This is a genomic window from Streptomyces aquilus (assembly GCF_003955715.1).
Taxonomy (GTDB): Bacteria; Actinomycetota; Actinomycetes; order Streptomycetales; family Streptomycetaceae; genus Streptomyces; species Streptomyces aquilus.
In genome coordinates this window covers 228,837-343,779 of sequence record NZ_CP034463.1, presented here as the reverse complement: position 1 = coordinate 343,779, position 114,943 = coordinate 228,837, and the positions used below count along the sequence as shown (strand labels likewise).

Sequence of the window (114,943 nt, the reverse complement as noted above, 5' to 3'; positions counted from 1 at the left end):
GATCTCCAGGCCCGTGTAGTCGCCCGCGAAGGCGGTGCGGCGGAACTTGTGGGCGCCGAAGAAGCGCTGGGAGATCCGGCCGTCCTCCTCCCGGGCGAAGGCCATGCCGTAGCGCTCCAGGTCGTCGATGCCGAGGGCGGCCCCACGGGTGACGATCTCGGCGGTGCGGGGGTCGCCGAGGAGGTAGCTCTCCTTGAGGGTGTCGGCGGCGTGCTGCTGCCAGGTGTCCTCGGGGTCCATCGTGGCCAGGGCCGCATTGATCCCGCCGGCGGCGAGAGAGGTGTGGGTGTCCTCCTTGGGGCGCTTGCCGACGGCGAGGACATCGACGCCGGCCTCGGCCAGCTCGATGGCCGCGCGCAGTCCCGCTCCGCCGGTGCCGATCACCAGCACTGTGGTGGAAAGACGTTGTTCGGTGGCAACCACGATTGCTCCCATCGCTCGGGGTGGTCACCAGCTACGACCAGGTGGAGTGAGGGTTTGTGACACCGTTGCCCGAGCCCGAGCCCGAGCCCGAGCCCGAGCCCGAGCCCGCCTGTCGGTGTCACATCTTGGCGGCAGGGGCGGTCATACCGCACACCGGCCGCCGGGTGCACGTAGGCCGTGCGGTCCGCAACCGCCGGCTGGCGAAGGGGAGGTGGGGCGATGACCGACGTCATCGCGGAGTCGTGTGTCGACGCCAAGGACCGGGCGGGTGTGATCGGGTACCCGGTCGACTGCATCTACGAGGGCGAGCGGACGCGGTACACCAACCCCTGGGAGTGCGTCGACTGAGCGGAGGGCACCGGACGGGCGGGTCAGGCACCCCGGGACGGCGTGCAGGGGTGCGAGTCGGGCCCCGGGGACAGTTCAGGCCCCCAGGGACAGCGCGTAGGGGTTGAGCTTGACCGGGTTCATCACCCACATGATGCGTTCGATGCCGGCGTCGGACGCGTCCACGCACAACAGGGCCACCGGGGCGTTGTCCCGTGCGACGAGGACGGCGGGGCGGCCGTTGGCCTCGACGAACCGGGTCTCGGCATTCGGCCAGAACCGCGGGGCGAAGGCGGCCAGGTAGCGGGAGACGTGATCGCGGCCGATGACGGGGATCCTGGACGCGCCGCGGATGCCGCCACCGTCCGAGTAGCTGACGACGTCCGAGGTCAGCAGGTCCTCCAGGGTGGCGAGATCACCCGTGCGCGCGGCGGAGAGGAAGCCTTCGAGCAGACGCCGGTGGGCCGCGGGGCTGACGCGCTCCTTGCGCTCGGCGCCCAGGTGCTTGCGCGCCCGGCTGACCAGCTGCCGGGCGTTCGCGTCGCTGGTCTCCAGGATGTCGGCGACCCGCTGGTAGGGGTAGTCGAACGCCTCCCGCAACACGTAGGCGGCGCGTTCGATCGGGTTGAGCTTCTCCATCAGCAGCAGCACCGCCATCTCGACGGCCTCGGCGTGTTCGGCCCCCAGGTGGGGGTCTTGGGTGGTGTCGACCGGCTCGGGGAGCCAGGGCCCGACGTAGGACTCCCGGCGTACCCGCGCGGACTGGGCCAGGTTGATCGCGAGCCGGGTGGTGACCGTGGTCAGGAAGGCGGCCGGTTCATGGATCTGCGCGCGATCGGAGTTCTGCCATCGCAGCCAGGCGTCCTGGACGATGTCCTCGGCTTCGGCGGCACTGCCGAGGATGCGGTACGCGATGCCGAACAACCGGGGTCTGGCCGAGAGGAAGTCATCGAGACCGCGGTCGAAAGTGTCGGGGTGAGCGCCGGCGCGCATGGGTCGTCCCTTCTGGCTTTGCGCCCTGCATGCTACGCGCGAGGGGGGAGGGTACGCGCTGCGGGCCGCATCTGCTCACGCTATCTCTTTCGCGATCCCCGGTCACACGGTGGCAATGGTCGCGTCCGATCCGCCGGATTTGCCCCCCGGTTCCACGCCCGCCCCACGCTCCGGATGACTCGGTCGAGGGGGTGAAAGGACTGTGGGAGGAGGTTGGTTGTCACACATGCGCATGGTTCCCGGTCACCAGTGACGAACGATGTTCACGTCTACGGAAGGTGCAACACAGTGTCGGACAACATGGCAGGACACGACCACTCCGCCCACGGCCACCACGGGCACGGCGACCAAGAGGGGACCGCCGGCTGGATGACGGCGGCGACGGTGCTCCAGGACGCCGCACCGTTCACTGTCCCGGAGGGGGCGTCGGCGATGACCATTCTCGTTGAGTGGGAGCCGGGCGACCCGGGCACGCCCCCGCACCGGCACTCCGGCCCCGCTTTCGGCTACGTCGTCGAGGGCGCGGTCCGTTTCGAGCTCGAGGGCGAGCCCGAGCGCGTGGTGGAGGCGGGTGGCACGTTCTGGGAGCCCGGCGGCGACGCCATCCACTACCAGGACGGCAACGCGCTCTCCGACGCGCGGACCCGGTTCGTGGTGACCATGATGTGTGCTCCGGGCAAGCCCATGCTGGAACTGGTCGACGAGAAGGAACTGGCGGAGCGCGCCCACCTGCGGGCACCGCGCCCCACTGCCTGAGCGGGCACGGCACGGACCCGGCATGGGCACCCCCGTCGTCCTGGTGCACTGCCTGCTGACGCTGCTGTTCGTGGCGGTGCTCCTGCACGGGTTGGCACGGGGCGTCGGGTCACCCAGGACCGGGTTCGGTGTCCGGGTGGACCGGCTGCTGGCCGCCGCCATGGCCGTGTCCATGGCGGCGATGCCCTGGACCGACGTCCGCGCGGGGCCCGCTGCCGTCGCCGGCGGTGTCTTCACCGCCGGCGCGGTGTGGTTCGTCCTGCCAGTCGGACGCCGCCGGGAGGCCGAGGGGACGGCGGCGATGACCCACCGGTTACCGCACGCGGCCGCTATGGCCGCGATGGCCTGGATGCTGCGCGTGCCGCACACCGGGACCGGACCGGCGCACGCACACCGCGGGTCGGCTGCGCACTGCGCTCTGGGAGCCGGTGTCCCTCTCGCCGGCTCCGCGATCACGCTGTCGCTGGCGTCCTGTCTGCTGGCGTACGCGCTGTGGTCGCTGACCCGCCCCATGCCCTCGCTGCGCTCGGCCGTGAGCGCGGCGCGCCGTGCCGCGGCGGCGGCGCCGTCACGGCATGTGAGCGAAGGGGCGATGGCGCTCGGGACGGCCGTGATGCTGGTCCTGCCCCACTGAGCGCGGGACGAAGAGACGGGCGCGCACCCGGGCACGCCGCCGGACGGCCGGGACGACGGTCGTCGCCCGACCGAGGGGGCGGGCGACGCTCTCACGGCAGGCGCGCGCCGTTCAGGACGGTCCCTCGTACACCGCCTTGCTCCGCATCAGGAAGTCGGAGAGATAGCTGTCGTGGGGGACACCCGGCGCCATCCAGTGGGTCGGTTGATCGCCGAAGTACACGTTGGCGATGCTGGGTTCCGCGATCAGCGACTCCCACAGGCCGCGGTCCCTGGTCAGCGCCGACAGCACGAGCGTGTCGCGCAGCGGCGCCATGCCGTCCGCCCGGGTCCAGGGAGCGATCCACACGCAGGGGAAGGGCAGTTCGGTGCGCAGTTGAGGGGCTCGGGCACTCGCGGTCTGGTGCACGGCGGGGCGCAGTACGGCGCTGCCGTCTCCGAGGTCGTCGGCGATCCCGTCGCCGCCGAGCCAGGCGCGCGTCCCGGCCGCGACGGTTTTCAGATACGCGCTGAGGGCTCGGGCTCGTTGCTGCGGGCACACCGGCAGACGGGCCCTTTCGTCCTGCGGGGGAAGGCTGGGCAGGACGGTCAGACGGGCCGCGAGGGCTTCGGCGAGCGGGGCGGGGTCGCCCTCGACGAGGATGGCGGTGGCGTTGACGCACGCGGTGCCGCCCTCGTCGGCGACGGACGCGACGAGGGCGTCCAGATGGTCACGCCAGTCGGTGTCCGCGGTGATGAGTATCTTCGACCGTCCCGGCCCCTGCGGCAGGACCTTCGTGTCGTGCGCGTACTTGGTCACCACGTCGTCGCCGCCGTAGACGACGGCCCGGTCCGCGCCGTGGACGAGCGTGCCGGCAGCCGCGTGGTCGGTGGGCAGCAGCATGAGCTGGTCGTCCCGGATTCCCGCCTGACGCAGTGCCGCGACCAGCCGGTGGGCAGTGAAGGGCTCGCGCCGGGACGGGCGCACGGCGACGCGGTAACCCAGCGCCAGCGCCTCCAGCCATCCGCGGTGTACGCCGGGGTGGTTGCCGGAGGCGTTGACGGCGAACACGTCGCCCTGACGCGCCCACACCGTGTGCGTCTCGTGCAGGACGGGGTCGCTGAGGTCGCTGGCGGCGCCGCGCGGCCTGCCACGGTCGGCGGACGAGGCGGCGTGCCGTACGAAGCGCGCCGTGCCCCGGGTCGCGGCGCGCACCACGGCGAGCGGCGTGCCCGAGGTCCGGCTGACGAGACGTTCGTACTCCCGGACGCTCAGGCCGCCCACGGTGCCCGCGGCGAAGGCCTCTCCGGCGGTGGCGAACACGGTGTCCAGGTCGGCCGCGGCGATCGGCGGCGCCTGGCGCAGGGCACCGATCGCGCGAGCCACGTACAGCGGGGGCACCAGACTCAGCCGTGCGATCGGGGCACCGGACACATCGGTCACCGTGCTCGGCACACGTGTGCGGTAGGCGCCCCGCGGGCCCAGGGCGTCGAGATGCAACGGCTCGGTGGTCGAGACGGGGGCCATCAGTAGACACCCTCGATGACGGTCTCACCCGCGACCGCGGGAACCGGCGCGACGTCGGCGACGGCGTCCCCGGCGTGGCCCTCGGCCGGGCGGACCCGCAACGCGGTGTCCCGCTCCCTGTTGTTGGGGATCAGCATGGACTTGCTGACGTGGCTCACCACCACCTGGCCCCGCTCGCCCTCCGCTACCGGTTGTCCGGTGTCGGGATCCACGACGCTCAGGAAGACGTACGGCGAGACCGGGTCGAACACACACGGCTCCGACGCCGCGAGACCGACCCGCTCCAGAAGCGCGGTGAGCATCATGGTGTTGCCGTACATGCCGATCACCGGCACGTCGGGAAACACCTCGGTCTGCAACAGGTCCCGGGTGTCGGGATCCATGTGGGTGCCGCCCCAGATGATCGCCTGGGCGCTGCCGTTGATGACCTCCACGAGGTCGCTGTCCCGGGCGAAGCGCTCCAGCATCGGGGTGGTGGCGGCTATGACACCGATGTCCTGGCCGAGCAGGATGCGCCGGCACTGGTCCACGAGATGGTCGGTGTAGGCGTCGACCTCGTCGCGACGGCCCGCGGCGACCAGCTTCTTGACCCAGCGGGGGTCCATGTCGACTCCCAGCCCGGGGCTGCCGAGACTTGCCGCGGCCCGTTGCAGCACTTCACCCACGAGGTGCGGGCCGGTCGGCGCCACGGTCAGCCACAGTGCGCCGACGGGCAGTCCGTGGTCCCGGAGCCGGCGGGCCACCTGTTCGCTGCCGTGCCGCGCCCAGTCGTCCATCTGCACGACCCGCTTCGGCGCCCCGGTCGTGCCGCCGCTCTCGAACACGTGCAGCGGCCGGGCCTGCGAACCGTAACCGCGGGGGACGAGATCGGTCACCCGCACATCGCGCAGCTCGTCCGTCAGATCGGGAAAGAGCGCCAGGTCGGCCACGCCCTTGACGTCGCGGCAGGGGTCGAAACCGAGCCGGTCGACCCGTTCCAGCCAGTACCGGGACCCCGTCTCGGGAGTGAAGTGCCACTGCATGGCCGCCCTGACGTGCTCGTCGGGGTCCACCCCGTCGAAGGGGCCGGCATCCAGAACGGTCAATGAGCCGATCGGCATGGAACCGCCTTTCTCGAAGTCGCTGAGGGCGGACGCGTGAGAACCGCGCGTCCCGGGCGGTCCCGCGGGCCCGACCCGCTCTCGCAGAGAAGACCGAGGGGTGCAGGCGTCTGTGACAGCCCCGCGGAAACGCGGCTGCACCCCTGGCAACGGCACACCGTCACAACGGCCCGTGTCACCCGGTCTGATGACTGGGCGGCAGCCGACCGGCTGTGCCCGGGTCGAGGGAGAGGGACATGCGACAGGGACTGCGGATCGTGCGCGTCGACCAGGACGACGAGCCCCGTGTGGCCGCTCTGCACCGCCGGTGCTCCGCCGCCGCCCGGTGGCACCGCTATCACCGGGCCATGGGCGACCCCGACACCTACCTGGGGCCGCTGCTGTCCCGACCCCAGTCGGTGCACCTGGCGGTGCAGGACCCGCGAGAGCGGCTCGTGGCGATAGGGCATCTGCTGCCGGACGAGGGTGACGCCGAGGCCGCGCTCCTGGTGGAGGACACCTGGCAGAACAGGGGGCTGGGCACCCGGCTCTTGAAGGAACTCGGCCGGTTCGCCGTCGTGTTGGGCGTACGTGAGGTCTACGGTGTCATCCACCCCGACGACGCCCGGACGGCTGCGGTGCTGCACCACTCCGGCGTTCCGCTGCGCACGGTCCCGGATACGGGCAGTGCGACGACGGTCCGGGCCCGGACGCAGGACATCGGCCTCGCCCTCGCCAGCTCGCCGACGCGGCGTGCGTGGTGGCAACGCGGTGCAGGAAGACACCGTGTGTCGGGTTCTTCGGTACACTCCTGGGCTTCTGAAGCTGAAGTTCAGCGGGTTCTCCGACATTCCTTCGAGGACGCGTCGCCTACTTGCTGAACCTGCACAGTGCAAGACGTGTGACAACATTGAATGAGATAGTGTTTCGACTGTCGCTCGCCGGCGGGTGTTTTTCCCCGCAGTTGGATGCGGGCGGCTACAAGCGAGGGGATTGCCATGGCCGAGCTGTTCTATGACGCCGACGCCGACCTGTCCATCATCCAGGGCCGCAAGGTCGCGGTCATCGGTTACGGCAGCCAGGGCCACGCCCACGCGCTGTCGCTGCGTGACTCGGGTGTCGACGTCCGCGTGGGTCTGCACGAGGGCTCCAAGTCCAAGGCCAAGGCCGAGGAGCAGGGCCTGCGCGTGGTGACCCCGTCGGAGGCCGCCGCCGAGGCCGACGTGATCATGATCCTTGTTCCGGACCCGCTCCAGGGCGAGGTCTACGAGCAGCACATCGCCCCGAACCTGAAGGACGGTGACGCGCTGTTCTTCGGGCACGGGTTCAACATCCGCTTCGGCTTCGTCAAGCCGCCGGCGAACGTGGACGTGTGCATGGTCGCCCCCAAGGGCCCGGGTCACCTCGTGCGTCGCCAGTACGAAGAGGGTCGCGGCGTTCCGTGTCTGGTGGCGGTGGAGCAGGACGCCACAGGAAGCGCCTTCCCGCTGGCGCTGTCGTACGCCAAGGGCATCGGTGGCACCCGCGCGGGCGTCATCAGGACGACCTTCACCGAGGAGACCGAGACCGACCTGTTCGGTGAGCAGGCCGTGCTCGCCGGTGGTGTGTCGGCGCTGGTCAAGGCAGGCTTCGAGACGCTGACCGAGGCGGGCTACCAGCCGGAGATCGCCTACTTCGAGTGCCTGCACGAGCTGAAGCTGATCGTGGACCTCATGTACGAGGGCGGGCTGGAGAAGATGCGCTGGTCGATCTCGGAGACCGCCGAGTGGGGCGACTACGTCACCGGCCCACGCATCATCACCGACGCCACCAGGGCCGAGATGAAGCAGGTCCTCGCCGAGATCCAGGACGGCACCTTCGCGCGTGAGTGGATGGCCGAGTACCACGGCGGTCTGAAGAGGTATCAGGAGTACCGGAAGCAGGACTCCGAACTGCTGCTGGAGACCACCGGCAAGGAGCTGCGCAAGCTCATGAGCTGGGTCAACGACGAGGACCTCTCGTGATCGCGCGGCCCGGCACGGAAGGGAACCGGTGACGGACTCATGACGATGCTGCATGTCACCCTGCTGGGCGGGCTCCGCGAGATAGCCGCCGTACCACTGCCCGTGGCGGAAGCCGCGCACGGCACGCGGTCGCTGCGCCGCTTCGCTCTGGAACTCCACGTGCCGCACGAACGGCACGCGGCCCTGGATGCCGAACTGCGGGCCGCCACCGCGCCGGACGGGACGTACTTGCAGGGCACCGACGCGCAGTGGCGCGTGGTCGAGGGCTGGACGGTCGTGGCCAACGGTTCGCGAACCGGGATCCACCGGTACCGGGTGGAGAGCGAGGAGGTGGTGGACGCCGCGCGGGCCGACAGCGGTGCTGAGGGCGCGGGCGCGTCAGCCGAGCTGCCCGCCGGAGAGAGCGCCGACGCCATGCAGCTCAAGCTGGCCGTCCTGGTGCTGCCCGTCTCGGACGTCGACCGGGCGAAGTCGTTCTACGAGGCCGTCGGGTTCCGACTGGATGCCGACCATGCCATCGACGTCTCCTATCGCGTGGTGCACATGACGCCTCCAGGATCGGCGTGTTCGATCCTGTTCGGGACCGGAGTCACCACGGCCGCCCCGGGTTCGGTGCGGGGCCTGCACCTCGTCGTCTCGGACATCGAGCGGGCCTGCCGGGAACTTGCGGCGAGGGGCGTGGTGACCGGCGGAATCTTCCATGACACGAGTGGTGTGTTCCACCGCAGCACCGATGAGAAGCGGGTCGAGGGACCCGACCCGCAGCGTCGTGACTATCACTCCTACGCCGAGTTCAGCGACCCGGACGGCAACGAATGGGTGCTTCAGGAGGTACCGGCGCGGGGCTGAGTGGCTCGTGAGGGGGTCAACCGCGAGGGTGGGCGTCGTCCGGGGATCCGGAGCGGCGCCCACCTCCGCCGTGTGTCGTCGCGATGCCGTGCAGGGTCTGGAGGGACTCGGCGATCGACGCGATACGTGTGTTCACGACGTGCACGGCCTCACGGAGCTGGCGCAGCCGCCCTTCGAGAGCGGTCGCCTCGGCCGTGAGCGACGCCGCGACGGTGGCGGGGTCAGCCTGAGGATCAACGCCTTGGGACATCATTCCGGTCCTCCTCGGATCGTGTCGGACACCAGTTCCCGTACTGACCGGACAGGGGGCGCGCTTGTGACAACCGGAGGCGTCGTCCCCGCGACGGGGCGGGTGGTGGGGTTGTGGCCCGGGGCGGGGCCGCGGCTGATACGTCCTTGGGTTCAGCAGGCTTCCAGGACGAAGTCGCCCAGGATGTGCTGTCGTATGCGCTGCACCTCGGCACGATCGGGTTCCACGGGCAGGTGGCCGCGGGCGTCCCGCTCGGGGGCGCTGTTGGCCCGCCGCACCGCCGCGCACAGGGCTTCGGCGCTGTCCGGCGCCTCGCCGACGACGTAGTACAGCCAGACGATCCGGGAGCCGTCCGACCGGCACGGCAGCCCGATCAACCAGGTGCGGGAGTCTCTGGGTGTGCTGAACATGAGGTGTCATCTCCGTTCTCCGCCGGCGGGATGGCGGCAAAAGCGGGTGGGGCTCCGCAGGGAGTTCCGCCCTTTCTTCATTGACTGGACAGCACCCCGGTTCGTGACAGCGAGTCGGCCTACTGCGGCTGTCCCCCCTCAACTGCCGTGGCGCGGCTCACGGATGAGGATCTTGGTGTCACAGATACGTGTGCGTCCCTGTCTCATGAGCGAACAGATCGGGCCAGGCAGGAGAAAAAAGGGTGCGCGTTCCGCGAGCCGCCGACACTCGTGCGTGGAGCCGCCATCGCCTCTCGCGCACGAAAGACCACACATGAGCATCCCCATTCCGCGGCCGGACGTTCCAGCCGCCGATCGCTGTGGAGGACATCGGGCTCATGAGACCCGTCCCCGTGGGGATTTCTCCTTCTGCCGCGACCTCAAAGTACTTCTGCTGTCCCAGGACGAACACGATGCTGCCCATGTCCGGCGGCTGCTCCCGGATCGGCTGGCCGATGCGCTGGTCTGGCACCCGAGCGTCGAGGAAGGATGCCGCGCCTCCGCCGCCCACGGCCCGCTGTGCGTTCTGTTGGGCAGCACACCGGCCGGCCAGAGCTTGGCCGACGTCGTCACCCGGGTACGCCGCCACGCCCCCGACGCGGCCGTGCTCGTTCTCGAGGGCACGCATGCGTCCCACGTCGTTCGCGCCGTCGCCGGCTCGGTGCAGGGCCGGGCCGATCACCGCCGCAGCGCTCCCGACGAGTTCTGCCGGAAGATCTGGGTCGCCCTGCAACGTGCCGTCGCGGGGCGCACCGTGGCCGGCGAGGAGATCGCCCGGGACAAGGCCGTGCTGGAACGGGGTCTGTTGCCCGACCTGACGCTGCGGGCAGACGGCTTCACGACCGCCTTCCACTATGCGCCGGGCCGTGCGCACACGTTGCTGGGCGGTGACTTCTGCGATGTGGTGCGCGGCGACGACGGCAGCGCACACGTGGTCATGGGCGATGTGTCCGGACACGGCGCCGCCGCGGCCGCCCTCGGTGTCCACCTGCGCCTGGCATGGCGCACGGCCGTGCTGTGCGGGCAGAGCCAGCTGGAACAACTCCGTCTGCTCGAACGCATCCTGACCGAGGAGCGAGCGCAGGAGGAGACCTACGCGACCGTGGTGTCCCTGGTCCTGTCGCCCCACCGCCGCACCCTGCGGACGGTCACCGCCGGCCACCCGGGGTTTTTGCACCGGCATCGGGGAGAGGTCCGATGGGTGGAGCCGCCGCCGGGTCTCCCGCTGGGACTCTTTCCCGGGCAAGGCGACTGGTGTGAGAGCGAGATGGCGATGCCGGACGGGGACGGCGTCGTGCTCTTCACCGACGGCCTCTACGAAGGCCGTACGGCCGGCGGACGGCTCGGGGAGGACGGCCTGCTGAGGCTGGCCGGTCGGCTCGCGCATCTGGAGGCGCAGACGTTCGTCGACGCCCTGGTACGCGGCGTGTCGCTGCTGGCCGCCCCGTTCGGGGGGCTGCGGGACGACGTGGCGGTACTTCATCTGTCCTGCGACGACGGGGGAGGGGCTTGATGTTCCGTCGTTCCGCAGGGCCGGCCCGGTCCACGGACGAAGCCGGTTCCCGCCGGGGAGGGGGCGGGAACCGGCTGGTCCATGTGCCCCGGCCGGGGGATCTCGGCGCTCGACCCGGCCCGCACCTCGGTGGGGCCCTGGCGCCGGCTCGCGTTCTAGTCGAGGGTGGGGCCCTGGCGCCGGCTCGCGTTCTAGTCGAGAGCCCGGTGATGGGCGAAGCGCGACACCAGCGGCGGCTCCATCAGCCAGCCGTGCGCCCGGCCGTGCCGTGTGCCCGAGGGGTCGGCGGTGTCGCGCAGCAGAGCGAAGGCCATCGCCGCGCCGATGGCCAGCAGGCCCGCGCACAGGGGCATGGCCCGGTTGAACGCCGTGTCGAAGGAGCCGGGGGAGCGGTAGGCGTCCGGGCTCATGCCGACCAACAGCGGCAGCGCGGCCACGGCGACCAGCCCGGCCGCGCGTGCGGCCGCGTTGTTGATCCCGCTGGCCAGGCCCGCGTCGGCGGCCTCGACCGAGGCCAGCAGCGTCACGCTCAGCGGAGCGACCATGATGACCATGCCCGTGCCCATCACCAGCAGGGCGGGCAGAACGTCGGCGAAATAGGAGGCGTGCGTACCCACCCGCGCCGTCATCAGCATGCCCGCCCCGCACACCACGGGGCCGACCGTGAGCGGGATGCGCGGTCCCAGGCGCTGGGCGAGCGTCCCGGAGCGGGCGGAGAACAGCAGCATCAGCACCGTGCTCGGCAACATGGCGGCACCCGCCGCCAGCGCCGAGTAGCCGGCGACGATCTGCAGTTGCAGGGCGGTCAGGAAGAAGAACCCGCCCAGCCCGGCGTAAACGCACAGGGTGATCAGGTTGATGGCCGTGAAGGGTCGCGACGAGAAGATCGACAGGGGCATCATCGGGTCGCTGCTGCGCCGCTCGACCAGCACGAACGCGGCCCCGGCCGCCATGCTGCCGACGGCCGCGGCGAGGGCGATGGGCCCGCCCGAACGGGCTTCGGTCAGCGCGTAGGTCGCCAGAGCGAGTGTCAGCGCGCCCAGCGCCGCACCGGCGAGGTCGAAGCCCCGCCGGGACGGTGTGTGGGCACCGGAGGCGACGGTGGGCTGCTGAGGCCTGCCGACGGATTCCGGGACGTGGCGCAGTGCCAGGGGCACGCAGAGCAGCGCTGGGGGGATCGTCAGCAGGAAGGTCCAGCGCCAGCCGGGGCCGTCGACGAGCCATCCGCCGAGAAACGGCCCGAGTGCCGCCCCGATGCCGCCGAAACCGGACCACAGGCCGATGGCGCGCGGCCGATCGTCCGGGTGGAAGGAGGCTTCGATGATCGCCAGGGATCCGGGGGTGAGCAGCGCTCCGCCGACGCCCTGGAGAGCGCGGGCGGCTATCAGCGTGGTCGTGTTGGGAGCCAGCCCGCACAGCAGGGACGCCGCGGCGAACCAGATGATGCCCAGGACGAAGATCCGGCGTCGGCCGAAGCGGTCGCCCAGGGAGCCGCCCAGCAGGATGAGTCCCGCCAGGGTCAGCATGTAGGCGTTCACGGTCCACTGGAGTGCGGCGAGGTCGGCGTCGAAGTCGTCGCCGATGTGCGGCAGCGCGACGTTGGTGACGGTCGAGCCGAGCAGCACCACGCTGGAGCCGAGCACGGTGGCCAGAAGGGTCCATCGACCACGGGCGCTGGCGATGCGCAGGAAGGCCGGGGCGCCCGGGGCGGGGGAGGGGTGCATGTCGTCTCCTTGGGACAGTGGGCCAGGAGGCGGCCGGTGTGTTCGTGCCGGGCGGCGGGTGCGGCGGGTCGGTCGTCTCGTGGAAGCACAGGTGCGCTGGGTGGGTGGGGGTGCCGGGTGGCGCGTCGCGTACGACCCGGGGAGCGGTGGCTCGCGGGTGGGCCTTCGCATGGGGCCCGGGTGCGGCGGTTCGTGGTGCGGCGTCGTGTGGACGCGGGGGTGTCCGGGGGCCCGTCTCCCGCTCGGTGGGCCGGGGCGAGCGGGAGACGGACGGTGGCGTCCAGCGGGGCCGGAGCGGGCGGGTCAGCCGAACATGCCCGGCTTGTAGCCGCCGGCGGGCTGCTGGTTGATGACGTTGATGCGGTTGTAGGCGTTGATGATCGCGATCAGCGAGATCAGCGCGGCGAGCTGGTCCTCGTCGTAGTGCTTGGCGGCGTTGGCCCAGGCCTCGTCCGACACCCCGCCCGCCGCGTCGGCGATGCGGGTGCCCCGCTCGGTGATCTCCAGGGCCGCGCGCTCGGCGTCGGTGAAGACGGTGGCCTCGCGCCAGGCGGCGACCAGGTGCAGCCGCTGCTGGTCCTCACCCGCGGCGACGGCGTCCTTGGTGTGCATGTCGGTGCAGAACCCGCAGCCGTTGATCTGGCTGGCCCGGATCTTCACCAGTTCCTGGGTGGCGACGGGCAGCGCCGAGTGCACAGCGGCCCCGGCCGAGTTGAGGTGCTTCATGACCTTGCCCGCGAGAGCGTTGCCGAAGTAGTTGATGCGCGCGTCCATGTAGGGATCCTGAGAGTTGCGTGATGGGCGGTGAACTGACGTGATGCTGCTGCGATTTCGGGGCCGTGGGCTCCGTGCTCGCCGTTTACTGCTTGCTGCTCCAGTCGGCGAAGTGCGTCTCGCCGAGCTGTGCGTCGGGGCCGGGCAGCAGGTCGGACTCCTTGAGGGCGGCGCCCCAGTAGAGACCCTTCGGGTCCGTCACGACCGTGCGGGGGTCGTTGTGGGCCGCGAGGCCCTGGCGGATGAAGTCCTCCAGGGTGAAGGTGTCGGGGCCGGCGACCTCGACGATTCCGTTGACCGGAGTGCCGACCGCCGTGCGGCCGACGGCCGCGGCCACGTCGCCCGAGAAGATGGGCTGGATCTTGATGGGGGCGACGGACACCGTGTCACCGCTGGTCGCCGAGTCCGCGAGGGTTTTGGCGAACTCGAAGAACTGCGTGGCGTGGACGATCGAGAACGGCACTCCGGAGTCCCGGATCATGTCCTCCTGTACCTGCTTGGCCTGGAAGTAGCCGGACTGCTGGAGGCGGTCGGTGCCCACGACGGACAGAGCCACGTGGTGCGTGACGCCGGCGGCGGCCTCGGCGGCGAGCAGGTTGGTGGTGGAGGCGCGGAAGAACTCCATCACCGCGTCGTCGTCGAAGGAGGGGGAGTTGGAGACGTCGACGACGACGGAGGCGCCCTTCAGGACGTCGGCCAGGCCTTCGCCGGTGACCGTGTTGACTCCGGTGTTCGGGGAGGCTGCCACCGCCTCGTGACCGTGTTCGTTGAGCTTGGAGACGACCTTGGAACCGATGAGTCCGGTTCCGCCGATCACTACGACTTTCATGGACTTTCCCTTCACTGATCTCGCACGGTGCCCGATGGGTCTGCGGCGACCTCGTCCACGGCACCGGCCGCGAGGGCTCGTACCCTCCTGACCAGGCGGCCCCGGTATCTGTGACAGGGCGGCGCGCAAAGAATTCGCGCCGCGGTCGATCGGCCCTAAGACGGCGGGTCCGGCATCGTCGGACGCGTCGCGCCACGGCTCGGTGATCCCGGTCGGGGCGGGCCACAACGGTGTGCGGCGCACACCGTTCGTCGCGGACCACACCATGGCGTCCGGCAGCGCGGGCGCGGCGCCGAGGCGGTCCGACCGGTGATGGTAGCCCCGGGACCCGAGCCGCTCCCGAGCGCACTGGAGGGTCGCCCGGGCGGCGAGCACGGCGGATCTGAGGTCGTAGGCGTGCGCCAGGTCCGAGAAGCCGCCAGGCGCCGCAGCGTGCGCTGCAGAGCGCGGGCGTTGCAGTCGCTGTCGGCGGCCACCAGGCGGAGCACGTCGGCTTCCGCGGCGCGAGTCGCGGCCGGTGAGTGGCGTGGACCGGTGAGTGTGGCGGAGTATTCCACCGCGGCGCGCCCGGCGATTCGCCCGTGGGCGAGGAGTTCTACGGGAGGGTCCTCTCGCCTGTGCGGGCCGCCGACCGCTTCCCCGACCGCGAAGAGCCCGTCCACGTCGGTGCTGTGGTCCTCGGCCTTGACCCGGATGCCGCTCAGGGAGACGTGGGCGATCGGGACGACCTCGACGGGGTCGCCCGTGATGTCGAGCGTCTGCAGTTCCAGCAGCGCCCTGTGCAGTTGCGGCAGCCGCGCCAGGACCGTGTCACCAGGCAGGTGGGACAGGTCCAGCCAGACGAGCCCGAACGGATGGAACTGCACCAGGTCGGGGTCGCGTAACCGGGCACCGGCCTCGGCGGCGAGCCGGAGGGAGGCGCCGGTGTTCTCGTGGCGGTGCGAGGACGTGTGCCGCCAGATGCGGGTGTGCCCGCCGGTGGCGAGGATCACCGCGTTGGCGTGCACGAGGTAGCGCGAGCCGTCGACGAGGCCGAATCCGTAGGCGCCGAACACCGTTCCGTCGTCGACCAGCAGCCGGGTGACGTACACGTGCGGCAGGACGCGGATCGCGAGTTGCCGTCCGCGCACCTGAAGGGCCTGGTGCAGGTCCGGGCCGGTGAGCTGTGCGGTGGACGTGCTGCCGGTGTGTAAGGGGCGCCCGCCGCGGCGCTCGACTCCGTCGATGTGCCGGCCCGCGACGCCGTCCCGGCCGCCGAGCGGATCGCGCCCAGCGCCTCCGCGCCTTCCCACCACGAGGACGGACGTGGTGAGCTGGTGTCCTGGAGAAGACACGGGTCCTCCTGCGACAGCGAACGGACAGGATCATCGGTTCGGATCGACCGGACAGACCCCGGATTTGTGACAGCCTCAGCGTGCTTTCAGGCGTGGAAGTAGTCACAGCGCCCGTCCGCGCTGAGGGGGAGGGTTCGCAAGTATCGTGGCAAGGATTCTTCCGAACACCGCTGTGGGAGCTCTGTTCCCCCGGATCCCGCCGAGGAGCCGAGTCGCATGATCGCCAGCCCGCTTCCCGATCTGGTCGGCCGGCAGCGTGAGTGCGCGGCGCTCGACGACCTGCTGGCCGGCCTGCGGGACGGCGGTTCCCGTGCCCTGGTAGTCCGAGGCGAGGCGGGCATCGGCAAGTCGGTGTTGCTGGAGTACGTGGCCACGCAGGCGTCCCGGGTGCAGGTGACCTGGGCACGCGGAGTCGAGGCCGACATGGAACTGCCCTACGCGAGCCTTCACCAGGTGTGCGCGCCGTTCCTGGACGGTGTCGAGGAACTGCCGCAACCCCAACGTGACGCGCTGCGCGTGGCGTTCGGGACGGCGGTCGGCGATCCGCCCGACCGCTTCCTGGTCGGCCTCGCCGTGCTGACCCTGCTCACCCGCGCCTCGGAGACCCGTCCGGTGCTGGTGTTGGTCGACGACGCCCAGTGGCTGGACCAAGTGTCGTTGCAGACACTTGAGTTCGTCGCCCGGCGACTGCTCGCGGAGCCGGTCGCCATGGCGTTCGCGGTCCGTGACCCCGAGGGGCAGTCCGCGCTCGCGGGCCTGCCCGCGCTGCAACTCAGTGGCCTTGACGCCGCCGCGGCCGGAGAGCTCCTGGAGAGCGCTGTGGGGGGACGGCTGGAGGAGCGGGTCCGGGACCGGTTCGTGGCCGAGACGCACGGCAACCCGCTGGCGCTGCTGGAGTTCTCCCGCGGCCGCAGCGCCGCCGAACTGGCCTACGGCGTCGATGCGTCGAGTGCCCCGGTCGTCCAGGGACCGGTGGCCAGCCGTGTCGAGCGGGACTTCGCCGGGCGGCTCGGTGCGCTGCCGGCCGCGACCCGCACCCTGCTGCTGATCGCCGCGGCGGAACCGGTAGGCGACGTGCGCCTGTTGATCCGCGCGGCCGCATCCCTCGGCATCACTCCGGACGCCGCACCGGCCAAGGCGGCCGGCCTGATCGAGTTCGGCGAGCCCGTACGGTTCCGGCACCCGCTGGTGCGTTCGGCGGTCTACCACGGAGCCGAGCCGGAGGAACGGCGTGCGGTGCACCGGGCCCTGGCCGAGGCCACGGACCCCCTCCGGGACCCTGACCGGCGCGCCTGGCACGCCGCGCAGGCGGCCGACGGGCCGGACGAGGAGGTCGCCGCAGGACTGGAACAGGCCGCCGACCGCGCCCGGCAGCGCGGCGGCATCGCGGCCGAGGCGGTGCTGCTGGAACGCGCGGTGGAGGTGACGCCCGACCCCTGGCCGCGAGGGCGCCGGGCCCTTGCGGCGGCCGAGGCGCACTTCTCGGCCGCCGCGCCCGAACGGGCCACGGAACTGGCGGCGGTGGCCGACCTGTATCCCCTCAGCGTCCTGGACCGGGCCCGCCTGGCCCGGCTGCGGGCCAGAATCCTGTTCGCCCGCAGCCGCAGCGACGAGGCGGCACCACTCCTTCTGAACGCGGCCGCACAGTTCACCGCGGCGGGATCTCCCCTGGCGCGGGAGACGTACCTGGAGGCGATCAGCGCCACCATCTTCGCCGGCCGGGTCCACGGTCCGACCGGCGCGCGCGCCGCGGCGATCGCGGCTCGCGCGTCCGGGGCGCCTTCTTCGGGCTCCAAGGCCGCCGACGCTCTCCTGGACGGTGTTGCGGCCCTGCTCGCGGACGGCCCCGAGACGGCCGTCCCGGGCCTGCGTGAGGCACTCGACCTGCTCGAGCACGAAGAGCTGCGCACGCGGGAGGCGACCGTACGGTGGCTGCTGCTGGCCCCGGTCGCGCTCGAGTCGTTCATCCACTGGGCCTGGGACCTGCACGCCTGGGACACACTCTCGACTCGCGCGGTGCGCCTGGCCCGCGACATCGGAGCACTCGGCACCCTGCCGCCGGCTCTGATCTACGCGGGCGGGGTGCACATCCACTACGGCGACTTCGCCGAGGCCGACCGGATGATCGACGAGGCCGACGCGATCGCCACCGCGACCGGCCACGCCCCGCACAAGTACGCCACGCTCGTCCTGGCCGCGTGGCGGGGTGAGGCGGACGTCGCCGCTGGCATCATCGAAGAGGCCAGAGAGCGCGCCGTGCAGCGGGGCGAGGTGTCCCTGCTCGGTGCCATGGGCTACATCCAGGGGGTGCTCTTCAACGGACTGGCCCGCTACGAAGAGGCGATGGAGGCCGCCCGCACCGGTATCGAACACGACGGGTTCAACTTCACCGGTCTGTCCTTGATCGAACATGTGGAGGCCGCGACGCGGTGCGGTGAACTCGACCAGGCCCGCGCCTCGTTGGCCCGCCTGACCGAACTCACCCGCGCCGCCGACTCCGGATGGGCGCGAGGCGCGAGCGCTCGCAGTGAGGCCCTGCTGGCCGACGGCGAGGCGGCCGACCGCCTGTACCGCACGGCGATCGAGGAGTTCGGCCGCGGCGGCGTCGTCGTGGAGGTGGCACGTACCCACCTGCTCTACGGCGAGTGGCTGCGGCGCGCACAGCGCCGCGCGCAGGCCCGCGAGCATCTGCGCACGGCCCACGACATGTTCGACGCGATGCCGGCGCACGCGTTCGCCGAACGGGCCCGCCGTGAGCTGATCGCCACCGGCGAGCAGGTGACCGCGCGGGAGACCACACCGGCGAACGCTCTCACCCCCCAGGAGTCTCAGGTCGCAGCTCTCGCCGCCGACGGCATGACGAACGCGCGCATCGGCGCGGAGCTGTTCATCAGCCCCCATACCGTGGAATGGCACCTGCGGAAGGTCTACGTGAAACTCGGCATCAGTTCCCGCCGAGCCCTGCCGGACGTCCTCGACAGCGCACGGGCACGGTGAGTTGCAGTCGACAGACATCACGAATCCGCGGGGGACCGGGCGCCTACGGGGGACGGCGCACCGTCGACCAGACCCACGCCACAGTACGGGCCGGGGCCATCGCGCGAGACGACTTCGTCGGGGGAGGCGAGCGCGGTGAACTCGCCAACCCGACCGGTCGTCCCGGCAGCCGAAGTCCCGGTGCGGGCCCGCCGTCCGGGCAAAGGCACGGCAGCGTCGGCGCGGAGGTCGGAGGGGCGGCGCTTGCCCCGCGTCCCGGGCCGGGCTGCGGCTCAGGCGGGGAAGGCGAACAGCCGGTACTCGGATGTTGTCGTGAAGCCGAAACGCCGGTACAGCGGTTCGCCCGCGGGGCTGGCGACCAGCGCGGCGCGGCGCATCCCGCGCTCCCGTCCCACCTGGAGCGCGGCGGTCGTCAGGGCCGCACCGACGCCCCGTCGGCGATGTGCTTCGCTCACGTGGACTAGGAAGATCCCGGCCACCCCGTGGGCGGTGATCACCACGGTCGTCCCGACCACTCGGCCCTCCAGCACGGCGGCCAGTCGGACGATGTCGGCGTTGTCCTCGCGCCGCGACTCGATGCGCACCATCTCGGCCTCCAGACCGGGCTCGACCCCCATCGACGCCCGGTAAGTCCGGACCAACTCGGCGAGCCGTTGACCGTCCCGGACCGGCTCCACCCGCAAACCGGTGCGAGCGGTGTCGGGGACCGTGCCCGGGGCCGCCGGTTCGTCGAGCGGGAGCACCATCACGGGCAGGGCCGCGAGCTCTCGTCCACCGTGGCGCCGCAGGACGTCGGCGGTGTCCTCGGGGCTGTCGGGTCCCACCCACCACCACCAGGGAACGCTCGCGAACTCCTCGCGGACGGCCGTCACGTCCGCCTCGTCCGCAGACACCGACCCTACGCGTACGACGCCGTTGAACTGCGGGGTGGCAAGCCCGCTGCGGAACTGGTCGACGGTGTTGCCCGCAGGGCTGTGCGTACCCCATCCCATGAGGTACTGACGGAAGTTGGCGAACACCGATGCCATGGCGCCGGGTTCCCCGGAGGCCGCGGTGCTTCGTGTCCCGTCGTCCGACGCGCTGGTCGGGCTCGCCGGATTCACCATTGCCACTGTCTTCCTCGCCTCGTGGTTCTGCACATCACAGTGTGCGTCGACCTGGATGCGTCGGCGAACGGCTACCTTCCCCAGCCACTCACGGACGGCCGTCACCGTGCGGCTCCTGCTGAGCCACCGCAGTGACCTGTGAGACTACACGAACGACATTCACTATCACACTGTTCCGGAACGAGTCCCCGCGGCCCTGGTGGGGCTTTGTCAGGTGTGACCGACAACATCGTTGTGTGGCGCAAATGGATGACAACATGTGATGCGGTAATGTTGTTACGGCTTCTTGACGGCGGGTGGTCACCCACCGTTTTGCAAGACCACGAGTGAAGGAATCACCATGGCCAAGATGTTTTACGACGCTGACGCCGACCCGTCCGCGCAGAGCCGCAAGCACGTTGCGATCGTCACCGGGGCGGGCTCGGGCATCGGACGTGCCATTGCCCTCACGTTCGCGGAAGCCGGGGTACATGTGCTCGGAGTGGGCCGCCGTGAAGAGCCGTTGAAGGAGATAGCAGCCGCCAACGGGAACATCGAGGTTTTGGCGATCGATGTCTGCCAGGATGGGGCACCCGCTGAGATCGTCAGCACCGCTGTCCAAAAGTGGGGTCGCCTCGACTACTTGATCAACAACGCTGGAGCGACAGCGGTCATGCCCCTGGCCGAGACCGACAAAGAGGTCGTTCTCCGCCTTCTCGAACTCAATGTCGTGGCGCCCAGCCTGCTTGCCCACGCCGCCCTGCCCCACCTGCGGGAGACTTCCGGCACGATCATCAACCTGTCCAGTACGTACGGGCATCGTCCGATGGCCGGTGGTGCGCACTACGCGGCCACGAAGGCGGCCATCGAGCAGATGACACGCAGCTGGGCGCTGGAACTCGCCGGCGAAGGCATCCGGGTCAACTCGGTCGCTCCGGGCCCGACCCAGACGGATGTCATGTTGCACGCCGGTCTCAGCCCTGAAGCAGCCAACGACGTATACGCCTACGAGCGTGAGCGCATTCCGACGCACCACATCGCCAGGACGGAAGAGGTGGCCCACTGGGTCCTGCGGCTGGCCGAGCCCGCCGGACGCCATGCGACCGGCCAGGTGATCACGGTCGACGGCGGGCTTGAACTGATCTGAGGCCGTACCGGCACGGCCGCCGTGCCGTGTTGGCAACGGCGGACCGTGGGGCCGACAGTGCGGTCGTCGCGGAGCCGGTGATCCGATTGGCGACGCGGACGGGGACCTGTCTTGGGCGGCCTGATCCGTGGCGTACTGCGCTTTCTGTCGTGCCACCGAGCCCGCGACGGCGGAACGGGGCGATGACCGTGCCCCGATGCCCTCACTGTCCACCGGTCCGGGGCCAGGTCTCCGCCATGTCACTCGTGACGCAGTCCCTGCGGTCGCGTCGAACGCCACAACGCCGGCAGGGTCAACAGGGTGACACCCAGCGAGACAGTCGCCCCGATGCCGGCGATGGCCAGCAGGGTGCTCCAGTTGCGTGGCGCAGGTATTCCGACGAGATCGAGCAGCGAGCTGCCGAGGGCCGTCCCGATCGACTCCGCCACGAGCAAACCAAGTCCGACGGGCAGTACGGACTGCAAGAAGACGGATGTGGCGAGCGTACGACGGGGCGTGCCGAACGCGACGAGTACGGACAGCACTCGTGCGCGCTCGCGAACCTGTTCGAGCGCACCGAGCAGCATGCTCGCCGCGATCAGTACCAGTACGGCGGTCACCCCCGCCAGCAAAGCCCGCCTGACGCCGTCGAGGGCAGGGTTGCCCTGCGACTTTCCAGGAAATTCGACGCTGAAGGCCGGGTCCAGCCGTGCTGCTGCGGTGCGGATGTGATCCTCCACGTCTTCGAACCCGGTCGCATAGGTGAGGCCGACCGTGCTGACGGCGTGTGCGATGGCGGTGTGCCCGGCCGCCTCGGGGGTGGCCAGCAGGGTCCGTTCAGAGGAAACCGCCGCCGGATAGGCGGGGGTCGCACGGACGGTTGCGGCGATGTGCGGGACAGTCCAGCGGGGACCGTACATGTCCATGCGCAGTTTCATGCCGGCCGCCCATGTGGTCAGGTCGTGCCTGGTGTCCGTGCCCGGAGGAGCGGTGAGAAACGCGTCCCCGTCGGAACAGGAAGGCAACTGTGCCAGCAGGCGCAAATGAGCGCAGTCGGCGATGAGGACGGTCTGAGGAAAACCACCGTTCAGGGGGCTCATCGACAACTCCCTGAACTCAACGGCCCGTTGCACGCCAGGAGTCGTGGCGAGCACGGGGGCGTAGGCCGCCCCTCGCGTCCCGCCGTCGTCCAGGCGGGCGACAGCGACGCGTGTGGAGGCGGAGGGGCCGTATGCCCCCCGGGCGGTGCTGTCCACCGGGTTGTGGGCCAGTCCGGTGAGGAGGGTCTGGAGCGCCACGGCTCCTGCCACCGCCACCGCGATCCCGTTGACCGAGCGGCTGGTGGCCTCGCCGTTCAACTGCAAGCCGCGCACGGCTAGTTGCCAAGGCAGCGGGCCGAAGCCGCCGAGCAACCGGGTGAGGCGTTCCACGGCCCAGGGCAGCACCGCGGTGACTCCGACGAGCAGCGAGAGCATGCCGATGAGCAGCAGGACGACCCCGGAGGTGCCGTGCAGGTCCGCAGGGCTGCGCACGGAGAGGCGCAGCAGAATCAGTCCGAGCAGAGGAAGTGCGATACGCCACCACAGGCGGCGCGAGGTGCTGCCGGACTTCCGGACGACTCCCAGGGGCTCTACGGCCACCTTGTGCATCGACAGTTGAGTGATGCCGAGGGAGAGCGAGAGTACGGCGACGACCACGAGCGCCGCCAGCAGGGGCTGAGGCGTGAGATCTTGGGGGAAGACACCGAGCCCCTGTAGCTCCACCGTTCCCGCGAACTGACGCCCCGTCATAAAAAGGACCACACCCAGAGCTGTACCTGCCAGTGTGCTGAGCGCGACCTCGCCTGCGGCGATGGTGGCGGTCATCCCGCGGTTCGCGCCGACCAAGCGCAGGGCGGCCAGCCGCCGGTCCCGTCGCTCACCGCCGAACCGTACGGCCGCGGCGATGAAGGCACCCACGGGCACGAGCAGTACGACGATTCCGGCGATGCAGAGGAGGAGGAGTTCGGGGGGAAGGGGCTTCCTCGGGTAGGTCTTGCCGAAGTGGTCGAGCCGTCGCGTTGGGCCCGCATCGGGGGCCATGTGGTTCGCGACCAGATAGAAGACGTGCTCGCCCGGGGCGAGCAGACCTGCATCGCCGATCTCACCCGCGATGGGATGGGCGAGGCGCTCGCGCAGCAGTCCGTTTCCAGGTGCGTTCAGCAGTTTGTGCAGTGCGGGAGACACCACCATCTCTCCGGGGCGCGGGTAGCGCAGGACTCCGGGCGGCAGCGGTGCCGCGGGCCCCTCCGGCTGCACCATGCGCCCTCGGATCTTCTCGCCGCGGAACACGGTGTCGATGTCCCTGACAAGAACAGTGTGATCCGAGCGTGTGATGGCGCGGTCGCTGAGGTTGACATCGATGCGCTGATGGATCCGCTGGTCCCGGTGGTTTCTGACGGTCGGCACCGATGCGGCGAACAGCAGCATGGCCACCCCCAGCCCTACTCCGACAGCGGTCAATGACGTGCGGATTGCGCTGTTGCGCCCACCGAAGAGCGCGAGTCGAGCGCCGAAGGCGAGCGCGCGGAGACCTCCGAGGCGCCGACGTACAGGTGGGCTCACCATGTTCCCCTTGAATGTATTGCGGGCAGGGCGCCGTCTCGGGGCGCAGGGATGGGCAGCGGCAGGGCGTGAGCGCCGTCTGCGTTGCCGGGTCGACTATACGCTGTGCGTATAGTCGAGTGCACAGTATCAACGCATCGTCATGCATCGTGTCACACTCGGTTCTTGCGTATGAGGACGACGACGGTCGGGTACGACGGCCCCCGCGGCGGGACGGCTCACCGTCCTCGCAGCGGGGGCGGCCACCTCGGTCCGTCAGGCGGTCCGGGACCGGATGACCCCGATCATGGTGTGATAGAGCTCCGTGCGCTGCGGAGCCTCCGGCACCGGTTCGACCGGAGCGTCGGCGGTGGCGTAGGCACGCAGCAGTTGCGCCACCAGGCGGTGTGAGGCCTTGGGGGCCGTGGCGCCGCTCGCGCGCAGGGTCCCCGAGTTGGCCGGCAGTATCAGCGTGAGGTCGCGGTCGTCGAAGTTCTGGCGCAGATAACCGGCCTCCCTGGCCCGGGAGATGGTCCTGAGCGCACCGCGGGCCGCTTCGGCGCGTCGAGTCTCGACGACGCCACCGGGAAAGGTCATGGTCAGGACCTCCACGAAGGTCGGATCCGCGGCCCGCAGGGCGGACAGACCGCGGACGTAGTCGGCGAAGCCCTGCCACGTGTCCGGATCGTCGGAGCAGGCCGCCACCAGGCTGTGGTGGGTCTCCACACGGTCCGTGAAAGCGGCGTCGATGAGCTGCTCCCTCATGCCGAACCGGCGGAACAGCGTGGTGTTGCCGACGCCGGCCTCGCGTGCGATGGCGGTCATCGGGACGCCGAGCCCCTCACGGGACAGAAGCCGGCGAGCCGCCGCAGGATGCGTTGGCGATTGCGTTCCGCGTCGGCGCGCAGCGCCCCGGCGGGGCCTTGCCCCGACGGCGCCGCAGCCGGGCGCTGCTGTGGCCTGGGTGTTCCCTGAGGTCCGTGCGCGGCATCCGGCTGCGGCCGCGAGCACATCTTCTCGCTCACTGGTGGGGTTCTTTCCGGTGTCCGCCACACGGCGGGTGACTACTTGCTGAGCCAGAGGTCGGGGCCGAACACCTCGTAGTGGACGGACTGGTGACTCAGCCCGTGGGCCAGGAGGTCGGAGCGGACGGCCTTCATGAAGGCCACGGGCCGCACAGGGAACGCCGTGGCGTCGGGCGCGGGGGAGAGACGGGCGATGCCGGCCAGGCCCCCCGAGGAGAGGCCGTACTGCCGTATCTGGTGGGCTCCGTCGGGCAGTTCGACCCGAACGCTGACGTACTGGCGGGACGAACGGAACGGTCGGCGCCCCGTCGGCGCGACGCAGGACGAGGGAGACCGCGTCCGGCGTCTCCTCGTGGCGCTCGGCCACCTCCGGGGTCACGGCTTCGCCGAGGACCTCGGCCACGGCCCCGAGGAGGTGACGGGCGACCAGCGTGTACTGGTCCGAGGTGATGCCGAGCGAGGCGTGCTTGCTCGCGATGCGGACCAGCACGGCGTCGGGGCGCTTGTCGGGTGTTCCACGAGCGCGGTCGCGAAGACAGCGACGGCACCGGCGAGCGCTTCGCGCTGGGTGCCGCTGGCCTGGTTCGCCCGGTTGAACAAGTCGCCCAGCAGCTCCGGCTGTTCCTCGAACATGCGGCGGTAGAACAGCTCCGTGATGCTACCGAGGGAGGCACCCACGGCGGGGAACGTGGTGCGGACGATCAGCGCGGACGGTTCGGACAGCATGCCGACTCCGAACTGATGTCTTTCGGTGTGAGTCACCGCTGGTACTCATCCGTGCTCGCATGATTGACCGCACCGACATGTGGGTGCAGAGGTACGCGCATGGGGAGCGTTGGGCCTTGGCCCGTCATCCGACCACCGTGTCACACCGGCTGTCGTCGACCGGTCTAGAGGGTGAGCACCGAGAGGAACTGAGGACACCGTGCGTGAGATCTTGATCGTGGGCGGCGGGTACGCGGGCTTCTGCACCGCGTGGGGTCTGGAGAAGAGGCTGCGGCCGGGCGAGGCGCGCGTCACCGTTGTCGACCCCCGCCCGTACATGACGTACCAGCCCTTCCTGCCCGAGGTCGTGGCCGGTTCGGTGGAGGCCCGTCACGCGGCGGTCTCGCTCCGCCGTCACTTGCGCCGCACACGTCTGGTGGCGGGCTCGGTGACGGAGATCCGGCACAGCGCGCGCACGGTCACGGTCCGTCCGGAGTCCGGGCCGTCCCTCGACCTGCACTACGACGTCCTGGTGGTGACGGCGGGGGCGGTCACCCGGACCTTCCCGATCCCGGGCCTGAGCGATCAGGCGTACGGACTCAAGCATGTCGAGGAGGCGGTGGCGATCCGCGACCGCCTCCTCACCTCCTTCGACCGTGCGGCCGGTCTGCCGCGCGGGCCCGAACGCAGCAAACTGCTCACCGTCACCGTCGTCGGTGGCGGATTCTCCGGAGTGGAGGGATTTGGTGAACTGCTGGCCCTGGCAACCGCGTTGCTCAAGCAGTACCCGGAGATCGGCGCGGACGAACCGGCCTTCCACCTGGTCGAGGCACGGGACCGCATCCTGCCCGAGGTCACGGACCGGCCGGGCGCCTGGGTGGTGCGTTCACTGGAGAAACGGGGGGCGCGGGTGCACCTGAACACCCAGCTGGTGTCCGCCGAGGACGGCCGGGTGCGGCTGTCGGACGGCACCGAGTACGACTCGGGCCTGCTGGTGTGGACGGCCGGCAACGCCGCCAACCCGATCGTGCACAACCACAGTGACCTGCCCGTCGACGAGCGGGGCCTGCTCACCGTACGGGCGGACCTGCGCGTCACCACGGACACCGAGGTGGTGCCCGACGTCTGGGCGGCGGGAGACGACGCCTCGGTGCCCGATCTCGCGGCCGGGAGGCCGGGCGCGCACACCGTGCCCAACGCCCAGCACGCCGTCCGCCAGGGCAAACGGCTGGCGAAGAACATCCTGGCGTCGCTGCGCGGCCGTCCGGCCAAGGACTACGTGCACCGCAGTCTCGGTGTGGTGGCCACACTCGGGCTCGGCCGCGGCATCTTCCAGTACCGGGGCCTGGTCATCAAGGGGTTCCCGGCCTGGCTGATGCACCGTGGCTACCACGTTCTGGCCATACCGAGCTGGGAACGCAAAACGCGTGTGTTCGCGGTATGGGCCACGGCCCTTCTCTACGGCCGCGACATCGTGTCGCTGGCGTCGGTGCAGCACCCGCGGGAGGCATTCGTCTCGCGCGGCGAACCGCGCCGGGGAGAGGAGCCCGCACAGCCCGGAGACCGGCTCACGGCGTGACGGCGCAGTACAGTTCGCGGCCGGCCCGCTGGACGCGCGAGGTGCCCACGAGGCGGTCGAGCGAGCCGCGGACGGCGTTGATGCTGCCGCTGCCGATGTCGCGTCCCAGCGCCGACGCGACGTCGCGGGCGCGGGTCTCGGTGTCCCCGGACTGCGCGAAGTACGGCAGGAGATCAGCTCCGTGCACTTGCCGTACGGAGGCACGTCTTCGCCGGCCTTGTCACTCCCGCCTGCCGTGGCCGGGGGTTCTGCGGCGCCCTCGGCGGTGCCCCGACGCGCGGTCGGCCTCCGGCTTCGTCGGCGACGGGACGCGCACGAGGGCGGGGGCCTGCGGTGATGGGGTGGCCGCCGGGCCGGCGCCGGGCATGAGGGCCCGAGGCGTGTCGAGTGCCGGCCCGAGGGTTCCTCTCGTCTCCAACCCTGTGTCCTGGCGGGACGGCTCGATGCCCCGACCCGCCACTCGGCACGGCACCGGGGGATATCGGCGAACGTGCCGGGCAGCGGTTCCGTCGGCCGAGAACAGAGTGGGCGGTCCCACGCAGAACACACCGTTGATCGGGCCGTCAGAGACGGCGGGTCGGGGACGGAGTGAGCCCCGTGGCATGCGCTTCGTTCACCGGCGACGCCACGTGGTCGCCGGCCGCGGGCAGCCGGCTGATCTTCTCGGACACCGCGCGGATCCGGGCGTCCACCTCGTCGATCGCCTCCAGGATCACCCCGAGCCGTCCCTCCAGGACGGCGGCCTCCGCTGCGAGCGAGACGGTGACGGCGGCGGGATCGGTCGGACGGTCGGCGTCTCGCGTCATCCTCGCGTCCCTCCTCGACCTGCTTCGGAAGTCCGGTGGACGGGCTCCGGGGGGCCGGCGGTCGCCCGGGCGCGACTGACGAATGTCCCTGCCATGCTCCTCCTTGGTCGCCGCGGAGCCCGGGCATGGACCGCCACGAGCCGTCGGTACCGCATTGACCGGGCAGCGGCGGGAGCTGTGACAGCTGCCGAACGGCCGCCGTGTCACGGCAGTTCGCAGCCCGGGGACGGCGCTTCCTGGGAGAAGGGTGCGCCGTGCGGCAGGACGTGGAGGACCTCCAGGACGATGTCCGTGGCCCCCGGGTTCTCGCCGATGTGCACGTGGTCCGCGCCCGACGGCTCCTTGAGGAAGCTGCCCTTCTCGTACACACCGTCGAAGGTGCAGGAGGCGTCGAAGTGGCTGAGCGTGCCCTGCTTGACGAAGGCGTACAAGGTGCCGTCGTGGTAGTGCCACCCGGTCGCCTGGCCGGGCGGGATGGTGATCTCGCGGAGGATGTAGTCGGTGTCGCCGACGGTCCGCTGGGCCAGGACCCGGCCGCTGCCCCCGGGGCCGCCGGGGGTGGCCTGGGCGGTCGTCGGGGCGAGCGAGAGCCCCATGAAGCAGGCACCGGCGACCGCGACGCGTGCTGAAGTACGCGTGATGATGCCCTTCGGAACGTGAGGGCGAACAGCGGCCTGGGGCAAGCGGCCCTCTGACAAGATGTTGTTCGGTCATGGGCCCGCTCACTTCTGTGGCCGTGGGTGAGTCATGGTCAAGTGAGCCGCCTGGTCGACGATTTGTGACAGGGGTACCGGCGCGAGGGACCGTCCGTATGCAGGTGTCACACCTTTGCCGTGTCGTCGGTCACTTGAGTGAGCCGGAAGCCCGGAGAGGAGCAAGGGGTGACCTACGTCATCGCGCAGCCCTGTGTCGACATCAAGGACCGGGCGTGCCTGGCCGAATGCCCTGTGGACTGCATCTACGAGGGCGTGCGCACGCTGTACATCCACCCCTACGAATGCGTGGACTGCCACGCGTGCGAGCCCGTGTGCCCGGTGGAGGCCATCTTCCCGGAGGACGAGCTGCCGCGACACTGGGCGCACTACCGGGCCGTCAACGAGGAGTTCTTCGAGGCGGGGTCGGCACAGCGGCGTGGACCGCGCCCAGCGCAGGGAGACCATCCCGTGGTCGCGGCACTGCCGCCGCAGCACGTGCGCAAGAAGGAGATCGCCGGGTTCGCCGTCCGCGGCGAGGAGGCCGCCGACGTCGACCCGTGGTTCCCGCTCTGACCGGTCAGGGGGCGAGGGTGATGGTGGTCGGCGTGCCCCGCCAGGCCATGCGTGCGTACGGACACAGCGCGTCGGCCCGCTTCATCAGGCGGGTGGCCGTCTCGCGCGGCACGCCGGGCCACCGCACCACCAGGTCGACGTGGAGCAGATAGCCGCCGTCCTCGGGATCACGTCCGAACGCCACGGTCGCCAGGACGGAGACGGCGGCGGGATCGAGCGCTTCCTGCCGCGCCAGGAGGCTCAGCGCGCCGTGGAAGCAGGCCGCGAAACCGGCCGCGAACAGTTGCTCTGGATTGGTCCCCGTACCGGGGCCGCCCAGTTCCGCGGGCATCCGCAGCTCCAGGTCCAGGGCGCCGTCGGACGACCGGGCCCGGCCGGAGGCCCGCCCGTGCGCGACCGCACCGCCGTCGACGGTCACCGTCGTCGTGTAGAGGGGCGAGAACGTGTCCCCGGTGAAGTCCTTTCCGGTGGACAGGTCGGGCAGTTGGATCGGATCGGTCACTGCATGGCTCCGGGGGCGTCGTGGTGAGGCGTCCGCCGTGCGGTACGGGCCGGACTACTGGATGACCGGGAACCGGCTGTTCCTGTGACGATGGTCTGAAGGTGAGGCGGACGCCGCAGCCGGTCAGTTCCGCGACGAAGCCACGTACGGGGCCGGTGCGGTCGGGTTCATGACCCCCATGACCCGCTCGGCGTCTCCCTCCCGGACGTCGAGGCGGAGCAGGAGATGGGCTGCGCCCCGGAGGAGATCAGCACCGCCACCAGCCCGTTCGCCTCGACTCACCGGCTGTCCGTCTCCGGCCAGAAGGACGGGGCGAAGGTCACGAGGTAGCGCAAGACGTGGGACCGCCCGACCACGGGGATCCGGGACCCACTGCGGATGCCGCCGCCGTCCGAGTAGCTGACGACGCCGACGGCCGGGGATCTCCTCCAGGACCGGCAGATCGCCCGTGCGGGCGGCGGTGAGGAACGCGTCCAGCAGCCGTCGGTTGGCGGTCCGCGTCACCCGCGCGGTGCGCTCGGCGAAGCTGGTCGCGCGCACCGGCTGAAGCGCTCGGATGGCCGAGCGCGACGGGCCCGGTGGTGACCGTGCGGCACCGAGGGGCCCTTGCGGTGCGGCGCTTCACCGGCGGACGTTCAGTGTCACGGCCAGCAGCTCCGACTCCTCGTACCCCGGAAGCGGGGCGAACCCGTGCGCGGCCAGTTCGTCGGTCAGCCGGGCGCGCGTCGCGGGCCACATCCAGAACGTCTCGGTGTGTTCCCGCAGCACGTCCTCGGCGTCCCTGACCCAGTAGTCGGCGCGGGTCCGGATGCGGTAACCGGCGGCCGACATCGTCATGCGCCCGCCGTAGATGTGCTCGCCGACCCGCTTGTCCGCGAGCCGGCGCACGACGGTGCGGGCCGGGAGCCGGGCCGGCGGCAACTGCACGAACAGCGAGCCGCCGGGGGTGAGGGCCCTGCCGAGCGCGGGCCACAACTTCTCGCGTATCCCGGGTGGCAGGCAGCCCACCATGTTGTGGCAGACGGCCACATCCGCGACCGCGTCCAGCGCCGTCTCGTCCAGGGGGTGCGGGTGCACGGTGACCCGGTCCCGCTGCTCGCAGGACAGGGCGGCGAGCCGGGTCAGCAGCGACGTGCGCATGGCCCGGGCCGGTTCGACGGCGTGCACGTCGGCCCCGGAGTCAGCGAGGGCCAGCATCGTCACCCGCCCGGTACCGGCCCCGACGTCCAGCACACCGGTGCGGGCGTCGGCGATCTGGCGTGAGTAGAGCCGCCGGACCCGCGCCTCGTCCTCGTCGGCCTGCAAGATGTCGTAGAACTCCGCGGTGACCGCGTAGGAGTCGTGTTCGGGTCGGAGACCGGACGGTCCACTGAGAATAGTGTGCATGCCCGACATGACAACGTATGGGCAGAGCGTGTGACAGCGAGGACAGGCGACCACAGGGCGGACCGTTGTCACAGGAGCGCACGGTGCGCAGTCAATGGTCCGGCTCCGTCCGCGACCTTTCGGGACGTTCCGAGACCGGACCAGAGCCCCGGAAAACGTCGTGAGAGCGGAGTTCGTCGTCATGACCGTGCGATCCCCCCAGGTATGGCTGCCCGCACAGTTCGGCCGCCTTGCCGATCTGCCCCCGGGCCTCGACTACGCCCGCTGGGACGGCCGTTCGGCCTTTCCCACGGACCCGGCGGAAGTCGAGTTCTACGTACCCCCACTGACCAAGGACATCGGCGTCATCGCCCGGCCGCTGGCCCGGATGACCCGGCTGCGGGCGGTGCAGGCGCTCAGCGCCGGTACCGACGAACTGCGGGCGGTGCTGGACCGGCTGCCGCGTGACGTGACCCTGTGCAACGCGAAGGGGGTGGCGGCTGCCGACACGGCCGAGCTGGCCTTGACACTGATCCTCGCCAGCCTGCGCGGCATACCGGAGTCGCTCCGCGCCCAGGACCGGGAGGACTGGGATCCGCGGACCTTCTCCACCCTGCGCGAACGGTCCGTGCTCATCGTCGGTCACGGCGCCGTCGGCTCCGCCCTGGAGGAGCTCCTGACGCCCTTCGGCTGCGCCGTCACCCGCGTCGGGCGCGCGGACAGGGACACGCCCCAGGGGCCGGTGCGCTCCGTGTCGCTGCTGCCCGGGCTTGTCCCGGACGCCGATGTGATCGTGCTGTGCACCCCGTTGACCGGGGCGACCCGCGGGCTCTTCGATGCCGCGCTGCTGTCCCGCGTCAAGGACGGCGCCCTGCTCGTCAACGTGTCCCGGGGCGCGGTCGTCGACACCGACGCCCTGCTGAAGGAGGTGGACGGCGGACGGCTGCGGGCCGCCCTGGACGTGACCGACCCCGAACCGCTCCCGCCGGGCCACCCGCTCTGGACCGCGCCCGGTGTCCTGGTAACCCCGCACGTCGGCGCTTTCACCCCCGACTTCTGGCCCCGTCTCGAAGCGCTCGTGCGACGGCAGCTGGCCCGGTTCGCCGCGGGCAGGGAACTGGAGAACGTCGTCACACGCTGACACCCGACCGCCCGAGTGTCACACCGTTGCGTCCTCACCGGTCTTGATTGGGACAGCAGTTGATGAATGCACCCGAACAGTGTGCCGCGCGACGAATGGTGACGAGATGGGCAACGACAGCCGGCCGGCCGGACCGCAGCGAGAGCGCGGTGGAGAGCGGCTCGCCACGTGGGTGGCGAGCCGGACGGGCCTGCGCGCGACGGCCCGCTCCGCCCGGCGCCTGGTCTTCCCGGACCACTGGTCGTTCATGCTCGGCGAGATCGCGCTCTACAGTTTCGTCGTCCTGCTGATCACAGGCGTCTACCTCAGCCTCTACTTCCACCCCTCCACCGATCTCGTCGTCTACCAGGGCGGATATGCACCGCTGCGGGGACAGTTGGTGTCCCGGGCCTTCGACTCGACCCTGCACCTCTCCTTCGACGTCCGCGGCGGCCTGCTCATCCGCCAGGCGCACCACTGGGCGGCACTGGTCTTCGTCGCCGCGGTCTTCGCGCACCTGCTGCGGGTCTTCTTCACGGGAGCGTTCCGTAAGCCGCGCGAGCTGAACTGGGTGCTGGGGTTCCTGCTGCTCGTCCTGGCCATGTTCGCCGGCCTGACCGGCTACGACCTGCCCGACGACCTGCTGTCCGGAACCGGCTTGCAAGTGGTCAACGGCACACTGTTGTCGATCCCGGTCGTCGGCACCTACCTGTCGTTCTTCCTCTTCGGCGGCGAGTTCCCCGGCGAGGACCTGATCGCCCGCTTCAACACCCTGCACACGCTGGTCATCCCCGCGCTGATGATCGCGGTGCTCGTCGGTTACGCGGTACTGGCCCTGCGCCACCGGCCCACCCAGTACCCCGGCCCCGGCCGGAGCGAGAACAACGTCGTCGGCCTCCCGTTCGCGGTCCGTGCCGTGAAGTCCGCCGGCTACTTCTGCTTCGTGTCCGGCGTGATCTTCTTCATGGCGGCCGTGGCCCAGATCAACCCCGTGTGGAACTACGGCCCCTTCCGCCCGGACCAGGTGTCCGCCGGATCCCAGCCGGACTGGTACATGGGCGTCGCGGACGGCCTGCTGCGCGTCATGCCGGGCTGGGAGATCGACCTGTGGGGCCACACCCTGGCCCTGGACAACCTCCTGCCGCTGCTGGCGGGCCTGGTCCTCTTCCTCGCGATGGGCGCCTACCCGTTCCTGGAGGCCTGGGTCACGGACGACGACCGCGACCACCACCTCCTCGACCGCCCTCGCAACCGTCCCGTACGGACCGCCCTGGGCGTGGCCTGGCTCAGCGTCTACGCGGTGGCGCTCGTCGGGGCCGCCAACGACGTCATCGCCATCTGGCTGCACGTCTCCGTCAACTCCGTGACCTGGGCCGTGCGTGTCGGCCTGTTCGTCGCCCCGGTCCTGGCCTTCGTCATCACCAAGCGCCTCGCGCTCGGCCTGCAGCGACGCGACCGCGACATGGTGCTGCACGGCCGCGAGACCGGCGTCATCAAGCGCCTGCCGCACGGCGAGTACGTCGAGGTCCACGAGCCCCTCGACCCGGCCCGGCTGCACACCCTCACCGCCCACGAGCAGTACCGACCGCTGGAGCTTGCGCCCGACCCGGACCCGGACGAGCCCGCGCCGACCTGGACCCGGTCCGCCACCCGGCACCTGCGCGTCGCGCTCAGCCGCGCCCTCTACGGCCCAGGCACCCAGATCCCCAAGCCCTCGCCGCCCGAGCACGAGGAACTCACCGCCCGGCACCGGCCCTGATCCCCCCAGCCGACCTCCGCCCCCACCGACGGGCTCCCGCCCGCCTCCCACCGACCGACTCGCCCCCACCGACCGACTCGCCCCCACCGACGGGCTCCCGCCCGCCTCCCATCCGTGCCCCGCTCGGGAGACGGGCGGGGTACCCACCACCGATTCCGCCCGAAAGGCCATCGACATGAACCGAACCGTCCGCACCAGCCGGACCCGGACCGCACTCACCGCCCTCGCCACCGCGAGCGTCTTCGCCGGGCTGCTCGCCACCGCGACCGGGTCGGCCGCCGCTGACAAGGACCCTGCCACCGAGGCGCCCAAGCCCACCGTCGTCCTCGTCCACGGCGCGTTCGCCGACTCCACGAGCTGGAACGACGTCATCCGCAGGCTGCGCCACGATCACTATCCGGTGGTCGCCGTCGCCAACCCGCTGCGCTCCCTGAGCGGCGACTCCGCCTACCTCAGGGACGTCCTGGCCGGCATCGACGGGCCCATCGTCCTGGCCGGGCACTCGTACGGCGGCTCGGTGATCAGCAATGCCGCCACCGGCAACGAGAACGTCAAGGCGCTGGTCTACCTCGCTGCCTTCCTCCCGGACAAGGGTGAGAGCGCGGCCGACCTGGCGGGCAAGTTCCCGGGCAGCACCCTCGGCGACACACTGCGTCCGGTGCCGACCATGAACGCCGACGGCTCCCCGGTCAATGACCTCTACATCCAGAACACCAGCTTCCACCACCAGTTCGCCGCGGACGTGCCCCGCGCCACGACGGACCTGATGGCCGTCACCCAGCGGCCGATCACCGACGCCGCCCTGGCCGGGGCCTCGGCCGAACCGGCCTGGAAGACCATCCCCTCCTGGGTCCTCGTCGCCACGCAGGACCTCAACATCCCGCCCGCGGCACAGGAGTTCATGGCCGAGCGGGCCCACGCCCACACCTCGAAGGTGCGGTCCTCGCACGCGGTAAGCGTCTCGAAGCCCGGGAAGGTCACCGAGGTCATCGAGAACGCCGCTCACGCGGTCCGCTGACACCGACGTGGGACGAGCCGTGCGGACGGGGCGCTGCCGCCGGCCGCACGGCTCGTCGCGCTGTCGCCGCGACCCGCTCGACCGACCGCACCGGCCCCGGGCGGCGACCCCATCAACCGGACCGCCCCGAACGGGCTGCTCAGTCTGACCGCGGCGGCCAACGCCCTAGCGCCGGTCGGTGACCTCGCCACCTGCGCCGTGCACCTGGCTCAAGGGGACACAAGGGCCCCCTCTGGGGCGACGTCGCCGGACTGCTGATGGGTGGTCTCTCCGCCGCAGCCTGCGCAACGGCTGTAGCGGCGGCGGCTCCGGCAACGTTTGGGGGATCGCTCGGTGCGGCAGCCGGATGCTACGCAATCTCATGGAGCGCCAGCCAGATAGCGCCGAACGCTGTCGGCGGCTAAGTCAGCAGCGGGCCGGACACGTGTCGGGCCCGCGTGACATCACTTGGGAGGAATCGTGCCTCGAGTCGGATGGTCCGTCGAACAGCGAGCAGCGGTCAAGCGCTACATGCTGTTCACCACCATTTTCGCCGTCATCGGTGTGGCCTTCTCCGTCTTTCTCATAGCCCTTGGCATCAAGGGTGGCTGGGTACTCCTCGGAATGGTCGTGTGCATTTACGCAGCCACACGCCTGTTTGTCGGCAACGTCAAGCGAAATCAGCCATAGCTCGGGTCCGGCAGCGAGCCCGATCTGCCTGCGCAGAGGGTCGGGGTGGACGGGGTTTGCGGCGAGGCGATCCGTGCCTTTGCGGGCGATGCGGACGCCAATGCGCTTGCCGCGTAACCATTTCCGCAGGCCCGGCCGGTCATAGGCTTTGTCGGCGTGGAGGCGCTGGGGCTTGAAGTACCGGCCGCGGTGCGGGTCGTGTCACGTCCGCGCTAAAAAAGGGCGAAGACACAGGTCCGAGCCCCGTGGGCCGGGGGCAAGCCGGGTTCCACTCTGCGCATCCTGTCGGATGCGAACGGACTGCCCCTCCTTGCCGGCGTCTCGGCCGGCAACACCCACAGCAGCGAAGGGCTGAAGCCCATGGTGACGGGTCACCCAACGAGGCAGGGCGGCAGTTGGCGCCAGGCGCAGCCACTGACCAGGACGTAGATGATCGCCGCGAACAGCGTCTCATCAGGCGTGTCCTGTGTCCCGCTACCCTGCGGCCGCACCCTCGTCGGCGGGATCAGCGGCTTCGCAATCTCCCACAGCCCGTCCGGAACAATCCAACTCCACGTACCCCGCCCCATGAACAGACCAACGTCCGCTTCACTACATAGGACAGGTCTAAACCAGTAGTGCCGTGCGACACCCATTGGGTAGCGTGCGGCCATGGGGATAAATCTGGGCGAGGGTGATGGCTGCGAACTGCCCGCTACCGCTGTCTGCTGGCTCACCGACGATCCGTTCCCAGGCATCATCCTCGTGGAGTTCGCCGACGTCTACGACCGCCCTCACCAACTCGTCGGCAAAACCGCCTACTTCGGCGGAGACCTGCAGCCGACCTCGCCCTACCCCTGCCCCACCAGCATCCAGTGCACGATCGAAGAGATCGCCGACGACGTCGCCACAGTGAGCACCTGGTGGCTGGAGGGCGGCCCCAACGACACACGCTTCGTCTTCGACGTCTGGCTCGACACCCTCACACCCATCACCGACGCCTGACCTGCCAGCATCGCTCTGATGTGGCGTGGGCCCACCTCGTACCGCTGCGTCATCCCCTTGGGGAGCTTGGCTTCGACGGGCTCGACAGTCCCCGCTGACCTGCTGCTGCATAACGTCATGACCTGAGGCTGTCTATGGGTGGATGACCGGTGTTCCCCGTGCTCCCCTGCAGTATCTGGCGCGGCTCGAGATACCAGGGGCGCAGGTCGAGCATGGCCGCGCGCATGCCGGTGGCGGACGCGAGCGCCGTGCCCTTGGGCAGCGCACGGATGGCGTCGGCTGCCAGGATGCGTTCCTGTGGCATGGATACGGAGGTGGACTTGCCGGACTCCGAGGTGCCGGTGGAGGTCGTCTCCACGTCGTGGTCGCCGATCAGGCGGGAGAGTTTGTCGGCGAAGTCCGGGTCATCGATACCGGAGCCGATGACCTTGATGGTGGAGGCGGACCACTGGCGTCCATGCCGGTAGCTCTGCAGGTGACAGATGCGGCGTACGTGCTGGGGCAGCTCATCAGAAGCGTCTTCCAGGGACCGGGAAGCCCGGCAGCTCTGCGGCGGCTGGCCCCCGCTCCGCCGCTGGCCTCACCTTTTCTGCCCCCTGCCCCTTCTACCAGGTGATGACGGCGTGGCCGTCGGCTCCCGCCAGCACATACGCGTCGGCTCCGGGGGCGCCGTCGGTGCCGTCGGTCCCGTTCGGCGGGCTGCCGTACGTGGGATGGCCGCCTTTGCCGCCCTTGCCTCCCGCGCCCGCGCCGCCGCCGTGGCCGTTGAAGCCGGCTCCGCCGTCGCCGCCCCTACCGCCGTCGCCGCCCCGGCCCGGGCCGCCTACGAGTCCAGGGAAAGAGGACTTGCCGTCGGCGCCGTCGGCGCCGTCGCCACCCGCTGTGCCGCTTCCCCCGTCCCGCGAGTCGAGGCGGTCGGTGTCGATGCCGGCAGTGGATGTGCAGTTCGCACCGGGCCCGTGGTAGCCACCGTCCTTGCCTTTGCCCCCGAGGCCGTGCTGGCGATCGACGGCCTTCGTGCCTGCGGCGGGGGGCCCGGCGGCGCCGTGACCGCCCCTGGCCAAAACGATGGTGCGACCGGCGACGGTGACCCACGAATCCCCGCCGGCGGTAGGAACCCAGTCACCGCCCTGCGGGCCGCCATCAGGAGTGGAGAAGTAGCCGCCTCGGCCGGTGTGGATCTCGAACCGGGTGTCCGGCGTGACTGCCGTCAGCCGGCATTTGACGTAGTAGCCGCTGCCCCCGCCACCCCCGCCAGCGCCACCGCCGCCACCCCAGGAGATGGCGCTCGTGCTACCGTCGGTGCCACCGGTGGCTCCGCCGCCGCCCGCCCCCCACAGTTCCACGGTTAAAGCGGTGACGTTGCCGGGCACGTCGAAGAAGCCGTCCTTCGCGAACTCCTCGGTCCCCTCGCCAGGAGCGGCAGGGGTGGCCGGTGCGGTCAGCGCTGAGGTGTCCCCAGCGCCGGTCAGCAGGGCCAGGGCGGCCAGGACGGCGACACCCGCCCCCCAGGTCTTCTTCACGTACACCATGCATCCTCCGTCGTCACCAGGGAGAGGCCCGGGCAGGCCCCCTCCCGGGACACGACGACACCCCGCTCGCACAGATGCGCCCATTCACCCCGACAGCCGACCGCCGGGCTGAACCGCCGCGGCTGGTGCCGCAAGCCCTAGGGTCTGCTGGATGGACGCGAGCCGGCCATGGCGCGACCGGACCTCAACGACAGCCGTCTCCGCAACGCCGGGTGTGGCCCCAGTTCTGGCGCCGTCGCTCTTGAGCTCGGCGAACAGCTCGCGATCGGCCAGGAGATGCGCGGTGTGATCGGGACAACTCGATGTCAGACGCTCGATGTTGAGGGCGCCCACGGGGACGACATCGACCGACGCCATCGAAGCGGACGGCGTCGGCCTCATGCATCAACTGGACCGGCATGCACCTGTTGTCGGCGACGCCTCAAAAGTGATCCAGAACCACTTTTCGCACGACGCCGACACGGCCGAACGGAAATCAGCGGTTCGATGGGCGGGCAGTAGCGTCCGTGCGGCGGTGAGCGCCTCGGCCGGTGCTTCCCCACGACTGCACCAACGAGCCATCACACCGCCTGATGCGCCCTGCTCAACCGGCCCGAAGGTGTCCGAGACGTGTGGACACGTGGAAGAGCTGGGCAGGCCAGCGGCCCCTGCCTGCCCAAACCGCAGGTCAACCGCCAGACCACTCGAATGACCTCGGGACCGATCGTTCCTGAACCAAGCCCGTGGATTCGGCTCAGTGCACGCAGAGCCCTTGTGTGCGCGCCATCGCCCGCGTATATATTACAATCGTAAGAAGAACGACCGTAATTTAATGCGCGGAGCCGCGGTCCTCGTGCCGTGTCCGGGGAGACCAGATGACGACGACAAAGAGCATGAAGTGGATCGACGTGCCCACACGCACGATCGACGTCGGCGGGGTGCCGTTCGCCTACCGCGAGCTCGGTCCGACCGGTGGTGTTCCGGTGGTGTTCCTGCACCACCTGATGGCTGTCCTTGATGACTGGGACCCGAGGATCATTGACGGCATCGCTGCCCGCCACCGGGTGATCACGTTCGACAACCGTGGGGTCGGCCGGTCCGGAGGATCCGTGCCGCCGGACGTCGAGGAGATGGGCCGTGACGCCGTCGCCTTCATCCGTGCGATGGGACTCGAGAAGGTCGACCTCTTCGGGTTCTCGCTGGGCGGCGGAGTCGCGCAGATGGTGGCCCTGCAGGCACCCGAGCTCGTGCGCCGGATCGTCCTGGCGGGAACCGGTCCCCGCGGAGGCGGCGGCATCAAGGAGATCAACAAGGTCGCGGTCAAGGCGTACGTCAAGTCCGCGCTCACCCTGAAAGACGCCAGGACCTTCCTGTTCTTCCCGCGCGACGCCGAGGGCAAGCGGGCCGCGAAGGACTACCTCGCCCGGCTCAAGGAGCGCACCCAGAATCGTGACGAGAAGATCTCCCTGCAGGCTCGACGCGCGCAGCTGAAGGCCATCCGCGCGGCCGGACTGCATGCACCCGACGACCTCTCGGTGATTACCCAGCCGGTCTTCGTCGCCAACGGTGATCACGACCTCATGGTCGCGAGCAGCAACTCGGCCGACATGGCCCGCCGGATCCCGAACGCCCGGCTGAGGATCTTTCCGAACTCCGGGCACGGCGGCGTCTTCCAGTACCACCGGGAGTTCGTCCCCGAGGTTCTGGAGTTCCTCAATGGCTGAGAGATCGGACCGGTCGATCGCCGGGAAGGTCGCTCTCGTCACCGGTGGCGGCCGGGGCCTGGGCGCGGCGACCGCACGGGCGCTGGCCGCCGCCGGTGCCCGGGTCTTCGTGGTCGATCTGCACCGCCCGGCCGCGGGCGAGACGATCGACGAGCGGGTCACCCACCTGGTCGGTGATGTGACCGATCTCGGCGACATGACCCGAGCGGTCGAGACCGTCATCCGGGACGCCGGCCGCCTGGACATCGTGATCGCGAACGCGGGTGTGGTTGCGCGGGGCGTGACCCTGCGGGCGTCTTCGGCCCCCATGGCCGATCGACTCCTCGACGTGAACGTCAGGGGCGTGCTCAACACGGTCCGCGCTGCCCTTCCGGGCCTCATCGAGAACCGTGGCCGACTCGTCCTGATCTCGTCGGTGTTCGCCTTCGTCAACGGGGCTGGCACGATCCCGTACGCGATGAGCAAGGCAGCGGTCGAGCAGTTGGGCCGCGGACTGCGGGTCGAGCTCGCCGCCCATGGCGTCAGCGTCACGACCGCGTACTTCGCGATGATCAACACGGACATGATCCGGCAGAGTGTCGACGAGGATCCAGCAGCCCAGGCGCTGCTCGACACCCAACCGAGGTTCCTGCGCAAGCGCATCAGCCCCGAGCAAGCGGCGCAAGCCATCGTCGAGGGCCTGCGCCGCCGGGATGTGCGGGTCTTCCGTCCGCGCAGGTGGACTCTGGTCTCCAGGCTCCGCGGCATCGTCGCACCCGCCCTGGACTCCGCCCTGGCACGAGATCGCACGGTCCAGAACATCCTCCAACGCCTCGACGCACGTGAGGGCAAGGACTTCCTGACCACCTGATGCCAGGAAACACCGCGGTGCCCCGACTACGCACTGACCAGGAGCCATTGATGACGAGTTCGACCCGGAACGTGTCCGGTCTGCTGACCCGCACCGCGTCGGAACACCCGGCGCGCACGGCGATCGTCTTCGGTGGCGATCGGATCTCCTACGCAGAACTCGACGGGGCCTCGAACCGGGTGGCGAACCTGCTGATCGAGCGCGGCGTCGGCCCTGGCGAGAAGGTTGCCCTGTCCTGCGCGAACATCCCGCAGTTCACGACGATCTACTTCGGAATCCTCAAGGCAGGCGCGGTCGTCGTGCCGTTGAACGTACTCCTCAAGGCACGGGAGATCGCCTACCACCTCAACGACTCGGACGCGACGGCGTACTTCGCCTTCGAAGGCGGTCCAGAACTCCCGATCGGGCGCGAGGCATGGTCGGCCTTCCAGACCGCCGGCCGGGCCGCGCACTTCTTCCTCATCGGCAGCGGCGCGTCTGTGGACGGCGTCGCCCCGGACCAGATCTTCGCCGCCGCTGTCGCCGGGCAGCCGGAGACCTTCGAGACGGTCGAGCGTGCCGACGACGACACCGCAGTCATCCTCTACACGTCCGGTACCACCGGGCAGCCCAAGGGCGCAGAACTCAGACACCGGAACGTGTACGACATCGCCCGAGCCGGTGCCCAGCTCTTCGAGTCGGACCCCGCGACGCCCGACGTCTACCTGTGCGTCCTTCCGCTCTTCCATGCCTTTGGCCAGATGGTCATCCAGAACGGCGCAATCGGATTCGGCGGCACACTCGTCCTACAGGCAAGGTTCTCCGCCCATGAGGCGCTGGAGCTCATGCTCGACCATGGCGTGACGTTCTTCGGCGGCGTGCCGACCATGTACTGGGGCCTGCTCGAGGCACTCGACGACCGCGTCGACGTCGCCCGGCTGGCCGCCAACCTGCGCATCGCCGTGTCCGGTGGTTCCGCGCTTCCCGCGAAGATCCACCAAGAGTTCAGGAAACGCTTCGGTGTGACGATCCTCGAGGGCTACGGGCTCTCGGAGACGGTGGCCATCGCGTCATTCGCCACGTACGGCGAGGAGCCCCGAGTCGGATCGATCGGCCGACCCATCCCCGGGGTCCAGATGAAGCTCATCAACGACGACTGGTCGGATGTGGGGGACGACCCCGGGGCGGTTGGGGAGATCGCGATCAAGGGCTACAACATCATGAAGGGCTATTACAAGCGCCCCGAGGCCACCTCGGAGGCCATCAGCCAAGGATGGTTTCGTACCGGAGATCTGGCTCGCAAGGACGCGGACGGCTTCTACTTCGTCGTCGACCGGTCCAAGGACATGATCATTCGCGGCGGGTTCAACGTCTACCCGCGCGAACTCGAGGAGGTGCTCATGGAGCACCCCGCGGTCTCTCTGGTCGCCGTCATCGGAGTTCCGCACCCAAGCCACGGGGAAGAGATCAAGGCCGTCGTCGTCAAGAAGGCCGACGACAGTACGACTGAGGCCGAGCTGACAGCCTGGGGAAAGGAGCAATTCGCAGGCTACAAATACCCGCGCATCGTCGAGTTCGTCGACGCCCTGCCCATGACCGCCACCGGGAAGGTCCTCAAGCGCGAACTGTCCTAGGGTGTGAGGCGCTGGAAACGTGTAGTTGCGTCAGGCACGTGTGAGATGAACCGTGTACCGCGGCGGCCTGCCACGCGAGGGGCGCCGCGAAGTCGTCGGCGGCGGACGCAGGCAGGATCCGCAGAAGCAGGTCACGGCGTAACTCACTTGCGTCTGTAGCCGGATGCAGCGTGGTTGGCACAAGCCCCGCATCGTGGCGGAGGTCTTGCCGTACATGCGTGCCCAGGGATGCGGGCGCATCATCAGCCTCCCGTCCGTGCTCGGTTCATGCCCCAGCCCCATATGGCCGTCCGCGCCGCCTCCAAGCATGCGATCGAGGGCCGAGGCGCCCTGGACCACGAAGCCCGTGACCACGGCGGTCAGGCACCCCTCGTCGAACCCGCCTATCAGAACCGGATGCGGGGCCAACAGCGCGAAGCCTGACACACCCCTGCCCGTCTGCGTGAAGCGTCGGTAGACCGTCGACCGGGTAATGGCGGAGGCCGTCAGGGGGCGGCGACGTGTCCGCCGTCGTCGCCCAGGCGATCGTCGCGACAGCGACCGACATGTAGCCGAAGCCGCACTGCAACGCAGGCCCTCCGGCCGGACGCGCACGTACTGCGCCGCCTCGCTCTCACCGGGGTCTTCGACAAGCAGATCCGCGAGATGAACGAGCCGGCGCCGACCCCACGCCATCGAACCCGTGCACGGGAGAGAAGGGGAGGTCTGCCCCTGTGGGGTAATTGACAGGGTACGAACGTACCTCTTAACGTACCCAACATCCAGGGCAATGCCGCCGCGGCTCGATGAGGAGCACCGATGCAGCACCTTTACGACATAGACGTCCGGGTTCCGATGCGTGACGGCGTGGGTCTCGCCGCCAACGTGTGGCATCCGGCCCAGGGGGAGGCTCCGACGCTGCTCGTGCGCCTGCCGTACGGCAAGGACGTGATGGGCTTCGGCCAGTCGGTCGTCCCCGACGTCCTGACTTTGGTGGAGGCCGGGTATGCGGTGGTGGTGCAGGACTGCCGCGGAACGCATCGCTCTGAGGGCGAGTTCGTTCCGCACATGGCCGACCGGTCCGACGGTGCGGACACCGTCGCCTGGATCGCCGACCAGCCGTGGTCGGACGGCACGGTGGGCATGTACGGGCCGTCCTACCTGGGCATGGTGCAGTGGGAGACCGCGGTGACCGGCGCCCCCGCCCTGAAGGCGATCGCGCCTGCCTTCACCTCGATCGACAACTACGAGGCGCCTTGGTACGGCCCGGGTGGGGCGCTCTCACTGAGCCTGGTCACGATGTGGAACGCCATGATGTACGCGGCCGACGCGCAGCGGTCCTTGGCGGCGGGGGAGGGGGGCTCCCTGTCCCAGGTGCAGCAGCTCAGCCAGGCAGTCCTGACCCACGAGGCCCTCAACGATGTGCTGCCGACGGCCGAGGTTCCGGTCCTGGCAACGTACGGCAAGTGGTGGGACGACTGGATGGCCCACCCGTCCCATGACGCGTACTGGGACGCCATGGAGCTCACACCCGAGCTCAAGAACGTCACCGTTCCGGCGCTGAACATCGGCGGCTGGTATGACCTCTACATCGGTCAGACGGTGCGCACCTACACCACTGCCCGGCAGAAGGCGGGCAGTGCGCAGGCCCGTGAGGGGCAGCGGCTCATCATCGGTCCGTGGGATCACCTGTCCGCTAGTGGGGTCTATCCCGACCGCTCCTTCGGCCCGTTGGCCAGTGCCCAGATGATGGGCCTGACCGGCCTGCACGTGAAGTTCTTCGACCGCTGGCTCCGCGGTGACACCGCCGCTCTGGACGACGTGGCGCCGGTGAAGATCTTCGTGATGGGCATCGACCAGTGGCGCGACGAGCAGGACTGGCCGCTGCCCGACACGAGGTGGACCGACTTCCACCTCACGAGCACCGGCCGTGCCAACACTGCTGCAGGAGATGGCGTGTTGACCACCGAAGCGCCGACCGATGCCGGGCACGAGACCTACCTTTACGATCCGCGCCGCCCGGTTCCCACGGCGGGCGGGGCGTCCATGCCGGTGACGCTGGAACTCTGTGGCCCGGTCGACCAGCAGACCGTCGCCGCCCGCGAGGACGTCCTGTGCTTCGCCGGCCCGGTGCTGGAGAAGCCCGTCGAGGTCACGGGTCCGGTCAGCCTGACCCTGTTTGTCTCCTCGTCCGCGGTGGACACCGACTTCACCGCCAAGCTCGTCGACGTCTTCCCCGACGGCAAGGCGATCAACCTGTGTGACGGGATCCTGCGCACCCGTTACCGGGGCGGCCTCGCCACGGAGGAACCGATGGAGCCCGGGACGGTCTACGAGATCACCATCGACATGACGGCCACCTCCAACGTGTTCCTGCCCGGTCACCGCATCCGCGTGGACGTCTCCAGCAGCAACTTCCCCCGCTACGACCGCAACACGAACACCGGCGGCGTCATCGCCCGTGAAGGCGAGGAGCAGATGATCCCCGCGGTCAACCACATCCACCACGGACCGAACCACCCCAGCCGTCTGGTCCTGCCCGTCATCGACCGCGAGGACCAGTCATGAGCGCCGCCGGCCGGGTTGCCGAACTGACCGCGACCTTCACGGCTCCATCCCTCAACGTGGCCGAGCTGCTGTGCGACCGCCACCCCGCCGACCGCACAGCGTTCACCCTCGTCGACGGCGACGGCAAGGCTTCCACCCTGACGTACGGCGAGCTCGCAGCGAACTCGCACCGCTGTGCGCGGGCCCTGCAAGAGCTGGGTGTCGGTCCGGGTGACCGGGTGGCGACCCTGATGGGCAAGGGCACCAACCTCGTCACCGTCGTCCTGGCGATCTGGCGGCTCGGCGCGGTCTACGTCCCGTTGTTCACCGCGTTCGCCCCTCAGGCCATCGCCCTGCGTCTGGAGGGCGCGGGTGCACACGTCGTGGTCGTCGACCCGGACCAGCGGCACAAACTCGACCCGGGCCCCGACATGCCGGACGATCCCCAGCGGCGCATCATCGTCACCGGAGCCGTCACGTCGGGCGGCGACCGGTCGCTCGCGGATCTCGTCGCGGCCGCGTCGCCCGAGCCGGTGCCCGCCGTCATCACGAGCGGCGACGGCCCGCTGGTGCACATGTTCACCTCCGGCACCACCGGCAAGCCCAAGGGCGTCATCCACCCCGTCTCCTACATCGCCGGGTGGCAGATCTACCTGGAGTACGGCCTCGGCGTCACCCCGGCCAGCAGCTACTGGTGCGCCGCCGACCCCGGCTGGGCCTACGGGCTGTACGCCGCCATCGTCGCCCCCATGGCCGCCGGCCTCCCCAGCCTGCTGCTGACCGGCGGATTCTCCGCCGAGACGACCTGGCGCACCCTCCTTGACCACCAGGTCACCGACTTCACCGCCGCCCCCACCGTCTACCGGGGGCTGCGTTCCTCGTCGGTAGCGGTGCCCGAGGGCCTGTGCCTGGAGCGGGCGTCCAGCGCGGGCGAGCCGCTGACCCCCGAGGTCAACGAGTGGGCCGGCGCCGCGCTCGGCCTGGCGGTGCACGACCACTTCGGTCAGACCGAGGTCGGCATGCCCCTGGCCAACCACCACCATCCCGAACTCGCCCGCCCTCTCAAGACGGGATCGATGGGACGGCCGGTGCCCGGCTGGAGCCTCACCGTCCTGGCCGACGAGAAGGACGAGCCCGCCGGAGCGGGCGTGCTCGGCAGAGTCGCGATCGATGTCGCGGCCAGCCCGCTGATGACCTTCCGCGGCTACCAGATCGCCGGCCAGAGCGCCTCCAAGTTCACTCCCGACGGCCGCTACTACCTCACCGGCGACGCCGCGCGCATCGACGCGGACGGCGACTTCTTCTTCTCCTCCCGCGACGACGACGTCATCATCATGGCCGGTTACCGCATCGGCCCGTTCGAGATCGAAAGCGTCCTCGCCCAGCATCCATCGGTCGCCGACTGCAGCGTGATCGGCGCGCCCGACGAGGTCCGCGGCGAGGTCATCGAGGCGTACGTGGTCCTGCGCGACGGCGGCGAGGGGTCGCCGGAACTGGCCACCGAGCTCCAGCAGTTGGTCAAGACCCGGTACGCCGCCCACGCCCACCCACGCACGATCCACTTCATCGACGCCCTGCCCAAGACCCCGAGCGGCAAGACCCAGCGCTACCTGCTGCGCAAGCGCCGACGCGCCGAACTCACCACCCCGGAGTGACCTTTGACCGGCATGGAACCCCTGCTCGTCGAGCAACGCGGCCCCGTCCGATGGCTGCTGCTCAACCGCCCCGAGCGACGTAACGCCCTCGACGTGGCCCTGATAGAAGCCCTGGACAAGCAGATCACCAGCGCTGAGGCTGACCCCGAAACGGCGGTCGTCGCGGTGGCGGGCAGGGGGCCCAGCTTCTGCGCCGGCGGAGACTTCCACCAGTTCCTTCAACTCCACGACAGAGGCGACAACCCGGTCGACTTCCTCACCGACGTGTCGGCCTGCTTCAGCCGTATCGCGGCCAGCCCGAAGCCCTGGGTCGCCGTGCTGCACGGTCACGCGGTCGCGGGGGGCCTCGAACTCGCACTGGCCTGCGATGTCGTCGTCGCCGCCGATACGACGCTGATCGGCGACGGTCACCTGCAGAGGCGTCTGGTGCCGGCGGGCGGGTCGAGCATCCGGCTACCCGGCGCGGTCGGACGAGGTCTGTCCCGCTGGCTCCTGCTCACCGGCGAGCTGTTGCCCGCGACCGCCTTCGCCCACACGGGCTGGATCCAGGCGATCGTGCCTGAGGACGATCTCGACGCCACCGCCACTCGTATCTGCCGGCAGTTGGCCGAGCGTCACAACCCCGCCCAGCAACGGCTCAAGACGCTGTTGCACCGGATCGACGGCATGGCCCCCGAACAGGCCCTGCGCGAGGAGCTGGCTGTCTTCGCCGACAACTGGTCGGCGAGCTCTGTGGCCGACGCCCTGCGGGACTTCCTCACTCCCTCCACCACGAAAGCGGACAACCAGTGAATCGCTACCAAGGACGCGTCGTCGCCATCACCGGGGCCGCACAGGGCCTCGGCCTCGCCATGGCGACCCGCTTCGCCGCCGAGGGCGCCACCGTCGCGCTCGCCGACGTCAACGAACAGGCCCTCACCGACGCCGCCGACACCATCACCAGCGCCCGCACCGACGTCATGGACGTGACCGACTCGGGCCAGGTCAACGCCTGGATCGACGGCGTCACCGCCGAGCTCGGCCGCCTCGACGTGCTGATCAACAACGCCGGCATCATCCGCGACAACCGCGTCGAGGACATCACCGACGACGACTGGCACGCGGTCATCGACGTCAGCCTCACCGGCGGCTTCCACTGCGCCCGCGCCGCGTTCGGACCGATGAAACGCCAGGGCTACGGCCGTATCGTCAGCTTCTCCTCGATGTCCTGGCGCGGGAACTTCGGCCAGACCAACTACGTGGCCGCCAAGGCCGGCATCGTCGGCCTGACCCGCACCCTCGCCCTCGAGGGCGCCCGCCACGGCATCACCGCCAACGCCATCGCGCCGGGCCTCATCGAGACCCCCATGCTCGCCTCCATGAACGGCCCCGCACGCGACAAACTCACCGACAAGATCCCCATGCGCCGCACCGGCCGCCCCGAGGACATCGCCGAAGCCGCCGCCTTCCTGGCCAGCGAGGCCGCCGGCTACATCACCGGAGTGGTTCTGGACGTGGACGGCGGCATCTCCATCGGGTCCTCAATCCGGTAACCACGCTCGACGGTGAGGCGGTGACCGTGGGGTCCGCGTCCGGAACCGCCAGCGCCAGGGTACGTTGAGAGGTACCCTGGTACACCTTCGTAAGGCTGGGACTTCCGGCCCGGACGACCAGCCGCCGGTTCCGGCGAAGACGCCCATGGGAGACTGCCGCGGTGACGACCCCAACCGACTCGCGTGACCGACGACCGCGCCGAACGGCACGCCGGCGGGTCGTGGACACGCGCCGGCGGGACGAACTGCTGCGCCAGGCGGAGGCGATCATCCTGGCCGAAGGCTTCACCGCGGTGACCATGGATGAACTCGCCCAGCGCCTCGGGTGCTCCAAGGCGACGCTCTACAGTCTCGCCCCCACGAAGGAACAACTGGTTCTGGCGGTCACCCGCACCTTCTTCCGGGAGGCGACGGTCGAGATCGAACAGGCCGTCCGGGCCGAGCCCGACCCCAGACAGCGCATCCGCGTCTATCTCGCCGGCGTCGGCACGGCCATGCGCCGGCATTCCCACGCCTTCTACGACGACATGGTCGGCTACGAACCGACCGCACAGATCTACCGCACGAACTCCGCCGCCGCTGCGAACCGGGTCCACGAACTGATCGAGGAGGGCGTGGGGACTGGAGTCTTCCGCGCGCTCAACGGGCACTTCGCCGCCCAGGTCGTGGCGGTGACCATCGACGCGGTCCAGTCGGGGGCCCTCCTGGAGAGCACCGGCCTGACCGCCGGCGATGCCTTCTCCGAGCTGGGGGACCTCCTGCTGGACGGACTCAGTTCGGGGCAGGGCGCACCCGAATAAGGACGGCATCTGCTGTGGGTCGGCGGGCGGCAGCTCGCATTTCGGCGGGCATGCCTCGTTGAACGGGGCCGCCTGGCGGGGCGAGAGAGCGGCGCGTATTCGGAAGCAAGCTGGTCGTCACGGCCCTCGCAGCGGCGGTGGCGTTGTGGCGCCTGTCGGGCTGGCAACGCCGTGGCCCGGGCTGGGTACCAACCAAGCTGGGCGGGCCGGGCGCACCGGACGATCTGGAACTCACCCATCGCAATCCTCCTCCCCGCCGCCGATGGTGCCTCTCATCGAATGCCTGTCCGCGCCCGATGCGCTCTCGCTCGCGTAGCAGGTGGAAGGGCGCCTGCCGCTGCATTTGTTCCGGAGTCGGGAAGGTGCTGCTCAGCTATGCCGATGGGGGTTCATCGGCAAGGCACTCCGGCCCAGGCGACTCCCCGTGCGCAATACCGTCGCACGGTCGAGGACGGGCCGCTCGTCGAGCGCTACGTCCCTGCTGTCAGCGTTGCGATCAGTTCGGCGACAGATCCGGGCCGGCGGGGCGAGCCGCGATGGGCAGACTGATGGACCCCGTCTGGACCACGGTCCCCTGCTGTCTGGCACCGCGACTACTTCCGCGCATCCGCCGTGCGCGCCGGTGAGGGCGACGACCGCCTGGCCTTTGGACCAGGAGGAGTCGGACGGTGCCGAGCGCACCGTGCCGTACACCTCCATGCCGGGGGCGAACGGAAGGTCGGGCGATGCAGCGTCGGGTGCTGGGGGAGGACCACTTGGAGACCCGTCGCACTGCCACGTGGTTGGAGAGGTTGGGCATGGGGCACGGAGAACCCGGGGTGAGGGAGTGAACCTGTGAGCCGAAGCACGGAAGTTGTCGCCAGGGGAGCCAGAAGAACCGGTGTACAGGACCGGTCGAAGCGGCCTGGTTGTCACCAGCGAAGCACGCGGCTTGTCACACATGCTCACTCGGCAGCCCTTCTGCCACCACAAGCGAGGATCGGCAGCCTCTGGCTCCCTGAGGCGGCTCCATATGGGGCGACACTTCACCACAACCGCGTCCTGCTCCTGCGCGTCCTACTACTGAGCGCCGACAGGAGTCGGCTACCCCGGGGGATCAGGACGCGAGTCATGCAGAAGTACACGATCGGCCGGCACATCTCACCGTTCTTTTGGCTCCCGCGTGGTGCGAGGCGTCAGCCACCCACGTCCGTCCGGCGACTGGTGGGGTTCTGGCTGTTCGTGCTTGCCTTCGGGGCCGGGCTCACCGCGCTCGACTGGGACGATGATTTCGGCGGCAGCTACCTCATGGCGCTGCTGCTCCTCTTCCATGTCGTCGACGACATCAGCCACGGGGTACGGCACCGCTGGCCGGCCGCACTGGCCGCCGTAGCAGTCTTGTGGGGCGCCACCCGGCTCACCAGCGCCGTCCTGCCCGGCTCCCTCGACGATGCCTGGGCGCAGAGTGTCGCCGCCGCTGTCGGTGTCACGCTCGGGCTGGCAGCGAGCGCCGCGATCACACGGCTTCCGGAGCGCCGACTGCATCGGCCCGCTGGGGGATACGACTCGGGGGTCGGCGGACAAGACTCTCGGTAAAGGACATGGCCATCGGCCTCGGTGACAACACACCTGCCTTTGTGACACCTATCGAGCTTCAGCTCACTAGGAAGCCTGACCGTGCCGGTGCCCGCCCCCGTTCACCAGCGCATGCCGAGCTCATCGAGGGCGGCGCGTCGTTCGGGGCTGAGTTTGTCAGCCCGGCGCCGGGTGCTGTCCAGGAACGACCCGAGCTTGATTCCCTCACCGTCGACGGTCTCGACGTGCTTGCACGCGGGCTGCAGGTCCCCCTTCGCGGGCGCGGAACTGGCGCGCGGCCGCAAGGTCGGTCGCCCACCGCTCATCCTGCGACCGCCGCGCCGACACCACCGGCACACCCTCCCTCTCCGGACGCACCCCGATCGTCTCCAGGAAGTACTGCTGCGTGGGCACGAACGGGTCCCCCGGCCACCTTGCCCAGCGATCCACACACCGAGGCCCTCGCCCGGGAGCACGACGTGCCCCGGCCTCCTCGCCCACCAGGTTCGTGCCGACCATGTGTAGCTACCGCTGTCGTGGAAGGTCTCCCGGGCCGGTGTTCATCGTCCTACGCCGGTCTATTCAGCACGGGCGCGGTGTCGGGGGGGCCATGGATGGGTGTGGGTACGGGGGCGTCTGACGGTTCGTCGGACGAGATCTGGTTCGTCAGTCATGCGAGGGCGGATCGGGCGTGGTCCCACGCACCTTTTTCGGATCCTGGGCCTGCCTTGGAGCTCGAGCGCGGCCTCCGGCACGGGCGCATCTGCTACGAAGGTGACGTCGCAGTGCTCGACCTCGACCACGCCCCCGCGCCGTGGCTGCTGGGCGACGCCGCCCTCGCCAGCGCCTACAACACGGCCTACGAGCGTGTGTATCCCGGCGCGCTGACCGAACTGGGCATTCCTGCCACCGCTTTGACCGGCCGCGAAGCCTGGGAACGGTCGCCGGTGCTCGCCGCGATGATCGGCCGATCTGCCACCGCGGTGACGGTGTCCGAACGGCCCCGCGCATCCCGACGGCCCCTGACCTGCCCATATCGGCAGTTCGGGGGCCGTCCTGGTCTTGCCGGGCCGCCCGTGGGCCGTGATCTTCCGATCTGATGCGACTCACGGCTCAGCAAGCGCGATCAACAGGGGTCTATCCACCAGACGTCCGTCCAGTTGACGACCATCCAGTGGTCACCGGCTATCGAGTAGGCGTAAACAGACCCCTGACTGTCTGAGTACAGAACAGCCTCTGTTCCCGGCGTCTGATTGTTGTCCAGGGTGCCCTGGCCAACCATGTACTTCAGGCGCTGTATGTCACAGTAGTAGAAATCGAATGAATGCCCGTAGGCGTCCCAACCGCATATGTGACCGTAAGCGCAGGATGCTGTGGGTTTCGCAGGCGCAGCCGATGCCGTGCCAGCAAGTCCGACGCCGACCAGGAGTGCAACTGTTGCCATGGCGGTCGTGATTTTGCGCAACACGATGGTCCCCCATCCGTCTTTGGCCCTGGTCCGTGGGCCGATCAGCCTAGGGTGACGTGTTCACAGGCGGTGCCAACATCCTTTCGAATCTCGTCGAAAGGATGTTGGCACCCCTTGACACCTCTTCGCCCAGCAGCAGAGAACAGCCTCAGGAGAGGCGCTGAAACATCGTGTCGATGGCGTGGTGATGGGGATTCGCAATTTCCCCCACAGCCGCTCTTCGGTCCCCACTCAGTTGCCGTGGGGGACGGGGTCGGGGCCGCCCGCTCGCGGAGTGTGCGGGCCGTGCCCATGCGTCAAGGGCGACTGCGGCGTCGCTCCGCGATGGGCTTCGCCCATCCTGGACAGTTCGACCCGCCCCTGGACCTGGCTGGCTACTGGGCAGCCCCTCCCTTGTGGCGTCCGGCCGCAAGTTCCAGAGGACCACGCTCAGCCGATCACCTCGTCGCCTTGCCTCTGCGGCACAGGAAGCCAGGCCTTCACGCCCTCATCCCAACGAAGGTGATGCCCCCACAACTCCGGCTGGCGTACATCCAGGTCGATCAGTGCAAGCCGGGCTTCGTCGGTTAGTTCCGCAGCTACCTCAATGGTGATGGAGATGCCGTCGGTCGGTAGCCTCCCAGAGGTGATCACGAATTCCTCTTGCCCCCTGGATGAACGGCGGCGCCGGGGGAGGTGGACGCTCACTGATGCCCCGAGGCGCTCACCGAGTTTTGCAGCAAACGCCATCACGAAGGGGCCTGCCGCCGCTGAGCCCAGCACTGTCACGGCCATTTGGAACGTCGCCGGCATAGGACCAGGGCCAGCAGTCCCAGACCGGCCAGAGCGTAGACGACCCACGAGAGAGAACCTGTCAGCATGTTGGATATTGCAGCCTGGGAACCCGTACGACGGAAGGTAGTTCACGGAACCTTGGCATACCGCGACGGCGCCGACTGATCGCAGGTCCAGCAACCTGTGGGTGGGGAATTGAGCCGAGCAGGTCTGTCCCACCCCTGAGCACGGGGTGGGGAGATTCAAGGCTCTGGCCGCAGTTGCGTGAAAGCTGAGCGGTCGAGCCGATCAGCTTGGCCACGGCAGGACGGTGAGCTCCGGCCACTCCCCGGCGCGTTCCTCAGGCAGGCTCGTCGGATCCGGGCCTGCCGGAGTTCGGCAGGCTGCCCTGGATTTCCTTCCGCCCGGTGCGCAGTTTCGCCCGGACGCGGGCCACGTGCTTCTCGACGGTGCGGGGAGACAGGAAGAGGGTCTGGGCGATGTCCTGGTTGGTCGCGCCGTCGGCGAGCAGCTTGGCGACCTCCAGCTCACGGGGCGACAGCTGGGATCCGTAGCCGCGGCGTCCCGGTCGCCGCGACATCTCGACACCGAGTTCGCGCAGGCGGTGTTGGCAGCGTGCCGCGTCGCCGCCCGCGCCGAGGTCAGCGTAGGCGTGCCGGGACTCGGCCAGGTGCACGACCGCCTCTTCCGGACGCACGCAGGTCAAGGCCTCACCCCGGCGTTCGGCGGCCTTGGCGACGTCGTAGGGACGGCCGATGTCCTGCCACCTGTGCTGCGCCTCGGCGAAGTGCTCGGCGGCCAGGGCCGGCTCGGTGGCGCGGAGCAACAGACCTCGGGTCAGTGCCAGTTCGGCCGAGGCGGCGGGCGCGTCGCGGTCGCACAGGTCCGACTCGACCTCCGCCACGAGCCGTTCGACCAACGCGTGGTGTCCACAGGCCAGCGCGGCCTCGGCCGCGACCGGGACGAGGTCCATGGTCCGCGTCCAGGACCTGAGTCCTCGCAACGTCGACAGCGCGGGTTCGGCGATCGCCCAGGCCGCCTGCGGGTCCCCCTCGGCGAGCCGGGCCGCGGCGAGCGCGGCGGCGATCCTGGTGCTCACGTCCACCTCGCTCGTACCGCTGGCGGCCGCCGCCGCGGTGGCCAAGTGACCGTGGGCCAGGGAGCGCCGCCCCTGGGCGAAGGCGAGGTGTCCCCGGCACAGGGCTCGGTCGATGTCGATCTGCTTCACGTCGGGGTGGGCCTGCGTCAGGGCCGCGTAATCCTCCTCCAGCCGGGTCCAGCGCCCGGCCAGCCAGTCCAGGCGCAGCTCAACGACGCGGGGAAGGCATTCGATGCGCCCGTGAGTTGCGTGTTCGACCAAGTTTTCGACCTCGCGCAGCAAAGCTTGGGCCCGCCGGTCGTGGCCGAGCTGGATCGCCACCTCGGCGAGGGAGTACAGCGCGTAGGTGGCGTCGCGCGGCACCGCGCCGGCGGCATCTCGGCGCGGTAGCCGGTCCAGCAGCGGCCAGACGGCGGGATCGCCGTCCCGTGCCATCAGGATGAGCCGGTTGATCTGGACCAGTCGCCGGCTCCTCTCGTCGGCGCCGTCGCGGACGGTCCGCTCGGCTCGGCTTTGCCAGTCCCACGCGTGCGCGGCGGCACCGTCCCGCTCGTTGAGGGCCAGGTTGAACATCGCCATAGCCGCCTTGTGCGGCTGGGTGGCCGCCAGTTCGTCGACAGCGTGGGCGAGTTCGCGGAAACCGGCCGGGTCGGCGCCGACGTTGAGCATGACCAGGCCGAGCCCCAGGCGGATCTCGCCCCGGACGGCATCCGGCAGCTGCGGATCGGCCAGCACGGTCCGCAGCTCGCGGGCGGTCACGGCGTAGTCGACGCCGTAGTTGACGATCCGGGCGAGCGCGAGCGCGGCGCGGGACCGCCGTTCGGTGTCCACGCCGGGCTGGTCCAGGATCCGGTGCAGGAGGGTGGCCGCGGTGCCGGTGTCGCCGAGCGCGACGGCCTGGTCGACGGCCTGCTCGATCTGTTCGAGCCAGCCCCCCTGGTCGCCGGTGGCCAGCGTGTGGCGGGCGATCTGCACCAGGGGGAGCGGGTCGTGGGTCTGGAGCTCGTCGATGGCCCGCCGGTGCAGGCGGGCCCGGCGAGGCCACGGGATGTACCGGTAGGCGACCTGCTGGGCCAACACGTGACGAAAGGTGTAGCGGCCGGAATCGGTCACGCGCAGCACCGCCGCCCGCAGCGCGTCGACCAGCCCCTCGGCCGCCGCGTCACCGTCCAGGCCGGCGACCTCGGCCAGCAGTTCTTCGGTGGCTGGTACGGCCAGCACCGCCGCCGCGTCCACGACCGCGGCGCCGATCGGCGACAGCGAGGTCAGCCGCTCGGTGACCGCTTCCCGTAGACCGGTGGGCACTTCGGCCCGCTCCAGCTCCCTGACGTCGCGACAGGCCTGGTCCCGCAGCGTGATCAGGTCTTCCTCGGCGACCAGCGGCAGGCCCTCGCTGCGGCGGTGGAGCACCGCGCAGAGCTCTGGGGTGGCGTGGCTGCCGAGCGCGGCGCCGGCGAGATCCGCCACCTCGTTCTCGGTCAGCGGTGACAGCCGGATCACGGTGCCGCTGGTGCAGGGTGGCGGGCGGTAGGCCGCGCCCAAGGCCGCGGTCCCGGGCGGCAGGTCCTCGGCCCGGTAGGTGACCACCAGGACGAACTGGTCGGGCAGGTCGCGGGCGAGCAGCAGGAGCAGTTCGCGGGTGGCGTCGTCGGCCCAGTGCAGGTCCTCGACGACCAGGATCACCCGCCCGACCACGTCGAGCACGGAGCGCACGGCCTGGATCAACTGGTGGCGCAGCGCACCTGGGTGGCCCGGTGTGGCGGGCGCCGCCGGGAGGCGGTCGGCCAGGTCCGGCAGCAGTGGGGCCAGTGCCCCGGCCGTCGGCGGCAGCCCGGTGGCCGGCAGCCACGGACCGACCTTGCCGAGCGCGTCCACCACCGGCCCGTACGGCAGGGGCTCGCGCAGCGGGCAGCAGAAGCCCGTCACCACCCGCCACCCCTCGGTCTTCAGGATCGCGGTGGCCTCGAGCACCAGCCGGGACTTGCCCATGCCCGCCTCGCCCTCGATCATGACAACGGCGGGCGGCCGTCTGGTGACGGCGAGTAGAAGATCGAGTTCCTGGCGGCGACCGACGAACGTGAAGCCCCGGCCGAGACCGGAGGAGCCTTGCTGGTCAGCCACCTGAGCACCGTCCCTTACGGACACATCCTGGCTCGACTGGTGACGGAAGGTGACCGGCGGAGGCTGGTCGGCCCGCCCTCGTCGGCGGCACCCACTTTATTGCGGCTGCCTACCCAATCAATACGTCTGTGACGCGTGCCTCATTGCTTCGCCGCACTGCGGATCTGCATCGTCAGTGCCGTTCCACCACGGTCATGGGCGTCCGAACAGAGACCGTCACACCATGAGGACCCTGGCGCGGGACGGCCCCACGATCGTCGCCGCCGTCGCCCCGCCGCCATCACGTTCGCCGCGATCACGCGGTGGCCGGCCGCCACGGACCGACCTTGCCGAGCGCGTCCACCACCGTCCTTCACGGGACGCCCCCGGTCCGGTCGCCCGCAGTGGCCGACCGGGGCCGGCGTCATCGGCCCTACCCATCCTTAAGCGGCCGCCTACCCATTCAATCCGTCCCCCATTGTTTCGGCCTGCCCCTCACCTGCATCGTCCATGGCATCCACACAGGTGAAAGCCACGACAAGGCGTGAGAACGCTCTCGCACTCCAACCGGCGGGTGCAGTGGCACACCGCAACCACTCCCCGACGGAGAGCTCATGTTCAATCGAGCAGCACCGCGTCTGCCCAACTGGCAGATGCGCTACCGGATATCAGCACTCGCGGCGCTCCTCGCGGCCGTCGTGGTCATCCTGGCCCAGGCCCTCGTCTCAACCAGCCCGGCGCACGCGGCAGGGTTCTGGGACTGCCCGAACGGCTTCGGCAACTCCTCCTCGTGTTCCAACATCGTCAACACCGACACGGTGAGCGAACGGCAGTTGCCGAACGAGGTGTACCGCGGGGACTCGCGGTCGCCGTACGAGATCTTCAACAACGGCTTCACAGCGGTCGGTACCGACTACGACCTCCCGCGCCACATCCAAGGCCGCGACGGCAGCGGCTACATCTCCACGAGCGCGAATCTGTCGGTGTCGGAAACCTTCGCCCGCAGCCAGGGTCGCAACAATCTGGGTGCGGCGATGACGAATCCCTGCCGGTCCGGCCGCCCGAGTGCGCAGTGGACTCCCTTTCCGGGGATGGGTTGGACGCTGACCGGTCAGTGCACCGGCAGCTGGGTGGAGGCGGACGCCTACGTGTACGTCATCGATGCCCGCATGGCGCGGAACGCTCTTTACACCGACGACCAGGTGCGCGGAAACCCCGGGCTGGCGCGTTTCGGGGGCCAGCAGGAGTGGGCGTACATCCACCACATCCCGAACTACGCGATCATCGGCGTGCGCGTGTACCGCATGAGGGATCAGATCATCAATGGCCAGCTCGGATACCGGGGTGAGACGTTCAGGTACGACCGCTTCATAGGCAACCCCGCTCATGCCCAGGCGCGGGCGACCTATGACCCGTCCGCTGACTCGAGCGCCCGCTTCAACAGGGACACCTACCTCGGCGTGCCCTCGATCGCGGCGAACCCGTATACCCGCGGCTGCTCAGCGATCACCCGGTGCAGGGGCGGCGACGACCATGGCTGAGACCGGCTCGACTCTCGACACAACCGGCCACGCAGACGACGGCGTGATCGTCCGCCCCTCGGACTCAAGGAAGACCATGTTGGACAACGCATCGACAGCGCCGCGCCGCATGCGCTCCGCGCTGCGGGAGCGGCCGCACGCCGCCCTGCTCGCCCTCCTGTCGCTTGTGCTGGCGGGCGGGTCGCTGCTCCCGGCCGCGGCCGCACACGCCGACACTGCCACTGGTTCCGACTGGGAGGAGGTTGTGGAACTCGCGGACTACAACCACGCCCTCACCGCGTTCGAGGACCCGAAAAGCGGCCCGATGATCATCTTCCCGTCCGGCTACGCCGGTGACATCAACAACCTGCAACACCCGAGCGACTGGACCGACTCCAACGGCAACACCCCGACCAGTTGGCCCACCCCCACGACCGCCAAAAGCTCCGTGTTCACGCAGGACCAGCTCAACACCGTGCAGAACGCGGTCCTCGACGCCATCCAGCCCGGCGACGACACCACCACCTACTCCCTGGCTGCCGGCTACGACGGCGCGAGCGACCGGGTGATCGTGCAGACCAGCGCCCCCTCGTCCGTCACCGACCCGCTGGCCGCCAAGTACCCCGACCAGGTCGTCATCCAGGGCCCGCCCGCGAGCACCCCGCCCACCGTGTGCGAGCCGCAGCTCTCGCTCACGTCCAACCCCGGCAACACCGGCGGCGCGACCGCGGCGAGCGAGCAGTTGCAGGCCATGGCCGACTACAACTGCGCCCTGTCCGCCTACGAGGACCCGACCACCGGCCCGGTGATCATCTTCCCGTCCGACTACGCCGGTGACATCGACAACCTGCAGATCCCGCAGCACTGGACCGACTCCAACGGCAACACCCCGACCAGTTGGCCCACCCCGACCACCTGGCGCAGCTCGAAGTTCACCAACGAGCAGGTCCAGAAGATCATCGTCGCCGCCGTCGACCAGATCGAGCCGGTCGGCTCGACGATCTACTACGCCGCCGCCCACTACGACGGGATGCACGACCGGATCGTGGTGAACACCGACGCCCCCTCCTCGGTCACCGACCCACTGGTGGCCGCCTACCCCGACCAGGTCACCATCGCCAGCACGAAGGCCCCGGCGATCCAGATCACCAACAAGCACAGCAACCTCGACCTGGGGATCGACGGCGCCTCCACCACGGACGGCGGCGCGGTCGTGCAGCAGACCGCGGACACCACCGCCAACCAGCAGTGGCGGCTGATCGACGCCGGCAACGGCCAGTACAAGCTCAAGAACGTCAACAGCGGCCTGCTGCTCGGCATGGCCGGCGGCTCCGGCAACCCGGGCGCCAACGCCGTGCAATGGGACGACGACGGCCACGACGACCACCTGTGGAAGGTGGTCGACGCCGGCCACGGCTACGTCAAGCTGGTCAACGTGCGCAGCGGGCTCCCGTTGGACGTCTCCGGAGCCTCGACCGACCCCGGAGCGAGCGCGCTCCAGAACACCGACAACGGGGCCGATTCCGAGCTCTGGCAGCTGACTCCGATCAGCTGACGAGTGGCGGTCGCCACCGCGGGCATCGCCCGGGGTAGCGTTCGCCGGCGCGCGCAGCCCGGGCGGACGGCGAACCGGCCCGGGCTGCGCGCGGTCGTGCGGGATGCGCTGCCGGTGCCGACCTGGCTGGAGGTCCGGGTCGGGCAGCCGGAGGGCCGCTGCCACCGGCAGGGTGTTGATGCGGTCTTCTACGTCACCGACAGGGGACCAAGTGGCGCTCGGTTCCTGCCGACTTCCCCGCGTGGGATCGCGTCTGTGCCTTCTTCCGCAGGTGGCGGGAGAACGGACTGGTCGGGGAACTGCACGACCGGCTGCGTGGCAAGGTCGGTACAGCCGGGGCCGACAGAACGCCGCGCATCACCAGGGGCGCTTCGGCGTGGTCTGCTGGGCAGGCCCGCTCCGGCTCGTCCTGGCCGCCAGGGGGTTTCTACGTCCTCACTTCGCCCTTCGTCAGCAGCCACTCCTCGTGCACGGCGCCCAGAGGGATGCGTGTCTGGAAGACGGGGGTGCCGAAGATGGAGAGCTGCAGATTCAGGGTGCCGCTCAGGTCGACTCCGCCGTACAGGGCCCAGGAGCCGGAGGCGGACCCGGTGCCGTTCGCCGAGCCCCCTGCTGTCGCGTTGGATTCGGCGCGGAGATAGGGGGCGAGGTCGGCGGTGACGCCCACCGTGCCGTAGAGGCCCACTGTCGCCTCGGCGCCCATGGCGGCCTTGACGTCACCGAGGGTGGTGACCGTCGTCTTGAGGGGTTCACCGGTCATGTGGGATTCGCTGACACCGGTCCAGCCCTTGGCCCAGGAGAAGTTGCCGCCTACGCGGAAGTCGCCCTTGAGGTGCTGTTCGGCGTCGACCGTGACGCGGCCGTCGGCGTCCACCCGGAAGGAGCAGACAAGGTCGAGGTTGACGACGATCGGGACGGGGCCGACCTGGATCACGGGGTCGGCGTGCAGTTCGGCGAAGGGGATGCGGATCTGCTTGCCGTTCGTCGTGCCGGCCGCGCGGCCCTTCAGCTGCCACTGGGAGTTCCACTCGCCGGTCAGCCCCAGGAACGCGCCGCTGGGCGAGGAGTTCGCGGCGGCGCGGGATCCGTCGTACGAGAAGGCGACCTCGGGGGCCAGTTGGACAAAGCCGTCGAGGGAGGCGGCGGCCGAGGCGGGGGCACCCGTGGCCGTCTTCACGGCGGTTGTGACATCGATGCGCAGGCTGCCCAGCGGGAGCTTCGCGCCCTCGGGTCCGAAGGTGAGATCCCCGGTCTTCGCCCAGGAGACCTTCACGCCCTCGACGAGCGGCTCGACCTTCAAGGCGGACGGGTCGACGGGGACCGCGCCGTCCGCCTTGCTCTTGCCCAGGACGGAGTTGAGCTTGGCCGGTTCCGTCTGCACGGTGGCAGTGCCGTCCGCCGCGGTGTCGACGATCTCGGTCACCTTGGCCAGTACGCCGTCGGGGGCGCCGGGGGCGGGGGCGCTGGCTATGACGTCACCGACAGCCACGGCGGGGTTGGAGTGCGCGCCGCCCGAGCCCGAGCCTGGTCCCTTGGGAGTGGCCGAGGCGGTGGGCGAGGAAGCGGCCGTTGCCGACGGGGTGGCCGGTGGTGCCGCGTCCGAGCCGGAGGCCGGTGCCGCTATGACCGCCCGGCCGCTCTTCCTGTCGTACGACGCGACCTTGAGCGCGGATTTCCTGGCGCGGGCCTGGTCGGGAGTGTGCGCGGAGGCCACTGCGGTCGGGGTGGCGGCGTCATCGGTCGGGGCGGAGACGACCGCGAGTCGCTCCTCGCCGGTGCCGGGCTTTGACGCTTCGGCCGTCGAGCCGGCTGCCTCGCCGGTGGTGGCGGGGGAGTGGGCGGAGCAGCCGGTGGCCAGCAGAGCCGCGACGGTGATCGTTGACAGGGCCGAAACCAGGGCATGCGCTCTGAGTTTGTGCACGCGTGAGTCCTCGGGAGCGGTGGTAGGGGGTGTGCTTCGGGAAGGAATGGCGCTGGTGCGCGGCCGGCGGGGCTGTCTTCGTGACAGTGCGCGGCGGTTATTACCTGCCAGTAAGCGAGCATGAGCATGCCAGCTTGGCGGCCCGGCAGGGGTCACTTCTCCTCTGGGTGCAGGGTGACGTGCAGCACATTCATCTGTGGGTCAACTGGCCTACAGGGAAATGGCGTTGGGGGCATCCCGTAACTCGGCGCATCGAAGCCCGTCGCGCGGATCGAGGTGCTGGAGCAGCGCCTGAGCCGCGTGGAGGGTGAACGCGTCATCGAGCTGACGTACCGCTACGCCCCGTACTGTCGAAGCGGATTCCCTGAACACCGGATCCGCGCTCGGTGAATCGGCCTCCGAATCGGTGTGCCCATCCCCATCGCACCCTTCCATATGGCATGCTCCCGTCAATCGATACACGCAGCCCACGGCCACCCACCGACGCACCCCTGCCGGTGGGTAGCCGCCCGAGCAGACCGGGATCCCGGTCGCCGCAAAGGAGTTACGCGTGAGAACCACCCCCCACGGATCCGTCGCCGCGCGCGCCCTCGCCGTCGCCGCGCTGGCCGCCGTGTCCCTGCTCCCCGTCCACCCGGCGTCCGCCGCCACCGACGCGGCTGTGGCCTGCACGCCGACCCAGGCGGTCGTCAACGGCGGCTTCGAGAGCGGCACTTCGCCCTGGACACAGTCGTCCACGAGCGTGATCACCAGCCGTTCCGGCCAGTCCGCGCACGGCGGCACCAGCTTCGCCTGGCTCGACGGCACCGGCGGCACGCACACCGACACGCTCTCGCAGAGCGTGACGATCCCGTCCGGATGCAGCACCGCCACCCTCTCGTTCTGGCTGCACATCGACACCGCCGAGACCACCTCGTCCACCGCCTACGACAAGCTGACGGCGAAGATCGGCAGCACCACGTTGGCGACGTACTCGAACCTCGACAAGGCCACGGGGTACGTGAAGAAGACCCTCGACGTGTCGTCGTTCGCGGGCCAGACCGTGACCCTCGCCTTCACCGGCACCGAGGACTCCAGCCTCCAGTCCAGCTTCGTCCTCGACGACATCGCCCTCGACACCTCCGGCGACACCGCCCCGCCGGCGGACTCGACACGGACGCCGGCCGCGCCCTCGTACACGGTGAACCTGAGCAGCAACACCTCCGGCACCGTCTGGACCGGCCACGAGAGCGCCACCTTCACCAACGCCTCCTCGACCGCGCTGAGCGAGGTGTACCTGCGCCTGTGGGACAACTACCACGGCACCTGCGGCGCGATGCCGATCACGGTCACCAACGTCACCGGCGGTACGGCCGGTTCACTCTCCGTCGCCTGCACGGCGCTCCAGATCACCCTGCCGACACCCCTGACGCAGGGTCAGTCCGCCACGATCGGCTTCGACCTGGGCATCACCGTGCCCAGCGGCGCCGACCGGTTCGGCCATGACGGGGCGTTCAACAACATCGGCAACGCGCTGCCCGTGCTCGCGGTGAAGGACGGCTCGGGCTGGCACCTGGACCCGTACACCAACAACGGCGAGTCGTTCTACTCCCTGGCCGCCGACTTCAAGGTGACGCTGGACCACCCGAGTTCGCTCCTGGTCCCGGCCACCGGCACCTCGACCGACACCCCCGGCTCCAGCGGGCGCACCGTCACCACGGCGACCGCGTCGAAGGTCCGTGACTTCGCCTGGGCGGCGGGCCCGTTCAGCAAGATCTCCGGCACCTCGGCGGCCGGGACGGCCATCAACATCTACTCCGTCTCGGGCATCAGCTCCTCCGACGCGCAGTCGATGCTGAGCACCGCCAAGACGGCCGTCGACGCACACGCCGGCCGCTTCGGGGCCTACCCCTACAGCGAGTTGGACGCGGTCATCGACAACAACTACTGGTTCGGCGGCATGGAGTACCCGGGCTTCGTCCTGGACCTCGTCAGCACCACCGCCCTCACCCACGAGATCGGCCACCAGTGGTGGTACGGCATCGTCGGCGACGACGAGTACAACAGCCCCTGGCTGGACGAGGCGTTCACCGACTACGCCACCGACCTCGCCCTCGGCAAGACCGGCGCCAACTGCTGGAACAGCGTCTCCTGGGCCTCCTCGGCGGAGAAGATCACCAACTCCATGGCCTACTGGGACGCCCACTCGTCCCGGTACTCCACCGTCGTCTACGGCTACGGCAAGTGCGCCCTGCACGATCTGCGGCGGCTGATCGGTGACACTGCGATGACCAACCTGCTGAAGAGCTACGCGAGTTCACACTGGTACGGCGTCTCGACCACCGCCGAGTTCAAGGTGGCCGCCCAGGCAGCGACCAGCACGGATCTCACGTCGTTCTGGAGCACGCACCGTATCGACGGCTGAGCCGGCGCAGGTCAGCCGACCGCGACGAGGAAGGCCAGCACCGAGGCGTCCTCCTCGATCAGGGGGGCGAGCACGGTGTTGAACAGGTCGCCATAGGGGGATTTAACTGCCTGCTCTCTATCCGCTCGCGCGGTCGGAAGGTTCGAACGAGGGCCTGGTTCGAGTGAGTTGTCCGGGACTGGTGCATGAAGGAAAGGCCTCTTGGTAGCTCGCGGATGTCGAGTCCAGCGAAAACCAAGAGGCCCTTTTCCCGAAGTGTCGGCCTCCGCACAGTCGGGGCAGGTCAACTCCTGCCTGAACGGTGGGCTTCGAGCACGTTGAGGATGTGCTGTTTTCCGGGCGTGATGTGCGGGTGGAAGGGGCGAGTGACTCCTCGGGCATCCTGGTGGTGGAGGCGATGTCGACGGCCCGCCCAGGTCGGTGCCCGAACTGGTCGGCGCTGGCTCCGCCTGAGAGGTGGACGGGTCCTCCGACGTTATAGGAGCCGGCCGCCGCGTCCCGCATGAAGCGTTCGATCACGCTGCGGGGCGTGGCCGGGTCGACCACCGCGTGGCCGTGGATCTGCTACACGCCGAAGGCCCGGCCGCGGGGATGGCCGCTGGGGCGGCTGGTACCGAAGACATCGAGGGGATGGCCGGAGCGGACCACGCTGACGTACATCCGATATGTGCCCGCCAGACGCCGCATCGCGGTGGGGACACCGTCGTGGATGCGGCCGCCGCGCAGATCGGCCCGGGCGGCGGGCGGCAGTTCGATGCGGGAGTGGGCGAGGATCGCGCCGACGCGGCCCGCCGCGCCGAGAACGCAGCCCGCAACACCCAGCAGTACGGCTCGGCGGGACGGTCGACCGGGCTCGTGCGTCATAGCTCCCAGCGTCCGCCCATCGGGGCCGCCCTACGCCCGACCCCCTTGCCCGCTTCTCAGCCGATGCGAGTGCTTCGTACTCGTGTACTTGCCAATCACTTGACGATCCGTTCCCTGGACGTTCAACCCTGGTCCCCCGCCTGCGCTGTGTGGCGTCCCTAGGTTTCCTGGGGGTTTGGGAAGAGGGGACTATGGACGCACTTCTCGCGGTCCGGGCGCGTGGGATCAACAAGTGTTTCGGCGATGTCGTGGCACTCGACAACGTCGACCTCGATGTGACGCAGGGGCAGATCCACGGCCTGGTGGGACCCAACGGCGCCGGCAAGACGACGCTGCTCGGCCTTCTGCTGGGGCTGGCCGTCGCCGACAGCGGCCGGCTGGAGATCCTCGGGACGCCGGTGGAGCGGGCGCTCGCCGTTCCCGACGGGGTCGCCGGCTTCGTGGACGGTCCCGGCCTCTACCCCTCCCTCACCGCCCGGCAGAACCTCGCCGCGCTGGCCCAACTCCGGGGCCACGACGCGCGGACGGCGGGAATCGACGAGGTGCTCGACCAGGTCGGCCTCACCGACGTCGCCGACGACAAGGCCCGCGGCTTCTCCCTCGGCATGCGGCAACGGCTCGGTCTGGCCGCCGCCCTGCTCACCAAGCCCCGGCTGCTGGTGCTCGACGAACCCTCCAACGGCCTTGACCCGTCCGGCAAAAGACATGTGCACCGGGTTCTGACCCGGCTCGCCGCCGACGGCACCAGTGTGGTCGTCTCCAGTCACCGGATGGACGACCTCGAGGCGCTGTGCTCCGAGGTGACCATCCTCGCCACCGGACGAGTCGTCTTCTCCGGGCCACTGAACAAGCTGGCCTCCGAGAACCGCGAACTCGACTACCGGGTGCGCACTTCCGATCCGCTGGCCGCGCGCCGACTGGCCAACGACACGGACGGGATCAGGGTCGTCGAGGGCACCGGGATGCGGCAGGACGCCGAGGTACTGGTGGTACGAGCCCTGGTGCCGGCGCTCGACGAACTGGTGGCGTACCTCGTGCGGTCGGGTGTCGCCGTGCGCGAACTGGCGCCCGTCGTCTCGCCGTTGGAGGCCGCGTTCCTCGCCCTCACCGAGCGTCAGGAGGACGGCAAATGACCACGGCCATCGCCGATGACAGCGTTGCCATCGTCCGCCGGGTGCCGCTGTCGCGCGGCTACCGCTTCGAGTTGGTGAAGCTGGTCTCGCAGTGGCGGATCCGTCTGCTGGTCCTGGCCTGCTGGATCGCGCCGGCGCTTTTCGTGGCCGGGGTGAGCCGGCAGAGCACCTTGCCGTCCGACACGCTGTTCGGCCGCTGGATGCATGCCACGGGGTGGGCCGGGCCGCTGGTGATGCTCGGTTTCGCGGGCACCTGGGCACTGCCGCTGCTGACGTCGGTGGTCGCCGGTGACGTGTTCGCCGCCGAGGACCGACTGGGGACCTGGCGGCATCTGCTGGTGGCGGTCCGCCCACCCCGCCGGATCTTCGTGGCGAAGTCGCTGGCCAGCCTCTCCGTCATCCTGCTGCTGGTGGCCGGGCTCGTCTGCTCCAGCGTGGTCGGCGGGTTGGCGTCGGTCGGCAACCAGCCGCTGGTCGGCCTCGACGGCCGTCTGCTGACACCGGGGGACGCGGCGGGCCGGGTCCTGCTGGCGTGGCTGTGCGCGCTCGCGCCGACCCTGGCCCTCGCCGCGATCGGCCTGCTCGGATCGGTGGCCCTGGGGCGCTCCCCGACGGGCCTGCTGCTGCCGCCGCTGGTCGCCCTCGGCATGCAGGTCGCCCAGATGCTGCCACTGCCGGTCGCCGTACGCCTCGCCCTGCCGGGCTACGCCTTCCTCTCCTGGAACGGCCTGTTCACCAGCCCGGCCCAGCTCGGCCCGCTGCTGATCGGCGTCGCGGTCAGCCTGGTGTGGGCCGTGCTGGCGACGGCACTGGCCTATCTGCTGTTCCTGCGGCGGGACTTCACCAACCTGGCCTACGACGGTGCCGGTCGCCGGGCCCTCACGCTCGGGCTGCTGCCGCTGGCCGCCCTCACCGCCGCCACCGTCGCGGTGGTCGCCATGGCGATGCCGTCCACGGGCTCCGGCATCGAGCAGGACAAGGTCCAGCGTTCGGTGGCCACCGCCTTCGCCCACCTCTACCGGCTGCAGACCCGGCAGTTGCACCGACCCGCCGTCACGGAGGCGCAGCTGCGGACCACGGCGGCGTGCACCAAGAGCGACGGCCAGGGCGCTCAAGAAGGCGCGGGCAACGACTGGCGTTGCGTCGTGACCTGGCATCTCCCCGACGTCGCGGTGGCCGGTACGGCCGTCTACCAGCTCGACGTCGCCTCGGACGGGCGGTTCGTGGCCGACGGCGACGGACCGAAGGAAGTCAACGGCTACTTCCTCGTCCGTACCCCCACCGGGGACGCCCCGAACCCCCTTTGGCAGTTCGACGGCAACGTCGAACTGCTCGACACCACCTCGAAGGGATAAGTCCATGCAGGTAACACGGCTGCGCCGGGTTAGCGAGAAAGAGCAGGTCAGCCTCTTCGGCAGACGCGTCGGCCGGCGCACCCTCCTGGTCACGGCGGGTATCACGGTCGCGCTCGGCGTCACGGGGACCGCCGTCGCCTCGACGTGGCAGTTCGGCACCCAGCAGGTCGCCCAGGTCACCCGCAATGGCCAGGTCCTGCCCAGCGACCAGTACATCAAGCCGTACGGCGACCGCACCGTCATCAACGACGGCAAGATCATGTCGTCCACGGTCAGCCCGGACGGCACCCACCTCGCGGCCGCCGTCGCCGACGGCGACGCCTCGCTCGTCGTCCTGGACCTCGCGACCGGGCAGGTGAAACAGAAGGTCGGCACCAACGCGGCGGACGACCTGCGCATCAAGACCGGCTCCGTCGGCCAGGAAGGTCCGACGTACTCGCCCGACGGCACGCAGCTGTGGCTGGGCCAGGCCGACGGCTACACCAAGTTCACCGTGGGTGCGGACGGCACCCTCAGCAACCCGGTGACCGTCTCCATCCCGGCCGACGGCACCAAGCACGCGCTGGTGGGCGCGGCGGTCTTCTCCGCCGACGGTTCCACCGTCTATTCCGCGGTCAACGGCCAGAACCGGGTCGTCGCCATCGACGCGGCCGGCGGAACCATCAAGCAGAGCTGGGCCGTCGGCAACGCCCCGCGCGGTCTCGCCCTGGTGGGCCGCAAGCTCTACGTCAGCAACGAGGGCGGGCGCCCGGCCGAGGCCGGCGAGACCACCATGAACTCCTACGGCACCCAGGTGCCGGCCGACCCCGACACCGGCGCCGCCACCACCGGCACGGTCAGCGTCATCGACACGTCAGACGCGTCGGCCGCGGTCGGCAGCATCGAGGTCGGTCTGCACCCGATCGCGGTGTACGCCAAGAAGGGCACGGTGTTCGTGACGAACACCGCCGACAACAGCGTCTCGGTCATCAACACGGCCAAGGACAAGGTCGTCCAGACCATCGCCACCCAGCCGTGGCCGGAGGCCTCGGTCGGGTACGAGCCCAACGCCGTGACGCTCACCGACGACGGCCGCCTGCTGGTGACGCTCGGCCGCGCCAACGCCGTCGCCGTCTACCGCTACACCTCCGCGCAGCAGCCGGCCCGCTACGTCGGCCTGCTTCCCACGGACTACTTCCCCTCGGGGATCACCACCGTCGGCAAGCAGGTGATCGTCTCCAACACCCGTGGCGTCGACGCCCGCCGCCCCACCACCGCCAGTGGTCACAACACCCACGACACGACGTCGAGCCTGACGCAGTTCACGCTGCCCGACGACAAGACCGTCCGCTCGCAGACGGCCGACGTCTTCAGGCAGAACGGCTGGACGGCCGGTTCGGTCCTCACCGCCAACGGCAAGGGCCACGCCAAGCCGCTGCCGGTCCCGCTGCGCCTGGGCGACCCCTCGACGATCAAGCACGTCTTCCTGCTGGTCAAGGAGAACCGGACCTACGACCAGGTCTTCGGCGACCTGCCGCAGGGCGACGGGGACTCCTCGCTGACCACGTTCGGCGAGAACGTGACGCCCAACCAGCACGCGTTGGCCCAGCAGTTCGGGCTCTACGACAACTTCTACGACGTCGGCACCAACTCCGCCGAGGGCCACAACTGGCTGATGCAGTCGGACAACCCGGAGTACACCGAGTCCTCCGCCGGCGAGTACACGCGCAGCTACGACACCGAGGACGACGTGCTCGGCCACCAGAAGACCGGCTTCATCTGGACCGGCGCGCAGGCGGCCGGTAAGTCCGTCAAGGACTTCGGCGAGTTCCAGTCGATCGAGTCCAAGCCGGCCGGCGCGACCTGGCAGAACCTGTACTGCGACAGCAAGAACATGGCCGCGACCGGCGCGCAGACCCAGTACCCCATCAAGACCGGTTCGGCGATCCCGTCGCTCAACAAGGTGGCGGTGCAGGGCTTCCCGCTGTTCGACCTCGATGTCCCGGACATCTACAAGGAACAGATCTGGAAGCAGGACTTCGAGAAGAACGGTCCGGCGAACCTGAACATGTTCTGGTTCTCCAACGACCACACCGGCGGCCCGGCGAACGCCTCCGCCGAAGTCGCCGACAACGACCTCGCGGTCGGCCGGATGGTCGACGAGATCACGCACAGCAAGTACTGGAGGGACTCGGCGATCTTCGTCGTCGAGGACGACTCCCAGAACGGCCTCGACCACATCGACGGCCACCGTGCGCCGGTCCAGGTCATCAGCCCGTACGCCCAGCACGGCACCGTCGACAACCACTACTACTCGCAGATCACGATGGTCCGCACCATCGAGCAGATCCTCGGCATCCACCCGATGAACCAGCTCGACAGCGCGGCCACCCCGATGTACGGGGCGTTCACCCCGAAGGCGAACTACACGCCGTTCACCGCGGTGCCCAACCGGACCTCGCTGACCCTCGGTGTGAGCCCCCAGCCCACCTGTGGTTCGGACACCCCGGCGGCGCAGGACAAGCAGGCGGCCGCCGCGCCGACGACCACCGCGGTGTCCCAGGCGGCGCGGACGGTCGCGGCGCAGTGGAAGGCCTGGGCCTCGCACCAGCGCCTGACCGGCCCGAACGCCGTGCCGGACTACGCCAACCCCGAGCAGATGAACCGTTACACCTGGTACCAGACGCACAACTTCACCAAGCCGTACCCGGGCGACAAGCAGGTCTACGCGCCGAACGCGGTACCCGGCGCCTACCTCCCGTCGCCGGAGTCCGACGGCTGACCGAGCCTCATCCCGACGGAGTCCCGCCCGACAGGGCCCTGCGGCCGGCGTCACCGCCGGCCGCAGGGCCCTGTCCGCGCCTCCCGTACCACGCTGCCTCCGACAGGGTTCATCGATACGTTGGAGGCATGCGCTTTGCCGTCTGTAGTCTGTTTGTGTGGCTGAGACCTGGGACGAAGCGCAGCTGATCGCGGACGGCTTTGAGCGTGTGTACGTCGAGTTGGAGTGGTACGACGGTCCCCGCTTCGGCCTCGCTGACGTAGACGGCAAGCCCCACTACTTTCAGAACGACGACTACGGCCAAGACGACGAAGCCAACGAGTACCGTGTGTGGCCCGCCGACGAGGCCGCGGTGAAGCTGGAACGCGAGCAATGGGCGATCTACGCCCGGTGGAACCAGCGTTATGAGGCCGGGACGGTCACCACTGAGAGCCATCCGGGTCACGGGGGAATCGATACCCGCTACGACGAACTGACACTGATACTGGCCCCCCACCGCCAGGCACCGGACGACGCGCGTCGGCTTGTCGGCGAGCTGCGGTTCGACGCGGGTGATCGCTACCGGGTCGATGGGCTCGACTACTGGTTCCGGTGGCGCGTCCAAGCAGCTGAGGACGCCGGTGATCATCAGGTGTTGCGTTGACATCCAATGATCACGCGGCGCCACTCCACCGTGAGCCCAGCCCAAAGACCAGGCAAGAGGCGGACGACGACGCGTTGATCAAAGCTGTGCGGGCTCGCGCGTGGGATCCGGGCCTGCGATTCGACCGCGCGGACGTCCCTGTCGCGTGGATCATCGAGCGTTGTGGCAAGCCCCGGTTGGAACGGATACGAGGCGACATAGTTTCGTATGGCAGTGACGGGACGGTCGAGCTCAAGGCCGAGACCGAGGAGGTGCGCGACTACTACGCCGACGCTGCTCGCGGGCCGCTGTTCCCTCCGATCTCCCTGTCAGACGTCGAGAAGGCAGAGGACAGAATCGGACGCCGCCTTCCCGAACTGCTTCGGCGCCTCTACACCGAGGTCGCCAACGGAGGATTCGGACCCGATGGCGGGCTTGCCTGTCTGACCGACGGTAACCGGGCCCCAGGGCACGTGCGCGACTGGCCGTGCGCGGCCAGCGTGCACGAACGTAACCGGTCAGAGGGCATGCCACCGTCGTGGCTCCTTCTCGCCTACGGCGGCTGCACGATGGAATGGCATGTCTCGTTGAGCGCAGTCGACAACCCAGTGCTTCTCTACGACGCCGACGGTTGCCCCTTTGGGGAAGACCCTCACGACGGCCTTCGCCATGCGACCGCCTCCCTACGGAAATGGCTGTGGACCTGGGCTGACGGTGGTGACGTCTGGGATGAAACGGATGGTGTGGCGCCTGCGGGATCTGGTCCGATACCCGCAGGGAATTGAGCGAGTCGGTACTGTCCGCATGGCGCTTCGAACGCCGCGGCCGGGCCGTGGACATGGGCCGGCCGCCGCGGCACGACCATATCTCCCACTCGGCCAACGCCAGCAGCAAGATCACCAGGTCGCCGCGCTGCGAGGTGTGACAGGGGATGCCAGCTGTCTGCGCTGCGGCCATCAGCTCCGTGGTGGCCAGCCCGTCGAGACGGGCTGCAACGTAACTCCGTTGTGCTGCTCAGCGGTGCCTTACCAGGGCACGGGTGTTGCGTCCCAAGAGAAGAAGCCGCCGGTGGGGCCGTGGTCGGGCAGCAGTGCCAGGCGGATGGCTGCCTGGGCGGCCTCGCCCGGGTCGTCTCCGGCAGCGGCCGCCAGGGGGTTGAGGTCGGTGGCCCGCATGCCGGGAGCGAGCGCGTTGACCTTGAAGCCGTCCTCGGCCAGCGTCTGGGCGTAAAGGACGGTGAGGGCGTTGAGGGCGGCTTTGGAGGACCGGTAGGCAGCGGCGCCGCCGTTTCCCGGGGTGAACTGGGGGTTGGGGTGTGTGCTCCAGGTCAGGGATGCGGTGCCGCTGGAGATGTTGACGATGCGCGGGCGCGGGGATTGGCGCAGGGCGGGCAGGAAGGCATTGGTGACCGCCACGACCCCGAAGACGTTGGTCTCGTATGTGCGCCGGAATTCCTCGACGCTGGTGTCGGTCGGCAAGGCGAGTGACGGTGAGATCCCGGCGTTGTTGACCAGGATGTCCAGGCGGTCGACTTGGGTGGCGGCCTGTGCGATGCCGTCAGGGTCTGTGACGTCGAGGACCAGGAGGCGGGCGCGTGCGCCGATCTCCTCGACGGCTCGTTGTCCGAGCACGCGGTCGCGGGCGCCGATGTACACGGTGACGCCTTCGGCGGCCAGGAGCCGGGCGATGTGCTTGCCGATGCCCTTGTTGGCACCGGTGACCAGAGCTGTGCGATCGTTCATGGCACCTACGGTTCCCTGGCTGTGGGCGTCCTGCCAGGGACGACCTGTACCAGGCAGTGGGAGGAAGCGGCATGGCACGACAGGAGCTGGCACGCTTCCTGCGGGAGCGCCGGGCGGCCTTGCGTCCCCACGAGATCGGCCTGACGGCGGCCGGCACCGATCGCCGGACCCCGGGCCTGCGCCGCGAAGAGGTGGCCGAGCGCGCCCACATGTCGGTCGACTACTACACGCGGCTGGAGCAGGCCCGGGGCCCGCGGCCGTCCCCGCGGATCCTGGACGCGTTGTCCCAGGCACTGCGGCTGACGCCGGCCGAGCGCAGCCACCTGTTCCGCCTGGCGGGATCGAGCGCGCCGCCCGGCGTCAGTGCCGTGCGGCGGGTACGCCCGCATGTGGCCCGGATGCTGGAGCGACTGCCGCAGACCGGTGCCATCGTCACTGACGCGGCGTACGGCGTCGTCGCCTGGAACCCCTTGGCCCAGGCACTCCTCGGCGGCGATCTCAGGGGCGGGAGGGCGAACCTGGCCCGGCGCCGCTTCCTTGGCCAGGGACGGATGTATGAGAGCTCCAGCGCCGAGGAGTTCGGGCACATTGTGGTGGCGCGGCTGCGACGGGCCGCCGACCGCTACCCGCACGACCCGCAGTTGACGGCTCTGCTGGCCGAACTGCACACCGGCAGCGAGGAGTTCCGGCAGATATGGCAGACGCGTCCGGTCCACGCCCCCGGGCACCGCACCAAGATCCTGGATCATCCGGAGACCGGCACGCTGCGGTTGAACTGTGACGTCCTGCTCGTGCCCGAGGATGACCAGGAAGTCGTCCTGATCACGGCCGACCCCGGATCACCTGCCGCGCGGACCCTGCACAGGCTGGCCAGGCCGGCGACCTGAACTGGCATCGGAACGGTCACATGATCCGAGACCGCGCCCATGGTCCACACCCACGTCAAATGCGATGGGATCAAGAAAGGCCTGCCCCCGCTGCCTCATCGGCGACTCCGGCACCGGCAAGTCGCACCCGCTGATCGCACTCGGCACGGGAGACGGCGATGGCCGGCCACTGGGTCAAGTACGTCCTGGCGGCCAAGCCGGTCGACGAACTCGTCGCGAAGGGCCACTTCCGCAACCGCATGCCCGCCGGGCGAGCGACATCATCGCCACCAGGCCTGCCGCCTCCCGCGCGGTCGGCCGCTACGCGCGGCCGCTTTGTGCCGAGACGTCAACTTCGCGGCTGCACAGGCGATCCGTGCTGCCGGCTCACTGTTCGCGGACGACTTGATGAACCCGCTACCGGCCGGGATGTTGCTGTGAGATCTTGATGGGCAGCCGGTCGACACCGTGACTGAGTATGTCATGTCTCGGACAAATTGGTGTCGTGTCGGTGGATACGCGGCAAGAAGTGCTGCCCTCGATGCGGCGCCCAGAAGAGCAGAGAGATCTGAGGTGATGAGAGTGCACGGCATACGAAGATGGGGGCCGACGATGGCTGCCCTGACGCTGCTGGCCGGGGCCTTTCAGGGATTCCAGGCGTCCCCGGCGGCCGCGGTCGACTGCTTTCGGGACACCTGTGCGGGCAAGGACCCCATTGCGATGGGGTGTGACAACGATGCCGAGCTTCTGCAGCAGGTGACCGAGCCGGACGAGTCGGTCGCGGTGCGGCTGATCTGGTCGCCGCTGTGCCAGGGGGTGTGGTTGAAGATCTCACGCGATCTCGACACGTCCCCCGACTACGTGTACGGGACGTTGTGGACGACACGTGCTCCCGACGGCGGCATCGAGGAGTACGACACGACCGGCCTGCTCGGCGACGGCGTGGCGGGCGCCTACACCAAGATGCAGAACTGGAAGGCCACGACGGCGAAGGCGTGCTGGAACGACGTCGATGCCCAGTTCGACCCCGCGCCGCTGCGTTACATCAAGAACAACAACGACGCCAGCCTTCCGCTCCGGCACGGCTCGTGCACGGACTGGATGTAGGGGAGAAGATGCGCAAGAGACGTCTCAGGAGATACTTCTCCGCGAACCCTCTGATAGCACTGAGTGTGGTGGCGGCATCGGCCACTCTGGTCCCCCTGGCCTCCTCGGACCCGGCGGTGCGGACGGCCCCCACCGCCGCGGACGGCGCGACGCCTGGCCTGTTCTCCGCGCCCGGCAAGGAATTGGGTTCGGGCTACGCCTCCTCCTCGGACGAGATCGTGCAGGCCACCGGTGACGCCGAGGGACTGCACATTCTCGCGGCGCGGGAGAGCGACGGGTTCTCCTTCTACGAGATCGCCCGGCTCAACCGCAGGGAACTGTCCGAGGTCGGACCGTGGACGGGCTACGTCTGCACCACGGGATCGGGGAACTACGCGGCGGCGGTCTACGCGCCGTCGGCCTGGTCCAACGAGCCCGGTGCGTACGAGAGCGGCGCGTTCGCCGCGGTGATCCGGCTCTCCGACGGCAAGGTCACCGAGATTCCCGACCGGGTGCAACTGGCCTACTTCGCGCCCGGCTGTGGCACGGGCGACCAGGTGGCCTTCACCTCCAGTTCGGCCACCGACCGGTCCATCGGCTCGACGACGGTGATTTCGGTCGACGCGGAGACCGGATCGGTGTCCTCCCGCCGCACGATCAAGGGCCACCTCACGCACGTCACGCCCACCCAGAGGGGCACCGTCGGGGTGCTCGGGGGTGCCCTCGTCGACCTGAAGGGCGACGGCAAGAAGCTGTCCGCCCGCAGTCTCGCCGCGGTGCCGGGCCCGATGTTCGCCCTGACGGCCTCGAAGAACGGCACCGTGGACATCGGCACGGTCGACGGCGAGAGCAGCGTCATCTCCCGCTTCGACGGCAAGGACTTCACCGAGCTGGGCCGCGCCCCGAAGGGCAAGGTCAAGCTCCTTCCGGTGGCCGACGGCGACGCGGTCGTCGGTGACGTGGCGGGAATCGACACCAGCCGCGCACCGGGGCTCGCCAAGCACGCGGTGAGCGGCCGCGTGGTCGGGATCTCCCGGCAGGGTCACCTGGTGACCAACTCGGTGTTCTCCGAGCAGATGAAGGGCATCACCTCCACCATCGGCTCGCCCTCGGCCAAGGGCGCCGGATCACTGTCCGTCAAGGCGACGGCTCTCAGGACCGGGGCGAAGGCGAGCACCCTCGTCGACGCCGACCGGGAACGGCCGAAGCCGGATTCCTCGTTGTCGATGGACCCGGCCGCCTTCGTCACGGCGGGCCGCGACGACACGGACCCGCTCACCTGCGGTGAGGGCGGCCCGGAGTCTCAGTGTCTGTCCGGGTACGGTGCGGCCGTCCGCGGCAAGATCGCGGAGATGGAGACCCCCTGTATCGTCAAGCGCAACGACCCCAAGCGCCAGGCGCTCCAGGCCAGCGCGAACATGGTCGAATGGGCGGTCGACCAGGCCGTGCACGGCCAGTTGACGGTGTCCCGCCCCGCGAATTGGCACGACACGGGCCTTGGCGCCTACACCCCGCAAGGCCTGTTCGAGAAGCCGAGGCTGACCGGCGGGGGTGAGATTCCCGCGCAGATCATGCTGGGGGTCCTCGCCCAGGAGTCCAACTTCAAGCAGGCTTCCTGGCACTCCGTGAACGGCGACTCGGGCAATGTCACCAAGTCCGACTGGTTCGGCAACGGCAACGGCATCCACTACTACCCCAACCGGGCCTCGGCCGACTGCGGATACGGCATCGCCCAGGTGACGACCCGCATGTCCGAGAAGGACTCCGAGCAGTACGACGCCCTGCACGCCGGCGCCATCACGACCGACTACGCGGCCAACATCGCCGCCGGTCTGCAGATCCTGGGCGAGAAGTGGAACCAGCTCAAGGCGCTGGGCATGAACACCAACAACGGCGACCCGGCCTACCTCGAGAACTGGTACATGGCGCTGTGGGGCTACAACTCCGGCGTCTACACCTCCGGCGCCGTCGGTCTCGGCTACTTCAACAACCCGATCAAGCCGGAGTACCCGGCCGACCGCCAGCCCTTCCTGCGCTACAGCTACGACGACGCCTCCCACCCCGGCGACTGGAGCTACCAGGAGAAGATCCTGGGCTGGGCGGAGGTCCCGCAGATGACCTGGGACGGCGTGGCGTCGTACGTCAAGCCGGACATGCCGTTCGACGTCATCACGGTCGCCCCGCTCGACGCGTTCTGCGCCCCGTCCATCAACGCCTGTGACCCGGACGCGGCCGACCCCTGCCCGAGCTGGGACTCCTCCTGCTACTGGGACAGCAGCGTGAACTGGATGGGGTCGCAGAGCACCGCCAACTCCAGTACGGAGACCCTCCGTTACGCACTCGGCTCGGGCGAGCCCGAACTCCAGAGCAAGTACGACCACGGCCCGTGCATCGACCACCCGGGCGTCTACACCAACGCGATCATCGTCGATGACCTCGGCGAGCACGAGGACACCTACGGCTGCGGGGACTTCGAGGGGGCCTGGGACGGCAAGTTCACCCTCCAGGTCGGTGACAACATCACGATGCAGCGGGACGACGGCACCTACCGCGCGACCCCCTACATCGCCCCCATCGACCTGCACCAGCTCGGCGCCGGGTACGACCACCACGTCTACTTCACGCACAACTACCCGGACACCGACTACTTCCACAAAGTGACCGGCCGCTGGCAGGTCAACCCGAACAAGCTCCCCGCGGGAGACGACTTCGGCCAGCGCTACAAGGTCTTCGTCCACCTGCCCAGCCACGGCGCCGAGGCAGTCGTCCGCTACAACTTCATCCCGGGCGACAACACGGCCGGCGCCAAGCCCGACTACTGCAACGTCAACCAGGGAACCCGCAGCAACGGCAAGGAGACCTGGTTCGAGATGGGCACGTTCACCTTCTGGAAGGGCGGCCGGATCGAGGCGGACAACCTCCACTCCGCCGGTACCGGGGACGACAACGTGGTGTTCGACGCGATCGCCTTCGTTCCGTTCACCACCGCCGATCCCGGCCCGTGCAACCTCGTCGACGGTGGAGTGTGATGCGCGCCGCCCTCCGTGTTCCCGCCGTGCTGATGACCGTCGTCATCGGCACGGCAGGAGCCGTCTCCTGCAGCCGGAGCACGCCCGAGCCTGCGGCGTCCGACCGCACCACAGCCGCGGCGCCCCGTGCCGAGCCGTCCGCGTCGAGGACCGCGCCGCGGGCCGCCGAGCTGCCGAAGCACGCGGTGACAAGCGACAAGCAGCCCAGCTTCGGCGAGGCGGACACGATGGACGCCGGATACTCCGGAAAGGATTTCCTCGCCGCACTCTCGAAAGACTGGAAGCTGAAGCTGGACAAACCCGTCGACGAAGAGATGCCCGACGGAAAGAAGAGAACCTACATCCACGGACAGCGCGGGAACGGAATGACCCTTTCGGCGGGATACGCCGATCACCGGAACATGTCGTCGCTCCTGTGCCGAACCAGCACGAACCAATCCGACGGTTTCGACTTCCTGGCGGCCTGCACACGGCTCGACGTGTCGGGAGTGGACCACGGAAAGGCGTCCTCGTGGCTTGAGCAGGCGAAGCGGGAGACCGATTCCCTGTACGAGAAGAGGGTCGCCGAGACGGGAAACAAGAAGGAGTACGTCGTCAGCGGGGTGTTCACCTCGGGACCGGTGACGATGATCCTGCACCGGGCCTACGACAAGTACTCGCTGAGGATTCTCGGGGGTGCGGTGGCGTAGGGAAACCGGCTGACCCACCCAGCGAGCGAAGGTCCCTGCCCACTTCGGCGGGGGCCTTCGCGGCGATCGGCCCTAGAAGGGCGAGCAGATCAGTTGGTCGGACTTCTCCTTGTACTCCTGCATGTCGCCTGCCTCCCAGCCCGCCTCCTTCAGGCTCTGCATCAGCGCTGCCGTGTCGCCGCACACGACGGAACGCTGCCGATCGAGGTAGGCCTTGACGCCGTCAGCGGTGAGCCCTTCCCAGGTCCGCTTGACGTCCTCATTCTTCTCGTGCGCATAGGAGAACTCGACCCATTCCTTTTCCCGATCCGTCAGACGGGACGTGTTGATCGGTGCCTCGCTTCCTCCGCACGAGGCGACCATGAGAGTGCACGCCACCACGAGACATATGTGCGCCTTCTTCACAATTCCTCTTCTGTGTAGATCGCCGGAGGCGCATCCTACGTCATGTGCGTGTCAATTTCCTGAATGGAAAACACCTTGATTCGCGCCTGCGGCAGGGGAGGGGGACTGGACCAGGGGCAGGAAGGCGTAAACGAACCGGCTGATGGCTGCGCAGCCCTGGCTGCCCCTGCTCGGCAATGCGACGACTGCAAGGCATGGGAGCTGTCCGGCGCGAACGCTGCCGTCACAGCGGGACAATCGTGATCGCCGACGGCGCTACCGCGGCAGCGGCCTGGTCATCGGGCACCGCGGCAACACGGCCAGGCCGAACTGTCGCTGGAACGAAGAGCACAACGCTTCCCACCGACCGCGCCAGCAGCACAGCTTCCTCCCCTACGCCGAGGACGGCACCGTCACCCTGATCGGCGCCACCGCGGAGAACCCGAGCTTCGAACTCAACGGCGCCCTCCTCTCCCGCACCCAGGTCCTCGTCCTCAACATGGCCGAACAGCTCCAGGCCCTCCCCGACACCGGGACAACCCTGGACACCACCGCGCTCGCCCACCGCATCCAGCAGCGCGCCCCTCTGTACGACAAAGGGCAGGAGGGCCCCTACAACCTCATCTCCGCGCTGCTCAAGTCGATGCGCGGCTCGGATCCGGTCGCGGCCCTGTACTGGCTCGCCCGCATGCTCGACGGCGGCGAAGATCCGCTGTTCGTCGCCCGCCGTCTGGTCCGCTTCGCGAACGAGGACGTCGCCATGGCCGACCCGCACGCCGTCCGGCAGACCCTGGCCGCCTGGGATGTGTACGAGCGACTCGGCTCCCCCGTAGGCGAGTTGGCGATCGCCCAGGCCGTCGTGTACCTCGCCACCGCCCCCAAGTCCATCGCCGTCTACCGCGGCTTCAACGCGGCGCACCGATCGGCCCGGCACACCGGCTCGCTCATGCCACCTGCCCACATCCTCAACGCCCCGACCCGGTTGATGAAGGACCTTAGCTACGGCAAGGACTACCAGTGCGGCCCGAACACGGCTGACGGCTTCTCAGGTGAGGACTACTTCCCCGACGACATGAACCCCAAGACGTACTACGAGCCCACCCGAAACGGCTACGAAGCCCAGATCAGCGAACGCCTGCGCCACTGGGCCACGCTGCGCGCCCGTCGGCAACGCGGCTGACGCGGACACGAGGGCCGGGCCGGCAGTCGGCACCTCCTTCAGTGGGAGGGCGGGCGTCGAAGTCGGCGGATGCGGTGAGCAAGCCGGCCGCGAGCGAGGCGGCGTCACCCTGCGTTCAGCCAGACCGATCTGCGCCGGTTCCTCCCGCCCATCTCGCAGGCGCCCTGGCTGTCATGACGGCGTGGCACACTGGCGGCTCAGGCAGCGGTGAAGGGGGGATCACGTTGGATCTGGTGATCGAGAGCAGGCCGTCGGAGCTGCCGTACATCGAGCGGGTGTGGCGCAGCCGTAGTGACGGAGAGGGCCGGATGATGTCGATCGCGGCATCGCACTGGGAGCTCGTCTTCTGGGAGCACGACGGTCAGGTCCAGGCGGCCGTCTTGGGCCCGGAACCCAGCGCATGTCTGGCTGATGTCCCCAAGGACGCCACGTTCTTCGGTATCAGCTTTGCCCTGGGTGCCTCGATGCCGCACCTGCCGATCAGCCGGCTCGTGGGCAGTAGCGCGGAGATACCCGATGTGACGCGGCGCTCGGTCTGGCTGAAGGGCTCTGCCTGGCACCCGCCCGATTACGACAACGCGGAGGCTTTCGTACGGCGCATGGTCCGGGAAGGCATCGTGGACTGCGATCCGATCGTGCCCGCCGTGCTCGGCGGGGCTGCCCCCGATGTCTCCGAGCGCACCCTCCAGCGCCGCTTTGTCGCGGCGACGGGCCTCACCCGGGGCGCCATCCGGCAGATCCACCGCGCCCGTGAGGCGGCGGTACTGATCCAGGAGGGCGCGCCGGCCCAGGACGTCGTGCACCGGCTGGGCTACTTCGACCAGCCGCATCTGGCGCGGTCCTTGACCCGGTACATCGGCCGGACCGCCACTCAGCTGTGCCGACCGGGCGGGGCTGAGCCCCTGTCGCTTCTGTACAAGCCCTCGTCCTCGATGCCCGCGTAGGTTTCCCGGCATAGCCAACGGGGCCGGAGGTCCCTGGTCGCAGGGCCGTCCCGGCCGTAACCGGGTCTGCCGTCCCGGAAATCATCACGGAGGAATCATGCGCAAGGTCGTTTCGAGTCCGTTCATCTCGCTCGACGGTGTCGTCCAGTCGCCGAACGAATGGCAGTTCGCCTTCGACGAGGAGATGGGCGCCGCGCTGGGGAAGGCGCTGGAGACGGCGGACACGATTTTGATGGGCCGGGTGACCTTCACCGAGTGGGCTGGATACTGGCCGACGGTGACCAGCGGGGAGGACGCCGGTTTCGCCAAGTGGATCAACGATTCACCCAAGTACGTCGTCTCGTCGACGCTGGAGAGCGTCGACGACTGGGCCAACAGCACGCTCATCGACGGCGATCTGGTGGCCGCGGTTGAGAAGCTGAAGGCGGGCGAGGGCAAGGACATCACCGTCGCGGGCAGCCCGACGCTGGTTCGTTCGCTGCTGGAGCTGGATCTGCTGGACGAACTGGTGCTGTTGATCCACCCGGTGGTGGCCAGCGAGGGCCGTAAGAAGCTGTTCACGGACGACGCCGCGCTGAAGAAGCTGGAACTGGTGAGCGCCGAACCCACCAGCAGCGGTGTGATCATCGCGACCTACCGCCCCGTGCGCTGAGCGCCGCTCAGCGGCAGCGTCGCCCCATGGAGCTGGCCACGCACGAACACGGCCGGGCAGCGTCGTGTCAGCCGGCCCGGCCCGGCACCGGGATGCCCCTCTGGGCGGCGGGTGAGGGGTATGGATGTCGAGGAGGTCATCGACGGGTGACGGAAGCGGTGCGGCAGGAAGTCGAGCAGATCCTGCACGCTGTCCTGGCCACCCCGCAGGTTGTGGATGAATGGGCTGCGGCCCGGCTGACCAAGGCGCCGGCGCCAACGGTGGACTTCACCGCTGTCACCCCCGAGATCCTGCCTGAACGTACCCAGCCGCTGCAGCGGCTGGGTGGGGACGGGTATGTCCCCTAGGGCCGAGGGGGAGGGGCGTGCCGTCGGCGGCTGAGGGTGGAGCGGCCGGGCAGGACCAGCGAGCGATTCGGTCGGGTTGGTGGTGAGTCCCGCCCGGCGGAGCGGATGTTGGAGGTCGGGGCGAGGTCTCGCGGAGATGCGTGCGGCCTGAAGGTGGGTGTCGAGGCAGGCGAAGACGGGGGTGGCCGCGATCTCGATGCAGGGCAGGCCGTCATCGCCGGGGCCCTGCTGCGGGTGGAAGACCCTGTCTCCGTCAGTCCCCGGCCAGGGGCGGCGGCAGGGGTCTCAGCAGGCTCATGACCACGTCACCGCTCTCGGCCGTGCTGTCGGCGTCGCTGACACCGAGGGCGGCCGCGAGCTCGCCGGTGTGGAGTCTGGCTGCGGCCTCCAACAAGGTGGCGTAGGTGTCGGTTGCGGCGCGGATTCTGTGCCGTGCGACGGCGGTGAGTACCCCGGCCAGGACCGCTGCCGGCCACCACCACCAGGTCAGTGCGGCGTACAGGACTGTCCAGCCGCCGAGCGTGGTGGCCCGGGTCAGGTCCTGGCGGGCGTCCGTGATCTGGGTGCGGGTCGTCTCCGGCATGGTGAGCCACAGGTGCGGCCACAGCGTACCCATGTCCAGGTGCCGGTCCCGTTTCAGGCGTACGGCAGCGGTGTTGATGCGATCGCCGCTCCAGGTCGGCCGTTCCGGGCGCTCGGCGGCGATACGGGTCTTCCTGTGCCAGGTGGCCAGCCGGCGGTCTCGGTCCTCGTCGGTGACCGTGGTGCCGGTCGGCCCGGCAGCCCGGTACAGGGCGCTGTACTCCTCGTGCAGGGCATCCCATCGCGCCCGGCGCGAGGCGGTGCGTCGGGCGGCGATATCGCGTACCGGGAAGGGCCATTGGCGCCAGTCCGCGGCCAGCACTCCGCGCTCAATGGCGGAGCCGAGAGCTTGAGCGGCCAGCCCGGCGGCCGCCGCACCCGCCAAGACCCCTGCCAACACCAGCACTTGACCCGCGGTGGTCGCCGCGGTCCGCGAATGGGACCAGGCGGTGACATGGCCGCTGAGGCGGTTGACGGCGATCGGATGGGTCTGGCCCAGGGCGCGCGCACAAGCGGCGGAGGCTAGATACAGCGCACCGGGAAGGACCAACAGGGTCAGCCAGCGCTCCGCCAGTTTCTGGCCCAGCTGGCCCAGAAAACCACTCACTCCTGCAACTCGCCCCGTTCCAGCTCCATACCGGTCAGTTCACACCTGGAAGCGGTTCCCGGACCGGGCTGGGCGAAGCGCGTGCAGGGGTACTGGCGACGGGGGCAGCGCAGCACGGGCTCGAAGAGTTCCTGCTCGACCCCGGCGGGGTGAACCAGGCCGCGCGTACTGGCCTGGCCGTATACGCCCAAGGCGTCGCGGGCGGTACGCAGAGCGCGATGGATCTTCTCCAGGTCGGCGGCGACATCCGTAGCGGCGGTCGGATCGGTCAGCCTGGCCAGCGCCGCGCGTTGGTCGGCCGAGCTCTCGGCGATGGTCCGTTCGATATACAGGCGATGTTCGCAGACATAGGCGAGCCCTCGGGCGACCTGGTCGGCGGACCGACCCGTGGCCTGGTTCACGCGATCCCCCCAGCGTCGGCCGCTGAGCGCGGCCGGTCCGGGCCAGCATAGGCCGAAGCCATGTGGCTTTTGAGAAGGTTCCATGATTCCGCTAAGTGCCCTGTCGATCACAGTGGGTGCCTATACGGTGGCGTCCGACACATGGCAGGGACCGGGGTGGGGGAACGCATGGATCGCAGGACTGAGGTGTTGACGCAGGTCACGGAGCTTCTGGCCAAGATCCGGCAAACACGCGACTACACACTGGCGCTGGGTCCCGGTGTCGGCGCTCTTGCCGAACAGTTACGACAGGCCGGAGGTGGACCGGGCGACATCGAGTGCTGCCATACGCTCGGCTGGCTGCACTGGTACCGGTACGGCGCACTGCCCTCCGGTGCGGATCAGCATGCGCTGGAACAGGCCCTTTCCTTGTTCGATCCATGCCTTCTGGCCGGGATGCATGACTTGCCGGAGGAAGTGATCCCCCACCTCGTCCAGCGTGCCGCGGCAAGCACGATGGAGCTCAGCCAGCGGGCGCAGTTCTCGTCGGATCCCGAGCTGGTGACCCAGGCTGTCCAGCGGTGGCAGCGCATCATCGAGGCCACAGCCGAGGATCACCCGAACCGTCCGGCCGTGCTCGCCGCCTGCTGTACGACCTTGCTGATGCGCTTCCAGCGCACAGGTGTGCTCGAAGACGTGAATGAGGCCATCCGCACGGGCACCTTGGCGCTGGACATCATCCCTGAGAACTACTTCGAGGCCGCCAAGCTGTTCTCCATCCTCGCCGAGGCGTTACGGACCCGCTTCGATCACACAGGCGTGCCGGCCGATCTGAACGAGGCCGTCCGCCTGGGGGCGTTGGCCCTGAAGACAGCGCCGGAGAACTATTCCGATCGCCCGACCATGTTGGCCAACCACAGCATCGCGCTGCTGGCACGGTTCGGGCAGAGCGGCGATCCGGCCGACTTGAACGAGGCCGTACGGCTGGGCACTCTGGCACTGAACACCGCTGCCGAGAGTCACCCCGGCCGCACCATCATGCTGACCAACCTCGGCGGCGCGCTGCACCGGCAGTTCGAGCGCACCGGTGCGCTGACACATCTCAACGAAGCCATCCGGGTAGGGACCCTGGCCGTTGAAAACAGCCCCGGCCACCACCCCGGCCGCGGCGTGATGCTGTCGAATCTCTCGAATTCGCTGCTGGCCCGGTTCGAACGCACCGGCGCGCTCAGCGATTTGGACGAGGCCGTACGGGTGGGCACCCTGGCTGTGGAGACCACTGCCGAGAGCGACCCCGGGCGCGCCACGTGGCTGTCCAGCCTGGGCAACGCCCTACGGACCCGGTACGCCCGCACCGGTGCGCTGGACGACTTGGACAAGGCCGTGGACCTGGCGACCCAGGCCATGGAACGCACCCCCGAAGACCATCCCGGCCGCCCCGCCAGGCTGGTCAGCCTCGCGGGCGCGTTGAAGGCCCGATCCGAACGCACCGGATCACAGGCCGACCTGGCAGAGTCCGTCCGCCTGCAGACCCTGGCCGCCGAAGCCGCCGGCGACGACAGCCCCGATCGCGTCACCATGCTGTCCAACCTCGCGGAAGCGCTGCGAGCCCGTTTCGACCGGACAGACGTCCTGGCCGACCTGGACCAAGCCGTGGAGGTGGCGGCCCAGGCAGTCGAGGCCACGCCCCTGGACCACCCCAACCGGGCCTTCATCCTGACCAATCTCGCCAGCGCCCTACGGACGCGGTTCCAGCGCACCGACGCGCTGCCGGACCTCTACCGAGCCGTGGAGGTGGCGACCCAGGCCCTGGAGTTCGCTGCCGACGGCCATCCTCACCGGGGGAGCATCCTCAACGACCTCGGCGCCGCACTGCTCGCCAGGTCCATGCGTATCGATGCACTGACGGACTTGAACGAGGCCGTGCGCATGATGACCCAGGCCGTGGAAGCCACCGCCGACGACCATCCCGACCGCGCCAAATGGCTGTCCAACCTCTGCGCCGCGCTGCACACCCGGTTCGAGCGCACCGGGGCGATCACGGACCTCGACGAAGCCGTACGCGTGGGCACCCTGGTCCTGGCAAGCCTTCCCGAGGACTACCCGGGGCGGGCCCTCACCATGGCGAACGTCAGCAACGCGCTCCGGACGCGCGCCATACGAACTGGCGCACTGCCCGACCTGGACAGGGCCGTGCAGATGGCCGGCCTGGCCGCGGCCGCGGCCCCAGAGGGCGATCCGGACCGCATCAAGTGGCTGAACAATCTCGGCGCTGCCCTGACCACCCGGTTCGAGCTCACCGGCAGCCTGACGGACCTCGACGAAGCCGTACGCGTGGGCACGCTCGTCCTGGCGACCCTCGCCGAGGACCACCCCGACCGCGCCACCCGGATGTCCAACCTCAGCATCGTTTTGACGTCACGGTTCCAGCGCACCGGCAATCCCGCAGACCTCGACGAAGCCGTGCGCCTGGGGAGCCTGGCTGTGGAGAGCAGCCCCGACGACCGTCCGGAACGCGCCAGGATCCTGTCCAACCTCGGCGTCACCCTGCGGACCCGGTCCGGACACACCGGCGCGTCGGCCGACCTGGACGAATCCGTGAAGGTGGCCGCGCTCGGCGTTGCTGCCACCGCAGAGGACCACGCCGACCGTGCCTTGATGCTGACCAACCTCAGTACCGCGTTGCAGGCCCGGTTCGAGCGAACCGGTGAGGCGGCCGATCTGGACGAGGCCATCCGTGTGGTGGCGCTGGCCGTGGAGACCACCGCCGACGATCACGCCAGTCGTGCCCTCATGCTGACCTTGCTTGGTAACGGCCTGCGGATCCGGGCCGAGCGCGGCGCCGACCTCGCGGCCACAGCGCAGGCCGCTGACCTCCTCGAGCAGGCGGCCTCGTTGCCCTCAGCGCCTCCGACCGACCGCATCCACGCCGCGCTGCAGGCGGGGACGCTGCTCGGGGTCAACGACCCCGGCCGGGCCGCCGAGCTCTTCGAACGGGCCGTACGTCTGCTGCCCGAGATCGCTTCGGAGCGACTGCTCCGTGACGACCGCCAGTTCGCGCTCAGGCGTTTCAGCGGCCTGTCGTCCGATGCGGCAGCGTTGGCGTTGCTCGACACCTCCAAGCCCGAGAGCCAGCGAGCCGAGCGGGCTCTGTCACTGTTGGAGGCCGGGCGTGGAGTACTGCTGAGCCGGGCCATGGGCCTGCGCAGCGACGTCACCGACCTCCAGGCCGAATACCCCGAACTGGCCCGCAGGCTTGCCGAGCTGCGCACCTCGCTGGACGCCGAGTCCGACGGTCGTCGCGTCACCGCCGACCCGGCCGGCGGCGCCATGGCAGGCAGCACCCGCGCCGAGTGGGCGGTCGAGCTGGCGGCGGTCCTGGAGCGGATCCGTGCGCTGCCGGGCTTCGAGTCCTTCGGTCTGCCGCCGTCGATGGAGCAGCTGCGAACCCAGGCGGCAGACGGACCGATCGTCAGCTTCACCGTCAGCTCCCACCACAGCGCGGCCCTGATCCTCACCACCGACGGCGTCACCGCAGTGCCATTGCCCGGCCTGACACCGGAGGCCCTGGTCGAGCACATCGAGGCCTTCCACCAGGGACTGGACGATGTCCACGGCTTGGCAGACGTGCGCCACAAAGCCGGTCAGGCCCTGCTGAACACGCTGGCCTGGTTGTGGGACGAGGTCGTCGAACCGGTGCTGGACCACTTGGGGCTCCGTCATCCACCGTCCGACGGCGCGCCCTGGCCGCGGGTGTGGTGGGCCACCGGCGGCCTGCTGGGACTCTTGCCGGTGCACGCCGCCGGACACTACGACGACGAGTCCGATTCGGGCTGGCGGAGGGTGGCCGATCGTGTCGTGTCCTCCCACACTCCGACCGTTCGGGCACTGGGTCACGCCCGCCGGCCCCGCCCGGACGTCACGGCGGCGTCCTCCCTGATCGTCGCCATGCCCACCACCCCGGACCTGCCGGAAGAGCTGCGCGGCGCAGAATTGCGGCACATCCCCACAGAGGCGGCGCGCCTGGCCGAGCTGCTGCCCAGCCCTCTGACGCTCGGCGGCCCGCATCAAGGCACCCTGGCCCAGGGCCCGCCGACGCGGGAACGGGTCCTCGCGGAGATGTCGGCCTGCACGATCGCCCACTTCGCCTGCCACGGTGTCAGCGACGCCGACAACCCCTCGAACAGCCGTCTTCTGCTGCACGACCACCGGGATCATCCGCTCACGGTCGCGGCCCTGGCTCCGGTCGACTTCCACACGGCACGCCTGGCCTATCTGTCGGCGTGCAACACCTCAGCCAACCACGCCGTCGATCTGCTGGACGAGGCGATCCACCTGGCCGGGGCCATGCAGCTGGCCGGCTATGCGCACGTGATCGGCACCTTGTGGCCCATCGACGACGAATTCGCTGTCGACGTCGCCACCGGGTTCTACACGGCGTTGCAGGACGCGGCCGGTGATCTGCACGTCGACGACGCCGCGATCGCCTTGCACCAGACTCTCAGAACTCTTGTTGAGGAGCAGGAGATTCCCGCGACACCGTGGCTGTGGGCGCCCTACATCCATGTAGGGGCCTGACTGCGGCGCGCTCGTCGTGAGCCTGCGCTGACCGTCTGCCTGACCAGACCGGCAGCTTCCTGTAGTACGGCGATACCCAGCGGGAACGCGAACGCCTCTGCCCCCACCGGACCAGCATCACCACGAGTTCAGAGCTCGCCTCACAAGCTCACTCAAAGGGAGCCGCACCCTTCGGTTTCATGCCCGCCCGCCACAGCCCCGACTACCCGCCCAGCCCGTCCGCCCTGCTTGCTGCCGTGCACGAGCAGGACGGCTAGACCACCAGCCTCGGACCGTACCCGGTCGTCGACGTGGCCAACGCCTGGGACGTGGACTCGATGCTCCTCCTCCTATTACGACACGGACAACCAGCGCACCGAGCTGCCACATCCCCATGACGAAGAGCCTCCCGACCTGCGAAGCAGCCGGTGGTCATGCCCCCTAATCAGCGGTCTGTCATGCCTTCGGAGCTGGTGACACAACCCCCCCCAGGCCATGCGCTGGGACGACGTGAGGTAGTCGTGCCAACTCCGAAGGCCGGTAGTCCTGTTGCGGGGCTAAGACGACGGTAATGGAGGGCTGATCGGTACGGTTGGCCAAGACGGCCTGCCTTTTCGTGATGGTTGAGGTGGGCCTGGCCTGTCCCAACTCGGCGGGACAGGGCCGTACTTGTTGGCGCCGTTCCACAGCGACAGAACTTATGGATATTGTCCAGAAGTTCGGGGAGGGATGTAGCCGTGCCCAAGAGCCCTGAAAGCGAGGGGAGCCGCTTGATCACCTTGAAGGAGATCGAGCAGGAGCACGGGGGCAGCCGGTTGGCGTTGCACAACTACCGGCGCAACGCCTCCTTCCCCAGGCCGGTCGTGGCCGAGGGCTCCACACGTGTCCAGTATCGCGCTGACGAGGTGGCCGCCTGGTTCGAGGCGAACCCGCCGAGTCAGGGCAAGCGGGCCGACCTCACACCTCGAGACGAAGGAGCGGCCATGCCGCGCACAATGGAGCAGATCATGTCCGAAGGGGTCACGAAGCCGGACTATCTGACGGAGAAGCAGTGGGTCGGACTGACCCTGGCCGTTCTGCACGGCGTTGCCGAGGGCGTCGAGCGCGCCGGGTTCGAGGGGTGGGAGTCGGATCTGGGAGTGGCTGCTGTGGCGGCAGTGCGGGCGCGACTCGACGAGCTCGTGAACGGCGAGGGCGACCGGGAGTTGTGAGTCCCCGTGTCGTCCTCTGGCGCGCATTGGGTGGCCGTCGTAGCGCCACCGCATCGAGCCCCTGCCGAGCGCGGCGCGGCAGGGGCTCGCCCATCCCGGTCGTAATGTCGGCACACGTGGCACACACCGTCGAAGGCCTCGTGGCCAAACAGCAGGCCGCCGGCGAGGCGCATGCACGCGTCCTTCAGCTCCGAGACGAGTAAGGCCCGCCGTCGGTGACGGCTGGACCGCGGAGCAGACGGCGGAGTACGAGCAGGCGTGGCAGCGTGACCTTTTCGATGCCGGCGGGCCGCCGTCATGGCCGAGGTCGATCTGTTCCTCCCGTGTCTTGTCGCGGAGCAGGAGTTCTGGCCGGGCGATGCCCTGCTGGCCCCACTCTTCCGCCAGAATTACCCACCGCTTGCCGACGTACACGGGATGATGCCCAACCGAGCGCGCGGCGTCGGAGGACGGTCTGCAGCATGTCCTCGGTCAGTCGGCGTCACCTGATAGAGCACGGTGTTTCCAGCGAGCCCGCTAGCGCGGTGGTCTGTGGCGATCTGCCCAGCAGGCGTCGAGTCTGCTGATGCTGGCCATGTGCCTTCGCGCGACAGGGGACAGCGCGTTTGCTGCCCAACTCGACCACCAGGCCACGTAACTGGGTATCACCCATGCTCATGCGTCCGTGTGAGGCCTGTTCGAGCGCTTCCAGCAGGCCGACGACACGGCCTTGGCATCCGGCGTGCTCGACGACCTCGCTGCCGGCATCAGCCCTGATCCCCTGCTCGACGACCTGGCTTCCGCCCGTGCACGCCACGATGCCGTGACCACCGTCGGCCTCCTGCGTGACATCGGTAGGCCGCGATCTGATCCGGCGTGCCAGTTTAACGGCACGGGCAAATCCTGCGCAGCCTTGAATTGACCCCTGGGACCGAAGCGGTGTGGGTGTTCCAGCAGACGGTCCGCACACTCCAGTCGACCGCCCCAGCCGGATCGCCGACCCGGACGCGTGACCTGCTCACCCGTCACCGGGCTGGGCCTTGAGCGGACAACGGTGGCCACACCTGCACAGTGCACCTTGATCGAACAACTCCGCTGCATCGGCTCACTGTTCAACTATCGCCCCAGTCACTTCGTGCCGTCGGCTTACGTCACCGGCCTGCGCACCGTCATGCCTTCCGCAACTGCCGCGCAGCAGAACGATCGGGGCTGGAACCCGCAGGTCGGCCCAGGTCAGGCGGAGTCCTGTCAGGGCTGCGCCAGGAAGGCGTCGATGGCCGCCCAGGTTGCGTCCGGGGCTTCGAGGTGCGGGAGGTGGCCGGCTTTCGGGATCTGGACGAACTGGGCGCCGGGCACCGCGCGCGCGACGGCCCGCCCGTATGCCGGTGTGACGATCCGGTCGCTCTCGCCCCACACCATCAGCGTGGGGATGTTCACCCCTCCGAGTCGGCCGAGGAGCGTGGGGTCGCTCATGCTCGTGCCGGCGACGGCGGCCATCGTGCGTCCGTTCGCCTGCTGGATCGCGCGCTGCTCATCGGTGATGCCGGCCGGGTCGACGTAGCCACGCTCCGGGTCGTGCCAGGCGGCCTCGGCGAGGGTGCGGGCGTCGAGGGCGAAGAAGTCTGCGACGGGCTCGCCTTCCACTTCTGCTCCGACGCCGTCGATGTTGACCACGGCTGCGATAAGTCCTGCGTAGCGCTCGTCGTGGGCGGCCTGCGCCGCCATCTCGAGTGCGATCCACCCGCCGATCGAGGATCCGATCAGGACGACGTCATGCTCTTCGTGCTCAAGCAGGCGTATGAGGTAGGCGGCCGCGAGCTGTGCGACCGAGGTGAGGGAGTGGGGGCGCGTGGTGCCGTCCCAGCCGGGATGTGTCGGCGCGAAGGCGTGCATGGTGGCGGCGAGGTGCGCCACTACGGGCGCGACGGTCCGGGGCCCGCCCCCGCCGTGCAGCACGAGTGCTGTGCGGGATGCGGGCCGGCCGGCCTGGATGACGGGAAGGTCCTCAGGCAGGTCGATGCGCATGATGCTCCCTGATGAATAAGCATGTTGATATAAACTTGTTGATACAGTAGCAGCATGACGACCGACCTGGAAGCTCTCGGACTGGCGATCAAGCGGGCGCAGTACCGCAACCACCGCACGATGGATGCCGCGCTGCGCGAGATCGGGGTCAGCCTCGTGCAGTGGGATGCCCTGCGCGCCATCGAGCGGATGCCAGGGGCCTCGGGGCATGAACTCGCCGTCGCGACGTTCCAGAGCGATCAGGCGTTCGGCACCCTGGCGAGCCGACTGGTGGAGCGTGGATTCATCGTCCGTTCCGCAGGCCACGGGCGACGCGTCGCGCACACTCTCACCGAGGCGGGGCGCACCGCACTCGCCGAAGGCCGGCAGGTGTCGATCGGCGTACTGCAGGACCTCTTCGCGCCCCTCGACGACGCGCAACGCACCGAATTGCTTCGATCGCTGCGGAAACTCACCGAGGGCATGTGATCCGGTCCCTGAGCCTGGGGGCGGCTGGGTGTTGAGCGCGCGCGGGCCGGGCACGAGGCAGTTGTCCTTGAGGTCGGCGCAGTGTCGACACATCCATGTGGTCTCGCAGTAAAACCGTTGGCTGCCCCGGCAGTTGTCGTAGCACGTCGAGCGCATGAATCGGCAGGCGTCTCAGGCGCGGGGCCGGGGCTGGTAGTGGTCGGCGACGACGGGGCGGCATGTCGGCTCCGACTGGTCTGCCTCACCGTCCACGAGGACGGCACAGCCGGAGGCGGAAGCCGCTGTCCTGGGTGCCGAGGCGCGGGACGACCTGGATGCCACGGTTCATCGTCCAGTTCGCCACCCTTCGAGCCCAACTCCTCACCCTGTCGCGCGATGGCGGGCTCGACCGTGTCGTCATCGACGTAACAGTCCAGACGGGGGCTTCCCGTTGCCCAGGACGCGGGTGGACAGGGGCCGGTCCGGCATGGCAGCGCGGTGTCCCGGGGCTGGCCTTCGGGGCGTACAGACTCAACGGCCTGGAAGCGCCGACCCGCGGCGGGTGTCCCAACGGGTCGGTGGTTGTCTGTGTCGGGTGGCCCTACTTGAGGTTGAGGGTCTGGGTGATGTTGGTGGGCGTGGCAGAGTCGTCCGGCCGCTTGATGGTGAAGTTCTTGTGGTAGGTCTCCGTGTCGTTGTTGTCGTCGACGCACGTGACCGTGGCGGTGGCGGCCAGCCCCTTCGGCAGCTTCGGAATCTTCGTGAAGGTCAGCGAGTAGTCCTCTTTCTCGTCCTCGCCGGCGTGCGGCGAGGGCAGCCTTCGCCGTCGTCGCACACTCCATCGTTGGGCCGGTCACGCCCGCATCGACGACGCCCCGCGGTTCGACTTCGCCGGTCTGCCGGATGAGCGGCCCGTCAGCCCGGTCACCGCGCTGCCCTGGCCCGCGAGGAGGGGAGTGACGTGGTTGAACAAGGGGGTTGATGACGTTGGGGAGGAGCACAGGTCTGTACGTGACGTCCGCCCGCGTGCTCTGCAGCGACTGCGCCCAGGCAGTAGGCGGCCGACCACAGTTGGACGTCGGCAGTGCGGGCCAGCTGGCATGTGGAGCAGGGCCGAGTGCGTGGAGGGCAGGAACCAGCGCGCCACCTGTGAGACGTCAGACTTCCTCGCGACCGAGACGGACAGCAATGCCGAAGAGACTGACCACAGGCAGGCCCAGGAGCGGCTTCGACTGAAAACGCTCAAGAGGTCTCTGTGCGGGCGAGCCTCGTTCGACCTCCTCCGCACGCGCATCCTCACTCAGTCGTCGATGCCCCCTCAGTGGGCCTCTCATGGTGAGGAAAGTTGAGCCGTTCATGCAGGAGAGCAGCAGCCTGGAGATCATTGGTGACCATCACCTGAGCCAACCTGCCCGCGACTGCGATCACGTTGCCCCAGGCTGGAGCATCTAGATAGACCTCATCCGGGGCGCCACGACCCACTTCTTCCTGCACGGACGAGTAGACCTCGCCCAGCTCCTCCATGAGCGCGACTTCCTCCTCCGTCCGCAGGCTCTTGCCCAACCACGGCGCGGGATCGTCTGCGTTGCAGAAGTCGTCGAACAGAACGGTGACCACGTAGTCCAAGTCCTCGAACTCATCCGGCCGCAGCCAGACATCGCGCTGCCACGAGGGACTCGCAAGGGCGAGAACCGCTGGCACAACATGAAGTCGGAAGACCGGGAGCTCAATGCCGTGATCCGTCACATCACGAGCCTACTGACAGAGTGAGGCACCCCACCCACTGGCCAGTGCGCCTGTTCACGGAACTGCGGACAGAGCCACTTTCAAATATCCCCGTCACGATCGCGCTCGTGATGATGACGATCCCCAACTGCGCACCAGGCAGATCCGCCCCGATCACGCCCTGTGGATCGCATGTGCCTTCAACAGCTCGGGTTACGAGGCCGACTTCACCCCCAGGAGCCCGGGGATGTCGAGCGGTTCATGGCCGAGCACAGCGACTACGGCGATGCTGTGCCCGACGGCTCAACCATCTGGTCCGTCCAGCGCGTGGTCAAACGGTTCCGCAACGGCCCCGAGGGCAGCATCGTGTTCTATGGCACGGCACTCGGGCTGACGGACGCATCGGCGGGCGCCGCCGCCGGTTTTCGCCGCCGCAGGTGAGGCATAAGCCCACACTGCACATACCCACGCCCAGCAGGGACGGGCAGGCAGAGCCCGTCCCCACAACCCTAGGCACCGCGGGGCAGGGTCTCGCCGCCCCGGTGCGGGCCCCCACGTCTCATGTGGGCGGCTTGCGCAAGGCGGCGTGGGCGTCGCCCCTGGTGGTGTTCGGGGTGAACGGCACCTGGCGGCCGCGTTCGGCCAGTGGGCACAGCACTGCGAGCCGCGGCCGGCGCCCGGCTGGTCCGTTCTGCGCGGCGCTGTTTCTAGCGCATCAGCAGTCCCTGGATTCTGAGTCCGTAGTGGACGCGGAGTCGGTGCAGTTCCCATAGGCCGACTGCTGTGACGGAGAGGGGGGCGCCGAGGATGAACACGTACCGGATCACCGTCGGCACGCCCTCGTGGGCGCCGGTGAACAGGTCGATCAGCGCCGACTCCCACGCCAACGCCATGATCAGCAGGGGTGGCACCGTCTCGTGGATGTCGGCGGTGCGGAACACGTGCTGGACGGCGAGTCCCACGCCCCAGACGACGAAGGGCGTCACCCAGAAGAGGATGAAGAGGGTGGACGCGAGGATGAGGCCCTTCGTCACGGTGAAGTGGCCCTCCACAAGGGGTTCCTGGCCGTCGAAGAACCCTGAGAGCACGATGATCGGGAAGACGGAGGCCGCCGCCATCATGGCCACGATCGCGCCGAAACACCGTCCCGCCCGGCGCAGCAGGTCCCGTCGCGCCGCGGGAGCGGCCAGGGCGTACAGGATGCCGACGACGACCGGGAGGGTCGCCGCCAGCGCGAGGGCGCTGGTCCACGACTTGTCGACCTGCTCGTCCGCGGCATCGCTGAGCTTGGGGGCGAGCTTGTAGGCGTAGGACATCCACAGGAACGCGCCTACGCCGACCAGGGTCCTGATCTTCCGCATCCGCGCCACCTCGGGATCCGAGACGATGCCCGGCCGCGACGGGGTGAAGACCCTGCGGGCGGTGTGGATGGGGCCGATCCGCCGGCGCAGCCGGGTGATCGGGCCGCCCGGCGGCAGCGGCGGCCCCGGGTAGGGCGGCTGGGGCTGTGGCGGCACGTAGGGCTGGGGCGGGTAGGGCTGAGGTGGCTGCGGCTGGTAGGGCTGCGGTCCCTGGGGCGGCTGTCCGCCCGGGTTCCAGTTGCTCATCGTTTGTCCCCCGAGATGCGAGTGTGCGCCGCGGTGGGCGCGATCGCCGAGTGTATTGAGCACACAGGGTCCGCGCTGCCCTCGCCCCGGGGCGTGCACCGAACGGCCACAATTATGCAAGCATGCTTGATTGTTTTCTTCGGTGTTGCCATGCCCGAGGGGGAGCGTCCCGTGTCGTTCCGGCGACCATGTTCGATGACCTGCGCGAGGAGAGCGAGGCACTCGACTGGCTGGTCGCTCGAGTTGAGCGCCGAGCAGACCTCGCTGGCCGTCCCGGGGCCTGGCTGGACTGTCGCTCACGAGATCGCGCATCTGGCCTGGACGGACTATTCGGCGACTATTCGGCGCTGTCGGCGGCACCCGACACGGACGCCTTCCACACCTTCCGCCCCTGTGCAGCAGGTCTTGGGCTGAGTGCTCCCCAAGGTCTGGGCGCATCCAGCCGGCCTGGGGACGTGGCTGATCGTCTCCGCCGCATCCGACTCCTCCTCGCCCGGCCTCTCGCCGGGGGTCTGCAGCGGCCCCGGGGGACGGCCGACGCGGCGTGGCCGGCTCACTGAAGCCCGGGTCCGCCGGGATTCTGTCACCTCAGTGTGAAGACCACCCGTGCCACCGACGTGTCCAGGCCCTCCAAACCCGGCGCCGGACGCCCCCGGCTCCCAGAGCCGCAGGACGCCGCCACGTCACGACCCCCGGGAGGGCCGTGAGACGAATCGAAATCCTCGCCGAGCACGTCCGCTTCGAACAGCCGCGAGGTTAATGATCAAGCTGGGACGATTCGACCTGCATCAAAAGGTTTGCTGTATGTCGGAGGGTGCCGGAGGGTGGCGAGTCGATGAACTCCTGCGGTGAGTGCGAGAAACACGGTCTGTCACACGTGGCTCGTGTTGTCACCGTCGGAACCGGCTGGTGCGAAGGAGTGTTTTGGTGAGCATCCCGCGCTTCAAGTGGTTGAGGCATTCCCTGACTCTGGGAGTAGCCGTGGCAGGACTCATGGCCCTTGGGGTCAGCCCTGCGCATGCGGTCGACAAGTGCAAGGATCTCGGCAACGGGCGTCTGTGTATCGCGGTTACGCCCGTCAACCAACAGGGCGCCATCCAGGTGATCTATACAAAGACGGGTGGTCCGGCCGTCTACGGCCATCTCGCCTGGCAGGCTCCTGGGGAGGACGACCACGTCTCACCGAATATCTCGATGACGGCAGGACACACCTATTACCACACGTGGCCCACGTGGGTAGGCCCTGGTTATGTCGAGGGCGTCATCTGGACCGACCGCTACGGACGGCTTTCCACGGACTATGTGAAGGTTGACCGCTGACCGCTGACCGCTGACCGCTGACCGCTGACCGCTGACCGCTGACCGTGTCGGTCGGCGGCTGGTTCGCCGGCCGTACGTCTGGTGCGCTTCCACGTTGCGCACCCTGTGTCCCCTTTCTCCTTGACCGGCCCGACCCAGGCCGCGACGGTGAGGGCGGCAGGGGCAGGGCGGGGGTCAGCGGTGCAGGGTGAGGGGCAGCGCCTCCAAGCCGCGCAGCATCATCGTGTTGCGCCAGCGCAGGTCGCGCTCCGGGCAGGCCAGGGTCATCGCGGGGTAGCGGGCGAGGAGCGCGGTGAGTGCGATCTCGGTCTCCAGCTTGCCGAGCAGGGCGCCGAGGCAGCGGTGGATGCCACCGCCGAAGGCGAGATGGCCGGCGTCCCCGCGGTCGAGGACGAGGCGGTCGGGGTCCTGGAAGCGCGCCGGGTCGCGGTTGGCCGCGCCGAGGGACAGCAGCACGAACTCGTCCTGCGGGATCTCCACCCCGCCGACGTCCACCGGCTCGGTGGTGAAGCGGGTGGTGGCCATACAGATGGGGGAGTCGTAGCGCAGGAACTCCTCGACGGCCCTGGGCATCCGGGTGAGATCGGCGCGCAGCCAGGCGGTCTGGCCGGGGTCGCGCAGCAGCGCGAGGCACGAGGTACTCAGCAGGTTCACGGTGGTCTCATGCCCGCCGATCAGCAGCAGGGCGACCATGCCCACGATCTCGTCGTCCGTCAGCTCCCCGCGCTCGCGGGCCGCCATCAACTCGGTGAGCAGATCGGCGGGACGGTCGTTGCGGCGGATACGCCGGTCGGCGAGGGCCAGGACGTACGCGCCCATCTCCTGGACGGCTCGCAGGAACGCCGCGTGGTCGCCCGCCTGGGTGACGATGGCGGTCGACCACTTCCGGTAGAGGTCGCGGTCCTCGGGCGGGAAGCCGAGCAGTTCGCAGACGACGAGGATCGGCAGCGGGAAGGCGAAGTCACGTACCAGGTCCACCGTGGCGGTGGTGGTGCGGGCCGTGTGGCGCGCTGCTGCCGCGTCCAGATCGTCGAGGAGTTCGTGGGTGATGCGCTCGACCATCGGCCGCATCGCATCGACCCGCTTGCGGCTGAACGCCGCCTGGACCACACGGCGCAGGCGGGTGTGGTCGGGCGGATCGCTGCTGAGCATATGGGTGATCTCGGTGCCCAGGTTGACGCCCTGGACCCGGCTGTCGGCCAGGGCCTGGGCGCGCCGCACATCCTGCGCGAATCGGCGGTCGGAGAGCGCGGCCCGGACATCGACGTAGCGCGGGATGATCCACAGCCGCAGGCCGCCGTCGCTGTTCAGCACGGAGACCGGGGCCGATTCCCGCATCCTGGCCAGGGTCGGGTACGGGTCGCTGAGGAATGTCGGCGGGTTCTGGCGCGGTTGCGTCGTCTCGGGCTTGTCCGGCCGGTCTTTCTGCGGCCGGCCATTGTCCGTCCGGGATGCTGCTGTCGCTGCCGTAGCTGTGGTCATGATGTTCTCCTGTGCTCACCGGCACGGCCGGCGCCGCGGCGGGGTGCCGGGTGTGGCACCCCGCTACGGCGCTGCTGGGGCTCACTGCAATGGCGACTTCTTCTCCGTGTTCTTCTTCGTACGGGTGGTGCAGGTCGGCGCCGGGCGGTTCGGCCGGACCGGAACCGCCTTGTCCAGGGCGGTCTCGTGCGGCGGAATGATGAGTCCGCGATCCCGCTCGGTGGCGCTGATGGGGTCGACGCGCAGTCCGTGACGCTTCATGGGGTTGACCTTTCTTCGGTGTGGTGGACGGGGTGGTGCGAGCCGGTCCGTCCGCTGCTTGGGCGGTCGGCGGTTTTGGGGGAGGCGCGCAGCGTGTCGTCGGCGTAGCGCACCATGGCGGCCCAGGCGGCGGCGTGTCCGGCCGGGTCACGGCCCACGTCGTGTCCGCCGCCGAGCCACTGGACGCGGTGCGGGACGTCGCGGCGCCGCAGCGCGGCGAGATAGCGCTCGATCTGTTCCGGAGGGCACTTCTCGTCGTCCGCCGAGGCGGCGAGGAAGAGTGGGCCGCGTACGCGGCCCACATACGTCATCGGGCTGGCCGCGCGATAGCGGTGTGGCACCTGCTCGGGGGTGCCGCCGAAGAGGCGGTCGTCGACCTCCCGCAGCGCCGGCGTCGTCGCCCAGTACGCCGCCGTGTAGTCGGCCACCGGGACGACGGCCAGCCCCACGTCCCACAGCCGGGGCTGGACGCCCATCGCCAGCAGCGTCAGATAGCCGCCCCAGGAGTAGCCGCACAGGCCGGTACGGCCCGGCTGCGAGACTCCCGTGTCGATGAGGTGGCCGCGCACCGCGGCGAGGTCTTCGAGCTGGGCGAGGCCGACCCGGTGGCCGAAGTCGTTCCGCCAGCGGGGGCCGTAGCCCGTCGAGCCGCGGTAGTTGGTGCGCACGACGGCGAACCCGGCCTGGACCAGGGCCTCGGTCCGGGCGTCATAGGCGTCCCGGTCGTGGGTGTGGGGCCCGCCGTGGACGAGGAAGACCGTCGGCCAGGGGCGGTGGCCCGCCCTGCGGCCGGGCGGGGTGGCCACAAAGCTGTGGATCTGCCCGTACGGCCGACGTGTCCACAGCTCGCTGCGCCCGGATCCGGTCGTCTTGCCGGGCGCCGTGCCGCGTGACGCCGTCGTGGAGCGGGCGGGGCGGTCGGAGTAGGCGGGGCGGTCGGAGCGGCCGGGACCTTCCGGGGGTTCCGGGTGCTCCGCACTTTCCGAGCCTTCCGGGCTCTCCGGGTGGCAGATCAGTGGCCGGGGCAGTTCGCCGTCGCGGCTCCACAGGCAGTGGACCGTGCGGTCGGGTGCGCAGGAGAAGTCGATGATCGTGCCCTCGGGCGTGGGAAGCACCGTCGTCGTACCGCGGTCGAGGTCGGCGCGCAGCAGGCGGCTGCGTCCCGCCCGGTCCTGCTGGACCAGCGCTGTGCGGCCGGGCCCGTACCAGCAGGCGGTGATCTCCGTATCGAAGTCGAGGGCGGAGCCGGGACCGTGCGTACGGATCCCCTCGCCCTGCCGCCAGAAGGCCAGGGTGTAGCGGCCCGCGCGTTCGAGGATGAGCAGCAGTTCCGGCCGTGCGGTGGCGAGGTCCGGGCGGAAGCCCAGCGCCCACACCGCGCCGCCGTCCCCCGCTGCGCCGGGGATGGCGTCCACGAGGACGCCGGAGGCCGGTGACCACAGCCGCACCGCCGGTCCGGCCGGGCCCCCCGCGGTGGCCAGCAGCCGGCCGCCGGGGGCCAGGCCCACCACTACCGCATAGCCGGGCTCCTCGGCCACCAGGCGGGCGCGCTCGCCCGGTCGCCCGAGGTAGTACCGCGAGCAGTCCGCGACCCCGACGCCGACGGCGGCAAGGCCGCTGCGGGGGTCGAAGGCCAGGCCGTGCATCCGCCCGGCGGGCACGCCGTCGAGCGCCGGGTGCGAGTGGCCGCCCTCGAACGGCCCGCGCACCCAGCGGCCTTGACCGCCGGGAGCGGCGTCGAACCACCACAGGCCGTGGCCGTCCGGCTCGATGGCGGCGGTCTCCACACCCAGCGGTGCGGTGGTCGCCTGGCGGCGCTGACCCGTCGTCAGATCCCAGGCCACGATCTGCGGGAGACCGTCCACATACCGGGTCTCGACCGCTCGCCGCCCGTCGCGGGCGGCGAAGGACGGGACGTGCACCGCCGGTCCGATACCGCCGCCCATCGCCGTCCCTCCCATCACTGGTTCCGCTTCCGCCGCCGGTGGCCTTGGCTGTGGTGGGCTCCGACGGCCATCACACTGCCGGACGGGCGGGGCTGCGTGGCAGGGAAGAAAGCGCAGTGGCACCGACAGTGAGCTCCTGCCGGTGCGACTGCGTTTTCTTCCCTGGCACCGGACGGTGGGCGGGCGACAGGGTGCGGGGGCGACCACATGGCCCGGACCCACCGAGGAGAAAGGGGCGACCCGATGACGATCGCGGCGAGCCGGCCCGGCGCAGCCCCCGTCCCACCCGGCGCAGCGCCGAACGGCACAGCGAGCAGCAGGCCGAGCCGTGCGCTGACGGCGGTCTATGTCGCCGGCGCGGTGACGGCGTTGGGCACCCAGATGACCATGCTCGCGCTGCCCTGGCTGGTGCTGGAGACCACCGGCTCGGCCACCCGGGCGGGCCTGGTCTTCGCGGCCCAGGTGCTGCCCATGGCGCTGCTCGGCTTCGCGGGCGGAGAGGTCATCCAGCGCCTGGGCGCCCGCCGGACCATGGTCGTCTCCGATCTCGCCCGCGCTCCGGTGGTGGCGCTGATCCCGCTGCTGCAGACCCTGGGCGCGCTCAATCTGGCCGTCCTCGTGGCGATCGTCGTGGCGCTCGGGGCGCTGGCCGTTCCGTACCACGCGGCACAGAGGGTGCTGGCGATGGAACTGCTGAGCCCCCACGCCCGCTCTCTGGCCCGCGCCAACAGCGCGCTGGCAGGTGTGACGAACGGCTCGGCGTTCGCCGGACCGGCGCTCGCGGGTGCGCTGATCCCACTGGTGGGGACCACATCCGTGGTGTGGCTGGACGCGGCCTCTTTCGCCTTCTCCGGATTGCTGCTGCTGCGCCTCGTCCCGGCAGGGGGCGGCAGGGCCGGAGGGTCCGCGGCCGGGCCCCGCGGCCTGTGGGCGGGGGTGCGGCATCTGTGCGGCGACTGGTTCCTGCGCCGGGCGATGCTGTCCACCGTGGTGTTCGGGCTGATGCTGCGAACCCTGATGGTCACCATGCCGGTGCTGGCGTTCATCCGGTTCGAGGGGGACGCCAGGGTCGGCGGCCTGCTGATCGCCGCCGATGGCGCGGGTGGCCTGGTGGGCTCGGTGGCCGCCTATGTGCTGGCGGCACGGGTCGCCCCCGTACGACTCGCCTGTACGGCCCTGGTCTGCGTCGCTCTGCCCCTGTGGACGCTCCTGGTGCCCGTGCCGGCCGGCGTGCTCGTCGTCGCCGTCGGCCTGTCATCTGCTGCCGCGCCTCTGGCGAACGCGCCGCTGATGGGCCTGCTCTCCGCCCGGCTGCCGGACGGCTTCGGGCCCAAGGTGTTGCAGGCAGTGGTCACGATCAGCACCCTGACCGGGCCGCTGGGCTTCCTGGCCGCGGGCGCCGTGCTGGACGGGGCCGGTGTCGCGGCGACCCTGTGGGGCGTCGCCGCGCTCGCGACGTTCGGCAGCGGCAATCTGATCCTGGCCCTGCGCCGCCTCCGGGCCACCGGGGACCCGGACTGATCTGGACTCCCGAGAAGACCCCGGTGGACGAGAGAAGCGCCGCATGCGTTTCCGGGCCCCGTTTCATGCCACCGCTTCACGCCACCATCGCCTGGTGGCCAGCCTGATGTCCCAACGGTTGACATGACGCTGCGCGTTCCTGACGAGATCGCCCCCGCGATCCGGGCCGGTGCCGAGGCGGCCGGCATGAGCCTGAACGCGTATGTGGTGCGTGCCGCCCGCCGTCAGGCCACTCTCGACGCTGCGCGCCGGCCCGCGGCGCTCGGTCTCGGCGATGACCTGGCGGGCGAAGGCGACGCCCTGCGGTGAGGCGCGGCGAGATCTGGACTCTGCCTGACGGCCGGGACGATCTGATCGTTTCTCTGACCGGCCTGGAGGAGGCATACGGCGCGGTCCTCGCGATCGTCCTGCACCCCTCGGGCCGCTACCCCGACAGCGCCATGTCCGTCGTGGTCGGCGATCCGGTTCCTGCGACCGCGGTCGCGGTCAACCTCCAGCAGCTGCGCACCACGCGCTTCGACGGGGCGAGCTGCCGAGGCACGGTCCCGGACCAGACCATGGCCCGCGTGGACCAGGCGCTGCGCACCGTCCTCGACCTGTAACCGCCGGCCCCGGGCGGCTGGCCCCGGAGTCCTGCGCCCGAGGCGACGGCGCCTGGCTGCTGCACGGTCGTTCTCCGGCCGCCCTGGTGGCGCCGCACCCGGTGCCTGTCAGTCGGACAGGGCCACGGCACCAGCTGGACATGCCGGGTCGACGATGCCGTCGACCAGTACAGGACTGCTACGGGGTCGCGCCGATTCCGGCGGCGGGCCTGATGGACCACGGGCAGCCGCGGGTGCCGGCGACTGGCTTTGTCCACGAGAACGACCTCGGACAGCAGTTGTTCAGCACACCGGGCAGCACCATGACCCATACCGGATTCGAGTATCCCCGAAGGCGGACGCGGTGGGACAGCCGGGAGAGCGAGGGGCGCCTCGCCCTCACCGCGTCGGGTGATCGCCTGCCCCGGGGCCCGGACGTTCGCATCAGAGCATGTACGCCTTGAGGAACTCTCCGGCGGACAGAAGCTTCGGGCAGGTTATGGGCAGGGACTTGTTAGTGCGGGTCAGCGGTTGAGGAACTGCTGGAACTGCCTGTCGAACTCCCTCGGGTCCTTGCTCAGCGACGCCTTGACCATTTCGGTGAAGTCGTCGACGACGACTTCGAACGCGCCGGCCTCGACCCCGTCAAGGGCGGTGCGCGCGACGTCGTCCGGGACCATCTTGGGTACGTCGTAGCCCTTCATCATGTCGGTGTCGGCCGCTCCGAGGTGTACCGAGGTGACGAGGGTCCCCTGTCCGGCCAGCTCCTGGCGCAGCGCGTTGCCCATGCTCCAGACGGCGGCCTTGGAGACCGCGTAGGCACTGCTGCCGGGGAAGACGAACCAGGATGCCGAGGAGGCGATGTTCAGGATGGCGCCTCCGCCGTTCCTCGCCAGGACCGGGGCGAAGGCGCGGACCATGGACAACGTGCCCCAGAAGTTGACCTCCATCGTGGTGCGGACAGCGTCGAGGTCGCCGAGCAGGGCTTTACCCCCGATACCGGCATTGTTGACGAGCAGGTCGACGTCGCGGGCCGTGTGGGCGGCTGCTGCGACGGCATCCGGATCGGCGATGTCGAGGCCGAGAACCTCCACGCCGTCGAGGCCGATGGATTCCGGCCGACGTGCGGTCGCGTAGACCTTCGCACCTCGCTCGACGAGCTGGGCTGCCAGAGAGCGGCCGATGCCGCGGTTGGCTCCGGTGACGAGCGCTGTGGCTCCGCTGATGTCCATACGAGTACGCTAGAACCTCACGCCGACGTGAGGTTCAAGTCCGGGTCGGCCAGGAGGCGCGATGCGTATCGGGAAAGTCGCCGAACGCGCGGGAGTCAGCGTTCGAGCGCTGCGCTACTACGAGGAGCAAGGGCTCGTCATCGCCGCCCGCGGCCCCGGAAACCAGCGGCAGTACTCCGAGTCCGATGTCGAGCGGGTGAAGTTCATCCAACTCCTGTACGCAGCCGGGCTGCCCAGCAAGGCGATCCTGGACATCTTGCCGTTCCTGGACACCCTGGCCGCAACACCGAAGATGGCACAACGGCTCACGGACCAACGTGACCGCATCCAGACCCAGATCAACGACTTGACCCGGGCACGCGAGCGGCTTGACGAGCTGATTGGCCTCGCCGCCGAGTACACGGCGTCCTCACCGGCACAGTGCACGTCAAAAGTGGACGTCCCTCCCGACGGGCCGACGATGTCTGCCCGAGTGGCTCGATCGGGACGTCCTTGAGCGGCACCGTGTGAGGCACCCCGTGGCGTCGGGCCCGGACAACCCGTCACCAAGCCCCACGGGACACAGACCTCATCTACCGGACGCGACCGCGGGAACGACGCAGCCCTGCTCCACTACCCGCCACCCGCCACCCGCGTCTCGTCCAGGCTGTCCTCACCCTGCACTTGAGCAGCTCAAAGTGAGGTCGAAAAAGGCTCACGGTGCTTGCGGTGCTGTCAGCTTGCCAGCCGAGCATTCCCGATTTCCTCGCTGGGCCATTGCTGCGCCCAGTCGGCGGAGACTTCGAAGCAGTCCCGCGCGGACGGGGGTGCCTGAATCTCGATCAGGTGGTGAGCAGCGCGAGAACATCAGTCGGCCTCCGGGAACGAGGAGCCGGGCGGCTTCCGGGATCCATTGGTAGGGGGCGCACTCTCTTGACAGGGGACTGTTCTGAAGGCGGGTCTTCCAAGATTTTCGGTCGCGTGTGGTGGTCCGGCAGCTTGTGACGTGCCATGTCGAACTGACGGAATCCCTGCCGCACTTGTCGTCGGTGCTGGTGGAGACGGTGGAGTGGTCTCACGTTGACGAAACTGGGGCCCGCGACTGGGCCCAGCTCGTCGTCCTCGCCTGTCGGACGGGCCTGGCTACAGCCTGAGGGCGGAGTGCGCCGGTCGGGCTGTCGCCGAAGGCATGTGGTCCAGGCCGCGAAGCATGCTGTTGCGCAGCTCCAGCGCCTGGGCTGTGGCCGGGAAGAGCCTTGCCCGGCCGCTGTCGACCAGCGCCTGATTCACGGCCACGTACTCGCGAAGGTCCTGTTCGTACGCGGCGAAAGCCGCGGTGTGGTTCCCGTGAGTGGCCAGAGAGCGGCCGAGCACGTAGGCGCCGACCAGGGCCAGGCTCGAACCCTGCCCGGTGAGGAACGAGGGCGCGTACGCGGCGTCGCCGACGAGCGCGACCCGGCCGCCGGTCCACCGCGGCATACGGATCTGGGCGGCCGTATCGCAGAACACGTCGGCCGCGTCGCGCATGGCACCGACCATCCGCGGAACCTCCCAGCTGGCGCCGGCGAAGACCCGGGCGACCAGATCCCGCCGGGCACCGGGGCCGCGGACCTCGGCGAACGGCGGCTTCGGCCAGTGGAAGTTCAGGAACGCGTGCAGCTCGTCGGTCTCCCCGACGGCGTAGAGGGCCGCGGCCTTCCCCGGGGTGTTCCACATCATGAGCTCACGGGAGAGCCCGAGAGTGTTGGGCATGGTGAAGATGGCGAAGCCGTAGCCGAGATAGCGGTGGAACCGCTCTTCGGGGCCGAACCACGCCTCCCGGGTCTGCGAGTGCATCCCGTCAGCGCCGACCGCCACGTCGAAGGTGCGCCGTCGGCCGCTGCGGAACGTGACATCGACGCCTCCGCCGGTCTGGTCGACGGTGTCGATGGAATCGTTGAACAGAAACTCCACGTCGTCGCGGGTGATCGAATAGAGCTCCGCGGCGAGATCCCCGCGCCGCACCTCAAGGTCGTGCCCCTCGGGACTGCGGCCAGGGGAAGGCCCGTTGAGCGAGGCCACGACGCCGCCATCGGAATTGAGGAAGGTATAGCGACGTGTGCCGGTATGTGCCTCCCGCAGCTGGCGCAGTATCCCCATCCGCCGGACCACCTCGACCGCGGTCCCGCGGATGTCGATCGGATAGCCACCGGCACGCAGTGCGTCGGCCCGCTCCACCACGGTGACCGCCCAGCCGGCCCGGTGCAGCCAATACCCCAGCGCGGGCCCGGAGATACCGGCCCCGGAAATCAGGACTGTCCGCTTCATGCCTGTGCCCCTTTCCTGGTGTTACGGAGCTTCGTGTCACGGATCTGCTTGCTCCGGACCTGCGTGCTGCGGACCTTCGCGAGACGGACAATGAGCAGGGACGATGCGGCCACGAGGCCGGCGACGGCGAACCCGGTGACGAAGGCGGCTTCGGAAGGCAGACCGGTCTGCGTATCGGCCCCGGCATCGAGAATCGCGCCCCCGGCCTGGACGCCCAGGGCGATGCCGATCACGCGGGTCACCACGAGCAGGCTGGTGGCGATGCCGGTGTCCTTGATCTCGATCGCATCGACGGCGCTGGTCAGCAGCGCGGTGGTGGCGACGCCGGCAGCGGTCGCGGCCAGCATCTTGGCGATGACGAGCTGCCATGGCGTGCTGTGCAGCGCCATCAGGGCGGTCATCGCGACCGCTGTGCCGACGGCGCCCGCGATCACCACGGCACGCAGCCCGAACCGGCGCCCCGCGAGCCCGCCGACCGAATTGCTCACCGCTCCGGCGATGGCGCCGGGCAGCAGGAGCAGGCCGATATCGGTGGTGTCGAGGCCGAAGCCGTGACCATCGGCCGGCAGCGCGAACAGCTGCGGCAGCAGAAAGGTCACCATCCCGAAGGAGGCGGTGACGACGAAGGTGAGCAGGCACGCACTCCAGATCGCGGGCTTCGCCAGCATGCGCAGATTGACCATCGGCGCCGCCGACCGGCGCTCGACGACGACCCAGCCGGTCGCGAGACCGGCCACGAGCACCGCCAGGGCACCGACCGCGAGCGGCGGCAGGCCGTCGCCCGTAACCCGCACCAGCCCGGTCATGAACACCAGCAGGGCGCCGCTCAGCAACAGCACACCGGCCCAGTCGATCCGGTGGTCCGACGGCCCCGGTGGATCATGCGGCATCAGGCGCGCTACGGCCAATGTCGCCACGACGATGACGATCGTCGGCAGCGCGAACATCCAGTGCCAGGACAGTGCTTCTGCGATCGGCCCGGCAACCAGCGTCCCTGCCATGGCACCACCAGTGAACAGCGCCATGACCACACCGATCCCCAACTGGGATTCTCCCGCCGGAAGGTGCGCCCGCACCAGGATGAACGAAAGGGGCAGCGCGCCCACCATGAAGCCCTGCAAGGCTTGCCCGAGCAGCAGCACCGGCAGGCAAGTCGCCAGACTCGCCAGCAGACCACCGGCTACGACCAGGGCCATCAGCCGGACCAGCACCCGCTTTCCGCCGTAGCGATCGCCAAGTTTTCCTGCGACGGGCGCGATGACCGCGCCCGTGACGAGGACGGTGTTGGAGACCAGCGCCCCTTCACCCGCGCTGACCCCCAGCTGACGCTGCAGCAGCGGGAGCGCAGGGTCCACCACCGTCTGCAGGGTGCCGAGGGCGAGCGCAAGGGTGCCGAGGGCACCGATCGACAGCCTTCCGATACGAACAGGCGAAACCGGAGCCTGGGACATGGATGACCTTTCGTCAGGCAGGCGGACTGCGCGGGATCCGCGCGCCTCCCACACTTCCCTCGCCGCACCCCGCCGGACATCGTCCTCAGCCGCCGTCCTCGCCTGGTGCCGGCGGACCAGCCGCGTACGGGCTCTGGTGCCGACGCACTACCGCCGTCCTCCGACAAGCGGAGCCTCTGTACTCGCTGGCCGCGGAGCCGGGTGGTGACGGCACCACGCACCTGGTTTACCGCCAAGACCGCGCAGCCCCTGCCCGTCAACCAGGTCAGCTCGCAGCAACCGCCGCTACTTACCGTCGGCCACCCCGGTGAACGGCCAACACCTCACCCGACCCGGCACTGCTGAAGGGCCACCACCGATGACGCAGACTCAGTCCGAGAACCAGGGACGCCCCCCACGGTGTATCTGCTCTTTGCGCACGAGCCCCACTACCCCCGGCCCCGGCTGCGCAGTTGGCGCCGAGGGCGGCGGAACAGGCCCGCTGGTGGGAGAGGCACATATCAAGCCCCAATCCAGGGTCGATTGGTCCCCAGCTCGTAAGACTCGTAAGAGATGGCTCCGGATCGTCCGACTGTTCAGGCGGGGGGTGCCCCGATGTTTTTGGTCAAGCTGGGCAGGGGGCGTTCGGGGCGTCTGGAACGATGTGTCCGTGATCGTCGCGATCAACGAGTGGCTGTGGCCTGTCGAATGTCTCGCTCCGACATGTTTTGCCGCCGCGACCAGGCCACAGGATCGACGGGAGAGTGAGGCGATGAGCGCAGCATAAGTCGACGCCCAGTTCGGCTACGAGATCAGCTTCTCGCCTGGCGGCAGACCCGACAGCGGGGCCGAGGCCCGGGAACCGCTGCCGAGGTGGCCTCTCCCACGGCGGACCTCCCGGTCGCCCGTGCTGCTGGCCTCGACCCAGGTGATCAAGTTGCCCAGCCACAGGGCGAGCAGGGGGTGCGGAGGCTACGGCGGGGGCAGCAGCCCTGGCCCGGTTCACCCGTGGCCATGTCCCTCACCATCCCGTTCGCAGGCTCCTGAGGAACGGGGCAAGGCGGTCGGCGATCACCCGGTCGTCATGAGCCGAGGTGTGGCCGTCACATCCGAGGAAGTCCAGGCCCGCCTGATCGAGGAACCAGTAATGGACCCCGCTGTCGCCGGCATCGTTACGCGCCTCGACGACCTGCCGCACATGCTCGGCGTTTCTGTCGAAGCCGACAGCCACGAGCGTGGTGCCGAGACCGTAGCGCGTCCGCAGTTTCCGAAGGAACTTGCCATAGGCGGTGCGGTAGGCGGCCGCGAGGCTGTCAGGCCTCCACGGTTCAGCGGGGGTGAGGTCGGAGAAGTCGTTGGAGCCGAGATTGATCACCACGACCTGAGGGCGCCACGTCCCCGGGTTCTGCCAGACATCGCCGTCCACGTTCAGCAAAGCGCGGTCGTAGTAGGTCCGGTACGTGACGTCCGGGCAGATGCCGGCGACGTTGCGCACCATGCCGAGGCCGGAGAAGCCGTTGATCTGGTAATCGGCCTCCAGTTGCTGGGCGGTGAGGGCGCCGTGGCTCATGTCGGTGTTGGTGTTCCGCTTGATCTGCTCCGGATTGCAGTCCCGGGTGCCCGAGACATTGCCGTAGCCCACCGTGAGGGAGTCCCCGATGAACTCGATCTGGCGGTCCCGTGGCGCCGGCTTGCTCAGTACGGCGCCCCCGGGTGCGGCGAGGAAGCCTCCGAACGTGCTGGTGTCCCCTGGAGTGTCGTTGCGTTTGACGACCCGGACCGTGTGCTCGCCGTCCCGCAGACCGTTGATCCAGTGCGTGGTGTCGCCGGGTGTGAACAGGGTGGCGACGGTGCTCCCGTCAACCTGGACGTCGTAGTCGGCGGCCGCGCAGTCGAGCACCACCCCGACCCCGGTCCCGCGGAAGCGGCCCTCGAAGTACACCCCAGGCCAGCTGAACTGCACTGCCTTTCCCAGGTCCTTCACCCGCCCTGCCGTGTGTACCTGCGCCGAGACACTCTCCACGGGGACCAGTTGCCTCAGCTCATGCCCCGGGCCCGCGTCCACCGCGGCAGGCGCCGCCGGGCGCCGCCCGCGTCCTGAGTTCGGGTTCCCCCCCACTGAGCGCCATCTACCAGCCGTCCCTCTGTCCCCGTTCGGTGGGCCACGGCTGAACGTCCGACATTCCACCCCGGAATGTCAACCAATTTGAAGGGACGAGATAGACCCATGGGCGCCTGATTTACGCGTCTTACGGGATGGCCCTTGGCCAGCGCACGCCAGTTCCTCAGGTGCGCGAAGCTCGTGCTCGAACAGGGCGTGGACGGCGGCCAGGGCATTGGTTCATTGACCCCAGCGTCGCGACGCCCACAAGGCGCGCCGGTAGAAACTCTGACACCTGATCTGGAGCATTGGGCAGCGGATGCATGCGTGCTCGTGCTGACACGGTGTGCCGTAGGGGCGAGCGCAGTTGCCGAGCTCGACCTTCCTCTTGTCGAAGTGTTCCTCGAACGTCGTCAGCCCGATGCATGCGCAGGCGGGTGATGTCGTCCAGGATCAGCGCGTGGGTGCCGTGGTCGTCCAGTGAGTCGGCGACCTGACGGATCAGCTGGGGCAGGGTCAGCCGCCGGTTCTCGGAGCGTTTTCGCAGGTCACGCAAGCTCGTTGGGTGTCCGAGAGTAAAACGCAACGGAGCTCGTTGGTACAGGCAGTCGACCAAGACAGCTTGTACCCGAAGAGCTCCGTTGCCCGTTCGTCTTGCCTCCTCGCCCGCGCTGACGACCGTTACCCGTACGGTGACTGTGGCCGCGGGCCCGTGCGCGCCGAGTCACTTGGGCGAGTTGACCGCCGCGGTGCCGTTCGAGCTGGTCGACGCGGTGCTGACGGAGACGTGGACAGTCCAGCGGCGGCTGCGTGATCTGCCGTCCCGGGCCGGAATGTACTTCTTGCTCGCCATGTATCTGTTTCCCGCGGTCGGCTACCGGCTGGTCTGTGACAAGCTGAACGGCGGCCTGACCGGAACGCCGGTGGTCGCGCCGCCCGCCTGACGACGCCGGGGGTGCTGTTCGGTGCGTACCGGACGGTGTCGTTCGACGGCTGCAACTCGCTGCGGGTGCCCGATTCACCACACAACCGGGCCTGGCTGGGGCGGACGGCTCATCACGGCTGTCCCACAGTGGAGTTGATGACGCTGGTCGAGACCGGGACGAGGTCCCTGATCGGTGCCGTGTTCGGGCCCACGGACGAGGGCGAGACCTCTTATGCCAGCCGTTTGCTGCACCTTTCGACGCCGGACATGCTGGTGCTGTGGGACAAGGGCCTCGACGCCAACGCCTTCCTTGCAGCGGACTCTGCCGGCGGTTCGTGCAGGCCAGCGCCACGGTCGTGTCCTGTTCGGAGGAAGCTACGAGAGGTCGCCGTACGAAGTGATCTCCACGTTCGGCAGTTCGCCACTCCCGGCAACGCGACGGATCACCGGAAGTCTGCCCCGGAACTGCTCAGGCCGGTGCGCCTGAGCAGTTCAGTTCGCACCGGCCGAGGCTGTCAGGGCACGTCGGCCAGGCGCCGCGCCCAGAAGGAGCGGTCGGTCCAGCGGGCCTCTTGGGCGTGGATGACACGGTGGCCGCGCAGATATGCGCTGCGTGCGGCCGCGACCTGGTCCGCGTAGGCGCCGAGGGACGACTCCGCGCCGTCAGGAACGCCACTCAGGCGGGCGTCGACGGCCAGGCCCGCGCTCAGCCCGGTGTAGAGGGCGGTCAGCACGCCCTGGGAGGAGAGCGGGTCGAAGGCGACCGCCGCGTCACCGGCGGCGGTCCAGCCGTCTCCGTACACCCGGTCCAGGTGCGCCGTGTGCGCGGCGGCCCGGCGGGGCGCGGTGGGTGACGTGGGCGGGGGCCCGTCCCGGTGGACCCATCGGGACACGTGGCGGGTGGCCGACATCCGTCGGTGGAAGTGGCGTGCGGTGTGGGTGGCGGCCGGCAGGTCGGTGTCGGTGAAGTAGGCGACCAGGCGCCCGCCGGAGGGCTGCGGGGCGGTGTACCACCAGCCGTCCTCGTCGGACTCGACGAGGGAGCGGCGGTCGGTGTCCAGCGGGTCCGCTTCCAGGGGCACGTACAGAGCGGTGAGCCGGTCCCGGACCCGCCGCCGGGCCCCGCACCGGATTGCCATCGCGGCGGCGCGGCCGGTGGCGTCGATCACCCAGCGGCAGCGCACCGTACGCTCGCCACCGGACGCGGCCCCGCCTCCGCCTGCGGACCCGCTCCCGCCCCCGGACCCGGACGCCGGCCCGGTATCGGGCCCGCCCTCGCCCGCCGACTCGCTACCGGCAGGGCCGGTGCCGCCGCGCAGGACCAAGGTCCAGCCGCTGTCCGGCGTCCGCACCGTTTCGCGTACGGCCGTGCCCTCGGCGACCTCCGCCCCCGCCGCGCGGGAGGCGTCGCGCAGTCGCTGGTCGAACAGCCGTCGGTCGAGGTGCCAGCCATGGCCGTGCGGGTCGTTGATGAAGTCGACGGTGTGCAGGTCGGACGAACCCCACGCCGAAAGACTGCCGTAGCAGGGCAGGTGTCCGGAGTCGAGAACGCGGTCGGCTATGCCGAGGTCGCCGAGCAGGACCCGCCCGGCGGGTACGAGCGTCTCGCCGAGCTTGGGCGGCCCGGTGCCGGCGTCCGCCAGCAGGACCGTACGGCCCGCCCGGGCGAGCATGAGCGCGGCGGCGCAGCCGGCCGGGCCGCCGCCCGCCACCACGACGTCGTAGGTGTCCGCGCCGAGAGCGAGGGCGGCGCTCACCGCGCGTCGCGGAAGGGGTCGAGTTTCTCGAGGTATCCGGCGGTGATCTCCTCCTCGCGGTAGCCGGTCGCCCGGGCCGCTTCGCCGACGGCCCGCGCCGCGGACTCAGCCTCGACGGCTTCGGGGGCGAGCCTTCCCTCGGGCGAGCGGCCCGCCGCCGCGGCCAACACGTGCGGCCCCGCCTCGGGCACCTGCACGTTGACGAGGTTCGCCCTGTCCGGTGCCTGAGCGAGCGGTTGTCCCGGGCGCGACTCCACCAGGATCCGGTCGGGGAACTTCCCGTCGCCCACGGTGTAGTCGCGCACCTCGACGACGCCGAGTTTGGCCCAGTCCTTGATCATCTGTGTGCGTTGCTCGTTCATGGTGCCGGTGAGTCCGCGCAGCCAGGTCGCCCGCCGCTCGAATGCCTCCTCCCGGGCGCTGTCGTCGCTCCCGGCCGACGGCGTGTTGACCTTCTCGAAGTCCTCCAGCTTGAGCACATGGTTGGGTACCTGGGCAGGCCAGAAGGTCGGCAGGTACGGGCTGTACCGGGGCCCCAGGTTGGCCAACACCTCGTAGCCCGAGCGGCAGCTCGCGGTGTCCGCCTGCCAGGGGGCGGCCATCCAGCGGGTGAGGTCACCGGGGCCCTGTGCCTGGAGGGGGCCAGTGGCGGAGACCGCCTCGTCCGGAAGCAGGGTGGGCCCGTAGTCGGGTTCCGCGGTGGCGGGGGCGCGGTGCCGGATGCGGAAGGGCGCGCTGAACATGCTCGCGTGCCTGATCGGCCAGGTGACCTCGATCCCCGGGTGGAACGCGTCGGCGGCGCAGCCCTCCAGGGCCGCCCGGTCCAGCAGCCCCGGCTGCTCGGCGGCAGGGGCCTCGTCGACCGTGGGGCGCGGCTGCCGCAAGGGTCCGGCCACGAACGCCCCGTCCGCCCAACGCTGCAGCATCCAGTCCTGGGTCGGCGACAGCGCCAGGTGCTGAAGCACGGACTTGGGCTTGCTGGCCATGGCGTCGCCGTACAGCCACGGCCACGGCAGCGGGGACTTTCCGTCACGGTCGTAGTTGCGCAAGGAGGCGTACACCTGGCGGCGCAGTTCCCGGCTTCGGTCGGACGGATCGGCGAGCCTCTTGCGCATCGTCGGCGAGAGGAAGAAGTTGGGGCCGTTCCAGCCGAACTGGGTCGCGAAACCATGGTTGACCCACTGCAGATCGCAGAACCTGCGGAATATCGGCTCGATGTGATCGGCGAACGAGACCTGCTGCGGGCGGGTCAGCGAACCGGCCTGGACGAAGACGTCGAAGAGCAGGTCGTAGAGGGTACGGACGGACTTCACGCCGGGGGCGTAGTGCGGAGGTCCCACCACGACCCAGGCCGGTACGGCGGTCAGAACCTGGCCGTCGATGGTGACTTTCGCTGTCACCGGACCGTCGGACACGTCGTCGTACCAGGTGTCGTTGTTGGTGACGCCGGTGATCGGCTTGTTCTTGTAGGAGGCGGAGTTCCCCCGGCCGCCGAGCACCAGCAGGCGGCCGTCGGAACGGGTGGAGATCTCGCCGAGGTACACCGCCTTGTCCATGACCTTGCCGGTGTCGAACTTCTGCGTCTCGGTCTTCGAGCCGCGAACCGTGCGGCTGCCGGGATCGTTGACCAGCTTCTTCCTGTCGGCGCCCACGACGTCGGCGTTGCGTCGGCCGTACTGCTCTGCCGTGAGCGTCTTGCCCTCGGGGATGTCCAGCGCCAGATGGAACTGGTACCAGGCAGCCTTCTTGTTGGCCAGATGCACCGTCCACTGGATCTCGGTGACACCCTCGCTGCCCGGCTTCAGTTCCCGTACGACCTCCCCGGCGGCGTTGTAGCCGTACACACGGAATCGTGCGGCCTGCCGCCGTATCGCCCCGGAAGCGTCCTTGTAGGAGCCGGCGTCCGCTGGTTTCTGGTCCGGTGATTCCGGGCCGATGAAGGGTGCCTCTGTGCTGTTGCCGACCCGGGCGACACCGATGGCGGGGTGGATCTTCACCTGCACGATGTGACTGTCCATAAAAAGGAACCCTCCGTTGTGGATTCAACCGGTCGAAGGTAAGTGGTCGCACAGGAAGAGGGCGCAGGCCGAACTCGCGTTCCGAGGGCGGGGTGCGGGTCAGGGTCCTGCCCGGCGTCAGTCCGTCACAGGGCCGGGGTTCGTGTGGTCCGCAGGCAATGCCGCGTAGTCAAGCGGTGTCCGCACTGGTCAAGGGCATAGAGGCATGGCCTGCGAGGGTGTAGAGAGCGCGCCCCGTCTCGCGGATGATGCCCTCGCTTGACCATTGGGTCAGTGGACCGCAGAAGCTGTTCAGGTTGGTGATGTCCAGCATGCGTGCGAGTTCGCGGTCGTGCCAGGCGTGGCCGGGATCGGCGGAGAGGATGGTCAGCACGCGGTGCTGGCGGCCCGCGGTCGGCGATGTCCGGGAAGGGGCGGGTGTCGGTGTGTGGGCGGCCGGGCTCCACGGCCTGTGGCGGCGGTGGGGTGTCGTGGGCCGTGGAGAGCGTGACGGCGATGCCGATGATGCTCTGGCTGGTCAGTGGCCTGTTGTCAGCGGGGCGGGCGGGGTAGCGGGAGATTGGGCACTTGACCTTGCGGATGCTGGTGCGCAGACGGCGTGGCGGGAGCAGGTCGGACAGGACCACTCGGCCGACGTCGCCGACCAGATCGGAGTCCCCCGCGGCCGCGACGACGCCGTGGCCGGTGGTCAGGAGGCCCCGGGCGGTCTCCAGGGCGGTGGTGAAGCTTGCCCGGTCCGGATCGAGACCCGGCGCTGACTCGATGTTGGCGGCCACCACGGCGATCCGCAGGACATGGTAAGTGGTCAGCAGCGCCCACATTTCCTGTTCGACCCCGACCGGGTCACCCGAGCGCAGGACTCTTCCCACAGTTCATCCCGGGAACGGCGCGTCGGCGTCCTCGGCAAACCCTCGCTCTCGGGGTGCACCCCGAGCGTCTCCAGCAGGTACTGCTGCGCGGGCACCAGCCGCTCCCACTCTGCCCCCCGTCGTTGACCTGCTCACTCAGCTCATATCCTCGAGTGCCGATCCGGCGGCCAACGCCTCGCCCCGGCTCCTCGGCGTCGCGGGCGTAGGTGGGGCGGCCCGCAGCCGAGTTGCGGCTGCGGGCGCTGGCGGTGGCCGCCCCGGGCCGCTACCGCAAGGAGATCCTCGAGCACAACCGCCGCCTGCCTCAGGAACGCGATCGCCTCTACCACCGCCACACCGACCTCCCGGACGCTGCCGGAGCAGGTCAAGACAGTGGTGTCGACGAGGAGGACGGCCCGGCGCCGGGGGTCGTGTCGCGCTTCGCGGCCGACGGAGAGGGCGGTTGCTCGTCGCGGCTCTCCGAGGTGAAGGCGTCGCGGCGAGCGAGAGTGACCGACAGAGGCAGGCCCAGCCGCTCGGCTGCGCGGCGCCGGACACGCACCTGAGCCCGGGTCCGGGGTCGGAAAGAGGGGAGTCGCGAGCAGCCGCAGCCAGGGCGGTGATCGTAAGTCAGCCCCTGCGCAAGCACAGTCGCTACGACCGACCATGCCTTCGTGTCACGTCGCCGGGGCGCGGCAAAGTCGTAGCCGGCGAAGACGAGCTGTTCACGACAGCCGGGACAGATGCGCTTCCGGATCGGCCATGTGCTGCCTTTGAAGGAGAGTCGGCACGCGATGCACACGTAGTGCCGGAAGGCGCCGTTTAAAGCGTGGTAGCACATGGTCCGACAGAGTACGCATCGTCCGCGGGCGTGCCCAACCGGATTCCTAGAACCCCATCTGGCCAGTCGGCCGCCCGGTCAGTGTCTCTCCACGACACGATGGGTGCGGATGCACAAATCGCGGGACAGCGCCCTGAACGGAGGCATCGATCGCGCACGCCCGCTTGCTCGTCGAGGACAAGAACGCGCACTACATCGCGCTGATCAAGGGCAATCACCGCACGCTGCAACGACAGCTCAAGCAGTCGCCCCGAAAGGACGTCCCGCTGCTGGACACTTGCGACTCAGGGGTGGCCCACAAGCCCCAGCCCTTGCGCCGCCGGCGTCCGCGTCGGGGCGGCGATATGCCCTTCGTCGCGGGATCAGCGCCTGGCTGTCGTGCTCTGGACGGTCAATTGTCCAGCAACCCGGCTCCATCAGAACCGGGGATACCAGAGCATCCATCAGACCCGGAGCGGTTCAGACGTTTCCTGGCGAGCCAGGCGACGATTTTCGGGTCGTGGTGGTCGAGGAACAGCGAGGCGCCGGTGTCCAGGGCGGCGATGGAGGCCATCTGGTCGTCGGTCAGCTCGAAGTCGAAGACGGCGATGTTCTCCACCATGCGCTCGGGTCGCACCGACTTGGGGATCGCCACGACGCTGCGCTGGACCAGCCAGCGCAGCACGACCTGGGCCACCGACTTGCCGTGCTGTTTGCCGATCTCGTTCAGCAGCGGATGAGTGAACAGTTCGAGCCTGCCCTCGGCAAGGCCCCCCCAGGACTGGATCTGTACTCCGCATTCGCGCATGAGCCTTTGGTCGGCGGTGCGCTGGAAGAATGGGTGGGTCTCGATCTGGTTGACTGCGGGGGTGATGTCGTTGTTGACGACGAGGTCGACGAGGCGGTCGGGGTAGAAGTTGGCGACGCCGATCGCCTTGGCGAGGCCCTCGCGATTCAGGTCCTCCATGGCGTGCCACTGCCCGTAGACGTCGCCGTAGGGCT

At 69.5% G+C, this 114,943-nt stretch carries 96 protein-coding genes and 9 pseudogenes (2 of these 105 only partly in view); 57 read left to right on the top strand and 48 right to left on the bottom strand.

The annotated features are described in order from the left end of the window. A protein-coding gene (locus tag EJC51_RS01635) for an L-aspartate oxidase (protein WP_166682806.1) crosses the window boundary here: on the bottom strand, positions 1 to 435 show its beginning. Its footprint begins 1,308 nt before the window's first position; only the first 435 of its 1,743 coding nucleotides appear in the window; it begins with the start codon at positions 433 to 435; its stop codon lies off the left edge, out of view. Positions 436 to 642: 207 nt separating this feature from the next. Between EJC51_RS01635 and EJC51_RS48165 the strand changes: the two are divergent. Next, positions 643 to 768 (top strand): annotated as a pseudogene (locus tag EJC51_RS48165) (ferredoxin); the annotation flags it as partial. A gap of 78 nt (positions 769 to 846) precedes the next feature. Here the strand turns inward: EJC51_RS48165 and EJC51_RS01630 are convergent. Next, positions 847 to 1,743, bottom strand: coding sequence for an RNA polymerase sigma-70 factor (locus tag EJC51_RS01630; protein ID WP_126269341.1), 897 nt, complete (start codon positions 1,741 to 1,743; stop codon positions 847 to 849). Positions 1,744 to 2,112: 369 nt separating this feature from the next. Here EJC51_RS01630 and EJC51_RS01625 point away from each other — a divergent pair, with 369 nt between their 5' ends. After that, on the top strand, positions 2,113 to 2,499 hold the full coding sequence (locus EJC51_RS01625; RefSeq protein WP_244363344.1) for a cupin domain-containing protein: 387 nt from the start codon (positions 2,113 to 2,115) through the stop codon (positions 2,497 to 2,499). Positions 2,500 to 2,521: 22 nt separating this feature from the next. Further along, entirely contained in the window at positions 2,522 to 3,133 is a 612-nt protein-coding gene (locus EJC51_RS01620; protein WP_126269339.1) for a DUF5134 domain-containing protein, read from the top strand. Positions 3,134 to 3,244: 111 nt separating this feature from the next. Here the strand turns inward: EJC51_RS01620 and EJC51_RS01615 are convergent, their stop codons facing one another. Together EJC51_RS01615 and EJC51_RS01610 are read right to left on the bottom strand one after the other, a co-directional pair. Continuing rightward, on the bottom strand, positions 3,245 to 4,639 hold the full coding sequence (locus tag EJC51_RS01615; RefSeq protein ID WP_126269338.1) for an aldehyde dehydrogenase family protein: 1,395 nt from the start codon (positions 4,637 to 4,639) through the stop codon (positions 3,245 to 3,247). Then, complete coding sequence (locus EJC51_RS01610; protein WP_126269337.1) at positions 4,639 to 5,739, bottom strand: phenylacetate--CoA ligase family protein; 1,101 nt, start codon at positions 5,737 to 5,739, stop codon at positions 4,639 to 4,641. The genes EJC51_RS01615 and EJC51_RS01610 overlap by 1 nt, the downstream gene beginning before the upstream one ends. Before the next feature lie 236 nt (positions 5,740 to 5,975). Here EJC51_RS01610 and EJC51_RS01605 point away from each other — a divergent pair, with 236 nt between their 5' ends. The 3 genes from EJC51_RS01605 (at position 5,976) to EJC51_RS01595 (ending at position 8,570) form a co-directional block, all read left to right on the top strand. After that, positions 5,976 to 6,599: a GNAT family N-acetyltransferase gene (locus EJC51_RS01605; protein WP_126269336.1), complete on the top strand. Its 624-nt coding sequence runs from the start codon at positions 5,976 to 5,978 to the stop codon at positions 6,597 to 6,599. Positions 6,600 to 6,716: 117 nt separating this feature from the next. Further along, a complete protein-coding gene (ilvC, locus tag EJC51_RS01600; RefSeq protein WP_126269335.1) occupies positions 6,717 to 7,721 on the top strand; it encodes a ketol-acid reductoisomerase in 1,005 nt (334 codons plus the stop codon). A 414-nt stretch (positions 7,722 to 8,135) separates the two neighbouring features. Continuing rightward, entirely contained in the window at positions 8,136 to 8,570 is a 435-nt protein-coding gene (locus EJC51_RS01595; protein ID WP_126276752.1) for a VOC family protein, read from the top strand. Between the two features lie 16 nt (positions 8,571 to 8,586). On the opposite strand, the gene EJC51_RS01590 is transcribed toward EJC51_RS01595, so the two are convergent. Both EJC51_RS01590 and EJC51_RS01585 read right to left on the bottom strand, forming a co-directional pair. After that, positions 8,587 to 8,823: a hypothetical protein gene (locus EJC51_RS01590; RefSeq protein ID WP_126269334.1), complete on the bottom strand. Its 237-nt coding sequence runs from the start codon at positions 8,821 to 8,823 to the stop codon at positions 8,587 to 8,589. A 149-nt stretch (positions 8,824 to 8,972) separates the two neighbouring features. Beyond that, complete coding sequence (locus tag EJC51_RS01585; protein ID WP_126269333.1) at positions 8,973 to 9,230, bottom strand: hypothetical protein; 258 nt, start codon at positions 9,228 to 9,230, stop codon at positions 8,973 to 8,975. A 568-nt stretch (positions 9,231 to 9,798) separates the two neighbouring features. On the opposite strand from EJC51_RS01585, the gene EJC51_RS47595 reads away from it, so the two are divergent. Next, positions 9,799 to 10,782: a PP2C family protein-serine/threonine phosphatase gene (locus EJC51_RS47595; RefSeq protein ID WP_166682805.1), complete on the top strand. Its 984-nt coding sequence runs from the start codon at positions 9,799 to 9,801 to the stop codon at positions 10,780 to 10,782. Between the two features lie 191 nt (positions 10,783 to 10,973). Here the strand turns inward: EJC51_RS47595 and EJC51_RS01575 are convergent, their stop codons facing one another. The 4 genes from EJC51_RS01575 to EJC51_RS01560 form a co-directional block, all read right to left on the bottom strand. Then, on the bottom strand, positions 10,974 to 12,506 hold the full coding sequence (locus EJC51_RS01575) for an MFS transporter (protein ID WP_126269331.1): 1,533 nt from the start codon (positions 12,504 to 12,506) through the stop codon (positions 10,974 to 10,976). Positions 12,507 to 12,809: 303 nt separating this feature from the next. Continuing rightward, positions 12,810 to 13,280: a carboxymuconolactone decarboxylase family protein gene (locus tag EJC51_RS01570; RefSeq protein WP_126269330.1), complete on the bottom strand. Its 471-nt coding sequence runs from the start codon at positions 13,278 to 13,280 to the stop codon at positions 12,810 to 12,812. An 85-nt stretch (positions 13,281 to 13,365) separates the two neighbouring features. Then, positions 13,366 to 14,109, bottom strand: a complete 744-nt coding sequence (locus EJC51_RS01565; protein ID WP_126276751.1) for an SDR family oxidoreductase — start codon at positions 14,107 to 14,109, stop codon at positions 13,366 to 13,368. A 155-nt stretch (positions 14,110 to 14,264) separates the two neighbouring features. Then, entirely contained in the window at positions 14,265 to 15,443 is a 1,179-nt protein-coding gene (locus EJC51_RS01560) for an FAD-binding protein (RefSeq protein ID WP_244362376.1), read from the bottom strand. A gap of 216 nt (positions 15,444 to 15,659) precedes the next feature. Between EJC51_RS01560 and EJC51_RS01555 the strand changes: the two genes are divergently transcribed. After that, on the top strand, positions 15,660 to 18,440 hold the full coding sequence (locus EJC51_RS01555; protein WP_126269329.1) for a helix-turn-helix transcriptional regulator: 2,781 nt from the start codon (positions 15,660 to 15,662) through the stop codon (positions 18,438 to 18,440). 272 nt (positions 18,441 to 18,712) lie between these two features. Here EJC51_RS01555 and EJC51_RS01550 read toward each other — a convergent pair whose 3' ends face one another. Next, the gene (locus tag EJC51_RS01550; RefSeq protein ID WP_244362373.1) at positions 18,713 to 19,468 is read right to left on the bottom strand and encodes a GNAT family N-acetyltransferase; all 756 of its coding nucleotides are present in this window, start codon (positions 19,466 to 19,468) and stop codon (positions 18,713 to 18,715) included. A 418-nt stretch (positions 19,469 to 19,886) separates the two neighbouring features. Between EJC51_RS01550 and EJC51_RS01545 the strand changes: the two genes are divergently transcribed. Further along, positions 19,887 to 20,672, top strand: a complete 786-nt coding sequence (locus EJC51_RS01545) for an SDR family NAD(P)-dependent oxidoreductase (protein WP_244362370.1) — start codon at positions 19,887 to 19,889, stop codon at positions 20,670 to 20,672. Positions 20,673 to 20,911: 239 nt separating this feature from the next. Here the strand turns inward: EJC51_RS01545 and EJC51_RS01540 are convergent, their stop codons facing one another. The 3 genes and pseudogenes from EJC51_RS01540 to EJC51_RS01530 all read right to left on the bottom strand — a co-directional run. After that, positions 20,912 to 23,119 (bottom strand): FtsX-like permease family protein, encoded by a 2,208-nt coding sequence (locus EJC51_RS01540; RefSeq protein ID WP_166682804.1) that lies wholly within the window; start codon positions 23,117 to 23,119, stop codon positions 20,912 to 20,914. A gap of 390 nt (positions 23,120 to 23,509) precedes the next feature. Then, a complete protein-coding gene (locus EJC51_RS01535) occupies positions 23,510 to 24,244 on the bottom strand; it encodes a TetR/AcrR family transcriptional regulator (RefSeq protein ID WP_279631428.1) in 735 nt (244 codons plus the stop codon). Positions 24,245 to 24,468: 224 nt separating this feature from the next. Further along, a pseudogene (locus tag EJC51_RS01530) lies at positions 24,469 to 24,984 on the bottom strand (globin domain-containing protein); the annotation flags it as partial. A 199-nt stretch (positions 24,985 to 25,183) separates the two neighbouring features. On the opposite strand from EJC51_RS01530, the gene EJC51_RS01525 reads away from it, so the two are divergent. Further along, complete coding sequence (locus tag EJC51_RS01525; protein ID WP_126269325.1) at positions 25,184 to 26,542, top strand: NAD(P)/FAD-dependent oxidoreductase; 1,359 nt, start codon at positions 25,184 to 25,186, stop codon at positions 26,540 to 26,542. Here the strand turns inward: EJC51_RS01525 and EJC51_RS01520 are convergent. From EJC51_RS01520 to EJC51_RS01510, 3 genes are all read right to left on the bottom strand, one after another. Next, complete coding sequence (locus tag EJC51_RS01520; RefSeq protein WP_341870630.1) at positions 26,532 to 26,729, bottom strand: hypothetical protein; 198 nt, start codon at positions 26,727 to 26,729, stop codon at positions 26,532 to 26,534. The genes EJC51_RS01525 and EJC51_RS01520 overlap by 11 nt on opposite strands. A 376-nt stretch (positions 26,730 to 27,105) precedes the next feature. After that, on the bottom strand, positions 27,106 to 27,348 hold the full coding sequence (locus EJC51_RS01515; protein ID WP_126269324.1) for a hypothetical protein: 243 nt from the start codon (positions 27,346 to 27,348) through the stop codon (positions 27,106 to 27,108). Between the two features lie 203 nt (positions 27,349 to 27,551). Beyond that, on the bottom strand, positions 27,552 to 27,944 hold the full coding sequence (locus EJC51_RS01510; RefSeq protein WP_126269323.1) for a cupin domain-containing protein: 393 nt from the start codon (positions 27,942 to 27,944) through the stop codon (positions 27,552 to 27,554). A gap of 285 nt (positions 27,945 to 28,229) precedes the next feature. Here EJC51_RS01510 and fdxA point away from each other — a divergent pair. Continuing rightward, positions 28,230 to 28,535 (top strand): annotated as a pseudogene (fdxA, locus tag EJC51_RS01505) (ferredoxin); the annotation flags it as partial. Between the two features lie 85 nt (positions 28,536 to 28,620). On the opposite strand, the gene EJC51_RS01500 reads toward fdxA, so the two are convergent. Next, positions 28,621 to 29,118 (bottom strand): Ohr family peroxiredoxin, encoded by a 498-nt coding sequence (locus EJC51_RS01500; RefSeq protein WP_126269321.1) that lies wholly within the window; start codon positions 29,116 to 29,118, stop codon positions 28,621 to 28,623. 621 nt (positions 29,119 to 29,739) lie between these two features. Then, entirely contained in the window at positions 29,740 to 30,504 is a 765-nt protein-coding gene (locus EJC51_RS01495; RefSeq protein ID WP_126269320.1) for a class I SAM-dependent methyltransferase, read from the bottom strand. Between the two features lie 181 nt (positions 30,505 to 30,685). On the opposite strand from EJC51_RS01495, the gene EJC51_RS01490 reads away from it, so the two are divergent. The 4 genes from EJC51_RS01490 to EJC51_RS01475 all read left to right on the top strand — a co-directional run bounded on the left by EJC51_RS01490 (position 30,686) and on the right by EJC51_RS01475 (position 35,049). Further along, positions 30,686 to 31,624, top strand: a complete 939-nt coding sequence (locus EJC51_RS01490) for a 2-hydroxyacid dehydrogenase (protein ID WP_126269319.1) — start codon at positions 30,686 to 30,688, stop codon at positions 31,622 to 31,624. A gap of 106 nt (positions 31,625 to 31,730) precedes the next feature. Next, complete coding sequence (qcrB, locus tag EJC51_RS01485; RefSeq protein ID WP_126269318.1) at positions 31,731 to 33,362, top strand: cytochrome bc1 complex cytochrome b subunit; 1,632 nt, start codon at positions 31,731 to 31,733, stop codon at positions 33,360 to 33,362. A gap of 175 nt (positions 33,363 to 33,537) precedes the next feature. Further along, entirely contained in the window at positions 33,538 to 34,380 is an 843-nt protein-coding gene (locus EJC51_RS01480) for an alpha/beta fold hydrolase (protein ID WP_126269317.1), read from the top strand. A 459-nt stretch (positions 34,381 to 34,839) separates the two neighbouring features. After that, on the top strand, positions 34,840 to 35,049 hold the full coding sequence (locus EJC51_RS01475; RefSeq protein WP_126276749.1) for a hypothetical protein: 210 nt from the start codon (positions 34,840 to 34,842) through the stop codon (positions 35,047 to 35,049). Between the two features lie 69 nt (positions 35,050 to 35,118). Here the strand turns inward: EJC51_RS01475 and EJC51_RS49500 are convergent. After that, a pseudogene (locus tag EJC51_RS49500) lies at positions 35,119 to 35,618 on the bottom strand (transposase); the annotation flags it as partial. Positions 35,619 to 35,700: 82 nt separating this feature from the next. Here EJC51_RS49500 and EJC51_RS01465 point away from each other — a divergent pair. Next, positions 35,701 to 36,033, top strand: coding sequence for a hypothetical protein (locus tag EJC51_RS01465; RefSeq protein ID WP_097275999.1), 333 nt, complete (start codon positions 35,701 to 35,703; stop codon positions 36,031 to 36,033). A gap of 181 nt (positions 36,034 to 36,214) precedes the next feature. On the opposite strand, the pseudogene EJC51_RS01460 reads toward EJC51_RS01465, so the two are convergent. The 3 genes and pseudogenes from EJC51_RS01460 to EJC51_RS01450 all read right to left on the bottom strand — a co-directional run. Then, a pseudogene (locus EJC51_RS01460) lies at positions 36,215 to 36,508 on the bottom strand (TraM recognition domain-containing protein); the annotation flags it as partial. A gap of 130 nt (positions 36,509 to 36,638) precedes the next feature. Further along, positions 36,639 to 37,565, bottom strand: coding sequence for a hypothetical protein (locus EJC51_RS47590; protein ID WP_166682802.1), 927 nt, complete (start codon positions 37,563 to 37,565; stop codon positions 36,639 to 36,641). Positions 37,566 to 37,649: 84 nt separating this feature from the next. Then, positions 37,650 to 37,946, bottom strand: a complete 297-nt coding sequence (locus tag EJC51_RS01450) for a hypothetical protein (protein ID WP_126269315.1) — start codon at positions 37,944 to 37,946, stop codon at positions 37,650 to 37,652. A 473-nt stretch (positions 37,947 to 38,419) separates the two neighbouring features. Between EJC51_RS01450 and EJC51_RS01445 the strand changes: the two genes are divergently transcribed. The 10 genes from EJC51_RS01445 (at position 38,420) to EJC51_RS01405 (ending at position 49,819) form a co-directional block, all read left to right on the top strand. Further along, a complete protein-coding gene (locus tag EJC51_RS01445) occupies positions 38,420 to 39,268 on the top strand; it encodes an alpha/beta fold hydrolase (RefSeq protein WP_126269314.1) in 849 nt (282 codons plus the stop codon). Further along, positions 39,261 to 40,118 (top strand): SDR family NAD(P)-dependent oxidoreductase, encoded by an 858-nt coding sequence (locus EJC51_RS01440; RefSeq protein WP_126269313.1) that lies wholly within the window; start codon positions 39,261 to 39,263, stop codon positions 40,116 to 40,118. The genes EJC51_RS01445 and EJC51_RS01440 overlap by 8 nt, the downstream gene beginning before the upstream one ends. A 50-nt stretch (positions 40,119 to 40,168) precedes the next feature. Then, the gene (locus tag EJC51_RS01435; protein WP_126269312.1) at positions 40,169 to 41,731 is read left to right on the top strand and encodes a long-chain-fatty-acid--CoA ligase; all 1,563 of its coding nucleotides are present in this window, start codon (positions 40,169 to 40,171) and stop codon (positions 41,729 to 41,731) included. A 267-nt stretch (positions 41,732 to 41,998) separates the two neighbouring features. After that, the gene (locus EJC51_RS47585) at positions 41,999 to 42,154 is read left to right on the top strand and encodes a hypothetical protein (protein ID WP_165951423.1); all 156 of its coding nucleotides are present in this window, start codon (positions 41,999 to 42,001) and stop codon (positions 42,152 to 42,154) included. Between the two features lie 375 nt (positions 42,155 to 42,529). Further along, positions 42,530 to 44,278, top strand: coding sequence for a CocE/NonD family hydrolase (locus EJC51_RS01430; RefSeq protein ID WP_208870671.1), 1,749 nt, complete (start codon positions 42,530 to 42,532; stop codon positions 44,276 to 44,278). Beyond that, positions 44,275 to 45,912, top strand: a complete 1,638-nt coding sequence (locus tag EJC51_RS01425) for an AMP-binding protein (protein WP_126269311.1) — start codon at positions 44,275 to 44,277, stop codon at positions 45,910 to 45,912. The genes EJC51_RS01430 and EJC51_RS01425 overlap by 4 nt, the downstream gene beginning before the upstream one ends. 12 nt (positions 45,913 to 45,924) lie before the next feature. Beyond that, positions 45,925 to 46,704 carry an enoyl-CoA hydratase/isomerase family protein gene (locus EJC51_RS01420; protein WP_126269310.1) on the top strand — a complete coding sequence of 260 codons (780 nt, stop codon included), beginning with the start codon at positions 45,925 to 45,927 and terminating at the stop codon, positions 46,702 to 46,704. Continuing rightward, complete coding sequence (locus EJC51_RS01415) at positions 46,701 to 47,444, top strand: SDR family oxidoreductase (protein ID WP_126269309.1); 744 nt, start codon at positions 46,701 to 46,703, stop codon at positions 47,442 to 47,444. The genes EJC51_RS01420 and EJC51_RS01415 overlap by 4 nt, the downstream gene beginning before the upstream one ends. A 221-nt stretch (positions 47,445 to 47,665) precedes the next feature. Then, positions 47,666 to 48,244, top strand: a complete 579-nt coding sequence (locus EJC51_RS01410) for a TetR/AcrR family transcriptional regulator (RefSeq protein WP_244362364.1) — start codon at positions 47,666 to 47,668, stop codon at positions 48,242 to 48,244. Positions 48,245 to 49,354: 1,110 nt separating this feature from the next. After that, complete coding sequence (locus tag EJC51_RS01405; protein WP_244362361.1) at positions 49,355 to 49,819, top strand: hypothetical protein; 465 nt, start codon at positions 49,355 to 49,357, stop codon at positions 49,817 to 49,819. 101 nt (positions 49,820 to 49,920) lie between these two features. Here the strand turns inward: EJC51_RS01405 and EJC51_RS01400 are convergent, their stop codons facing one another. Beyond that, complete coding sequence (locus EJC51_RS01400; protein WP_126269307.1) at positions 49,921 to 50,124, bottom strand: helicase associated domain-containing protein; 204 nt, start codon at positions 50,122 to 50,124, stop codon at positions 49,921 to 49,923. A gap of 459 nt (positions 50,125 to 50,583) precedes the next feature. Here EJC51_RS01400 and EJC51_RS01395 point away from each other — a divergent pair, with 459 nt between their 5' ends. Beyond that, entirely contained in the window at positions 50,584 to 50,898 is a 315-nt protein-coding gene (locus EJC51_RS01395) for a hypothetical protein (RefSeq protein WP_126269306.1), read from the top strand. A 797-nt stretch (positions 50,899 to 51,695) separates the two neighbouring features. Here the strand turns inward: EJC51_RS01395 and EJC51_RS01390 are convergent. After that, positions 51,696 to 52,058 carry a hypothetical protein gene (locus EJC51_RS01390; protein WP_126269305.1) on the bottom strand — a complete coding sequence of 121 codons (363 nt, stop codon included), beginning with the start codon at positions 52,056 to 52,058 and terminating at the stop codon, positions 51,696 to 51,698. A 322-nt stretch (positions 52,059 to 52,380) separates the two neighbouring features. After that, positions 52,381 to 55,260 carry an ATP-binding protein gene (locus tag EJC51_RS01385; protein WP_126269304.1) on the bottom strand — a complete coding sequence of 960 codons (2,880 nt, stop codon included), beginning with the start codon at positions 55,258 to 55,260 and terminating at the stop codon, positions 52,381 to 52,383. A gap of 632 nt (positions 55,261 to 55,892) precedes the next feature. On the opposite strand from EJC51_RS01385, the gene EJC51_RS01380 reads away from it, so the two are divergent. Together EJC51_RS01380 and EJC51_RS01375 are read left to right on the top strand one after the other, a co-directional pair. Further along, positions 55,893 to 56,780, top strand: a complete 888-nt coding sequence (locus tag EJC51_RS01380; protein WP_166682801.1) for a hypothetical protein — start codon at positions 55,893 to 55,895, stop codon at positions 56,778 to 56,780. A 76-nt stretch (positions 56,781 to 56,856) separates the two neighbouring features. Beyond that, on the top strand, positions 56,857 to 58,314 hold the full coding sequence (locus tag EJC51_RS01375; RefSeq protein ID WP_166682800.1) for an RICIN domain-containing protein: 1,458 nt from the start codon (positions 56,857 to 56,859) through the stop codon (positions 58,312 to 58,314). Positions 58,315 to 58,741: 427 nt separating this feature from the next. On the opposite strand, the gene EJC51_RS01365 is transcribed toward EJC51_RS01375, so the two are convergent. After that, complete coding sequence (locus EJC51_RS01365) at positions 58,742 to 60,235, bottom strand: hypothetical protein (protein ID WP_126269302.1); 1,494 nt, start codon at positions 60,233 to 60,235, stop codon at positions 58,742 to 58,744. A 550-nt stretch (positions 60,236 to 60,785) separates the two neighbouring features. Between EJC51_RS01365 and EJC51_RS01360 the strand changes: the two genes are divergently transcribed. After that, on the top strand, positions 60,786 to 62,639 hold the full coding sequence (locus EJC51_RS01360) for a M1 family aminopeptidase (protein ID WP_126269301.1): 1,854 nt from the start codon (positions 60,786 to 60,788) through the stop codon (positions 62,637 to 62,639). A gap of 564 nt (positions 62,640 to 63,203) precedes the next feature. Here EJC51_RS01360 and EJC51_RS01350 read toward each other — a convergent pair. Then, positions 63,204 to 63,503: a hypothetical protein gene (locus EJC51_RS01350; protein WP_126269300.1), complete on the bottom strand. Its 300-nt coding sequence runs from the start codon at positions 63,501 to 63,503 to the stop codon at positions 63,204 to 63,206. A gap of 191 nt (positions 63,504 to 63,694) precedes the next feature. Between EJC51_RS01350 and EJC51_RS01345 the strand changes: the two genes are divergently transcribed. The 6 genes and pseudogenes from EJC51_RS01345 to EJC51_RS48485 form a co-directional block, all read left to right on the top strand. Continuing rightward, on the top strand, positions 63,695 to 64,636 hold the full coding sequence (locus tag EJC51_RS01345; protein WP_126269299.1) for an ABC transporter ATP-binding protein: 942 nt from the start codon (positions 63,695 to 63,697) through the stop codon (positions 64,634 to 64,636). Beyond that, complete coding sequence (locus EJC51_RS01340; protein ID WP_126269298.1) at positions 64,633 to 65,991, top strand: ABC transporter permease; 1,359 nt, start codon at positions 64,633 to 64,635, stop codon at positions 65,989 to 65,991. Before EJC51_RS01345 ends, EJC51_RS01340 begins: the two co-directional genes overlap by 4 nt. A 4-nt stretch (positions 65,992 to 65,995) precedes the next feature. Continuing rightward, entirely contained in the window at positions 65,996 to 68,752 is a 2,757-nt protein-coding gene (locus tag EJC51_RS01335) for an alkaline phosphatase family protein (protein WP_126269297.1), read from the top strand. Positions 68,753 to 68,909: 157 nt separating this feature from the next. Next, positions 68,910 to 69,395 carry a hypothetical protein gene (locus EJC51_RS01330; protein ID WP_126269296.1) on the top strand — a complete coding sequence of 162 codons (486 nt, stop codon included), beginning with the start codon at positions 68,910 to 68,912 and terminating at the stop codon, positions 69,393 to 69,395. Next, entirely contained in the window at positions 69,392 to 70,159 is a 768-nt protein-coding gene (locus EJC51_RS01325; RefSeq protein WP_126269295.1) for an SMI1/KNR4 family protein, read from the top strand. The genes EJC51_RS01330 and EJC51_RS01325 overlap by 4 nt, the downstream gene beginning before the upstream one ends. Further along, positions 70,132 to 70,236, top strand: a pseudogene (locus EJC51_RS48485) (IS5 family transposase); the annotation flags it as partial. The gene EJC51_RS01325 and the pseudogene EJC51_RS48485, both read left to right, overlap by 28 nt. Before the next feature lie 163 nt (positions 70,237 to 70,399). On the opposite strand, the gene EJC51_RS01320 reads toward EJC51_RS48485, so the two are convergent. Next, positions 70,400 to 71,116, bottom strand: a complete 717-nt coding sequence (locus tag EJC51_RS01320; protein WP_126269294.1) for an SDR family oxidoreductase — start codon at positions 71,114 to 71,116, stop codon at positions 70,400 to 70,402. Positions 71,117 to 71,187: 71 nt separating this feature from the next. On the opposite strand from EJC51_RS01320, the gene EJC51_RS01315 reads away from it, so the two are divergent. The 5 genes and pseudogenes from EJC51_RS01315 to EJC51_RS01295 all read left to right on the top strand — a co-directional run bounded on the left by EJC51_RS01315 (position 71,188) and on the right by EJC51_RS01295 (position 76,786). Continuing rightward, on the top strand, positions 71,188 to 72,003 hold the full coding sequence (locus EJC51_RS01315; protein WP_126269293.1) for a helix-turn-helix transcriptional regulator: 816 nt from the start codon (positions 71,188 to 71,190) through the stop codon (positions 72,001 to 72,003). A 42-nt stretch (positions 72,004 to 72,045) separates the two neighbouring features. Beyond that, positions 72,046 to 72,218: pseudogene (locus EJC51_RS48480) on the top strand (IS21-like element helper ATPase IstB); the annotation flags it as partial. A 376-nt stretch (positions 72,219 to 72,594) separates the two neighbouring features. Then, the gene (locus tag EJC51_RS01305) at positions 72,595 to 73,089 is read left to right on the top strand and encodes a DUF2690 domain-containing protein (protein WP_166682799.1); all 495 of its coding nucleotides are present in this window, start codon (positions 72,595 to 72,597) and stop codon (positions 73,087 to 73,089) included. A gap of 8 nt (positions 73,090 to 73,097) precedes the next feature. Continuing rightward, positions 73,098 to 76,097, top strand: coding sequence for a hypothetical protein (locus EJC51_RS01300; protein WP_126269291.1), 3,000 nt, complete (start codon positions 73,098 to 73,100; stop codon positions 76,095 to 76,097). Positions 76,098 to 76,129: 32 nt separating this feature from the next. Continuing rightward, positions 76,130 to 76,786 (top strand): hypothetical protein, encoded by a 657-nt coding sequence (locus EJC51_RS01295; RefSeq protein WP_126269290.1) that lies wholly within the window; start codon positions 76,130 to 76,132, stop codon positions 76,784 to 76,786. Positions 76,787 to 76,858: 72 nt separating this feature from the next. On the opposite strand, the gene EJC51_RS01290 is transcribed toward EJC51_RS01295, so the two are convergent. Continuing rightward, on the bottom strand, positions 76,859 to 77,191 hold the full coding sequence (locus EJC51_RS01290) for a hypothetical protein (protein ID WP_126269289.1): 333 nt from the start codon (positions 77,189 to 77,191) through the stop codon (positions 76,859 to 76,861). Positions 77,192 to 77,333: 142 nt separating this feature from the next. On the opposite strand from EJC51_RS01290, the gene EJC51_RS01285 reads away from it, so the two are divergent. The 4 genes from EJC51_RS01285 to EJC51_RS01270 all read left to right on the top strand — a co-directional run bounded on the left by EJC51_RS01285 (position 77,334) and on the right by EJC51_RS01270 (position 80,293). After that, positions 77,334 to 78,350, top strand: coding sequence for an AAA family ATPase (locus EJC51_RS01285; RefSeq protein ID WP_244362358.1), 1,017 nt, complete (start codon positions 77,334 to 77,336; stop codon positions 78,348 to 78,350). A 233-nt stretch (positions 78,351 to 78,583) separates the two neighbouring features. Next, positions 78,584 to 79,294, top strand: a complete 711-nt coding sequence (locus EJC51_RS01280; protein WP_244362355.1) for a helix-turn-helix domain-containing protein — start codon at positions 78,584 to 78,586, stop codon at positions 79,292 to 79,294. A gap of 97 nt (positions 79,295 to 79,391) precedes the next feature. After that, the gene (locus tag EJC51_RS01275; RefSeq protein ID WP_126269287.1) at positions 79,392 to 79,946 is read left to right on the top strand and encodes a dihydrofolate reductase family protein; all 555 of its coding nucleotides are present in this window, start codon (positions 79,392 to 79,394) and stop codon (positions 79,944 to 79,946) included. A 146-nt stretch (positions 79,947 to 80,092) separates the two neighbouring features. Next, a complete protein-coding gene (locus EJC51_RS01270; protein WP_126269286.1) occupies positions 80,093 to 80,293 on the top strand; it encodes a hypothetical protein in 201 nt (66 codons plus the stop codon). Between the two features lie 253 nt (positions 80,294 to 80,546). Here EJC51_RS01270 and EJC51_RS01265 read toward each other — a convergent pair whose 3' ends face one another. Beyond that, positions 80,547 to 81,482, bottom strand: a complete 936-nt coding sequence (locus tag EJC51_RS01265; RefSeq protein ID WP_126269285.1) for a hypothetical protein — start codon at positions 81,480 to 81,482, stop codon at positions 80,547 to 80,549. Further along, on the bottom strand, positions 81,479 to 81,883 hold the full coding sequence (locus tag EJC51_RS01260; RefSeq protein ID WP_126269284.1) for a hypothetical protein: 405 nt from the start codon (positions 81,881 to 81,883) through the stop codon (positions 81,479 to 81,481). Before EJC51_RS01260 ends, EJC51_RS01265 begins: the two co-directional genes overlap by 4 nt. Positions 81,884 to 82,051: 168 nt before the next feature. Between EJC51_RS01260 and EJC51_RS01255 the strand changes: the two genes are divergently transcribed. The 3 genes from EJC51_RS01255 (at position 82,052) to EJC51_RS01245 (ending at position 88,531) form a co-directional block, all read left to right on the top strand. After that, the gene (locus EJC51_RS01255; protein WP_166682798.1) at positions 82,052 to 86,440 is read left to right on the top strand and encodes a CHAT domain-containing protein; all 4,389 of its coding nucleotides are present in this window, start codon (positions 82,052 to 82,054) and stop codon (positions 86,438 to 86,440) included. Between the two features lie 749 nt (positions 86,441 to 87,189). Continuing rightward, positions 87,190 to 87,630 carry a hypothetical protein gene (locus EJC51_RS01250; RefSeq protein ID WP_126269282.1) on the top strand — a complete coding sequence of 147 codons (441 nt, stop codon included), beginning with the start codon at positions 87,190 to 87,192 and terminating at the stop codon, positions 87,628 to 87,630. A 721-nt stretch (positions 87,631 to 88,351) separates the two neighbouring features. After that, positions 88,352 to 88,531 (top strand): hypothetical protein, encoded by a 180-nt coding sequence (locus EJC51_RS01245; RefSeq protein WP_126269281.1) that lies wholly within the window; start codon positions 88,352 to 88,354, stop codon positions 88,529 to 88,531. Positions 88,532 to 88,857: 326 nt separating this feature from the next. Here EJC51_RS01245 and EJC51_RS01240 read toward each other — a convergent pair whose 3' ends face one another. Continuing rightward, on the bottom strand, positions 88,858 to 89,634 hold the full coding sequence (locus EJC51_RS01240) for an alpha/beta fold hydrolase (protein ID WP_126269280.1): 777 nt from the start codon (positions 89,632 to 89,634) through the stop codon (positions 88,858 to 88,860). Between the two features lie 54 nt (positions 89,635 to 89,688). Here EJC51_RS01240 and EJC51_RS01235 point away from each other — a divergent pair, with 54 nt between their 5' ends. Continuing rightward, positions 89,689 to 90,102: a MarR family winged helix-turn-helix transcriptional regulator gene (locus EJC51_RS01235; protein WP_126269279.1), complete on the top strand. Its 414-nt coding sequence runs from the start codon at positions 89,689 to 89,691 to the stop codon at positions 90,100 to 90,102. Between the two features lie 580 nt (positions 90,103 to 90,682). Here the strand turns inward: EJC51_RS01235 and EJC51_RS01230 are convergent. Further along, on the bottom strand, positions 90,683 to 90,916 hold the full coding sequence (locus tag EJC51_RS01230; protein WP_126269278.1) for a hypothetical protein: 234 nt from the start codon (positions 90,914 to 90,916) through the stop codon (positions 90,683 to 90,685). A 461-nt stretch (positions 90,917 to 91,377) separates the two neighbouring features. Next, positions 91,378 to 91,827, bottom strand: a complete 450-nt coding sequence (locus EJC51_RS01225) for an SCO4402 family protein (RefSeq protein ID WP_126269277.1) — start codon at positions 91,825 to 91,827, stop codon at positions 91,378 to 91,380. A gap of 240 nt (positions 91,828 to 92,067) precedes the next feature. Here EJC51_RS01225 and EJC51_RS01220 point away from each other — a divergent pair, with 240 nt between their 5' ends. Further along, a complete protein-coding gene (locus tag EJC51_RS01220) occupies positions 92,068 to 92,247 on the top strand; it encodes a hypothetical protein (RefSeq protein WP_126269276.1) in 180 nt (59 codons plus the stop codon). A gap of 266 nt (positions 92,248 to 92,513) precedes the next feature. On the opposite strand, the gene EJC51_RS01215 is transcribed toward EJC51_RS01220, so the two are convergent. Next, on the bottom strand, positions 92,514 to 93,413 hold the full coding sequence (locus tag EJC51_RS01215) for a hypothetical protein (protein WP_244362350.1): 900 nt from the start codon (positions 93,411 to 93,413) through the stop codon (positions 92,514 to 92,516). 188 nt (positions 93,414 to 93,601) lie between these two features. Here EJC51_RS01215 and EJC51_RS48475 point away from each other — a divergent pair. Then, positions 93,602 to 93,755, top strand: a pseudogene (locus EJC51_RS48475) (maleylpyruvate isomerase N-terminal domain-containing protein); the annotation flags it as partial. A gap of 585 nt (positions 93,756 to 94,340) precedes the next feature. Further along, complete coding sequence (locus EJC51_RS01205) at positions 94,341 to 94,733, top strand: hypothetical protein (protein WP_126269275.1); 393 nt, start codon at positions 94,341 to 94,343, stop codon at positions 94,731 to 94,733. A 174-nt stretch (positions 94,734 to 94,907) separates the two neighbouring features. Here EJC51_RS01205 and EJC51_RS01200 read toward each other — a convergent pair whose 3' ends face one another. The 3 genes from EJC51_RS01200 to EJC51_RS01190 all read right to left on the bottom strand — a co-directional run bounded on the left by EJC51_RS01200 (position 94,908) and on the right by EJC51_RS01190 (position 98,437). Continuing rightward, entirely contained in the window at positions 94,908 to 96,071 is a 1,164-nt protein-coding gene (locus EJC51_RS01200; RefSeq protein WP_244362347.1) for a cytochrome P450 family protein, read from the bottom strand. 225 nt (positions 96,072 to 96,296) lie between these two features. After that, positions 96,297 to 96,476, bottom strand: coding sequence for a hypothetical protein (locus EJC51_RS01195; protein WP_126269274.1), 180 nt, complete (start codon positions 96,474 to 96,476; stop codon positions 96,297 to 96,299). After that, positions 96,473 to 98,437: a prolyl oligopeptidase family serine peptidase gene (locus EJC51_RS01190; RefSeq protein ID WP_244362344.1), complete on the bottom strand. Its 1,965-nt coding sequence runs from the start codon at positions 98,435 to 98,437 to the stop codon at positions 96,473 to 96,475. The genes EJC51_RS01195 and EJC51_RS01190 overlap by 4 nt, the downstream gene beginning before the upstream one ends. Positions 98,438 to 98,665: 228 nt before the next feature. Between EJC51_RS01190 and EJC51_RS01185 the strand changes: the two genes are divergently transcribed. The 3 genes from EJC51_RS01185 to EJC51_RS01175 all read left to right on the top strand — a co-directional run bounded on the left by EJC51_RS01185 (position 98,666) and on the right by EJC51_RS01175 (position 100,545). Then, entirely contained in the window at positions 98,666 to 99,943 is a 1,278-nt protein-coding gene (locus EJC51_RS01185; RefSeq protein ID WP_126269273.1) for an MFS transporter, read from the top strand. 123 nt (positions 99,944 to 100,066) lie between these two features. Next, positions 100,067 to 100,252 (top strand): toxin-antitoxin system HicB family antitoxin, encoded by a 186-nt coding sequence (locus EJC51_RS01180; RefSeq protein WP_126269272.1) that lies wholly within the window; start codon positions 100,067 to 100,069, stop codon positions 100,250 to 100,252. Continuing rightward, positions 100,249 to 100,545, top strand: coding sequence for a hypothetical protein (locus EJC51_RS01175; protein ID WP_126269271.1), 297 nt, complete (start codon positions 100,249 to 100,251; stop codon positions 100,543 to 100,545). Before EJC51_RS01180 ends, EJC51_RS01175 begins: the two co-directional genes overlap by 4 nt. 503 nt (positions 100,546 to 101,048) lie before the next feature. Here EJC51_RS01175 and EJC51_RS01170 read toward each other — a convergent pair. Beyond that, complete coding sequence (locus EJC51_RS01170; protein ID WP_126269270.1) at positions 101,049 to 101,756, bottom strand: SDR family oxidoreductase; 708 nt, start codon at positions 101,754 to 101,756, stop codon at positions 101,049 to 101,051. Positions 101,757 to 101,817: 61 nt separating this feature from the next. Between EJC51_RS01170 and EJC51_RS01165 the strand changes: the two genes are divergently transcribed. Then, positions 101,818 to 102,252: a MerR family transcriptional regulator gene (locus tag EJC51_RS01165; protein WP_126269269.1), complete on the top strand. Its 435-nt coding sequence runs from the start codon at positions 101,818 to 101,820 to the stop codon at positions 102,250 to 102,252. A 626-nt stretch (positions 102,253 to 102,878) separates the two neighbouring features. On the opposite strand, the gene EJC51_RS01155 is transcribed toward EJC51_RS01165, so the two are convergent. The 4 genes and pseudogenes from EJC51_RS01155 to EJC51_RS49495 form a co-directional block, all read right to left on the bottom strand. Continuing rightward, the gene (locus tag EJC51_RS01155; RefSeq protein WP_126269268.1) at positions 102,879 to 104,042 is read right to left on the bottom strand and encodes an FAD-dependent monooxygenase; all 1,164 of its coding nucleotides are present in this window, start codon (positions 104,040 to 104,042) and stop codon (positions 102,879 to 102,881) included. After that, positions 104,039 to 105,493, bottom strand: coding sequence for an MFS transporter (locus EJC51_RS01150; protein ID WP_126269267.1), 1,455 nt, complete (start codon positions 105,491 to 105,493; stop codon positions 104,039 to 104,041). The genes EJC51_RS01155 and EJC51_RS01150 overlap by 4 nt, the downstream gene beginning before the upstream one ends. 1,000 nt (positions 105,494 to 106,493) lie before the next feature. Continuing rightward, positions 106,494 to 107,456, bottom strand: coding sequence for an SGNH/GDSL hydrolase family protein (locus EJC51_RS01145; protein ID WP_279631328.1), 963 nt, complete (start codon positions 107,454 to 107,456; stop codon positions 106,494 to 106,496). Between the two features lie 414 nt (positions 107,457 to 107,870). Then, positions 107,871 to 107,981 (bottom strand): annotated as a pseudogene (locus tag EJC51_RS49495) (site-specific integrase); the annotation flags it as partial. 329 nt (positions 107,982 to 108,310) lie between these two features. On the opposite strand from EJC51_RS49495, the gene EJC51_RS47580 reads away from it, so the two are divergent. Beyond that, the gene (locus EJC51_RS47580; RefSeq protein ID WP_166682796.1) at positions 108,311 to 108,517 is read left to right on the top strand and encodes a transposase domain-containing protein; all 207 of its coding nucleotides are present in this window, start codon (positions 108,311 to 108,313) and stop codon (positions 108,515 to 108,517) included. 496 nt (positions 108,518 to 109,013) lie between these two features. Here EJC51_RS47580 and EJC51_RS01130 read toward each other — a convergent pair whose 3' ends face one another. From EJC51_RS01130 to EJC51_RS01105, 4 genes are all read right to left on the bottom strand, one after another. Continuing rightward, positions 109,014 to 110,255, bottom strand: a complete 1,242-nt coding sequence (locus EJC51_RS01130) for an NAD(P)/FAD-dependent oxidoreductase (protein ID WP_126269264.1) — start codon at positions 110,253 to 110,255, stop codon at positions 109,014 to 109,016. Next, positions 110,252 to 112,273, bottom strand: a complete 2,022-nt coding sequence (locus EJC51_RS01125; protein ID WP_126269263.1) for a LodA/GoxA family CTQ-dependent oxidase — start codon at positions 112,271 to 112,273, stop codon at positions 110,252 to 110,254. The genes EJC51_RS01130 and EJC51_RS01125 overlap by 4 nt, the downstream gene beginning before the upstream one ends. Positions 112,274 to 112,442: 169 nt before the next feature. Then, a complete protein-coding gene (locus tag EJC51_RS01120) occupies positions 112,443 to 112,646 on the bottom strand; it encodes a hypothetical protein (RefSeq protein ID WP_126269262.1) in 204 nt (67 codons plus the stop codon). A gap of 1,707 nt (positions 112,647 to 114,353) precedes the next feature. Further along, on the bottom strand, positions 114,354 to 114,943 hold the 3' portion of the coding sequence (locus EJC51_RS01105) for an aldo/keto reductase (RefSeq protein ID WP_126269261.1). The gene runs 322 nt beyond the window's last position; the window shows 590 of its 912 coding nt (coding positions 323–912); its start codon lies off the right edge, out of view; it ends in the stop codon at positions 114,354 to 114,356.

Excerpts from the sequence above, each read along its gene's own strand:
- EJC51_RS01630 (WP_126269341.1), bottom strand. The coding sequence starts at position 1,743 with ATGCGCGCCGGCGCTCACCCCGACACTTTCGACCGCGGTCTCGATGAC.
- EJC51_RS01625 (WP_244363344.1), top strand. The coding sequence starts at position 2,113 with ATGACGGCGGCGACGGTGCTCCAGGACGCCGCACCGTTCACTGTCCCG.
- EJC51_RS01620 (WP_126269339.1), top strand. The coding sequence starts at position 2,522 with ATGGGCACCCCCGTCGTCCTGGTGCACTGCCTGCTGACGCTGCTGTTC.
- EJC51_RS01615 (WP_126269338.1), bottom strand. The coding sequence starts at position 4,639 with ATGGCCCCCGTCTCGACCACCGAGCCGTTGCATCTCGACGCCCTGGGC.
- EJC51_RS01610 (WP_126269337.1), bottom strand. The coding sequence starts at position 5,739 with ATGCCGATCGGCTCATTGACCGTTCTGGATGCCGGCCCCTTCGACGGG.
- EJC51_RS01605 (WP_126269336.1), top strand. The coding sequence starts at position 5,976 with ATGCGACAGGGACTGCGGATCGTGCGCGTCGACCAGGACGACGAGCCC.
- ilvC (WP_126269335.1), top strand. The coding sequence starts at position 6,717 with ATGGCCGAGCTGTTCTATGACGCCGACGCCGACCTGTCCATCATCCAG.
- EJC51_RS01595 (WP_126276752.1), top strand. The coding sequence starts at position 8,136 with ATGCAGCTCAAGCTGGCCGTCCTGGTGCTGCCCGTCTCGGACGTCGAC.
- EJC51_RS01590 (WP_126269334.1), bottom strand. The coding sequence starts at position 8,823 with ATGATGTCCCAAGGCGTTGATCCTCAGGCTGACCCCGCCACCGTCGCG.
- EJC51_RS01585 (WP_126269333.1), bottom strand. The coding sequence starts at position 9,230 with ATGTTCAGCACACCCAGAGACTCCCGCACCTGGTTGATCGGGCTGCCG.
- EJC51_RS01575 (WP_126269331.1), bottom strand. The coding sequence starts at position 12,506 with ATGCACCCCTCCCCCGCCCCGGGCGCCCCGGCCTTCCTGCGCATCGCC.
- EJC51_RS01570 (WP_126269330.1), bottom strand. The coding sequence starts at position 13,280 with ATGGACGCGCGCATCAACTACTTCGGCAACGCTCTCGCGGGCAAGGTC.
- EJC51_RS01565 (WP_126276751.1), bottom strand. The coding sequence starts at position 14,109 with ATGAAAGTCGTAGTGATCGGCGGAACCGGACTCATCGGTTCCAAGGTC.
- EJC51_RS01555 (WP_126269329.1), top strand. The coding sequence starts at position 15,660 with ATGATCGCCAGCCCGCTTCCCGATCTGGTCGGCCGGCAGCGTGAGTGC.
- EJC51_RS01550 (WP_244362373.1), bottom strand. The coding sequence starts at position 19,468 with ATGGCATCGGTGTTCGCCAACTTCCGTCAGTACCTCATGGGATGGGGT.
- EJC51_RS01545 (WP_244362370.1), top strand. The coding sequence starts at position 19,887 with ATGGCCAAGATGTTTTACGACGCTGACGCCGACCCGTCCGCGCAGAGC.
- EJC51_RS01540 (WP_166682804.1), bottom strand. The coding sequence starts at position 23,119 with ATGCTGCTGTTCGCCGCATCGGTGCCGACCGTCAGAAACCACCGGGAC.
- EJC51_RS01515 (WP_126269324.1), bottom strand. The coding sequence starts at position 27,348 with ATGACGCGAGACGCCGACCGTCCGACCGATCCCGCCGCCGTCACCGTC.
- EJC51_RS01510 (WP_126269323.1), bottom strand. The coding sequence starts at position 27,944 with ATGGGGCTCTCGCTCGCCCCGACGACCGCCCAGGCCACCCCCGGCGGC.
- EJC51_RS01495 (WP_126269320.1), bottom strand. The coding sequence starts at position 30,504 with ATGCACACTATTCTCAGTGGACCGTCCGGTCTCCGACCCGAACACGAC.
- EJC51_RS01490 (WP_126269319.1), top strand. The coding sequence starts at position 30,686 with ATGACCGTGCGATCCCCCCAGGTATGGCTGCCCGCACAGTTCGGCCGC.
- qcrB (WP_126269318.1), top strand. The coding sequence starts at position 31,731 with ATGGGCAACGACAGCCGGCCGGCCGGACCGCAGCGAGAGCGCGGTGGA.
- EJC51_RS01480 (WP_126269317.1), top strand. The coding sequence starts at position 33,538 with ATGAACCGAACCGTCCGCACCAGCCGGACCCGGACCGCACTCACCGCC.
- EJC51_RS01465 (WP_097275999.1), top strand. The coding sequence starts at position 35,701 with ATGGGGATAAATCTGGGCGAGGGTGATGGCTGCGAACTGCCCGCTACC.
- EJC51_RS47590 (WP_166682802.1), bottom strand. The coding sequence starts at position 37,565 with ATGGTGTACGTGAAGAAGACCTGGGGGGCGGGTGTCGCCGTCCTGGCC.
- EJC51_RS01450 (WP_126269315.1), bottom strand. The coding sequence starts at position 37,946 with ATGAGGCCGACGCCGTCCGCTTCGATGGCGTCGGTCGATGTCGTCCCC.
- EJC51_RS01445 (WP_126269314.1), top strand. The coding sequence starts at position 38,420 with ATGACGACGACAAAGAGCATGAAGTGGATCGACGTGCCCACACGCACG.
- EJC51_RS01440 (WP_126269313.1), top strand. The coding sequence starts at position 39,261 with ATGGCTGAGAGATCGGACCGGTCGATCGCCGGGAAGGTCGCTCTCGTC.
- EJC51_RS01435 (WP_126269312.1), top strand. The coding sequence starts at position 40,169 with ATGACGAGTTCGACCCGGAACGTGTCCGGTCTGCTGACCCGCACCGCG.
- EJC51_RS47585 (WP_165951423.1), top strand. The coding sequence starts at position 41,999 with ATGCCCCAGCCCCATATGGCCGTCCGCGCCGCCTCCAAGCATGCGATC.
- EJC51_RS01430 (WP_208870671.1), top strand. The coding sequence starts at position 42,530 with ATGCAGCACCTTTACGACATAGACGTCCGGGTTCCGATGCGTGACGGC.
- EJC51_RS01425 (WP_126269311.1), top strand. The coding sequence starts at position 44,275 with ATGAGCGCCGCCGGCCGGGTTGCCGAACTGACCGCGACCTTCACGGCT.
- EJC51_RS01420 (WP_126269310.1), top strand. The coding sequence starts at position 45,925 with ATGGAACCCCTGCTCGTCGAGCAACGCGGCCCCGTCCGATGGCTGCTG.
- EJC51_RS01405 (WP_244362361.1), top strand. The coding sequence starts at position 49,355 with ATGCAGAAGTACACGATCGGCCGGCACATCTCACCGTTCTTTTGGCTC.
- EJC51_RS01400 (WP_126269307.1), bottom strand. The coding sequence starts at position 50,124 with ATGAGCGGTGGGCGACCGACCTTGCGGCCGCGCGCCAGTTCCGCGCCC.
- EJC51_RS01390 (WP_126269305.1), bottom strand. The coding sequence starts at position 52,058 with ATGCCGGCGACGTTCCAAATGGCCGTGACAGTGCTGGGCTCAGCGGCG.
- EJC51_RS01380 (WP_166682801.1), top strand. The coding sequence starts at position 55,893 with ATGCGCTACCGGATATCAGCACTCGCGGCGCTCCTCGCGGCCGTCGTG.
- EJC51_RS01375 (WP_166682800.1), top strand. The coding sequence starts at position 56,857 with ATGTTGGACAACGCATCGACAGCGCCGCGCCGCATGCGCTCCGCGCTG.
- EJC51_RS01350 (WP_126269300.1), bottom strand. The coding sequence starts at position 63,503 with ATGACGCACGAGCCCGGTCGACCGTCCCGCCGAGCCGTACTGCTGGGT.
- EJC51_RS01345 (WP_126269299.1), top strand. The coding sequence starts at position 63,695 with ATGGACGCACTTCTCGCGGTCCGGGCGCGTGGGATCAACAAGTGTTTC.
- EJC51_RS01340 (WP_126269298.1), top strand. The coding sequence starts at position 64,633 with ATGACCACGGCCATCGCCGATGACAGCGTTGCCATCGTCCGCCGGGTG.
- EJC51_RS01335 (WP_126269297.1), top strand. The coding sequence starts at position 65,996 with ATGCAGGTAACACGGCTGCGCCGGGTTAGCGAGAAAGAGCAGGTCAGC.
- EJC51_RS01320 (WP_126269294.1), bottom strand. The coding sequence starts at position 71,116 with ATGAACGATCGCACAGCTCTGGTCACCGGTGCCAACAAGGGCATCGGC.
- EJC51_RS01315 (WP_126269293.1), top strand. The coding sequence starts at position 71,188 with ATGGCACGACAGGAGCTGGCACGCTTCCTGCGGGAGCGCCGGGCGGCC.
- EJC51_RS01305 (WP_166682799.1), top strand. The coding sequence starts at position 72,595 with ATGGCTGCCCTGACGCTGCTGGCCGGGGCCTTTCAGGGATTCCAGGCG.
- EJC51_RS01300 (WP_126269291.1), top strand. The coding sequence starts at position 73,098 with ATGCGCAAGAGACGTCTCAGGAGATACTTCTCCGCGAACCCTCTGATA.
- EJC51_RS01295 (WP_126269290.1), top strand. The coding sequence starts at position 76,130 with ATGACCGTCGTCATCGGCACGGCAGGAGCCGTCTCCTGCAGCCGGAGC.
- EJC51_RS01285 (WP_244362358.1), top strand. The coding sequence starts at position 77,334 with ATGGCTGCGCAGCCCTGGCTGCCCCTGCTCGGCAATGCGACGACTGCA.
- EJC51_RS01275 (WP_126269287.1), top strand. The coding sequence starts at position 79,392 with ATGCGCAAGGTCGTTTCGAGTCCGTTCATCTCGCTCGACGGTGTCGTC.
- EJC51_RS01255 (WP_166682798.1), top strand. The coding sequence starts at position 82,052 with ATGGATCGCAGGACTGAGGTGTTGACGCAGGTCACGGAGCTTCTGGCC.
- EJC51_RS01240 (WP_126269280.1), bottom strand. The coding sequence starts at position 89,634 with ATGCGCATCGACCTGCCTGAGGACCTTCCCGTCATCCAGGCCGGCCGG.
- EJC51_RS01235 (WP_126269279.1), top strand. The coding sequence starts at position 89,689 with ATGACGACCGACCTGGAAGCTCTCGGACTGGCGATCAAGCGGGCGCAG.
- EJC51_RS01220 (WP_126269276.1), top strand. The coding sequence starts at position 92,068 with ATGGCCGAGCACAGCGACTACGGCGATGCTGTGCCCGACGGCTCAACC.
- EJC51_RS01215 (WP_244362350.1), bottom strand. The coding sequence starts at position 93,413 with ATGAGCAACTGGAACCCGGGCGGACAGCCGCCCCAGGGACCGCAGCCC.
- EJC51_RS01200 (WP_244362347.1), bottom strand. The coding sequence starts at position 96,071 with ATGCGGGAATCGGCCCCGGTCTCCGTGCTGAACAGCGACGGCGGCCTG.
- EJC51_RS01195 (WP_126269274.1), bottom strand. The coding sequence starts at position 96,476 with ATGAAGCGTCACGGACTGCGCGTCGACCCCATCAGCGCCACCGAGCGG.
- EJC51_RS01190 (WP_244362344.1), bottom strand. The coding sequence starts at position 98,437 with ATGGGAGGGACGGCGATGGGCGGCGGTATCGGACCGGCGGTGCACGTC.
- EJC51_RS01185 (WP_126269273.1), top strand. The coding sequence starts at position 98,666 with ATGACGATCGCGGCGAGCCGGCCCGGCGCAGCCCCCGTCCCACCCGGC.
- EJC51_RS01180 (WP_126269272.1), top strand. The coding sequence starts at position 100,067 with ATGACGCTGCGCGTTCCTGACGAGATCGCCCCCGCGATCCGGGCCGGT.
- EJC51_RS01170 (WP_126269270.1), bottom strand. The coding sequence starts at position 101,756 with ATGGACATCAGCGGAGCCACAGCGCTCGTCACCGGAGCCAACCGCGGC.
- EJC51_RS01165 (WP_126269269.1), top strand. The coding sequence starts at position 101,818 with ATGCGTATCGGGAAAGTCGCCGAACGCGCGGGAGTCAGCGTTCGAGCG.
- EJC51_RS01155 (WP_126269268.1), bottom strand. The coding sequence starts at position 104,042 with ATGAAGCGGACAGTCCTGATTTCCGGGGCCGGTATCTCCGGGCCCGCG.
- EJC51_RS01150 (WP_126269267.1), bottom strand. The coding sequence starts at position 105,493 with ATGTCCCAGGCTCCGGTTTCGCCTGTTCGTATCGGAAGGCTGTCGATC.
- EJC51_RS01125 (WP_126269263.1), bottom strand. The coding sequence starts at position 112,273 with ATGGACAGTCACATCGTGCAGGTGAAGATCCACCCCGCCATCGGTGTC.